This is a genomic window from Streptomyces sp. NPDC005303 (genome assembly GCF_040607335.1).
In the GTDB taxonomy this organism is placed as follows: Bacteria; Actinomycetota; Actinomycetes; order Streptomycetales; family Streptomycetaceae; genus Streptomyces.
Map to the genome: position 1 here is coordinate 112,925 of NZ_JBEXGM010000004.1, position 113,263 is coordinate 226,187.

Sequence of the window (113,263 nt, forward strand, 5' to 3'; positions counted from 1 at the left end):
ACCTCGGCGAACTGCGTGTTCGTGGCCAGCAGTTGCTGCCGGGCGGCCCGCGGGTCGGTCTCCTTGTTCGCGGTCATGTGGGCGGCGACCAGCCCTGCCACGACCGGGGTCGCGAAGGAGGTGCCGCTCCAGTGCGCGTACCCCTCGAACATCACCTGGTCCGGCTTGGCGACACTGCCGTCCTCGCTCAACGCACCGACGTGGGAAGGGGACTGGCAGGTGCACACGTAGGTGAAGCCGTACCGGCAGGCCTCGTACGTGGAGTGCTGGTAGAGGTAGGGCACCGGTGCGTCGAAGCCGGTGAGCGCGCTGGTGAGGCGCTCGCCGGGGGCGTAGACGTCGACCCAGGAGCCGTGGTTGCTGAAGCACGCGCCGAACTCGCCGTCGCCGCGCAGCGCGCCGACCGACAGGACGACGCCCTGGTAGTCGGGCAGGTCGGCGTATGCGGCGGGCCAGAAGGGGCTGGCGCTGGCGTTGTTGCCGGCCGCGGCGACCAACAGGGTGCCGTGGGCGCGCAGTTCCTGCATGAAGGCGTCCAGGCCGAGCAGACCGTCGGAGCGGCCGTTGGAGGTGCCCGCGGAGAGGCTGATGAGGTCGGGCCAGCCGTCGGCGACCGCCTCGAAGAGCTTGTCGCCGAGCTCGGACTCCAGGATGGCGCCCGCGTCGTTGAGGGTGTTGCGGACGGTGATGTCGGTGTTGGGCGCGACGGCCGCGAGGACACCGGCGATGAACGTGCCGTGGCCGACGTACTGGAGGAGGTTGCCGGCCGCGTCGGTCTCGGTGCCGTGCAGGTCGCCCTCGACATGGGCGAGCAGCGGAACGAGCGTGTGGTCGTGGGTGAGGCCGTTGTCGACGACCAGGACGCCCACGGCGGTGTCGGGATCGTAACCGGCTTCCGCCGGGGCCGGGTTGGTGCCCTGGCTGAGCGCGGCGGGCACGGGCTCGTCGCCGGGGCAGGAGTTGACCGCGATCGACACCACGTGGTTGCGGCTGACCAGGCGGTGTCCGGCGCGTCCCTCGCGTTCGCTCATGGCGCGCAGGGCATGGGTGACGGCTCGGTCGCCGCGCCGGTCGCCGTGGCCCGGGTCGCCGACCCTGATCCGGGTGATGCCCGAGCGGTTGGTCTCGGGGCTGTCCCGCTGTACGTAGTCGCCGGTCAGACCGGTCGCCTCGGTGAAGTGCGAGCGGACCGTCTCCTCGACCAGCGCCGCGTCACGGCCGTCCCGGGCCAGGACCACGCCCTTCTCGTAGATGAACTCCGAGGCGTCGTCGGGCCCCAGAGCCAGCGGGACGTCGGGCATGGAACGCTGGATCTGGTCGAACTGCTCGTGGAATCGCTGAGGTGCCATGGCGTGTCCTCCCACTGAGGCGGCGGTCGTCAGTCAGAGCCGCGGGTCCGGTGATTGATACAGCGCCAAACCGGTGTGGCCTGCCACCTGGGCCACTACCATCCATGAAGTGACAGCGGGAAGCGACCAGGTTCTCGAACTGCTGCCGATGGTGTTCGCCGCGCCCAACCAGGCGCTGGCGAGGGCAGAGGAAGTACTCGGCTCGGATCCCTCACCGCTGCACGCCTCGGTGGCCCACCAGGTCATCGGCATCTGGCAGCGGGACTGGGGCGACCTGCGCCTCGCCCTGGACCATCTGCGCCGGGCCCGCGCTCTCGCGGCCCGCGCGGAGTCCGCCGACCGGGAGGCGGACGTACTCGCCGCACTCGGGGTGGCGCTGGTGCACGCGGGGCGCACCCGGCAGGGCCTGGCCGCACTGGAGCGAGGTGTCGAGGTCGCCAGCGGGCACACACGCGCGCGTGTCCTGTTCCGCCGGGCCTACGCGTCGTGGGTGCTCGGCCGTCACCGGGCGGCGCTGGAGGACGTACGGCGGGCGGTTCCGGTGCTGCGGCAGGCCGACGACGTGATCTGGACGGCGCGGGCGCTGACCCTGCGGGCCACCGTGCATCTGGCGCTCGGGGCGGTGGAGCGGGCGGATGCCGACTTCACGGCGGCGGAGGCGCTGTGGGACACCACGGGCCAGGAGCACGACAAGGCCGACGCGGTGGAGAGCCGGGGCCTGGCCGCGTACCGGTCGGGGGACATTCCCGCCGCGCTGCGGCTGCTCGACGAGGCACAGGAGCGGTACGCCAAGCTCGGCACCCCGACGTTCATGCTCACCGTCCGGCGCTGTGAGGTCCTGATGGCCGCGGGGCTCGCCCCGGAGGCGCTCGCGGAGGCGGACGCGGCGATCAAGGTGCTCGACGGGATCGGCGGGCAGTCCACCCTCAAGGCGGAACTGCTGCTCGCCGCCGCGCGGGCGGCCCGGCACACGGGTGACGCCCACACCGCGATCGCGCGCGCCGACATGGCCGTACGGCTGTTCGCCGGACAGCGGCGCACCTGGTGGGAGACGCATGCCCGCCTGGTGCTGATCGAGGCGCGGGTCGCCGCCGGGCGCGGCTCGGGCCGGATGGTCGCGGACGCTGCCGCGGTCGCCGAGCGGCTGGCCTCCTTCGGCGCCCCCGCCGCCCCGGAGGCGGCGTTGCTGGCGGGCCGCATCGCGCTCGGCCTGGGGTGGCGTGAGGATGCCCAACGGCATCTGGAAGTGGCCGCCCGCAGCCGGCACAGCGGTCCGCCGCTGGCGCGGATGACGGGATGGGCGGCGCGGGCGCTGTGGGCGCGGGCCGTGGGGTCCGACCGGCGGGTGCTGGAAGCCTGTCGCCGCGGTCTGGACGTGCTCGACGATCACCGTACGACCCTGGGCGCCTCGGAACTGCGGGCCCGGGCCACCGCGCAGGGCGCCGAGCTCGCCGGGCTCGCCGGGCAGGCCTCGCTCGCGTCGGGCGGCCCGCGACGGCTGCTGGTGTGGAGCGAGCGCTGGCGGGCCACCGTACTGTCCGCACCACCGACCCGCCCGCCGGCCGACCCGGCGCTGCTCAGCGACCTCACCGCCTTCCGGGAGATAGCGGCACGCGCGGAGGGGGCCCGGATGGAGGGCCGGCCGGTGCCGACGCTGGAACGTGAACAGCGGCGTCTGGAACGGGAGATCCGCTCCCGGACCCTCCACATACGCGGCGACGCTCCCGGTGACGGCTACCGGTTCGACCCCGGCACGCTGCTGGAACGGCTCGGTGACGACGTACGACTGGTCGAACTCGCCGTGCTCGACGGGCGTGTGCAGGTGCTGCTGTGCGCACAGGGGCGGGTACGGCGGTTCGAGGCCGGGCTGCTGGCCGACGCCGAACGCGAGGCCGAGCACGTCCAGGCGGGGCTGCGGCGACTCGCGCACCCCGGTGCGGAGGCGAGGCTTCCGGTGGTGGAGGCGGCAGGGCGGCGGCTGGAGGAGCTGCTGCTCGGACCGGCCGCGGCGCAGCTCGGGTCCGGACCGGTCGTGGTGGTGCCGCCGGGGCGGCTGCACCGGGTGCCGTGGGCCCTGCTGCCCTCGCTGCGGGAGCGGGTGTTCAGCGTGTCGCCGTCGGCGAGCAGCTGGCTGCGGGCGAGGGAGACCGCGCCGCCACCGAGCGGACGCCAGGTCCTCGTCCGCGGGCCGGGGCTCGCGACCGGAGGCGCCGAGGTGCCCGAACTGGCCCGGCGCAACGGCTCCGCGACGGTCCTGGAGTACGACGACGCGCGCGTGCCGCGGGTGTTGGAGGAACTGGACGGGGCGGCGCTGGCGCACATCGCCGCGCACGGCACGTTCCGTGCGGACAGCCCGTTGTTCTCGGCGTTGCGGATGGCCGACGGGCCGCTCATCGTCCACGACTTCGAGCATCTGGACCGCAGCCCGTACCGGATCATCCTGTCCTGCTGCGACACCGCCCGGTTCGCCTCGGTCGGCGCGGACGAACTGCTCGGCCTGGTCACCGCGCTGCTGCCGCTGGGCACGGCGGGGGTGGTGGCGTGCAGCGCGCCGGTCAACGACGAGGCGGTGGTGCCGCTGATGCTGACGCTGCACAAGGGGCTCAGTGCGGGGGCGTCCATGGCGGAGGCGTTGCGCGACGCCCGGGCCTCGCTGCCGGGGGACTCGGTGCATCGGGCGACGGGGTGGGCGTTCTCGGCGTTCGGGGCGGCGTGAGCTCCGAGGAGTGCGGGATGTGTGGGGCGGCCTGACCCCTCCCCCGAATACTGGGGGTCAGACCGCCCCGGTCCGGGGTACGGCTCAGGCCGGCTGTGCCTCCGGCAGCTCCACCAGGCACGGCAGGGCGTCGCGGTCGCTCGCGCCGAGGCGGGCGTACGCGCTGTAGAGGTGGTTGCCGACCGTTCGAATGGACAGGGTGAGTTTCTCGGCGATCTGGCGGTTGCTCAGTCCGGCGGCCGCGAGGGTGACGATCTGCCGCTGGCGGGCGGTGAGTTCGCCGAGGACCAGCCCGGACAGGGCCGGGGTGCGGGCGCCCTGGCAGCGCCGGGCCAGGGCGACGGCGCGGGTGCGTGAGGTGCGGGCGGCGCTCGGATCGCGGTGCGCCCCTGTGGCCTGGGCGTACGCCTCCGCCGCGAAGAGCAGGAAACCGCGCTCCTCCAGGGCCTGTGCGGCACGGTCGAGGGCGGGTCCGTCCCCCTGGGCGAGCGCCTCGGCATGGGCGGCGAAGACCCCGCTCAGGCGACCGACGGCCCGGTCGGGCACACCGAGGCGGACGGCGTCGTACGGCTCCTCCCCGACGGTGCCGAGAGCCGCGTCGAGATCACCGCGCGCGGCGGCCCACCAGGTGGCCGCCGAACCTGCCGCCACCTCAGATGAGTTGGCTGAGCCGCTTGGCCGGGGCGGGGTCTCGGTGAGTTGGGTGGTGCTGGAGCGGGGTGCGGCCGCGGGGGGTTGGGGGGTACTGGAGTCGGTCGCGGCCGCGGATGGTTGGGGGGTGCCGGAGCCGATGAGGGGCACGGGAGGGTGAGGGGCGGCGGAGTCGGCGGCGGGCACGGAAGGGCGCAAGGGTCCGGAGTCCGCTGCCGGCACGGAAGGACGCAAGGGACCGGAGTCGGCGGCGGGTACAGGAGGATGCAGGGGATCGGAGTCCGCTGCGGGTACGGGAGGGTGCAGGGGGCCGGGCTCGACGAGGGTCGCGGAACGGTCGCCGCAGGAACCGGTCGACGACTCGGTGGAGTGGTCGGTGTCCGCTGGAGCCGCATGTTCCGGATGCCCCGACTGTGCCGTGGCCAGGGTGAGTTCGAGGCGGCAGGCCGGGTCGTCGGCGGTGGCACACAGTCCCTCCCTCGCCCACGCCGCGGCCTCCCGCAGTTCCCCCCGCAGTCGGGAGAACCGTGCCCGTACGGCGGCGTGCCGGGCGGGTACGCCGGGGCCCTCGGCCAGGAGCCACTCCCCCACCGGGGCCGGGACGGCTCGTACGTCCGTCTCGGCGATCGCCCGGGCCAGCATGGCCGTCTCCCTCTCCAGGGCGGCCGCGCAGCCGGCCGGGGTGCGGGTCAGGCGGCGGGCCCGCAGACGTCCGGCGGCGGCTCTGAGCACCGGGCCGTGGAGGGGGTGGGCGAGGCGGACGGCGCCCTGCTCGTCGACGTCGACCAGACCGTCGGCCTCCAGGGTTTCGAGGACGTCGAGGTCGAGCGCGGCGGTGTCCATCGGGAGCGGCTCGCCGAAAGCCAGACGGTCCAGGGTCTCCCGCTCGCCGGGACCCGTGCGGTCGAGGAGGTGCGCGGTGCGCTCGCGCACGCTCGCGGTGACCGGCACCGGGCCGCGCCACTGCCACTCGGCCGAGCCCGGGACCCGGTGCAGCAGCCCCCGCTCGCGCACCGCGTCCACCAGCTCGCGCTGCAGCCGCAGATCGCCCCGGCACAGGCGGTACAGCCGGTTGACGGTGAGGGTCTCGAGACCGCCGGCCGCGAGCAGCCGCGCGGTCTCCTCCCGGGGCAACGGTTCCAGGGCGAGGCGCGGCAGGAGCTCTCCGGTCCACAGGCGGGAGATCGCGCTCGGTGACCGCGCGCCGTCGATGGCGACGACCAGCAGTCGGGTGCGGCCGTGCACCGCGAGCTGGTGCACCAGGGCCGCCGAGGCATCGTCCAGCAGGTGGGCGTCGTCGACGAGCAGCAGCCGTACGGACGAGAGGAGTTGGACTGCTCGGTGCAGGGACACGGTCTCCGGCAGCAGGTGCGCGAAGGCGGCGAAGGGCAGGCCGCGGGTCTCGGGCGTGCCCACCGCCCGGGCGTGGTCGGTGCCGCGTACGGCCTCCGTGACGAGCCGGGTCTTGCCCCGGCCCGCGGGACCGGTCACCACGATGCCCTGCCGTCCCCCGGCAACGGACCTGCGGACCAGCTCGAGTTCGTCCTCGCGCCCGGTGAACGGCCAGGGCAGCTCCGGTGTCTTCGCGTCCCGTTCGAAAGTCGTCACGGAAGCATGAGCACCGCTACTCAGTCCTGATACAGGGGGACTTGAGTAGCCCCCGACTCAGGCGCCCCGAGACGCCCGACGGCACGCTGAACCCCATGACCGCACGCTACTGCTCCCTCGCGCAGCAGTCGGCTCGGGCGTTCACGCCGGGGCTGGCCGCCGAGCGGCTGAGTGCGCTCATCGGCGGCAGCCGGATGTGGGTCAACAGCACGGTCCTGCACTACTGCTTCTTCGACGGCGACGCCGACGGGTCGGTCATTCCTGTTCCGGGGACCGGGCTTCAGGGGACCGGGCAGTTCCGCCGGGTGTCGTGGGTCGGCGCCAAGGAGCAGCGGGACGTGGTGCGTGAGTGCTTCCAGGAGTGGCAGGACCTCGGGATCGGGGTGCGCTTCACCGAGGTCGGCGACCGGTCGGAGGCCGAGCTGCGCATCGGGTTCCAGTTCGGCGACGGCTCCTGGTCGGCCGTGGGCAAGGACGCGCTCGCGGTCGGTCTGAACGAGCGCACCATGAACTTCGGCTGGGACCTGACCGCGCCCGGGGAGCGCGGGACGGTCCTGCACGAGATCGGGCACGCGCTCGGCATGCTGCACGAGCACCAGAGTCCGTTCGCCGGGATCCACTGGGACGACGAGGCCGTCTACGCCGATCTGGCGGGTCCGCCGAACTTCTGGAGCCGGGACCGGACGTTCTTCAACGTCCTGCGCAAGCTGGACCCGGACGAGGTCAACGGCCCCGTCTGGGACCCGCAGTCGATCATGGAGTATCCCTTCGAGGCGGGGCTGGTCCTGGAACCGGAGCAGTACCGTGCGGGCCTCAACCCGCCCGGCACCCTGTCGGCCTCCGACAAGGAGTACGTCCTGCGCTGGTATCCGCCGACCGGGCAGGTCCGGACGCCGGAGCTGGTGCCCTTCCGGTCCGCGCCACTCGGGCTCGGACCGGGTGAGCAGGCCGACTTCACCGTGGAACCGCCGGAGACCCGCGAGTACACGGTGGACACGTTCGGCGACAGCGACACCGTCGTCGTGGTCTTCGAGGAGCGGGACGGGGAACCCCGCTATCTCTGCGGCCGGGACGACGCGGGCACTGCGCACAGCGCCACGATCAGGGCCCGTCTGGTGAAGGGCCGCCGTTACTTCGTCCGTGTGCGCCTGTACTCCGCGTGGGGTTCGGGGGAAACCGCGGTCATGTGCTGGTGACAGCACAGACGGGCCGCACGGGCGAGGCTGGACCACTGTCCGGCGCCGGGGGAATGGCCGGAAGTACGTAGCCTTCGGGGGAGGGAAACGTACTTCCGGCCACACGGCGTTCAGCGGGAGTCACGCGCGTCGTCGACATCCTGGGACCGAAGCTCACGGGTGAAGACGACACGGGCGCGGCCGGGACCGTCGTAGTCCTCGACCACTCGGTCGTCGAAGCCGAGGCCGCGGTGGAAGGCGATGGAGCCCTCGTTGGTGACGGAGGTGATCGCCTTGAGACGGACCGCTCCCTGGAGGCGGGCGGTCTCGGTGAAGGCCTCGTAGAGGGTACGGCCGAGGCCTGTGCCGCGGGCGTCGTCGCGGGTGGCGATCAGGTGGACGTATCCGGTGCGGTCGGGCGTGACGAATCCGAAGAGGTAGCCGCGGATGCCGTCCTCTGCTCTGGCGACCAGACATGTGGACCCGAACTCCCGCACCAACGCGGTGAGATGGAGCGCCCGAAGGTCCCGGTCGCCCCAGTAGCGGGCGTGGTCCTCCAGGACCTGGTGCAGGTCGCCGACATCGGCGAGGTCGATACGAACGGCCATGGCGCCGATCATGGCATGACGCCGGGCGCGTCGCGGTAGACGGCCGCCGTGCGGCGCGCGGTCGCTGCCAACTCCTCGCGGACGTCCGCCGGTTCGAGGACCTCGGCGTCGGGGCCGAAGCCGAGCAGACGGCGGCAGGCTGCTTGCCGGTCGTCGAAGTGGAGCATCAGGCGGTGCCGGCCGGGCTCATCCGGATCGACGGTGGCCCGAGCTGCCGACTCTGTGTCGCCGAGCACCTGGGGCAGTGCGGCGAGGCCTGCCGGTGTCAGGCGTACGGTGACCGCGAGTCGGTCCAGGCTCGCCTCGAACTCGGCGGTCCAACGGCCCCAGTAGGCCGACAGGTCGAAGTCGGTGGGGCGGACGAAGGGCTCGGGCAGGAGTTCCGCCGCCGTGATTCGGGAGGCGCGGTGTGCGAGGACACCCCGGGCGGACCGGACGACCAGGTACCAGATGCCCGCTTTCGCGACGAGGCCCAAGGGGTCCACCGTCCTCGTGGCACTGGAGCGGCTCGCGTGAGTCAGACGCAGCCGCATGTCCTGTCGTACGGCATCGACGAGTACGGGGAGGTGCGGGACCAACTCGGGTGGCCTGAACCAGGCCTGGGTGTCGATGTGGAAGCGGTTCACCGTGGTGTTCGCCTGCTCGCGGCCCGCCGCCGGCAGTGCGGCCAGGAGTTTCAGGCGCGCCTGGGCCAGCGCGTCACCGAGCGCGATCCGTTCCAGGGGCCCGCTTCCGGAGGCAGCCGCCAGCAGCGCCGTCGCCTCCTCCGCGCTGATGCCGAGCAGCGGACTGCGCCAGCCCTCCAGGAGACGGCAGCCGCCACCGGGCCCCCCGCTCGCCACCACCGGGACGCCCGCCGCGCTCAGCGCCTCCAGGTCCCGGTAGACGGTACGGACCGACACCTCCAGCTCCGCGGCCAGTTGGCGGGCCGTCAGCTGCCCGCGGGACTGCAGGCTGAGCAGGAGGGACAGCAGCCGGTCGGCTCGCATCGGGCGATCACCTCGTCGACGTATGACTGACAAAGGATGTCAGCCATACGGCCGTAGCGTCATCCGTGAAGCCCCAGAGCAGCAGGGAGACAGCACATGATCACCGGATACGTCATCGGCGAGAGCCTCCGGTCCGGCGCGGTGTTCGAGGCGCGCGGACTGCGACTGCGCAAGGTCAGCAGGGTCGAGGTCGGCGGGGCGAGCGACACGCAGCCGCCCGTGTGGACCTTCGTCGAGTGGGAGACCGACAGCGAGGACGCCGGCGCGCTCGCGGACGCGCTCGCCTCGGCGCTGGAGCCCGAGAACGGCTGGTACGCCGACTTCACGGCCGGCGACGAGCACGTGGTCGTCTTCGCGGGCAAAGTGTTCCGCTGCCGGCGCGGCGACGAAGCGGGCCGCGCCGAAGCGGTGGCGTACGGGCGCTCGGTGGGTACGCCCGAGCATCAGCTCGACTGGGAGGAGTGAGCGATCTCGCCTCCGCCGGAGCAGCTCGCCGCTGATCGCACGGGACTTACCGGTGTCGATGCCGGCCCGTCAGGGGGAATGGTCAGGGGGTGCGGGTGGTGTGCGAGGACCAGTCCAGGATCTGTACGGCGGCGCCGGCGGCCTCCAGGCCTCGGCAGTGGGCGTGGTGCCGGCGGGCGATGCCGTCGAGGTCGAGGTGGGTGCCGAAGGCCGGGTGGGCGGTCAGACGGCGCGCGTAGGCCCACAGGGTGGGGTGGTCGGCGATGCGCTGCACCGCGGCGGCGTCGAGGTGGTCGCGGTGCACGGTGTCGAGTTGCACCAGGGTGACCCACAACTCGACGTCGGCGGCCGTGAGGTGATCGCGGATCAGGTACTCCCGCCCCACCAGCCAGCGCTCCAACGAGCCCAGGGTGTCCAGCAGTCGTTCCAGCGCGGCGGCCCGGTTCACGTCGTCACCGCCCGCCGACCCGGCATGCTGGGCGGACTGCGCGATGGCCCTGCCCATCCGCTCGACGGCCTCGGTCTCCGACTCCGCTCCGCACGGGTACAGCGCCGGGCGGCCGCCACCGAAGTGCCGGGCCAGGTCGCGGGTGATGTCGGCGGCGTGGGTGCTGACGATCCGCCCCGACCAGTCGTCGCTGAGCACCGGCGCGACGGCCGCGCCGGAGTACCGGTGGGCACTGGCCTCGTACAGCGGGCGCAGCGCGGAGTGGCCTCCGTCGGGACAGTCGGGGACCGGGTCCAGGAAGGTCACCGGACAGACCTCGTCGAGGCCCAGGAGGCTGTGTACGACGGCGATGCGCAGACCGTCCGCGCAGGCGGCGGCCAGGTGGAGCCGGTAGCGGCGCGGCACGGCGTAGTGCCCGCTGCGCGCGTCCTGTCCGATCCTGCCCCGGAAGGCGGGGGCCGGGTGGGCGGCGGGGACGTGGGCGAACGAAGTGACGGACATGGGTCTCCCCGGGGTGTCGGTGCGCAGACGTACGCGCGGCGGAAGCGTCGTCGGGCCGAAGGTGCGGGCCAGGACAGGGAGGGGGCGGCGGCGGCCGGGTTCAGCCCAGGGGCCTGATCGCGCTGCAGACGCGCAGCAGGTCGATGTGCAGGCGGGAGGTCAGAAGGGGCGAAGGCCGAGGTGTACGGCTCTCTCGGTCGGCGGCCGGTGCAACGCGCCCCATGTTTCCCTACCTGTTCACTAGGATTCCCATCTGGAGTGTCGATCGGGCCGGGGCGCACGTCAAGAGGGCGTCCACGAGGTGGGCGGGGACGGGGCGGGCCCCGCCTCCCCCGTCCGGGTCAGTGTGACTCGCGGCTGACCTCCGAGCCGCTGGAGCCGACGAGGAAGTCCAGGTCCGCGCCCTGGTCCGCCTGTTGGACATGGTCGACGTACAGCCGCTCCCAGCCTCGCCTCGGGTTGGCGAAGCCGTCCACGGTGGCCGCGTTCGGGGTGCGGGCGGCGAGTTCCTCCGCGGGCACCTCCAGGTCGATGCGGCGGGCCTCGACGTCGAGGCTGATGACGTCACCGGTCCGTACGAGGGCGAGCGGGCCGCCCGCCGCCGCCTCCGGGGCCACGTGAAGCACGACGGTGCCGTACGCCGTTCCGCTCATCCGGCCGTCGCAGACCCGCACCATGTCCCGCACCCCCTGCTCCAACAGCTTGGTGGGCAGCGGCATGTTGGCCACCTCGGGCATGCCCGGGTAGCCCTTGGGCCCGCAGCCGCGCAGGACCAGGACGGAGTCGGCGTCGACGTCCAGGTCCGGGTCGTCGACGCGGGCGTGGAAGTCCTCGATGCTGTCGAAGACGACCGCCCGGCCCCGGTGGCGCAACAGGTGTGCTGAGGCCGCCGCGGGTTTGATCAGCGCCCCGTCGGGGGCGAGGCTGCCGCGCAGGACGGCGATCCCGCCCTCCTCCACGAGGGGACGGGCCCGGGTCCTGATCACCTCGGCGTCCCAGATCGGGGCGTCGGTGAGGTGGTCCACCAGTGGCCTTCCGGTCACGGTCAGCGCGTCGGGATCCAGGAGGTCGGCGACCTCGCGCAGCACGGCGAGCAGTCCGCCGGCGCGGTGGAAGTCCTCCATGAGGAACCGTCCGGCCGGCTGGAGGTCCACCAGGACCGGCACCCGGGAGCCGATGCGGTCGAAGTCGTCCAGGGTCAGCTCGACGCCCAGTCGCCCCGCGATGGCGAGGAGATGGACGACCGCGTTGGTGGAACCGCCGATCGCGGCCAGCGCCACGATCGCGTTGTGGAAGGACCCCTTGGTCAGGAAGGTGCTCGGGCGGCGGTCGCCGGACACCAGCTCCACCGCGAGCCGTCCGGTGCCGTGCGCGGCCTCCAGCAGCCTGCTGTCCGGAGCGGGGGTGCCGGCCACCCCGGGGACCACCGTGCCCAGCGCCTCGGCGACCAGCGCCATGGTGGAGGCGGTCCCCATGGTGTTGCAGTGCCCGCGGCTGCGGATCATCGACGACTCGGAGCGGGTGAACTCCTCCTGGGACAGGGTCCCGGCGCGGACCTCCTCCGACAGCCGCCACACGTCCGTGCCGCAGCCGAGGGGGGTGCCGCGGAAGGTGCCGGTCAGCATGGGCCCGCCGGGCACGACCACCGCGGGCAGGTCCACCGAGGCGGCGGCCATCAGCAGGGAGGGGATCGTCTTGTCGCAGCCGCCCAGCAGGACGACGCCGTCCAGGGGGTTGGCCCGCAGCATCTCCTCCGTGGCCATCGCCGCCATGTTGCGCCAGAGCATGGCCGTGGGCCGCACGTTGGTCTCGCCCAGCGACACCACGGGCAGGTCGAGGGGGATGCCGCCCGCCTCGTACACGCCGTCGCGCACGGACCTGGCCACCTCGTCCAGGTGGGCGTTGCAGGGCGTGAGGTCGGAGGCGGTGTTGGCGATGGCGATCTGGGGCCGGCCGGTGAAGGCGTCGGCCGGGACGCCCCGGCGCATCCAGGCCCGGTGGATGTAGGCGTTGCGGTCCTGTCCCGCGTACCACTGCGCGCTGCGAAGGTTCATCGCTGGGACTCTTTCCGGTAATCGGTACGGCGGTCTACTATCCGGAACGCCATGCAGCATACGCAGCGGTTCCCCGCTTCGGCAGCCCCCGTCACGCACCGCGCGGAGGGCGACCGTCTGGTGGGATCGGACCGGGTGCTCGCCGTGCTCAAGGAGCTGGCCCGGCATCCGGACGGGGTGGCGCTGGACGAGCTCACCCGGGCGATCGGCAGTCCCAAGCCGACCGTGCACCGGGCTCTGGCCGCACTGCGCCGGGCCGGTCTTGCCGCACAGGACCCGGGCGGCCGCTATCTGCTCGGTGACGAGTTCCTGAGGATGGCCTTCGCGCATCACGAGGCCCGCCCCGAACACGTGCGGGTGCGGCCACTGCTGGAGACACTGGCCGACCGTTTCGGCGAGACGGCGCACTACGCCGTCCTCGAGGGCCGCGAGGTCGTGTACCGCGCCAAGGTCGACCCGCCCACCGGTGCCGTCCGGCTGACCTCCACGGTCGGCGGCCGCAACCCCGCCCACGCCACGGGGGTCGGAAAGGTGCTGCTCGCCCACGAGTTGGGCACCCTGGACGCGGTACGGCGATGGATCGGCGAAGTGCCCCTGGGACGCCGGACACCCGGCACTCTGTGCACGGCCGAGGAGTTGCACCGCGAGCTGCGGGACACGCGCGAGCGGGGGTACGCCCTGGACGACCAGGAGAACGAGACCGGCGTCAACTGCCTTGCCCTGCCCGTGTACGGCACCTCGCCGCGGGTCCCCTCCGGGGCCGTGAGCGTGAGCGCGTTGGCGTACCGGACCTCACTGCGGGCGCTGGTGGACGCCGTGGAGGAGATCCGCGAGGTACTCGGCCCCTTGAAGGAGCCCTTCTGATGCGTGCCTTCGTCCTCACGGCTCCCGGCGAGTTCGCCGTGCGGGAGGTACCGGAGCCCGTCGCCGCTCCCGGCGAGGTCGTCGTCGATGTCGAGCGGGTCGGCGTGTGCGGCACCGACCTGGAGTTCTTCACGGGTGCCATGACCTATCTGCACCAGGGACACGCCGGCTATCCGATGCGGCTGGGCCACGAGTGGGCCGGCCGGGTGCGTGCGGTGGGCGCCGGGGTCGATCCCGGCTGGGTCGGACGGCGGGTCATGGGCGACACCATGCTCGGCTGCGGGACCTGCCGCCGCTGCCGGCGCGGTCGGCAGCATGTGTGCGAGCAGCGGGAGGAGGTGGGCATCCGGGGCGGTCGAGCGGGCGCCCTGGCCGAGCAACTCGCCGTTCCCGCAGGCTCGTTGCACGCCCTGCCGGATTCCGTGGACCCGGTGCTCGGAGCGCTCGTCGAGCCCGGCGGCAACGCCCTGCGGGCCGCGCAGGCCACCGGCGCGGGGCCGGGTGACCGGGTCCTGGTGCTGGGCCCCGGCACCATCGGTCTGCTGGTCGCGCTGTTCGCCCGCGCCGCCGGTGCGGAGGTGCATCTGATGGGCGCCACCGAGGACTCGCTCGCCTTCGCACGTTCGCTGGGCTTTCCGCACGCCTGGCGCGAGGACACGCTGCCGGACCTGCCGTTCGACGCGGTCGTCGACGCCACCAACGCGGTCCATCTGCCCGCCCTGGCACAGGAGTTGGTCGAACCGGGCGGGCGTCTCGTCTACATCGGGCTGGCCGGTGAGCCGAGCAGGATCGACACCCGCGCGCTGGTCCTGAAGGACGTGACGGCGGTCGGCGTCCTGTCGGCCTCCCCCGGGCTCGACGCCACCATCAGGGCGTACGCCGACAAGGTCGTCGACCCGAGGCCGCTGGTGGCCGCCACCGTGGCGCTGGACGCGATCGGCCCCGTACTCGCGGGCGAGCGTCCGCCCGGCGCCGGGCCGGGCCCGAAGATCCACGTCGATCCCGGCTCGGTCTGAGGGATTCGAGCCGGTGGCAATCAAGGTGCAGCCGACCGCGCAGGTCGACGAGAGCGCGGCGATCGGCGAGGGGACGACGGTCTGGGACCTGGCCCAGATCCGCGAGCACGCCCGGCTGGGGAGCGGGTGCGTCGTGGGCCGGGGTGCCTATGTCGGCCCCGGGGTGCGGATCGGCGACAACGTGAAGCTCCAGAACTACGCACTGGTCTACGAGCCCGCGGTGCTCGGCGACGGGGTGTTCGTGGGCCCCGCGGCGGTTCTCACCAACGACTGCTTCCCGCGGTCGGTGGACCCGGAGGGCAACCCCAAGCGCGGCGGCGACTGGGAGGCCGTGGCGGTCGAGGTGGCCGAAGGGGCGTCCCTCGGGGCCCGTTCGGTGTGTGTGGCACCGGTACGGATCGGCCGCTGGGCCCTGGTCGCGGCGGGCGCCGTGGTGACCCGGGACGTGCCCGACCACGCCCTCGTGGCCGGCGTTCCGGCGCGCCGCATCGGCTGGGTGGGGCGGGCCGGCGTACGGCTGGTCGAGCGGGAGGGTGAGCCGGGGGTCTGGGAGTGTCCCGAGACGGGTGCGCTGCACGACGAGCGGGACGGCCACCTCGTCGAGCGCCTATGACGCACGTTTCCCGTCGAAACACCGCCTGTGTGTCCTGTTCGTCCTCGTTCCGGACACGGCTGCCCATTGCCGTCCTATAACGTGTCGACCGTGATCACGGACGAGATCAGGGGCAAGGGGGACCGCGTCCGGGATGCGTTTCGGCCCGCGGACGCGGTGGGCGTGTGACCGGCCGGCCGACGCCCGCGGTGCTGCCCCCGTCGCTGCGCGCGCCGCTCGGGCTGGTCGCGGCCCTCGCCGCGCTGGTGGTCCTGGTGATCGGGGCCCTGTACGCCGGCCACAGCCTGCCCGGCAGGGTGGACAGGTGGATCGTCGCGCCGACGGCGGACAGTGTGCGGCCGCCATGGCGGCGCGTCGCTCTGGCTCTGGACTTCTTGGGAGAGCCTGCCGGATCGGTGCTGCTGGTCATGGTCCTCGTGGCGGGCTGCCTGCTGCTTCGCCGTCCACGCGCGGCGGTGCTCGCCGTCGCCGGCGCCGCCGTGGTCGTGGGGACGGCGACGCTGCTCAAGCATCTGGTGGGGCGCACCATCCACGGCGCCGACAACCTGTCCTATCCGAGCGGGCACACCTCCTTCTTCACCGCACTCGCCCTCGTCGTGGCGCTGCTCGCGACGGACCGGCTCGGCCTCGGCAGGACGGCCGGCACGTCACTCGTGCTCTGCGCGGCGCTCCTGGCCGGCGCCGCGATGGGATGGGCCGAGGTCGCCCTGGGCGCGCACTATCCCACCGACGCGCTGGGCGGCTGGTGCACCGCGCTGGCGGTGGTTCCGGCGACCGCGTGGCTGGTCGACCGGGCGGCCGACCGGTTGGCCGACCGGACGGCCGGCGCCGGGCAACGGGACGCTCGCTGACGTCACATCACGTCACGCCAGGCGACGGAACACGGGCTTCACCGGTCGTCCGCCCACCCAGGGCGTGGGGTCGGCGGCGTCCAGTGCCTTCCGGTACACCGCACAGGCCTGGGCCACCACGTCGACGGTGTGGTCGATGTCGGCGTCGCTGAGCGCGCTGCTCACCACGAACGACGGGGCCAGCACCCCGCCCGCGAGGAGCCGGCGCAGGAACAGGGTGCGGTACTCCTGTGACGGCTGCCCGTTCTCGTCGAGGGTGGCGAAGACCAGGTTGCTGGCCCGGCCCCGGACGACGACGTGCTCCTCGACGCCCATGCCGGCCGCGGCCTCGCGGACACCGGCGGCCAGCCGCTCGCCGAGGGCGTGCAGCCGCGCGGTGACGCCCTCCTCGGTGTAGACGGTCTGCACGGCCATCGCGGCGGCCAGGGAGTGCGTCTCGGCGCCGTGCGTGGTGGACAGCAGGAAGACGCGCTCGCCGGAGTGACGCAGCCCGCCGCGCTCCATCAGCTCGCGCCGCCCGGCCAGCGCGGAGACGGCGAATCCGTTGCCCAGCGCCTTGCCGAACGTGGAGAGGTCGGGGACCACGCCGTACAGGCCCTGGGCGCCCACCTCGGACCAGCGGAAGCCGGTGATCATCTCGTCGAAGATCAGTACGCAGCCGTGCCGGTCGGCCAGTTCGCGCAGGCCGGCGAGGTAGCCGGGCGGCGGCTCGGCGTGAGTGGCGGGTTCGAGGATCAGACAGGCGACCTCGTCCTGGTACCGGGTGAGCAGTTCCTCCGTGGCGGCCAGGTCCCCGTAGGGGAACGCCACGGTGAGCTCGTTGGTCGCCGACGGAATGCCGGCGGACATCGGTGTGGTGCCGATGAACCAGTCGTCGGTGGAGAAGAACGGATGGTCGGCGCAGAGGGCCACCCGCGGGCGCCCGGTGGCGGCGCGGGCGAGGCGTACCGCGGCGGTGGTGGCGTCGGAGCCGTTCTTCGCGAACTTCACCATCTCGGCGGTCGGCACCGTGGCCAGGAAGCGTTCCGCGGCTTCGACCTCCACGATGGACGGCCGGACGAAGTTGCTGCCGCGCTCGATCTCCCGCCGGACCGCCTCGGTCACGCGAGGGTGGGCGTGTCCGAGGCTGACCGACCGCAGGCCGGACCCGTACTCGATGTAGCGGTTGCCGTCGACGTCCCACACGTGGGCACCGCGGCCATGACTGATGACAGGGGCCAGGTCCTCGGGGTACTGGTCGTCACCCTTGGCGTAGGTGTGCGCGCCCCCGGGGATCAGGGCGTGCAGCCGCTCGTTCGCCGTCCGCGACCGGGGCAGGAGGAACTCCGCGGCCTCTTCGGTGTGTTCGTGGGTCAACCGACGTCAACCTTCCTTGTGCTCAGGACCTCGGCGAGGCTCGGCGCCTCCCGGTCCCGCTGGGACATCGACGTGACCGGCAGTGGCCAGGGAATCGAGAGTTCCGGGTCGTCGAAGGCGATCGTCACGTCCTCGGAGGGATCGTGCTCTCGGTCGATACGGTAAGAGGTGTCCGCGATTTCGGTAAGAGCCTGGAAGCCGTGAGCGCATCCCGCCGGGATGTAGACGGTCTTCTGCGTCTCACCGGACAGCTCGAAAAAGGCCCGGCCGAGGTACGTCGGCGAGTCCGGCCGCAGGTCCACGACGACGTCGAAGATCTGCCCGTACGAGCACCGCACCAGCTTGGCCTCGCCGGCGCCGGAGCGCAGGTGCAGGCCGCGCAGCACGCCCCGGACCGAGCGGGAGACGCTGTCCTGGACGAAGGCGTGCGGGTCGAGGCCCACCGAGCGGACCACGTCGACGTCGAAGGTGCGGCAGAAGAAGCCGCGTTCGTCGGCGAACGGTGTGGGCTCGAACAGGTACGCGCCGGCGATCTCGGGGACTTCGGTCGCTTTCATGGAGCCTTCCGTGGTGCGTGGGCGTTCGCCGGGAACAGGGTCGTGGTCAAGTCGGTGAACTGCTGGGTGAGTTGCTCGGCGACGACCCGGTTCCGTTCGGTGAGGGTCTGCCGTACCTCCGCCATGTGCTTCTCCAGGTCCCGGAACTGTTCGAGCAGCCGGTCGGCGTCGACCTCGCGGGCCGGGTGGCAGTACGCGCCGAGGCCCATGCGGTCCATGAGCGCGTTGCTCTTCGCCGCGTAGCACAGGGCGAGCACGGGCGTACCGGTCTTCAGCGCGCAGATCAGGTTGTGGTAGCGGACGGCCACCACGGTGTCGGCAGCCGCCGTCTCGTTCATCAGGTCGGCCAGAGAGGCCGGTTCGGCCGCGGTGACCAGCGGTGAGTCGACGGCGTCGAGGACCGCGGCGACCACCGACAGATCGCACTGGTCGCCGGTGAGGAGCCGGACCGGTCTGCCCTCCTCGACGAGCGCGCGCACGAACGTGATCGTCCCGTCGAGGTAGCGCCGGTAGATCTCCTCGGCCCGGTCGCGGTCGTCGTTGCCGCCGTGGAAGTCCATGACGCCGAGGCAGACGGGACCCGGTGTGCCGGTGGGCGCGCTCGACGGCGGTGCCGGCAGGGAGAACGCGAGGTCGGGGTAGATCTCGTCGCGCGAGGTGTCCACGCCCATCGCGCGCAGCGCGTCGCGGGACTGCTCGTCCCGGTAGGACCGGTACGCGGCGAGCCGTGCCGACCAGCGCACCAGGGCCCGGGTCGGCCGGCTCCTGATCCCGGCGGCGCCGACGCTGACCAGCGCGACCCGGGTGCCCAGCAGCCGTCCGCTCGCGCAGAGCAGGAACAGCGAGTACGGGAAGCCCCACGGCCGCAGCGGCAGGGTGGCCTCCAGGACGCCCATGCCCGGCACGATGACCACGTCGTGCCGGCGCACCCAGGCGGCGGTGCGGTAGGCGTCGAAGAGTTTACCGAGCCCCTTCCACACGATCGCGCTCGCCCGGGACGCGGTCCGGTACTCCGCGCGGTTCCAGTGCAGCCGCGTCGCGGGGATCCGGAACTTGGCGGTCACCGCCTCGGGACCGCCGCACAGCGCGTCCACCTCCGCGTCCGGATGCTCGGCGCGGAGGTAGCCGAGGACGGCTTCCAGCGACCCGTCGTTGCCGAGGTTGCCGGAGCCGAGCAGGCCGAACACCCCGACGCGCACCGGGGTCTCGTCCGCCGACGTCATGCCCGCCTCCCCTCACGGCCGGCGACGAGGTCGTCCACGGAGACGGTCAGCTTGGCCGGGTCGACCGGGGCGCGGTCCTCGACCCGCTCGCCGGCGCCGGGCCGGGCCCGGCTGGTCATCCAGGCGGCCAGATGGCGGTAGCACTCGCGCCGGTCGGCCGCGGACAGCGGGGCCCGGTGGATCGCCGAGACGAAGCCCCAGACGTACTCGGCGAGCAGCCGGGGCGTCGGGTGCAGCAGGCCGGCCCGGCGCGGGTCCAGGTTGACGCACCGGGAGCGCTTGGAGGGGTTGGCCCGCTCGGCGCGGGTGGGGTGGTCGCGGCGGAAGTACAGGAGTTCCGGCACCTGGTGGAAGCGCCCGTGGAGGGCGATCTCGGCGACGTACGTGCGGTCCGCGTGGTGGTAGCTGTCCATCGGCTTCACCCGGCGCAGTGCGTCGGCCCGGAACACTCCGTAGAAGTCGTCGCCGCCGGGCTCGAAGAGCATGCTGCGGAAGCGCTCCGGCGCGTGCGGTGAGCCGGTGGCGAGGGTGTACTCATAGGGGACCTTCACCTGGCCGTCGCCGTCGATGACCGCCTGGTCGGCGTGGGCGAGGATCACGTCCGGCCGCTCGTCCAGCGCCTCGACGCAGCGCCGGAGCAGATCGCGGGCGTAGAGGTCGTCGTGCGAGGCCCACTTGAACAGCTCGGTGCGGCACTCGGCGAGGACGCGGTTGTGGTTCGGCGTGGCGCCGATGTTCCGGGGCAGCCGGAGGTACCGGATGCGTGCGTCCTGTGCCGCGTACTTGCGGCAGATGTCCTCGGTCCCGTCGGTCGAGGCGTTGTCGGAGATGACCAGCTCGAAGTCCTCGTAGGTCTGGCCGAGCAGCGCGTCGAGCGACTCGGCCAGGTACTCCTCGCCGTTGTAGACGGGCAGGCCGATCGTCAGCCTGGGCTGGGAGGTCATGAAGTCCTCACTTCGGGAACGGAGTTGGTGTGGCGCTCGCGCAGGGCGGACCGCAGTTGCAGCCACCACACGGCCGAGCTGCTGACGGTCGCGGCGGCGACGCCCCAGGCCGAGCCGACCGTGCCGGCGAGGGCCGCTCCGCCGAGTCCGCCGCCGACGTAGCAGACGGATGCGAACAGCTGGGAGCGCAGGCTGCGTTTGGCGGCACCGAGGGCGCGCAGCCCGGCCGCCGCGCCGGTGCCGAGGCCGGCGCCCGCGACGCTGAAGGTGATCGGCACGATGAGATGCGAGGAGGAGTGCCAGACGCTGCCGAGCAACAGGTCGCCGAGCCGGTTCGGCAGCAGGAGCAGCGACCCGCCCCAGAGCAGCGCGGCCGCGGCCTGTCCGCCGCCCAGCAGAAGGCAGAACGTGCCGAGGCGGTGCGGGGACTGCCGCAGCACCCGTGCCGCCTCCGGGACGGTGACCAGGGACAGCCCCATCAGTACGGCGAGAAAGGGGCCCATCAGGAGCTCGGCGCCCCGCACCGCGCCCACCGCGCCGAGCCCGACGATCGCGCCGAGCCCGTAGGCCCGCAGTTGGCTCGCGCCACTGAGGCTGACGTTCTCGACCAGATACCGGTAGCCGAGATCGCGCTGCTCGCGCAGCCATCCGCGCGCCCCGGTCAACCGGGGCCGGATGCCGGACTGGAGACAGCCGTACGCGGCGGCCACCGCGGCGGAGGCGCCCCAGGCGAGGACGAAGGCGGCCACGGTGCCCGCGTGGGCCGCCAGCACCATGGCCGGGACGAGCGCCACACACCACACGACGTCGTTGACGAAGGCCTTGCGCCCGTTGCCCGCGGCGAAGAACGAGAACCGCCAGGCGTCCTGGAGCAGCAGCCCCGGCAGCATGACGCCCAGGCAGACGAACGCGGGCCCCAGCCGGCCGCCGAGCCCCAGCCCGGCCACCAGGGACACCACACCGATGGCGGTGCCCACACCGAACGCGGTACCCGTCGACCGGGCCACCGCCCCGCGCCAGGACGCCTCCGGGACGCCGCTGAAGCGCACCACGAGCGGGTCGGTGGCAAGGCCCCGGGAGACGTTGAGCACCACGCCGTAGGTCACCCAGGCCAGGCTGAACACGCCGAACGCGGTGACCCCGAGGGAGCGGGCCACGTAGATGCCCACCGCGAAGTTGCTGATGCTGGAGGCCGCCTGGTCGGCCAGCCCCCAGGACAGCCGGCCGACGAGGGCCCGCTTGGCGGACCGGGCCGGTGGCGCCGCTGTCGGCGCGTTCTCCCCCTCGACGGGCATGGAGGTCATGTCTTGATCAGCCCTGCCTCGTGCAGGGCGTCGGCCGCGTCGGCCACGGTGTCGAAAGGCAGCCCGGACCGCTCGGCGACGTCCAGCAGGCTGTGCTCGCCGTCGGAGAGGTTGAGCACCCAGAGCATGGCCATCTGGGCCTGCTTCGTGTCGCTGCGCCCGCCGAGCGCGTCGTACAACCCGCGTCGGCCCAGCTGCGGTTCGCCGTAGGGGCTGAGGTTGACGTACTGCCGGTTGCGGTCCAGGACGGCGAACGCCTCACGGCAGACCGCGAGGGTGTCCGCCATCGCCTCCGGGGAGACGAAGTCCAGGTTGTCCGCAGAGGTGTGGTACTCGGGGTAGCCCGCGTACGGGGTCCTGGTGAGCGAGCCGACGCCGAGGTCGAACCCGGGCGAGCAGTACTGCCGCTCGTCGTAACCGTACGGAGTGAACTCGTTGACCTGGTGCGGGCGTTCGGAGGCGGCCAGCACATGCCGCAGCACCCGGTCGATCTCGGCGTCGCCGCGCCTGCTCTGCTTGTACGTCAGGTGACCCCGGTCGCCGGCGCAGGCCAGTACGACGCCGTGCTTGACCCTTTCCACCCGCTCCCTGTTGCGGGCCAGCCATGTGATCGCCCCGATGGTGCCGGGCGCGAAGATGAACCGGTAGGTGTAGTACGGCGTCCGCTCCGCCAACTCCCGCGCCAGGAACGTCGCCACCGCCACGCCGGCCATGTTGTCGTTGGCCAGCGAAGGGTGGCAGACATGGCAGGAGACGATCACCTCGTCGGGGACCTGCCCGGGGACCACGTGCTCGGCGTAGGTGAGATGACCGTCGGCGAGCGTGGAGTCGATGCGCACCTCGTACTCGCCGTCCGGCATCGCGTCCAGGGTGTCCTGGGCCAGGCAGAAGCCCCACTCCGGCTTGTAGTAGCTGGTGCGGTACGGCACCCAGGACGGCTGGTCCGGCAGGGTGTGCAGGTGTCCGCGCAGCTCGGACAGGGGCATGGTCGCCGACACCGGCACGCTGTAGCCGAGCACGTGCAGGCTGGACTCGGCGAAGTCGACGACCCGGTTGCCGGCGGCGTCGGCGATGTACGCGTCCCGGATGTTCCACTCCTGCGGCACCGTCCAGTCGAGCACCTGCGTCCCGGTCGGCACTTCGTGCACCTGCAGCGGGATGTACTCGCCGACGATGTCGAGGGTGGCGCGCACACCGTCGCCGGTGATGCTGCGGCACAGCGGGTACAGCCGCTCCACCAGCGCGTACATCTCGTCGCCGGCCGAGGTCGTCGGCTGTTCGCCGCCCGTGGTCATCCGCGCCACCGCAAGGTGTCGTCGACGGTGCCGGCCTCGGAGGCGGCGCGCAGCACGGCCAGGCGGGTGAAGCGCTGCTCGAAGGCCTCCCGGGTCAGGCCGTGCTGGCGGTAGGCGTCGGCGAGGTCGAGCGCGCCCTGCTTCACCGTCCACTCGCAGTCGAAGCCGGGGATCGCGGCGCGGAACCGGGAGAAGTCCACGCGGTAGGACCGCGGGTCGGCGCCGTTCTCCCCGGTGATGTTCACCTTGGAGCCGGGCACCGCCTCGGCGACCTGCTCGGCGATCTCGGCGACCGTGACGTTGTTGATCTCGCTGCCGATGTTGAACGCCCGGTCGTGCACCGCTTCCCGCGGTGCGGTCAGCGCGGCGGTGAAGGCCCGCGCGATGTCGACGGCGTGCACCAGCGGGCGCCAGGGCGTGCCGTCGGACATCACCAGTACCTCGCCGGACAGCAGCGCGTGGCCGACCAGGTTGTTCAGCACGATGTCGGCGCGCAGCCGGGGCGAGAACCCGAAGGCCGTGGCGTTGCGCATGAACACCGGCGTGAAGTCGCCGTCGGCGAGCTCGTGCAGGTCGTCCTCGACCCGCACCTTGGACTCCGCGTACGGCGTCACCGGGCGCAGCGGGGCGTCCTCGCCCACCAGGTCCTCGCCGCCGGCGGCGCCGTACACCGAGCAGGTCGACGCGTACAGGAAGCGCCCCACTCCGGCCTCGCGGGCCAGCCGCGCGAGGTGTACCGACGCGTGGTGGTTGATGTCGTAGGTGAGTTCCGGCGCCAGCGATCCCAGCGGGTCGTTGGAGAGCGCGGCCAGGTGGATCACGGCGTCGACGCCGGCCACGTGTTCGGCCGTGACGTCGCGCAGGTCCACCCGGTGTCCCGGCGGGTCGGCGGGCGTCGGGCCGAGGACACTGTCGGCGAACAGGCCGGCGTCGAGGCCGACGACCTCGTGTCCGGCGGCGGCGAGGACCGGGGCCATGACGGTTCCCAGGTATCCCTGGTGTCCGGTCAGCAGTACGCGCATGGGTCAACCCCCCAGGTTGAGCGTGAGTTTGGTGACGGCGAACGCTTCGGCGTATCGCTCGTGGCATTCGATGCCGCGGATTCGCGCGAGGCCGAGGAAGGCCTCCCGGTCGTACCAGGGCCGGTGGCGCTGCGAGGCGTAGTGCTCCTGCAGCAGCCGCACCTTCTGTTCGGCGATCTCCGTCGACAGGGGCTGGTAGGCCGCCATGCGGCCGAGGTCGCCGTCCCACTTGACGATCTCGTAGCCGAGCACGAGGTGGTCGCGGAAGGCGGTGGGTATCAGCTGTGCCAGGCCGCGGTGGTCCTGGTGGGCGTCGTCGGTGCGCGGGGCGAGGATCAGGTCCGGGTCGGTCTGCGCGCGCAGTTCCTCGACCGCGGCCTTGGCCTCGTCCCAGTGCACGGGCATGCGGCCGTCCGGCAGTTTGAGCACGGTCAGCCGCAGGTCGGCGCCCGGGCAGAAGGCGGCGAGCGCGGCCCGCTCCTCCTGCTCGCGTTCGGTGCCGCCGCCGGAGAGCACCAGCGCGTCCACCCGGAGACCGGGCCGCGCCCGGCACAGGGCGAGCAGCGTGCCGCCGGCGCCGATGGCGATGTCGTCGCAGTGCGCGCCCACGGCGACGATCCGGTCCGGGGACCCGGCCCCGAGTCGGATCACGCGCGCACCCCCTGCTCCCACACGGCCCACGGGCGGTCGCCCTGGGCGTAGGCGGCGTCGAGCGCGGCCCGCTCCTTCACGGTGTCGGTCGGCTTCCAGAAGCCGCGGTGCTGGTGCGCCACCAGCCGTCCCTGCTTGGCCAGTTCGGCGCATCCGTCGGCGACCAGGTCCCCGCCCTCGGGTATGTGGTCGAAGACCTCCTGGCGGAGCACGAAATAGCCGCCGTTCTCCCACAGCGGCAGTTCGCTCACCGCGGTGATGCCGCCCACCAGGCTGTCCTCGCCCAGCTCCACGCAGTGGAAGGAGGACTGCGGCGGCACGACCATCATCGAGGCGCCGGCGTCACGCTGGGAGAACTTCTCGATCATCTCGGGCAGCGGGGCGTCGGTGAGGACGTCCGCGTAGTTGGCGAGGAACATCTCGTCGCCGTCCAGGTGGTGACGCACGCGACGCAGCCGCTCCCCGATCGGCGACTCGATGCCGGTCTGCGCGAAGGTGATCGTCCAGTCGGCTATGTCGGTGGACAGCAGCTCGGTCCGTCCCTTGCGCAGCACGAAGTCGTTGGACGTCGTCTCCTCGTAGTTGAGGAAGAAGTTCTTGATGTGGTGGGCCCCGTAGCCGAGGCACAGGATGAACTCCGTGTGCCCGAAGTGCGCGTAGTAGCGCATGACATGCCAGATCAGCGGTCTGGGGCCGACCATCGCCATGGGCTTGGGCACGTCGTCGGAGGTTCCGTTGCGCATCCGCATCCCGTAACCGCCGCAGAACAGAACGACCTTCATGCTGTGACCTTTCGCGACGCGACCTCGACAACGCTCAGTTCCGGGATGGGAAAGACGAGCCGGCCGCCCCACTCGTGCACGAAGGACAGCTGCTCGGTGAGTTCGGCCCGCAGGTTCCACGGGAGGACGAGCACGTAGTCCGGCTTGTCGGCGGCTATCTGCTCGGGCGGCAGGATCGGGATACGGGTGCCCGGCGTGAACCTGCCGTGCTTGTAGGGGTTGCGGTCGACCGTGTACGCGAGCAGGTCGGGCCGGATGCCGCAGTGGTTGAGCAGGGTGTTGCCCTTGCCGGGGGCGCCGTAGCCGACGACCGTCTCGCCGCGCTCGGCCGCCTCGATGAGGAACTTCAGGAGGTCCCTGCGTACCTTGGCCACCCGGGCGGAGAACTCGGTGTAGCCCGACAGCTCCTGAAGCCCGGCGGCCTTCTCGCGGGCCAGCACGTCGGCCACCCGCTGCGTCGGCTCCCCGGCCACCTCGGCCGGGCGCGACCACAGCCGGATGGAGCCGCCGTGCGTGGGCAGCAACTCGACGTCCACGAGCGTCAGTCCGCCGCTCGCGAGGGCCTGGATCGCGGAGGCGACCGTGTAGTACTGGAAGTGCTCGTGGTAGATCGTGTCGTACTGGTTCTCCTCGATCAGGGTCAGCAGGTGCTGCACCTCGATGGAGACCCAGCCGTCGTCGGCGACCAGGGCGCGCAGCCCCTGGGTGAAGCCGACCACGTCGGGGATGTGCGCGTACACGTTGTTGGCCACGACCAGGTTCGCCGGGCCGTGCTCCTTGCGCACGGCCGAACCGGTCTCCGGGCTCAGGAACTCCGTGAGCGTGGGCACGCCCTTGTCCCGTGCCGCCGCGCCGACGTTCACCGAGGGCTCGATGCCGAGGCAGCGGATCCCCCGGTCCACCACGTGCTTCAGCAGGTACCCGTCGTTGCTCGCGACCTCGACCACGAAAGCGTCGGAGCCGTCGGCGTCGAGACCCACGCGCTCCACGGCGTCGGCGACGAACGTGCGCGCGTGCTCCACCCAGGAGGTCGAGAACGAGGAGAAGTACGCGTACTCCTTGAACGTCTCCTCCGGCGTGATCAGCGGCGGGATCTGCGCGAGCCAGCAGTCGGTGCAGACCTGCAGGTGCAGCGGGTACGCGGGCTCCGGCTGGTCGAGTTGGTCCGCGGCGAGAAAGCTCTCGCACGGTGGCGTCGCCCCGAGGTCGACGACGCTCGCCATCGCCTCCGAGCCGCACAGTCGGCATCGTGTCATCTGTTGTCCCCATCCCCCCTGCTCGCGCGGATGTCCCCGCCGCGAGTCTGTGCTGACCGCACCGCGATCGCGGTGCGGTACTCGTCAACCAGACGGTCAAGGCCGACCGTCGGGCTGAAACCCTGTTCGTAGCGGCGCCGGGCCGCCTCGCCCATCTCCCGGTTGTGGTCCGGCTCCGCCGCGATCCGGCGTATGCAGGACGCGAGGGAGGCGGACTCCCCCGGCTTGTGCAGCAGCCCGGTCACCCCGTCCTCGACGAGTTCGACGAAGGCGCCGTGGCCGGCGGCGACGACCGGGACCCCGGCCGCCATCGCCTCCACGACCACCAGGCCGAACGCCTCCAGCCACGTCGAGGGAGCCACCACGGCGACCGACCGCGCGATGGCCTTCTGGCACTCCGCCGTGTCGTACAGGCCGACGTACCGCACGTCGTCCCGGCCCGCCGCCCAAGCGGTGACCTCCGCCTCCAGTGGTCCCGTGCCGGCGATCACGAGCGGTACCCCCACACCGCCGCTCGCCGCGATCTCGTCCCACGCGGCCATGAGCAGCCGTACGCCCTTGGCCTCCGCGAGCCGGCCGAGGTAGAGCACATGCTCGCCGGCGTCCGTGCGGCGCGCGTCCGGGTCGGGCACGAAGTTGTGCTTCACCGCCATCCGCTCGGCCGGCATCCCGGCCCGCACCAGGACGTCACGCTGCGCCGCGGAGATGCACAGGAAGCGCTCCACGCCGGACCACCACCGCCGCCGGTTGGCCGACAGGCTGACCGCGAGCGGCACGGTCGCGAGGCGGGAGCCCCGGTAGCAGCCGTGCCGGACGGCGGGCAGGGGCGTCGACCCGACGCATTCGGTGCACGGCCGGCCGTCCCGCTGCAAGGTGCCGGGCGGGCAGACCTGGGTGTAGTTGTGCAGCGTCGCCACGGCGGGCACGCCGGCGTCGGCGCAGGCGGCGAGCACCGCGGGCGACAGGAGCGGGAAGACGTTGTGGACGTGGACGATGTCCGGCCGCTCGGTGCGCAGCCGGGTGGCTAGTTCCGTACGGACCGCCGGGTTCCACGGCACCCGCAGGGGCACCGCGACCTTGGCGAGGAGGGACATGGCGCCGATGTCGTCGCTGCGCCGCTCGAACGTCTCGACCCGGTGGCCGCCTTCGCGCAGCAGCTCCACCTCCTGGTCGACGACCTTGTTCTCGCCGCTCGGCTGCGCCGAGCCGTAACGGTTGTGCACCACGAGGACGTGCATGCTCACCTCACCTCCGTTCTCTGGGCCCAGCGCGGGATGCGTTGTCGGGGGACGGCGGGCGTCGCGAGGGAGGTGGCCTCGGCAGGTGCCACCAACAGCGCGGCGGCCAGGGCCAGATGCAGCAGATACGGCGAGGCGTCGCCGAGGCCGGCCTCGGTGTACGACGCGATCGCGCAGTAGCTGATCAGGAAGATCGCGCAGGCCCGCTGCAGCGACGGTGGCCGCAGCAGCGCGACGCCGCCCAGCACGATGATGATCGCCGCGACGAGGGTGACACCGATCAGGCCCTGCTCGTTGTAGACGGCCAGCCAGCTGTTGTCGATCGGCAGGCCGCCGAACGACTTGTCGCCCAGACCCACGCCGAACCACTTCTCCCCGGTCGTCCGGGGCGCGGCCAGCAGGGCGTCCCAGACCTTGGCGCGACCGGTGAGGCTGGAGAAGTTGTCCTTGCTCTGTCCGCGCAGGAACCACGCTTGCAGTGCGGAGGCGAACCCCACCGCGGCCACCGTGGCGATCGCCACCGCCCAGGTGAAGAAGCGGCGGGCCGCGGCGCTTGTGAGCAGGAGCGAGCCGATCGCCAGCACCAGCCCGAGGAGCAGGCCGAGCGTGGCCGTGCGGGTATGGGTCAGGGCGAGCAGGACCAGTGAGGGCACGATGACCACCGCCGCGCTGGTCCTGTCGGTCCGGCGGCCCACGAGGAGCAGCACGGTGAGCCCGATGATCACCGCGGCGTACTGGCCGATCTGCGGCGGGGTGAGCGGCCACAGCGCGCCGACCAGCCGCCCGCCGTAGAGCTCGGGCAGGGCCGCGCCCGGGGAGACGACCAGGCCGAGGGCCACCGATCCCAGCACCGCGAAGTACATCCGGATGTGGTGCCGTACGAACGTCAGGCTGCCGTCCCACCAGCGGCTGAGCAGCCACAGCGTGCCGACGAAGAGCATCAGCCTGAAGCAGCGGAACAGCGCGCCGAACCCGGACTCCAGGTGAGCGCTGGAGACCACGCTCGTCACCAGCAGCAGGGTCAGCAGGAACACGTATGCGCTGCCTCGAATGCGCAACCGGGCATTGACCGCGAGCGCCAGCGCGAACGCGAGGACCAGTGCGCCCATGGTGACCATCTGGATGAGGGAGCGGGGCAACGGGACGATGGTCTTCGCCCCGGCCGAGCCGAGCGTGTTGAGGACCAGCAGCCCCCAGACCACCCCGACGATCTTCGGCGTGCGCTCTGTCTCCATCTCAACCACCGGCCTTCGGGTCGGAGTCGAGGGTGCTGCCCGTGTCCTGCTGGTTCGGCATGCCCTGCCAGCTCGGGAATTCGAGCAGCTTGCTCGGGTCGTGGACGACGAACTTCCACGGTCCGACATAGACGTTGTCGTGCCAGCGGTTGTGCTGCTTCTGCGTGATCGCGTCGGCCACCTTCTCGCCCTTGTACGGCGACCAGTCCGGATAGGTGCCGTAGTTGGACAGCACCGCCATCCGGTCGCACTTCGTCGTGCACTTGACGACCGACTTGTCCAGCACGAAGCGGTTGTCGTGGATGTCCACCCGCTGCGTCTTCCACCGGCAGTCGGCGTAGAGCGGCGCCTTGGCGATCGCCGGCTTCGCGCAGCTGCCGGTCTTCTTCACCAGCAACGTGCAGTCACCGGACGAGGTGTTCGCCGGGCTGTTGCAGAACCGGTCGGCGTTCTCCCACAGGGTGATCCCGGACCAGTTGTTCTCCAGCATGTTCTGATAGATCTCGATCTTGTCGGTGCGGGCCTTGACCCGTGGTTCCCCGCCCGACTCGGAGAGGTAGATCGTCGCGAACGGGAAGCTGTCGCCGGCGTCGGCCGCCTTGCGGCCCTCGACCCAGTTGTTCCGCCGGATCGTGTTCTTCCGGATGATCGCGTTGTAGCTGATCTCGTAGATCAGCGCGGCACCGTCGTTGGCCTCGATCACGTTGTTCTCGATGAGGAAGTCGTTGTTGTTGGTGTCCGCCCACAACCCGGTTCCCCGGTTGTCGTGCACCCAGTTCCCGCGTATGTCGGCGCCGTCGACGGCCCAGAACTTGATGCCTCCGGTGCAGCCGCAGCCCGGCTTGCGCCGCTCCCAGTCGCCGGTGTTGTTGCCCACGATCTCGTTGCCCTCGACCACCAGACCGGTGATACGGCCATTGCCCTTGTACGCGTTCATGCCGTACTGGCCGTTGTTCTTGAGGCAGTTGGCGCGGACCTGCTGGCGGGCACCGGCCATCAGCCCGGCACCGTCGTTGTCCTGGATCGTCGAGTCCTCGATCACCCATCCGTCGGCCGAGTCGTGGTTGACCACGCCCTCGTCGGAAGGTGCCGCGAAACGCTGCACGGTCAGGTAGCGGATGCTGACGTCGCTGGCGCTGCCGCTGAAGGCGTACTGGTTCTTCTTCCCGCCGTCGAGCACCGCGCCCGGTGCACCGAGGTAGCGGTCCCCCTTCTTGGGGACGACCTGGGCGAAGCGGTCCGGGTCGAGCCTGTGCTTGCCCGGCCGGAGCCAGAACGTGGTGTTCGGGGGGTTGCCCTTGGTCTTGGCCGCCAGGTCACCGACCTTCGCGGGGTCGACCGTGACCGCGCCCGCGGGTGCCTTGGCCGGCCCGGCCGCGGGGTTGGCGCACACCCGGGCCAGGGACTCGGACCGGGCCCCGGACGTGGTCGGCACGGCGGTCGGGTTCGCACTGGCTTTTGGCGTGCCGCTGTCACAGCCGGTCGCCGCCAGCAGGGCCAGCGTCAGCGGTGCCACCGCCAACGCCCAGGGCCGCCTCTTGTTCCCCACGTGCCCCCCTAGCCGCGGAACCTGAGCACGGTGGTGAAACCCGCCGTGCCGTCGGTCGAGCCGGTGCCGATCAGGGTGGTGGCGGGTTCCTTGCGCCCGAAGCCGGAGGAGTACCAGCCCAGCGGCGGCTCGCTCTCGCCGCGGTGCGCCTGCCAGGACAGCCCCTCGGGCAGGTCGAGTACGGCGGAGCGGTCCTCGCCGTCGCGGGTCCAGGTGAGCCGGGCCCGGTTTCCGACCAGGTCGGCGGTGATCGCCGGGCCGAGGTGGAACGCCAGCCGCACGGTCCGGCGCGGGCCGCTCACCTCGTCGACCAGCCGCAACTCCTGGGTCTCGGCGGTCAGTTCGACCTTGCGGCGGTGCACGGAACCCTCGTAGCCGTCGTGCTCGGCGGACCAGCGGGCCGGCTCGCCGGACGGGTCCGCGGTCAGGACACGGGTCTGGGCATGCCGGGTCCACAGGAACGGGCCGCCGGAGACGGACTGGTCGGCGCCGTCCAGTTGCAGGGTGTTGTGGCCGAGGGTCGACCGGAAGTACTGCCGCCACTCGGGCTGCCCGTGGTAGCAGTACGTCCCCGGGTCGGCGAGCACGTCGACTCCGTCGTGCCGGACCTCCACGGACAGCGCGTCCGCGTGGGCGTGCGCGGCGATGGACAGGAAGCCGTGCGGACCGCCGTCGCAGCGGCACCAGATCTCCTCCGGGCCGCGCAGGATCGTCATGCCCGCGTCGGCGAAGTGGGCCGGCCGGCTCTCCGGGCGGGTCACCGACGGTTCGGTGCGCTTGACGAGCGCGGCCACAAGCGGGGTGCGCACATCGGTGGCGGTCACCTGCGGCCACCAGTCGAGCCGGCCGAACACGGCGTCTCCGGTGGCCAGCAGCGAGGCCCAGCGGTCGGTGCCCGCGCCGTCCACGATCAGACCGTGCCCGTCGTCCGCGTCCCCCTGACGCGGCGGCCGGAGCCGGTTGTCCACGACGGCCGCGAGCGCGTCGGTCATGCGCAGCAGCACCAGACGGACGGTCGCGGGGACCTGCACTCCGGCCGCGTCCGCCTCGGCCACCGCGGCCAGGCCGAGCTCCAGGACCAGTCCGTGGTACTCGGTGGCCAGCTCGCGGTTGAGTCCGGAGAGGTAGGTGTTGCCACGCAGCTGCCGCTCCAGCGAACGCAGGGCGTCGGCCCGCCAGCGCGCCGAGGCGGGGAACCAGTCGAACGCGCAGGCCGCGGCCAACTGTCCGGCGTCCTCGGCGATGACGTGGTTGTTCGCCGAGGAGCCCCGGCTGGGGAAGGCGGCCAGCCAGCGCTGGTGGTGCCAGATCTGGTTGCGCGCCACCGGGTTGCCCTCGAACAGGTCGGCCGCGCCCGGCCAGCCGTCGAGCAGTCGGCGGATCCACACCCAGGACAGCAGCCGGATGCCCAGCTCGATGCCGCTGATCCAGTGGACGCCGCGCAGCGGCGGGTTGGCCGACCACCACGACCGCAGGTGCTCGGCCACCCGCTCGGCGTACCGCTCGTTCCCGGTGATCGCGTAGGCGGCCGCGAGCTGGGTGAGGTACTGGTGCCGGGACGGCTCCCAGATCTGCTTGATGTCCCCGACCGCGTCCTCGCTGCGGTACGGCACGTCGAAGGCGTACCCCGAGGGGGCCCGGCGCCCGGTCTTCGGATCGCGCCACCAGTCCGGGTCGGCCAGGTCGTCGCGGACCACCCCGAAGAACTCGGCGTGCCCGTCCATCAGCCGGTCCGCCTCGGCGACGAGGCGTTTCGCGGCGTCGGCGGGTACGGCGGCGATCGTCCCGGCGGGCAGCACGGCGGTGAACCGGGCGCCGATCACGCTCGGGCAGTCGGGCGGCGCCGACCGCCAGCGCCGTCTGCGCACCGTGTCGCCCACCCGGCCCGCGACCTCCTGCGGCCCCATCCGGGACAGCCGCCGGAGGTACCAGCCCACGCTCATGGTCACTTGGACCTCGCCAACGTCACCGGCACGCCACCGGCCAGGCCGGCCTGCACGGCGAGGGTGGCCGCCGTGGTGGCGACCAGCGACTCCAGCGGCACCGGCATCGGTCCGCCGGTCCGAACCGCCTTGATGAACGCGGCCAGTTCGGCGTTCTGGCCCTTGTCCCGTGCCTTGGGCAGCCTCGAACTGACCCACTTCTTGCGGCCGTACACCGAGGCACGCACGAAGTCGTCGAGTCGCAGCGCGCGGCCGTCCGCGACGAGGTCCAGCGTCTCCTTGGGGAAGCCGGACGGGCCGGTGGTGACGTAGCTGATCGTGGCGGTGGAACCGTCCGGGTAGCGCAGCACGACCTGGAGGTCCTCGTTGCCGGACGTGGCGGTCGCGTACACCGAGACCGGGTCCGCGTCGAGCAGCCAGCTCGCCGTGTCGATGAAGTGGCCGCCCTCTCCGGCGAACCGCGAGCCCTCGGTGCCCTGCTGGAGGTACCAGCTGCCGTGCGTGAGGCGGCCCGCGTTGACCAGGTAGCGCAGGTGTGCCGGGCCGGTCCGGGTGCCGAACTGCGTCCTGGCCTCCTGGAGCAGCGGCGCGAACCGGCGGTTGAAGCCCACCTGGAGCCGGTCGTTGCCGGACTCCTCCACCGCCGCGAGCACGCCGGCCAGTTCGTCCTCGGTGAGCGCCAGCGGCTTCTCCACGAACACGGTCTTGCCGGCCAGCAGTGCCTGCCGCGTCAGCTCGGCGTGCGAGCTGTGCCTGGTGACCACGAACACCGCGTCGATGGACTTGTCGCCGAGCACGGCGTCGAGGTCGGTGGTCGCCTCTTTGAATCCGAACTTGCGCTGCGCGTTGGCCCCGGACAGCGACGTCGTGGTGACGACGGTCGACAGCTCGACGCCCTCGCGCTGGGCGAGGTGCGGCAGCAGCATCGACGTCGCGTAGTTGCCGGCGCCGACGAAGGCGAGACGTACCGGGGTCTTGGCGGTCCGGGCGGCGGGGCTCGGCTTCACGTTCACCGCGGGCAGCGCCACCGACGGGGCCTCGGCCTCCTGGGCATCCTGTTCGGGGTACCGGAACAGCGCGGTGATGGCCTTCAGCTCGCCTTCCTTGAGGCGCTGGTAGGTCTCGACGGCGTCGTCGAAGTCGGCGACGTGGGAGATCAGGGGCTCCACGTCGACGCGGCCGCGGGCCATGAGGTCGAGGAAGCACGCCAGGTTGCGGCGCTCGGTCCAGCGCACGTAGCCGATCGGGTAGTCGCGCCCCTCCAGCTCGTACGACGGGTCGTAGCGCCCGGGGCCGTAACTGCGGGAGAAGCGGACGTCGAGTTCCTTCTCGTAGTACGCGTTCCACGGCAGGTCGAGGCGGCACTTGCCGATGTCGACGACCCGGCCGCGGTCCCGGCAGAGGCGGGCGGCCAGCTCGACGGGCTGGTTGCTGCCGCCGCCGGCGGCCAGGTACACCTGGTCGACGCCGTGGCCGTCGGTGAGTTCGGCCACCGCGGCCTCCACGGCCGCGGACGAGGGGTCGCCGGCAGCCGCGGCGCCCAGGCTCTCGGCGAGTTCGCAGCGCGAGGGGTCGGGGTCGGCGCCGACGACGCGGACTCCCGCGGCGGTGAGGAGCTGCACCACCAGCTGCCCGATCAGCCCGAGGCCGATGACCAGCGCGACCTCGCCGAGCTGCGGCTCGCCCTGGCGGACGCCCTGCATCGCGATCGACCCGACGGTGCCGAAGGCCGCGTGCCGGGGCGCGAGGCCGTCCGGCACCGGTGCGTAGAGGTTCTTCGGCACCCAGTTCAGCTCGGCGTGCAGTGCGTGCTCGTTGCCGGCGCAGGCCACGAGGTCGCCGACCTTCACGTCGTCGATCCCGGCGCCGACCTCCTCGACCACCCCGCACAACGAGTAGCCCAGCGGTGTGTAGGAGTCCAGCTTGCCCATCACCTTGCGGTAGGTGGCGGGCACCCCGTTGGTGGCGACACTCTGCATGACCTTGGCCACCTGGTCAGGGCGGGAGCGGGCCTTGCCCAGCATCGACATGCCGGCCTCGGACACCTTCATCATCTCGGTGCCGGTGGAGATCAGCGAGAAGGCACTGCGGACCAGCACACCGCCCGGCTTGCACCCCGGTACCGGCACGTCGAGCACCGCAAGCTCGCCGCTCTTGTAGTTCTGTACTACCTGTTTCACCGAAGTCCCCTGATTCCTAAGCCGTTTGCCGAGTGCTCTGGCCGGACCCGGAGGTCGCGTCGCGATACCAGTACTCGAGGGTCAGCACATGCCACAGATGCTTGGAGAAGTCCTGCTGCCCGGCGGCGTCCTCGGCGACCATCCGCTTCAGCGCGTCCCTGCGCAGGAACCCGGAGCGCACGAGCTCGCCGTCGTTGACCACCTCGCGCACCAGCGGTGCCAGATCCCGGCTCATCCAGGCCCGCAGCGGGGCGCTGAACAGGCCCTTGGGCCGGTAGACGATCTCCCGGGGCAGGATCGAGGTGGCCGCCTCCTTGAGGACGGCCTTGCCCTGCCGTCCGACGATCTTGCGGTCGCCCGGCACAGTGAACGCCGCCTTGACCACCTCGACGTCCACGTACGGCACCCGCACCTCGGTCGACGCGGCCATGCTCGACCGGTCCGTGTAGGCCAGGTTCAGGCCCGGCAGGAACATCCGGGAGTCCGCCAGGCACATGCGGTTGACGAAGTCGTCGAGCTCGTTGTCCTGGTAGATGTCGGCATGCTCGGTCACCACGTCGTCGACCGTCCCCGCCAGGTCCGGATCGATCAGGGCGAGCAGATCGTTCTGGTCGTACATGGTGTAGCTGCGCCGGAACGCGGTCTCCTCCGGCAGATCGGCGAAGGAGAGGAACCGCTTCGCGAAGCGAACCGACCTGAGGCCCCTGCGGGACGTGGCGACCGGCAGCCGGTCCACGGCCGCGGACAGCCCGCGCCGCAGGGGTCGCGGGACGCGCTGGTAGCGCAGTGCGAGCAGGTTGGCCAGGTGCTTGCGGTACCCGGCGAACAGCTCGTCGGCGCCCATCCCCGAGAGCATCACCTTGACCCCGGCCTCCCGGGCGGCCTGGCAGATCAGGAAGGTGTTGATCGCGGCGGGGTCGCCGATCGGCTCGTCCAGGTGGTACGTCATCTGCGGCAGCAGGTCGAGCACGTTCGGGGCGATCTCGATCTCGTGGAGGTCGACGCCGAATTGCTCGGCCACCTGCCGGGCATAGCGCAGGTCGTCGGGCATGGCCTCGAACCTGGCGTCCTCGGCGCGGAACCCGATCGTATAGGCGGAGATCCCCGGCTGGTGACGGGCCGCGAGGGCGGTCAGCCAGCTCGAGTCGAGGCCCCCGGACAGGAAGGTCGCCACGGGTACGTCGGAGAGCAGGTGCCGGCGGGTCGACTCCTCGACGACGGCGGCCAGATCCGGGCGTTCACCGGCCCGGGCCCGTTCCTGGCCCTCGGCGGCGACGTCCTTCAGGTTCCAGAACCGGCCGCGCTCCACCCGGCCGTCGGGCCGGCACCGCAGCCAGCTGCCCGGCGGCAGCTTCTCCGCCTCGCGGAAGGCGCAGCGTGAGTCCGGCACCCAGTAGTAGAGCAGTGAGGCCACCAGCGCCGCGTGGTCCACCTCCAGCTTGCCGCCGGCCGCACCGGCGAGCGCCTTGAGCTCGGAGGCGAACATCAGGCCCTCGCCGCGCCGGAGCACGAACAGCGGCTTGATGCCCAACTGGTCGCGGACCAGCACCAGTTCGCCGGTGCGCTCGTCGAAGATGCCGAACGCGAACATGCCGCGCAGCCGGGGCAGACAGTCCGTGCCCCAGCGCCGCCACGCCTCGAGCAGCACCTCGGTGTCGGAGGTACCGCGGAAGCGCACCCCGGCGGCCGCCAGTTCGGCCCGCAGCTCGGGCGCGTTGTACAGCTCGCCGTTGTACGTCAGGACGAGCCCGTCCTTGGCCATCGGCTGGGCGCCGGTGTCGGACAGGTCGATGATGGACAGCCGGCGGTGCCCGAGCTGCACCTCGCCGTCACCGACGGGGTGGCCGTAGCGGCCCGCCCCGTCCGGGCCGCGGTGGGCGAGGGTGTCGGTGAGCCGGTCGGTGACGATCTTGCCGTCCGGCCATCGGTACGTCCCTGCGATGCCACACATGTCCTACCGCACCTCCTGGTCGCTGTCCGGGACTCGTGCGGCCCACATCGGCTGTCGTTCCGTCTTCACCTGGCCGTCCCCCACTGCCTGAACGGCGTGGGAGGTACCCCCACCGTTCTGCCGGGCCGTCCGCTCGCTGTGCCCCCGCAGCGCGACGTGCAGCCCGTCCCAGAGCGTGCCGTCGGTCCGGTCCCGCGGATCGGGGTCGATCAGCACCACGCCGACCACCGTGATGCGCTGGTCCGCGAGTTGCCGCGCCACGGTGTGCAGCCATGCGGCGCTGCCGTGCCCGGCACGCACGACGAGCACGGTCTGGGTACCGAGGTACTGGAGGTCGGTCCACGCGGTGCCGGGTGCCACCGAGCCGACGCCGAGCAGGCGCCCGTGGTCCGGCACGGCCGCGGCCTGTTGACCGCTGACCACGGTGGGATCCCCCGGCTTCGGACGGCGGCCGGAGAGCTCCGAGCCCGGCAGACCGTCGACGACGACCACGGGCCCGTCGCTCGCCAGTGCCCGGGCGACGTTCAGGGCGATCGCGCTGGTGCTGCGCGCACAGCCCAGTTCCAGCAGCGACAGGTGTTCCGCGGAGCCGCGCGCGGTGCGGGCCAGGGACGCGGTGAGCCGTTCGCGTGCCAGCCGGGTCCGCCGGCGCTGCCACGGCCTGCCCGACCGGCGGGGCAGCTCCGAGATGACCGAGGCACCCAGGTTCGCCGCGATGTCCCGGCGCAGTACGGGGCGGTCCCCGACCACCACGCCGACCGCGGCCAGCGCGAGCCCGAGGAAGAGCCCGAGGACGAGACCGATCGCGGCGTCGGTGGCAGCGGCCTTGGGCAGGGAGTGCCGTACCGGGCTCGGGTCGTCGACGATCTGCGTGCCGGCGACGACCGCGGGCGTGCCGGTGCGGGCCTCGGCGGCGCGCTGGTCGAAGTCGGAGATCCGCGAGTTCAGTTCGGCCCGGCGGGCGTAGAGCGACTCGATGCTCGCCGCCCCCGTCGTCTCGCCCGCCGTGGCGCGTTCGTTGATCTCCTTGTTGACCGTGGCGAGCTCGTCGCGTGTGCGGTCACGCTGGTCGAGCAGGGCCTTGGACTCGGCCTGCGCGGTCGCCTTCATCCGCTGCACGTGGTCCGCGACGAACGCGTCGGCCAGCGCCTTGGCCCGGGCCACCGCCTGCGCGTCGTCGTCGCCGGTCACCTCGATCTGCAGCAGGTTGTTGGTCAGGCCGGTGCCCCGGTAGTCCTTCATGAAGTCCTCAGGCTTGTCCGGGGACTTGAGGGACTTCAGGGCCGCGTCGGCGATCCGCGTGGTCTGCAGCAGCGCGACGTCGGTGCGCATCAGCGTTCCGGTGTCGTTGGGCTGGTCCTCCGCGTGGGCGACCAGCACCTTGGTCGTCGCGCTCGGCGGCGGCGGCATCAGGACCGCCACTGCCGCGCCGGCCAGCAAGCCCAGGACCGCCATGGCGCACCACAGGCGGCGGCGCCTGCGCACCGACACCACCAGCGCCTGAAGGTCCAGGAGCGGGGTGGCGGCCGACTCGGGTGAAGTCGTGTTCGTCGTCACGCCCGACCTCCCGTCGCGCGGCCGGGAACCGCGAACGTGAGGGTGGCGTCGTCCGGCAGGTCGGCGGCAGAGCGCGTGGGGCGGGCCTGGACCGGGCCCGCGACGACGACGCCGACGACCTCGTGCCGGCCGTCCGCGCACGCCTCGGCGATGCCGGCGAGCTCCTCCGCGGTCCAGCTGTTGGCGCTGAGGACCACCACGACACCGTTCTCCGTCCCTCGGTCCGGCACGATCGGCCGGTCCACCGACACCTCCACCACCCGCAGCAGCGGATCGTTCTTGGCCTCGCCGAGCAGCTGCCCGGCGGCCCGGCGGGCGATCTCGTCGCCGTCCGGTACGACGACCAGCAGCCGCCGGGGAGCCGGCAGCTGCTCCCGGAGGCGGGCGCACACCCGCCGGTAACGGAGCCGTCGGCCGGCCTCGTCGCCGGACTTCTCGAGGGCCGGTACGTTCCACGGGGTGTCGGCGCCGAGGAGGCGGCGGATCCGGGCTCCCCGGCCCACGCCGTCCGTCCCGAGCGCGGGCCATTCACCGGGCACGTCCACGGCGCCCAGCGGCGTCGAGCCCAGTGCCGCGGCGATCTCGGGTTCGGTGCGCAGTCGGCGGTTCATCCGGGCGGCGACGAGATGGCCGACGAGCGCGAGCAGGAAGAAGACCAGCGCCCCGCCCACGATGAGCTGAATCCTCGTCGGAGGCGCCTCACCGGTGGGACGGGCGGCCTGCCCCATGACGACCATGCCTGACTTGTTGCTCGACGGGTCGGCCTCTTGCAGCTTCTTCATGGCCGCCTCCAGCGAGGTGCGCAGGTTCTCGAGCGCCGTGCGGGACTGAACGCTCTCCACGGTCTGGCCCGGATCGGCCGCCTTGGCCAGTTCGGAGATGCGCCGGTTGGTCTCCGCGACCTGCTTGCGCAGCGCCTCGGTCCGCGCGACCGCTGAGGCGTCGGCGCCGCTGCCCGCGACCTCCGCGGCGAACTGCACGAACTGCTGGGCGACCCCGTCGGCGAGCCGCTGTGCTCGCTCCGGGGTGTCGGCCGTACCCGCGATCGTGATGATGTTCCCGTCGCCGGCCGTGGCGCTCACGCGGTCCCGCAGCTCGGAGCGGCTGACGTCGGACCAGTGCAGAGCGTCGGCCGTACGGTCGACCACGGTCAGACTGGTGGCGATGTCGACCTGGGTGAGCAGCTCTCGCTCCTCCCACACCCCTGGCAGCAGCACTGGTGCCGAGGCGGTGTAGCGGGGCGGGAACACCAGCACCGAGGTGCCGTAACCGAACAGTGCGCCCACCACGGCGAGGACGGCCAGAAGCCGCCACCGCCGACGGAGTATCCGCCCGATCGTGATGAGGCGGATGGTGTCTTCGTTCAACTGCGCTGCCTCTTCTTCCTTGTGCGCACCGGACCGCGTGCAGACACCGCATTGCGGTCCCGGCACGCGGCGGCATAGGCGGCGAGCAGCGACGCCTGCGAGTTGGGCCAGGAAAGCTGCCCGCCGATCCGCTCCTGGCCGATCTTGCCCATCCGGGCCCGCTTGTCCGGATCGTCCAGCAACACCGTGATGAGCTCGGCGAATTGGGCCTCGTCGTTGGCCGGCGCGTAGACGGCGGCGTCACCTGCGGAAACGCGCGCCTCCTTCAGGTCGAACGAGACGATCGGCCGGCCCATCGCCATGTACTCCAGGACCTTGTTCATGGTCGACACGTCGTTGAGCGGATTGCGCGGGTCGGGAGACAGGCACACGTCCGCGGAGGACAGGTAGCGCACCAGATCGGCGTCCGGGATGCGCCCGGTGAACTCCACCTGCTCGGTGAGCCCGAGCTGCCGGGACAGCTCCACCATCGCGTCGAAGGCGTCGCCGGAGCCGACGAACACCGCGTGCCAGTCGGTCCGCCCGAACTCGTCGCGCAGCTTGGCGAGGGCGCGCAGGGCGTAGTCGACGCCGTCCTGCGGACCCATGACGCCCAGATAGCACAGCAGATGGGACTTGCCGCGCTTCAACTCCGGCTCGGCGGGCACCGGTTGGAACCGCTCGATCTGGGGCGCGCTGCGCACCACGAAGACGTCCTCCGGCCGCTTGCCGCCACGGCTCACGGCGACGTCCTTGTAGCTCTCGTTCGTGGCGAGCACCACGTCCGCGGCACGGTAGGTCCGCCGTTCCACCGCACACACGGCGCGGTAGAGCAGGTCCTTGCCGCGGTCGAAGCGGGAGAGGTACAGCTCGGGCACCAGGTCGTGCTGGTCGAAGACGAACCGTGCGCCGCGCCGCCGCAGCCAACGGGCCGACAGGAACAGCAGGTCGGGCGGGTTGCAGGCGTGCACCACGTGGACCGGGCCGACCTTGCGGGCCAGCCGGGCGGTGTGCCAGAGCGCCGATCCGTACTCCTTGAGGTAGCCGGCCGGTCCTCCGGTGGCGGCGCGCAACGGGTAGCGGTGGATCCGCACCCCGTCGATCACCGCCTCCGGCTCCGTGTCCCGCTTCTCCCCCTGCGGACAGATGACGTGCACGTCCCAGCCCGCGTCGCGCAGCGTCGTGCACTCCTGCCACACCCGTCGGTCGAACGGCACCGACAGGTTCTCCACCAGGATCAGCGCGCGCCGGCCCGAGCCGTCGCCGCTGACTTCGTTACCAAGCAAGGCCCATGTATCCCGGTTCGGTCCGGCGCGTCTCGGCGTCGGGAAGGCGGATGAGGTCGACGATCACCGGGCCGCTGCCATGAGGCAGGGCCGCGAGGACGGCCGGGTCTTTGGTCCCGACCAGGCACACCTCGGCATGGTCGAGCACCTCCTCGACGGAGTCCGCGAGCAGCTGCGCGAGGTGCGGCAGCCGGGTCTCGATGTACTCGCGGTTCGCACCCATCAGCCGGGAGAGGCTCACGTTGGCGTCGTGGATCCGCAGGTCGTACCCCTTGCCGTGGAGCCGCTCCGCCAGTTCGACGAGCGGACTCTCGCGGAGGTCGTCGGTGCCGGGCTTGAAGGACAGCCCGAACAGGCCCACCTTCCGCTTGCCGGTGCGCTCCACCAGGTCCACGGCACGCTGGAGGTGGTCGGAGTTGGAGGGCAGCACGTGGGAGAGGATGGGCACCGAGACGTCGGCCCGCTGTGCCGCGTACACCAGGCTGCGCAGGTCCTTGGGCAGGCAGGAGCCGCCGAAGGCGAAGCCGGGCCGCAGGTAGGCGGGGCTGATGTTCAGCTTGCGGTCGGCCAGGAACACGTCGATCACCTGGTGCGAGTCCACCCCGAGCGCCTGGCACACCGCGCCCAGCTCGTTCGCGAAGCCGATCTTGAGGCCGTGGAACGCGTTGTCCGCGTACTTGATCGCCTCGGCCGTCGGGACCGGCACCCGGAACACCTCGCCGGGCAGGCCCTCGTACAGCGCGGCCACCACGTCGCCGCTGGCCGGGTCGAGTTCGCCGATGACGGTCTTGGGCGGGTCGAAGAAGTCCCGCACGCTGGTGCCCTCGCGCAGGAACTCCGGGTTGACCGCGACCCCGACGTCCACACCGGCAGTACCGCCGATGTTCTTCTCCAGGATCGGCACCAGGAGGTTCAGGCAGGTGCCCGGGAGCATGGTGCTGCGGAACACCACGGTGTGCCGCCCGCCCCGCTCGGCCAGCGCGGCGCCGATCTCCTCGGTGACCCGCTCCAAGTAGGTGGTGCACAGGCTGCCGTTGGGCTCCGACGGGGTGCCCACGCAGATCAGCGACACCTCGCTGTCCATGATCGCCTCACGGACGTCGGTGGTGGCGCGGAGCGCACCGGTCCGCACGACGTCGGCGGTGAGTTCGCCGATCCGCTCCTCGACCACCGGCGCCTTGCCGTCGTTGACCAGGTCGACCTTCACCTGGTTGACGTCCACGCCGATGACCTCGTGCCCCATGCCGGCCAGGCACGCGGCCGACACGCAGCCCACGTAGCCGAGCCCGAACACGCTGATTCTCATGACCCGTTCCTCCCCCCAGGCAGGCCCTTGTGGCCTGCGGTACGCCCGCCGTCGAAACGGCGCCCCCCGCACATCAGTAGGCCCCCTGGCCGTAGAGCACCGCGCGCAGCGTCTTCCACAAGATCACCGCGTCCAGGGCGAGCGACCAGTCCTCCACGTACCGCAGGTCGAGGCGGACGGCCTCTTCCCACGGCAGGTCGCTGCGTCCGCTGATCTGCCACAGGCCGGTGAGGCCGGGCTTGACCAGCAGTCGCCGCCGGATGTCCGGGCCGTACGCGGCGGACTCCTCCGGCAGCGGAGGGCGCGGACCGACGAGCGACATCGATCCGGTGAGTACGTTGAACAGCTGCGGGAGTTCGTCGAGCGAGTACCGGCGCAGCGCTGTTCCCACCCGGGTCACCCGCGGATCCCGGCGCATCTTGAACAGCAGCCCCGCGCCCTCGTTGCGGTCGGCCAACTCGGCACGTGCCAGGTCGGCCCCGACGACCATGGTGCGGAACTTGAGGATGGTGAACTCGCGGCCGTCCTTGCCGACCCTGCGCTGGCGGTAGAACGCCCCGCCCCGGCTGTCCGTCACCACGAGCAGTCCGACGAAGAGCATCAGCGGCGCGAACAGGATCAGCAGGATCGCCGAGCCCAGCCGGTCGGCGACCGCCTTGATCGCCCGGCGGCCCCCGGTGAACGTCGGCATGCTGACCCGCAGCAGCGGAATCCCGAGCACGGCGTCGACGTGCAGCCGCGGGCCGGCCACCTCCATCAGCACCGGGGCCACGACCATCTCGGCATCGCTGCCCTCGAGGTTCCAGGCCAGCCGCTGCAGCCGCTCCGGTGTCCAGTACGGATCCGGGGTGATCGCGACGACACGATAGCCGTCGTGTTCCACGTACTTGGCGACGTCCGTCAGCTGGCCGAGGACCGGCACTCCGTCCAGTTCGTCACCGTCGAGCCCGCGCCCGTCCGTCGTGCACACCCCGTCCACTCGCCATCCGAGGTGCGGGAACTTGCGGGTGCGGCTGATCAGGTCGCGCACGGTGGCCGGGCTCCCGGCAGCGAGCACCGGTCTCAGACACTGCCCTTCCTTGCGCTGTTTGTGCAGCCCGAGGCGGAGCAGATACCGCGCGGTCATGGTGACGAGCGCGATCGCGGGGATCGCGACGAAGATCCAGAGCTTGATGTTGCGCGAGGTGAGGGCGATCCCGCCGAGCGCCAGCACGACGGTCGCCGCGAACAGCGAGCGCCCCAGCCGACGGAATTCCTCGGCACCCTGGCCGAGAACGGCCGGAGCCCACGCCCGGCTCACCCCGAACGCTCCCAGCACCAGCAGCTCGGTGCCGAAGGCGAGGATTCCCCATTTCTCGTGCCAGTTGGCCGCGTCCCGGGCGCCGAAGAACTCGCCGATCGCCGCCACCACGAAGGCGGTGGTCACGGTGTCGCTGGTGATCACGGTACGGCGGTACCGCTGCTCCCAGTCGTTCGCCGACTGGCCTGTCGCCCCGTCCGTCAGCGCGTGCGCCGCCGGAAAGGGCTCGACTATTCCCCCATCCGGCACGGAAGCCCCCCGGTCCCCAGTGGTACGACGTGATTGCCAGACATCGTTCCTCCCCCCTCCGGGAGGCCCCCGCCTCCCGCACCGTTCCTCGCAGGCCCCGCCCTGCGCTGTTGCTCTCCGAGCAGGCCCCAGGTGACATGCCTAGGTCAACGTTGAGTAAAGAACTCGCCCAGGAAGCAGCAGACTTGTACGTTCCGCCAGACTCTCGAGCTGTTCGGGAACCCACTGAAACCTCGGATGCTCCCCGCACCCGAAGCCCCCCTCGGGTTCCAAGAGCCAACCACCCCCGAGACTGACGCCGAGACGTTTCTGCTCACTGGCCGCAGCGTCAGACCCATAGATCACTATTTGTCGCCCCGTGTCCCACCATGGGCAGCAAGGTCAATCTAGACCATCAAGACCCGTCTGCAAGGGGGCATGTGTGGAATATGTGCTTACGATTTGAAGATGAGGCACTGGAGTCGTCACCGCCGCACACGCTTCAGCCACCAAGGCGGTCCTCGTGACCTGCGAAGACAGCAGTCTCGGGTTGCAGGACGGTATCCCGCGGAGGGACCGCCGGGCGGCGCAGCCGATCAAGACGCCGCCGACGGAAGGCCAAAAAACGCCTCCTGCGAAACCGGCGCGCTGCCCTCGGCGTACGGAGTGGGGTGAGAACGGTGCAGAAGTGGACACGAACCGGCTCAGCCCGGCCAGAGGGCGGAAACCAGCCCCGACGTTCCCGCCAGTCCGGCCGAAGGCCGCCGGTCCGGCCGGCATCCCACCTCAACGACCGTGTGGTCATGCCGCTTTGGAGGCTGGGGCGATCGGCCCGTAGCGCCTCACGGTCGGCGTCACCGCTCACCGGCCCGCGCGGCGCCCCGCACAGGACGCCCCCGGTCACCTGACCTCCTTGTCTACACTCGCCCGTTCAGTGCAACTCGGCCTCCACCGGGTCGTCTTCGAGGAACCCGCCCGACTGGTGGTGCCACAGCTTCGCGTACGGGCCGTCCAGGGCGAGCAGTTCCTGGTGGCTGCCCTGCTCGACGATCCGCCCGCGGTCGAGGACGACGAGCTGGTCCATGCCCGCGACCGTACTCAGCCGGTGGGCCACCACGAGCGCGGTCCGCCCCTCCATGAGCCGCCACAGCGCCTCCTGGACCAGGATCTCGCTCTCCGAGTCCAGCGCGCTGGTCGCCTCGTCCAGGAGAAGGATCGGCGCGTCGCGCAGGATCGCCCGGGCGAGGGCGACGCGCTGGCGCTGCCCGCCGGACAGTTTGACGCCGCGCTCTCCCACGAGGGTGTCGAACCCCTCCGACAGCGCGTCGGCGAACTCCGTGACGTGGGCCGCCTCGGCGGCACGGCGGATCTCGGCGTCGGTGGCGTCCGGCCGGGCGAAGGCGATGTTGTCCCGCAGGGTCCGGTGGAACATGGCCGGGTCCTGCGGAACGTAGGCCATGAGACTGCGCAGGTCGCTCTGGCGGAGCCTGCTGATGTCCTGTCCGCCGACCAGGATCCGGCCGCCGTCGATGTCCTGCATCCGCAGCAGCAGCCGGGTCAGCGTGGTCTTGCCGCCGCCCGACCGGCCGACGAGCCCCACCTTCGTCCCACCGGGCACGACCAGGTCGAGCCCTTCAAAGAGCAACTCCGCACCCGCGTGGGCGAAGCTCACCTGCTCGAAGCGGACATCGGCCCTCCCGGGCAGCAGCGGCTCCGGGGACGGCGGGTCGAGCACGGTCGGCGGGGACAGGAGGAGCTCGGTGAACTGCGCGGCCTCCGTCATCGAGCTCTCCAGGCGACGGTAGATCTGGTTGAACTCGAACATGATCCGGGTCGCGTTGGAGTAGTAGGTGAAGGCGACGACGACCGCCTCGACGCCGTGCTCGCCCCCACCGAGGGCGACCGCGAGCAGCAGTCCGAGCGCGTTGGTCAGCACGGACATCGGCGCGACGAAGGTGTCGATGCGCAGATTGCCGTAGTCCCACGACCTGAGCGTGAGCCGGCGTGAGACCGCGACGCGGGAGCGGTGTTCGGCGGCCTCGCGCTCCTCGGCGCCGAAGGCCCGGACCGTGTCCATGTTCATCAGACTGTCAGCGACGTGCCCGGCCACCCGGGCGACGGCCGCCTCGCGCTCGGCGACCAGTTCCTGGCGGCGTCGGATGAGCGGCGCCGCACACAGCGCCGTCACCGCGATCATGACCAACAGCCCTACGACGAGCAGGGGTTCGTAGCGCCAGAGCACCACCGAGCCGAACAGCAGCGGCACGAGGCTGCCCACGATCTGGAACGCCAGGGTGTCGACGAACGGCTCGAAACGGGTGGCGAAGCTCAGGGCGCGTTTGGTCAGCGACCCGGCGAAGTTGTCGTGGAAGAACGAGGCGTCCTTGGCGAACAGTTCGTCCATCCCGATCACGTACAGGTGCTCGATGCCGAGGGCGTCGAGACGGTTGAGACAGTGCAGGGCGACCCGCCACAGCGCTTCCGCGAGCAGCAGGACACCGGCGAAACCCAGGACGTACGGCAGCGCCGAACCGACGGTGAACTCGTCGCCGTCGGCGATGTCGCCGGCGAGCTTCGCGACGATCAGGGGCGCGATGTAGTTGATGCCGGTGCTGCCCAGCGCGGACAGCAGCATGGCGGGCAGGGTCAGCCACCGCAGCCGGGCCAACTCCCGTCCGTAGTAGCGAAGTGCGAGGAGCACCGCGCCCTTGCGCGGTGTGGTCTTCGGTGCCTCAGGCGTCTGCATTATTACCCTGTGTGTCTGGGGGGTTGCGGTCCGAGTTCGGCAGTGTCCCGCGGCGACGGCCTCGCGGTCCACGCGTTTTTCGGCAGGTCGTCACCCTCGGGAACCGTCGCAACGACCGCCAAATCTGAAGCACCGCAAGGGGATTGACGTAGAAAGCGCTTGCAATCTACGGTCCCCCGAATGGGTATGCAGCGAAGATTCGGCTGGGCCTCGCTCGCCGCGGCGACCACCATGGCACTGGCGGCAGGAGTGACCGCGGCACCCGCCGCCCACTCCGCGGACGACCCCGTGCAGATCGTGGTCGACGGGAGTGACGTACGCGCCGACAACGTGAACGGCCTCACCTACAAGGGCCTCGGTCTGCTCAGCTGCAACAGCACGAGCAATCTGCTGATGGACTACAAGGCGGAGCACCCCGAGCGGTACTGGCAGCTCATCGGAGTGCTGTTCGGCGGGAGGAACCCGCTCATCAACCATGTCAAGATCGAGATGGGTTCGGACACCAACACGTCGACCGGTTCCGATCCGGCGACCATGCGCACGGCGGACGAACTCGCCGACGCGTCCCGCTCCCCCGGCTTCCAACTCGCCGCCGACGCCAAGACGGTGAACCCGGAGCTCAAGGTCTCGATCCTGCGCTGGGTCATGCCCCAGTGGGTCCAGAGCGAGTGGAACAAGGGCACCGGCACCGACGAGATGTACAAGTGGTACAAGGAGACGATCCTCGACGCGTACCAGAAGTACGGGTACATGGTCGACTACGTGAATCCGGACACCAACGAGACCACGAAACCCGACATCTCCTTCGTCAAGTGGTACAAGAACGCCCTGGTGAACGACACCGAATTCGCCGACCCACGCTATGGCCTGACGCCTCGTCAGCAGCAGGCCGCCGCGAAGGCGTACCACGCCATCAAGATCGTCGCCTCGGACGAGAACACCACGAAGAACATCGGCCCGGCGATGCTCACGGACACCGAACTCTTCGGCACGGTCGACGCGGTGGGCTACCACTACACCACCGAGGACCGACTCGACGGCACCCCCGACAGCGCCGGCTACCGGCCGTACACGAAGCTGGCGACCGGTGACAACGCCCGCGGCCAGGACAAGGAGGTCTGGTACAGCGAGGGCGTCGGATCCTTCGGCTGGACGGACTACCGGGTGGCCAACACCGAGGGCCCGGGCGGCGCGAGCACCGGGATCGGCGGTGTGCAGAGCGCCCTCGACATCGCCAACCGCTCCGTGAAGAGCTACGCCAACTCCAAGCGGACCCATTACATCTTCCAGCCGGCGATCGGGGCCTTCTACGAGGGCGCCCAGTACAGCCACAAGGAGCTGGTCAGCGCCCGCGACCCATGGTCCGGGAGCATCCACTACGACGCCGCCGTCTACGTGATGCAGCACTTCACCCAGTTCGCGAAGACCGGCTGGGAGAACGACACCGACACGGCCGGCATCTGGCGCACCGTGCCGGAGGCGAGCTACAGCGGGGTGAGCGGCACCGAGAACGTCGACGGCTCCAACGGCGCGCCCAGCTACATGACGCTCGCCGACCCGGAGAAAAAGGACTTCTCGACGATCGCCGTCAACGACAGTGACGCGACGAAGAGTTATCGCATCAAGGCCGAGAACATGGACCTGGGCGGCGATCCCACCATGGAGGTCTGGGAGACCCGCGCGGCGGACCCCGGCCAGGCCTACGACGCGAACTTCAAGCACCTCGCCGCCGAGATCCGCCCCGACGGCGACGGCTACTACACCTACCCGGTGAAGCCCCGCTCGATCGTCACGTTCACCACGCTGGACCGCAGCCGCGACAAGGCGACGAACCAGCGGCTGCCCTCCTCGTCGGCCCGCACGGTGCTCGACACCGACGCGACGGGCAAGAGGCACGACACCCACGACTCCGTCCTGTACGCCGACGACTTCGGGTACGACGAGGAGGGCCGGGTCGAGGTCGGCACCGGCAACGGCGCGCGCAAGGTGTCCCAGGCGTACCTCAAGTCCCGTGGCAACCAGCCCCGTTACCTGGTCGACCAGACCGGCGCGTGGGAGGTCGGCAAGGACGCCGACGGCGACAACGTGCTGTACCAGTACCTGGACCAGTCCATGAAGGACACCGGCGCCTGGAACCGGAACACCCCCAACACCACGGTGGGTGACTTCCGTTGGGAGAACTACCGGGCCTCGGTCGACGTGTCCTTCCCCGACCCGCAGGGCGGCCTCGCCACCCTCGGTGTACGCCAGCAGAAGGGCATGGCGGCGACGGACGCCGCGTACAGCGTCGGGATCGGCCCGTCCGGCGGCTGGACCCTGTACAGGTACGGCACGGCCGTCCGGACCGGTTCGGTCGCCGCGTCCGACCGCTACCGCCTCGCCGTCGAGGCCACGGGCGCGACCGTCACCGCGTACGTCGACGGACAGGCCGTCGCCACCTACCAGGACCCGGCGCCGGTGACCGAGGGGCGCGTCAAGCTCGGCACCGACTTCCACCGGACCGCGTTCGACAACCTGAAGGTCGAGAAGGTCGCCGGATACACCCCGTACGCCGACACGCTGACCGACAACATGGACGGCTCGGTCGGCTACGACGGCACCTGGAGCCGCAACGCCGCCCTCGGTGACGCGATGAACTGGTACCGGTCGACATCGACCAGCACCACCGCCGGCGCAACCGTGACCGTGCCCTTCCGCGGCACGGGCGTCGACGTCGTCGGCGGCAACGACGGCACTGCCGTCCTCGACGTCTCGGTGGACGGCCGGCCCGTCGCCCGGGATGCCAGGACCACCGCCACCGACAAGCGCCAGGCGACGTACTCGCTGCGAGGTCTGCCCGACGGCAGGCACACGGTGACGTTCACCCTGAAGTCGGGGAAGATCGTCCTCGACGCCTTCACCGCGCTCTCGGGCGACGTGGACGGGCGGGTCGACACCATGCCGGTCCGGGCAGCTCTCGACGCGGTGGGCTCCCCGGAACGGACCGACTACACGGCCGACTCCTGGGCCCTCTTCGCCGGCGCGCGCACGGCCGCCAGGGCCGCGGTGTCCGGGCAACGGGGCCTCGACACCCTCGGTGTCGAGCAGCTCGCGAGCAGGCTGGGCGACGCCTATGACGGGCTGGTGCGCAAGGAGGGCTGACCGAGCAGGCGGTCCTCGCACGGCGGCGTTCCGCGCGTCGCACGGTTCGACTTCGACGGTGACGTGATCGCGCCCTGATCGGGCCGTCCGGCCGGGTGCCCCGCCCCCGCCCGGAGCCCTCAGCCGAGACCGTCGCCACGAGCTCTCAGGGCCCCGCCCGGTCGGCCGCCCCGCTCCCGGTCGGCGTCCGGCTCGGCCGTCGGGGCCCTTCGCCGGGACCTGGGCAGCCCGGCCCGAGCGAGCCGTGCCACGCGACGCCAGTCGGCCGGCGCCCCGGTCACCGGCCTTCCGGCGCGATGGCGTGGCACATGGACCCGCAGCACTCCGGGAGCGGTCCGGCACACCACGGGAGTCGGCAGCACGACGTACTCTCCGTCGATGCCGACGGCGATGTCAGCGGTGTCCGCGTCCACGACGACCTCGTCGGCCCGCAGTCGCATGACAGCCCCGGAGCGGGCACCGCGCACCAGGCGAGCCGCCTGGGCCGTGTTGGCCACCCGCACGCCCAGCACACCGAGCAGCCCCGAGTCGAGCCGTTCACGGCGCCCGGGACGGGCCGCGTCGACCGCCCGCAGATAGGGGTTGTTGCTGACGAGCAGCGCTTGGAGCGCACCGACGTGCGTGGGGCCTGCCCGGATCCGCAGACCCGGGGCGTCCTCGCCGGTGAGGAGACCGGGGAGGGTCCGCAGTGTCGTGTGCAGTTTGGCGTCACGGTACGCGGGGTCGGCCACGACGGACGCGTACGTCCCGAAGGACGCGTTGTTGACGAAGACGCGGTCGGCGGCGAATCCGAGGTCCACGCGGAGTTCCACGCCGTCGGTGAGGGCCTGCAGGGCCGCCGCGGGATCGTCGCGGTCGAGGCCGAGATCGAGGGCGAAGTGGTTGCGGGTGCCCGCGGGGATCACGGCGAAGGGCACATCGTGGCGCGCCGCCACCTCGGCCACCAGGGCCTGGGTGCCGTCGCCACCGGCCACCCCGAGCAGATCGGCGCCCTCGGCCACGGCCTGCCGGGCGAGGCCCACCACGTCCTGGTGGCCGTCGAGCAGCACGACCCGGGCGCCCGCCGCCCGGGCCTTGTCCACCAGGCCGAAGCGTTCCACCTTGCCGCCGCCGGAACGCGGGTTCATCACGAGCCAGGGATCGTGCGGAGCTTCGACACGCTCGGCCACGGCACGCGGTGGCGCCAGGGCCGTGCGTGCCGAGACGACGGCCAGCATCCACAGGGCCAGGGACAGACAGGCCGGCCCCAGCATCCCCGACGCGCTGTACAGGGAGAGCACGGTGAGCGGCGCGGTCACCGACAGCACCAGCCCGAGGACACGCAAGGCGCCGGTGTGGGCCAGCGTCCACCACACCCCGACGGCGGCGAGCGCCAGCCCCGCGATGCCGACGAGGGCCCACAGCACACTGCGCAACCCGGCCAGGAGGAGCGGCACCAGGATGCTGCACAGGAGGGCCAGGAGAGCGAGACGGGCCCGCAGGACGCTGCCGGTCTGCGCACCGGAGCTCTGGTGCCGTCCCATCTCCTCGCCCTCCTCCCGGTGTAGTGCCGTTCCGCGGGCCGGGAGTGACAGACAGATCGTCAGATGTCGCGCCCGGGACTCTCGAACGGCTCGAAGGAGTCGTCACGCCGGACCGTGCACAGGGCCCAGATGACGAATGCCGAGAACGCGATCAGGACGACCGACCAGACCGGGTAGTACGGCAGGGACAGGAAGTTCGCGATGATGATGAGTCCGGCGATGGCCACCCCGGCCACCCGCGCCCAGGTCGCCGCGCGGAAGAGCCCGAGGCTCACGACCACGCCGAGCACTCCCAGGGCGAGGTGGATCCAGCCCCAGCTGGTCAGGTCGAACTCGAAGACGTAGTTGCGCGTCGTGACGAAGACGTCGTCCTCGGCGATGGCCATGATGCCCCGGAAGATGTCGAGCAGTCCGGCGAGCATCAGCATGACGCCCGCGAAGACCATCGTGCCGGCGGCCCAGTTCTGCTTGGCCGTGGACCGGTGGGTGGTGTGTGTGGCGGTCATCCTGACCCCTCGTTTCTTTCGGCTCTTTCGGCCGGTGTGCTCAGTGCCGGGACGTGGCGGCGGCGTCGGCGGATGTCCCGGAACCGTGTCCGCTCAGGACCAGTTCCTTCGCCCGGGCGAACTCCGCGTCCGTGATGTCGCCCTTGGCCCGGATCTCCGAGAGTTTGGCGAGTTCGTCGACGCTGGTGGTGCCACCGCCGTCCTTGGCGGTCTGCCGGATGTACGAGTCGAAGGCCTGCTGCTGTTCCCGTGCCTGCGCGACCTCGCGATGCCCCATGTTCCTGCCGCGGGCGATGACGTAGACGAAGACGCCCAGGAAGGGCAGGACGATCGTGAACACCAGCCAGCCGGCCTTGCCCCAGCCGCTCAGGGCGTCGTCGCGGAAGATGTCGACGACGACCCGGAAGAGCAGGACGAACCACATGATCCACAGGAAGAACCACAGCATGGACCAGAAGACGCTCAGCAGCGGATAGTCGTATGCGAGGTACGTGGACGCACTCATGTCACTCTCCTCCGTCCGGGGCCTTCGCCCGGCCGCCTGTCTGTGCCGCCCTCAGCGTGCCCACGGCAAGAGGCGGGCGACTTCACCCCGCGCGGGTGAGCGGGCGCCTCGGCCGGGTCTGTGAGCGGAGCGAGCAGTACCAGCGGGAACGGGCTCTACGTCTCAGCCGTCGGCCGCGGGCTCCTCGCGGTCCGTGATGGCCGACCTGCGCAGCGCGGCCCGCCAGGCGAGGGCAAGCACCAGCTCGAACAGGCCGAGCAGTACGAGCCACAGGCCGAGCAGCCGGGTCAGCGCACGGGCCGACTCGGCGGGCAGGGCCAGCACCACGATCCCGGCGACGATGCCGATCACCGCCGCGCCCACCACGAAGGCGCGGTGCGGCAGGTCCTCGACGGTGATCGCGGTGTAGAGGGTGAGGATCCCGGACACGAGCCAGACCACTCCGACGATCAGGGAGAGCGCTGCGATGGTCTGGAGCGGATTGCGCAGACACAGCACCCCGGCGAGGACGCAGAGCACGGCTGTGAGCAGACCGGGGAGCCGTTCGCCGGGCGTGCCCCGGGAGAAGACTGCGACGAACCGGAAAGCTCCGGTCACGAGCAGGTACAGGCCGATGAGGACGGCGAGGACGTGCAGGGTCTCGTCCGGCCAGACCAGCACGAGGACGCCCGGCACGAGCGTGGCGATCGCGGAACCCAGGATCCAGGTCCAGGAACGGCCGAGCCGCGCCAGTACGTCCGCGCCTACGGCCGTGCGGTCGGGGGCGCCGCCGTAGGGGCTGCGCTCGGCTGCTGTGGGCGGTGCCGATCCACGCGGCACGGTCATGGCTCCTCCTCGCACCGTCGGACGGGTCGTCTCCGTGGCGCCGGGGCGGTACGGAGCCCATCATGCGGCCCAGCGTCCCGCGCACCGTCCCCGGCCGCGTCACCCGTCACGGGTGACCCGCCGGGCCGGTCCGGTCCGGTCCAGGCCGTGCCGGTCCGGTCCGGTCCGGTGAGCTGGGAGCCGAGGTGGGCGGCGGTAGGCTCCGACGCCCTTGCCCGTGCGCCTCGTTCGAGTCGCGGCCACTTCAAGTCGCGGCCACTTCGAGTCGCGGCCACTTCAAGGCGGGCCAGGGGCGCGATTCGACCCGGTCGGGGCGGTAGGACGTCAGTCGGCCACGCGAGTACCGGAGTTGGCGCCCATCCGCTACGGCGGGATCCCCAAGTCGCCCCTCCGTCCGTGGCCTCGGGCGGACAACGCCCGCACACTCAGTCGGGCAACCGCCGCATCTCCACCACGTGCAGGCCCAGCGACTGGCAGCGGGCGAGCAGGCCGAACAACTGCGCCTCGTCGATGACGGAGCCGAACAGGACGGTCTGCCCGGACATGACCACGCGTTCCAGTTCGGGAAAGGCTTCGGCCAGTATGTCCGACATGTGTCCGTCGACTCGGATCTCATAGCGCATGGGCTGTACTCCCGAGGGCTGCCGGGAAGGCGGTCTGTGCCCTGTCCTGCGATGGTCCGCTCGGAGAGTGCCCGGTGGCCTCACCCGGCGAAGGTGATCCGCCGTCCGGCGGCTCCGGCGATCTGGGTCAGTGCTTCAGGAACACCTTGAAGGAGATGATCAGCAGACCGAGCAGAAGGTTGACCGAGGCGGTGGCGGCGACCAGCCGCCAGGTGGCGTGGGCACTACGGGCCGCGGCCACGGACCACACCACCTGCCCGGCCACCGCGACGGACAACGCCAGCCACAGGGCACCCTGCACGTCCAGGCCCAGCAGCGGGCTGACGGCCACCGCCACAGCCGGCGGTACGGCGGCCTTGACGATCGGCCACTCCTCCCGACAGGCGTGGAAGACGACCCGGCGGTCGAGCGGTTCCTGTGCCAGGCGCGCGCCGAACAGCTGGGCGTGCACATGGGCGATCCAGAACGCCACACCGGTGAGCAGCAACAGCGCCACCAGCTCCAGGCGTGGGAACGAGCCCAGGGTGCCGGCGCCGATCACCACGGAGGCCGCGAGCATGGATCCGTAGACGCCGCCGGTGTAGTCGGCGCGGGACCGGCACTCGCTGCCGGTCCCACCAACCGTCGTGTGGTCGGTCGTGGACATCGGTGCTCCCTGTGGGTCAGCGGGTCGGTCCGGCCGACGGGGCCGACGCCGCCGTCTCCCCCAGGCCCCGGTACGGCTCTTGCGGCCGCCTCGTGGGGACCACCTCGCCAGGTCGGTTCGCGCAGCGGCGCTGGCGGCGGCCGCTGCTCCCATGGGAGCGCTGCAGGGGCGTCCGGTGCCTCACCCGCCGTGGGGGACCTGGCGTGTGCTCACAGGAGCCGCAGGTCCCGTGCGCGGTGCACCGCCTCGCTGCGGCGGTTCACCGCCAGCTTCCGGTACAGGCTCTTGAGGTGGGTCTTCACGGTGTTCACCGAGAGGTACAGGTCGACGGCGATCTCCTGCGTCGACATCATCTGCGCCAGCCGTTGCAGGACGTCGCGTTCGCGCTCGCTCAGTTCCTCCACGACGATCGGTGCGGGGCGCGGGGCGGTCGCCTCCGGTCCGTCGCCGGGTGCGGGGCCGGGCATCAGCCATCCGGAGGCCAGCGATCGCAGGGGTGCAGCGGCCAGAAGCGGCCTGATCCAGCGCCCGGCGTCGAGGAAGGGGCGGCGCAGTCGTTCGCGCCGGGCGAGGAGGAGGGCCTGCGCGACGAACCTGCGGGCTGTCTCGGGGTCACCCGCCAGCTGAGCGGCCTGAGCTCTCACCAGCGCCGCCCGCACGGTCACCGCGGGTCCGGGCCGATTGTCGGCGGGCATGCTGTCGAGGAGGTCGATCGCGTCACCCGGTCTGCCCGCCGCGAGCTGGATGCGCGCGGCTTCCACCGCCCACGCCGGCTGGTCGCCCGGCAGGTGCCGGACCACTTCGGCGGCTGTCTCGGACCGTCCTTCGGCCAGATGGACGGTGGAGGTGACCAGGCATTCCAGGCTGTCCGCCCACGGTGAGGCCACGGCGGTGGACAGGGCCGGGGTCGCCGACTCCATGGCCGCTCGCGCGTTGCCCCGTGCCAGGTGGAGCCGGGCCGTGGCGATCGCCCGCCCGGCGGCCTTCACCGGGTCCTGGGTGTCGAGGTCGAGCTCCTCGGCCTCGTCGAGGAGGGCCTGGGCCCGGCCCAGTTCGTGGCGGTCGACCGCCACGGCGGCCAGCACCAGCCGTTCGATGCCGGAACCGGAGGGCTGCGGAAGGTTGAACCGCTCGGTCTCCGTCATCGCCGCGAGGGCCTGGTCCTCGGCTCTGCCGGGCCAGCCGTTCAGGTAGTCGATCAGTGCCAGGTGGCCCATCGACTCCTCTCGGGGCAGGACCGTCAGGATGCCGCCGGGACAGTCGGCCGCCTCGGACAGAGCGGCGCGCGCGTCCTCGTAGCGTCCGGCCCACAGGCGCGTGGAGCCCAGATGGGTCAGCAGGAGGGCGGAAAGTTCGGGGTGTTTGTCCAGGAGGTGCGAGGGGACCTCCTGCCGTACCTCGTCGGCGGTCTCTGCGGCCTGTTCGGCCCGTGCGGGAGAGCCGGTCAGCCTGGCGGCCAACGCCTCCAGGAAGGCCCAGCTCAGGTGGGCGGCCGCCGGATCCTCCTCGTCGACCGACAGCCATGCCTCGGCGTGGTGCAGGTGGGCCACACCGTGGTCGAGGTCGTTGTGGGCGAGGTCGCGAGCCGCCCGGACGAGCTCGGTCGCCGGGCCCTTGGCCTCGGGCCCCATCCGGGAGAACAGCTCGTTCAGGTCGTCGGAGCGCAGACCGGTGAAGAACTCTCCGATCGCGAGGTCGTCGACGACAGCGGCGGCGGTGAAGTCCCAGTCGGCGGCGGCGGCTCCGTGGGCGAGTGCCTCCGGGAGGGCGCCCCGGCGCCGCATCCACTGGGCCGCCGCTCGGTGCAGATCGGGTTCGAGGCCGGGGTGGCGTACCCGCAGATGGGTCTGGAGTATCTCCCCGAACAGCGGGTGCAGGCGGTACCACCCCTGTCCCAGCTGTTCGACGAAGGCGTTGTCCCGGTGCAGGTCGGCCAGGATGAGGCCGGCGTCGGTCCGGTGGGTCAGCCCGTTCACCAGGTCGGGACAGAAGCGGTCCAGGACGCTGACGCGCAACAGCAGGTCCTGCGTCTCAGGGGGCTGGCGTCGGAGGACCTCCGCCAGCAGGAAGTCGGCGACCGTGCTGTGGTCGGCCTCGAACTCCTTGAGGTACGTCTCCGGGTCCGGGCTCTCCTGCGCGGCCAGGGCGCACAGCCGCAGACCGGCGGCCCAGCCGCGGGTGCGCTCCACGAGGGCGCGGACCGCGTCGGCGGGCAGGCTGAGACCGTGCAGTTCCAGCAGCGCCGCGGCCTCCTCGGGGTCAAGGGCGAGCTCGGCGTCACGGATCTCCGTCAGAGTCCCGGCCGCTCGGTACCGGTGCAGGGAGAACATCGGTTCGTTGCGGGTGACGAGGACCAGACGCAGCCCGGAACCGGCGTGCTGCAGCACGAACTCCAGCTGCTCCGCCACCTCGGACGCGCTCACCCGGTCGAACTCGTCGAGCACGACGACCGGGGCGGGGTCGCGACCGACCAGGTCCTCGGCGATCTCGGAGAGCACCTTGTGGCTCACCCGGCTCGGGTCGACCGGGCAGTGGACCCGGTCCAACAGCGGGGTGCCGGAGATGCTGAGAGCCTGGAGGAAGTACGCCCAGAACGTGCCCGGGCGCTGTTCCTCCGCCTCGACGGTGAGCCAGGCGACGGGCCGGTCGAGGCTCGCGGTCCAGTCGGCGACCAACAGGGTCTTTCCCGCGCCGGCCGAGCCGTTGACCATGGTCAGCGGTGTCCGGAGTCCCTCGTCCAGGTGCTGGGTCAGGCGTCGGCGGGGCAGGAAGGTGGCGGGCCGCGACGGCACCGCGAATCGCGTACGCAAGAACGGATCCCCGAGCGGATCGACACGGCCTCCGGCCGTGACCGCGGTGTGCCTGTCGCCTGTGACCACGGCACTCACCACCATGTCTCGTCAGGTCATGGGCAGCGCTCCCCCCTTAACTCAGCTTTACATGCTTCCCGAACATTCACCTGACGCAGAGGGCAAACCTGTCCCTCCAGAGAGACCGGATCGCCCTGCGGGGGGCCGATGGGCCCCCTTTCCGCGCACTCGCGTACGTCAGCATCTCGTCGAAGGCGTACCGGGCCCGCCCGAGCCGCCCCGCGTCTCCCGGATCCCCTCGTCGGGCTGGTCCAGGCACAGGCGGCCGAGGAAGGCGGGGAGATTCCGCCGTACGACGGCGAAAAAGGGCCTCGCGAGCTGTTGCCCGCGAGGCCCTTCGTACTGTCGGGACGACAGGATTTGAACCTGCGACCCCTTGACCCCCAGTCAAGTGCGCTACCAAGCTGCGCCACGTCCCGGCCGCGATTTCCACGGGTGTTCCGTGTGATCGCGCAGGTAAACCCTACCTCACGCCCACGGCCGGACCGACTGGCTGGACGTCGGCCCCGGGTGGCGACGGTCTCGCGGACATCCGTGGTCCCCGCGACGATCCGCCGCGCGGGCGGCCGTTCAAGTGTCAACAATCTCGTCGGCATCTTGGGATCAGCTGGGAAAGCGCAGCTCAGGCCACCGGCGGCGTCCCGTGTGTATGGAACGACTCGATGGTCTTCAGACCCCAGGCCTGCCCCTTCTTCCGCTCCTCCTCGGTCCAGGTCACGAGCGGCCAGTCGGGCGCGAGCACCAGTCGGGTGAGCGGGTTGCACAGCTCGATACGGTTGCCGCCGGGTTCGTAGACGTAGAGGAAGAACGTCTGCTGGATGGCGTGCTTGTGCGGGCCGGTCTCGATGAACACGCCCGTGTCGATGGCGAGATCGGCCGCGCGCAGGACGTCCTCGCGGGTGTCGGTCGCGAAGGCGATGTGGTGCAGCCGTCCCGCACTGCCGGTCCAGTCCGAGGTGTAGACGACGTCGTACGACTTGTTCGTGTACGTCAGCCAGCGCGCCGCGATCTTCCCGCTGTCCAGCCGGATCTGCTCGGTGGGCCGGGCGCCGAGCACGTTCTGCTGGAACTCGGCGTTCGCGAGCACGTCGGCGGCGAGGAAGTTGATGTGGTCCAACCGCCGTACGCCGACTCCCCTGTTGGGCTTGGCCTGCGGCTGGTTCTTCAGCGCGGGCCGCAACTCGTCGGGGGCCCGGTAGTGCTCGCTCTCCCAGTAGAGGGCGTGCTCGTGGCCGTCCGGGTCGGTGGTGACGTAGAGCTTGCCGAGACCGGGTTCGTCCTCGACCCAGGTGCCGGTGCCGCCGGCCTCCTCAACTGCCTTGATCCGGCGGTGAAGTGCCTCCTCGCTGGAGGTGCGCAGGGCGAGCCGGCCGAGGCCGGGCTGTTCGCGTGCGGTGAGGACCAGGCTGTGGTGCTCGTAGTCGTCGTAGGTCCGCAACCAGACCGTGTCGCCGTCCTGGCCGTTGACCGTCAGGCCGAGGAAGTCGGTGAAGAAGGCGACACTGGCGTCCAGGTCCGGCGTGAAGAGCTGGGTGTGGCCGATGTGGGCGATGTCGCCGAGCGGCGGAGTCATCAGCGACCTCCTGTGGGTCGGTCGGTGGCCCGGGGGAAGACGGTGCCGTCGAAGATCTTGCGGGCCGTGCGGACCACGGCGGTGCGGCGGACGGAGGGCGAACCGTCGGGGGTGGCGACCACGCTGCTCTCGATGTCCAGGAATCCCGTGGGGTGTTCTATCCGGACGCGGTCGCTTCCGGGGTCGATCACGGCGAGCCCGGCGCCCACACCCCCGTTGATCCGCAGGCCCGCGGCCACACTCGCGGCGCCGAGGACGCCGATGGAGGTGTGGCAGCGCACCGGGATGAAGGTGCGAGTGGTGACCGCGCCGCCGTCGCACGGTGGGGCGAGCAGCGTGAGCTTGGGCACGGGGGCGTCGGACACGTCACCGAGGCCCATCAGCCGGCCCGCCGCCAACCGGATGGTGCGCAGGCGGTCGGCCAGGGCCACGTCCTCCTCCAGGTCCCGGGGCAGCTCGTAGCCGGTCACCTTGAGGGAGGTCGCCGGGATGAGGACAGTCGGCATGCCGTTGTTCACGCAGGTCACCTCGACGCCGTCGATGACGTCGACGGCGTTGCCGGTGGGGAGCAACTCCCCGGCGCCCGGCGGGAACTCGATCACCACGGGCGCGGCCGTGCCCGGCACGCCCGAGATCTCCGCGTCCCCGGTGTAGTCGACGCGGCCGCCCGGGGTCGGGAAGGTCGCCGTGGCACGGTCGCCGGAGTTGACCATGCGGATCCTGACGGAGGTCCGTCGCTCCCCCGCCGGGACGAGTCCGCGCTCCACGGCGAACGGGCCGACACCGGCGAGGATGTTTCCGCAGTTCTGACGGTCACTCACCTCCGGGCGGCCGAGCGCGACTTGGAGGAAGAGGTAGTCGACATCGGCCTCTGGGTCGGCGGACGGTGAGATCACGGCGACCTTGCTGGTGAGGGGGTGCGCGCCACCCAGTCCGTCGATCTGCCGCTCGTCCGGGCTGCCCATGATGCGCAGCAACAGGCCGTCGCGCAGGGCGGGTTCGGCGGGTAGGTCGTCGGCGAGGAAGTAGGCGCCCTTGGAGGTGCCGCCCCGCATCAGCATGCAGGGCACCTCCTCGGGCAGCGGGGTCACGACCCCTCCCCTGTGTACTCCTCGTAGGACCTGTACTGGACACCGAGGTTCCGCAGTGTCTCGCGCAACCCGTAGCGGTCCAGGCCGAGTTGGCCGTCGATGAAGGCGGCGCGGGTGGCGGCCTCCTTGGCCTCGCGGGCCTCCGCCTTCTCCACTGTCTCAGCCGCCCGCTCGCGCGGGACGACCACGACGCCGTCGTCGTCTGCGAGGATCACGTCGCCCGGGCGGATCACCTGGCCGTCGATGGCGATCGGCACGTTGACCGAGCCGCCGGTGGCCTTGACGGTGCCCTGCGAGGAGACCGCGCGGGACCAGGCGGCGAAGCCCATGTCGCGCAGCTCCTGGGTGTCACGGATGCCGGTGCCGGTGACGACCCCGCGCACCCCGCGCCGCTGCAGAGCGGTCGCGAACAGCTCGCCGAACAGGCCGTCCGTGCACGGGGAGGTGGTGGTGACGACCAGGATGTCGCCCTCGCCGCACTGCTCGACGGCCGCGTGGATCATGAGGTTGTCGCCGGGCCAGCCGATCACGGTGACGGCCGTGCCCGCGACCCGTACGCCCTGCTGGACGGGGCGAATCGCCGGGCCCAGCAGGCCCGTTCGACCCATTGCCTCGCTGACGGTGGCCACGCCGTAGCGCGCGAGCGCGTCGACGTCCTTGAGGTCCGCCTTCGGCGGGTCGGTGACGATCACGCCGCTCATGCCAGCTCCTTCGCGATCTGCGGGTAGGGGCGCATGTACGCCTCGGCCATGGTCTTGTGGGCCAGCCCCAGGTTCGGGCCCGCGTTGCGCTTGAGCTGGACGCCCCGGCGCACGGCGAGGTCGGTGTAGTAGTCCCACAGGTGCTGCTGGGCGCCGAGGCACTCCATGGCCTTGCGCTTGGTCTCCCAGACCTCGGTGATGTCGAGGAGCACCTCGGGCCTGAAGCCGCTCATCTCGGGCTGGTGGGGCTCGAAGTAGAAGACCGGCGGGGCGCCGATGATCTCGCCCTCGCCCGGATAGCCGATGGCCTGTGCGAGGATCCGGGCCTCCAGCGCCATACGGTTGGCGGCCGGGTGGTCGCCGTTGTACGGGTCCTCGACCGGGTGGGTGAGCACGACATCGGGCTGCGTGGCCCGATAGACCTCTACGAGCTGGTCGGTCAACTCCGCGGTGGCGACCAGCGGGTAGTCGCCGGCGTCGAAGAAACGGACCTCGGCGCCGAGGGTGGCGGCGGCCCGCTCGGCCTCACCCCGGCGTATCGCCTTGATCTCGTCGAGCTTCCTGCCCTCGCGCCAGGCCTTCGCGGACTCCCCGCGCTCACCGAACGTCAGACAGGCGATGGTGACCTTCTCGCCCCGGGAGGCGGCCAGGGCGATGGCTCCGCCCGCCCGCCACACGAAGTCCCCGGCATGCGCGGTGATCACCAGTGTCGAACGTGGAGCGGCGGGCGCGCCTGACTGCGTCATCACGGACATCTCCTCGGAGTGGACAGGTGCGCGCCCGCCTCGTGCGGCTCAGTCGCGCAGCGCCTCGATCACGCTGGCGAGGTGGGCACGGACGGTCCGCTCGGCCGCCTGGGGGTCCCTGGCCCCGATCGCCTCGATCATCGCCAGATGCTCGTGCAGGGAGCGCTGCGGGCGTCCGGGCCGGAGCGCCAACTGGAAGCGGTGTCGCACGAGTTGGGCGTTGAGTCGCTCCAGCAGATCCACGGCGGTCTGCTGGCCGGAGAACTCCCGCACCTTGGCGTGCAGCTCCTGGTTGAGCTCGGAGTAGGTCATCGGCTCACCGTCGGCCACGGCCTTGGTCATCGCCGTGCCCAGCTCGGTCAGCTCGGCGAGCTGCTCGTCACTGGCCAGGGTCGCCGCCTTGGCCGCGCACAGCCCTTCGAGGACCATGCGGCACTCGGTGATGGCTACCGCCTCCTCGACGGTCACCACCCGCACCCGGGAACCCCGGTTGCGGATCCGCTCGACGAGGCCCAGGGCCTCCAGATCGATGAGTGCGGCCCGGATGCTGGCCCGTGTCACACCGAACTGCTCGGCGAGCTCGTTCTCCACCAGCCGCTGGGCCGGTGCCATCTCGCCGTGCAGGATCGCCTGCCGCAGCTGCGCGAGCGCATGCTGCTTGGCCTGCTCCCCGGTGCTCGGACGGGCTTCTGTCGGCATCGTTGCCCTCCCTGAGTGAGTGCCTGTCGAACCTAAATCTAGCCAGACAACATTGTCAACAATTTTGTCGGCCGTATTGCAGGCCGGCAATCCGCTCGGCGCCCCGCACCGGCCGACGGACGACGCCGGGCCGCGGACACCGGTCGGCAGGCGACTCCACCGTCATGCCGACACACCGGCCCGTGGAGATCGCGGTGAGCCCGCCGCCCACATCCCGGCTCTCCTGTACGGCGGGACACCCCCCTCGCGCCACAGCAGCGGGGGCGTGACCCCTTTCCGCCGGTCCACGAGCAATGTGCGCCAGGCGAGGCCCGCCGACCGGACCGGGCGGCGACGGGTCGACGGATCTCCCACGACCCTCACGCGCAGTCGCCGCTCGAGCCCGACGCTCGCCGACTCGAACCGCCGGTCGCCCAGCGACCGCCGTACGACGGCCAGTTCGCAGCCGCCCTCCCCGAGTCCCGCCGAAGCGGAGTCGGCGCGCACCGGGTGGGCGCGACCCGAGACCGCCTCCCGGATCAGTTACTTGCTTGACTTAAGTAACTTGCATGTGCTTGCCTAAGTCAAGCAAGCCTTCACGGACAGGGCCCGCGCCGAGCGGACGTGGGTCCTCGCGCCCAACCCCCGTGGGGACGGGGAACGGCGCGGTCGCCGGGCCCGGTGGCGGACCACTCCCCCCGGTCGCCACCGGGCCCTGCCACGCACCCCTCGGATCCCCTCCAGAAAGTGAGACACCCCATGGCCACGATGAAGTCCGTCCTCGCCGCGAAGAACAAGGTCGACGTGGTGGACGTCGAGCGGCCCGCTCCCGGCCCCAAGGACGCCCTCGTACGGGTCCGGGCCTGCGGCATCTGCGGCACGGACACCTTCTTCCTCCACCTGGGCGGCATGCCCGCCGGTGCGGACGGGTCGATGCGGGCCATCCCGCTCGGCCACGAGCCGGCCGGTGAGGTCGTCGAGGTGGGCGCCGAGGTGGCGGGTCTCATGGTCGGCAACCGGGTCGTCGTCAACCCGCAGGCCGCACCCACCGGCATCATCGGCTGCGGCGGCGAACTCGGCGGCATGGACGAGTACCTGCTCATCGAGAACGTCGAAGTCGGCACCAGCGTCGCCGTCTTCCCCGACGACATGCCCTTCGACGTCGCCTCCCTCAACGAACCCATGGCGGTCGCCCGGCACGCCGTCAACCGCTCCGGGGCCAGAACCACGGACAAGGTGGTCGTGTTCGGCGCCGGGCCCATCGGCCTGGGTGCCGCGATCTGGCTGAAGCTGCGCGGGGTGGAGCACGTGACGGTGGTCGACATCATCCCCGAGCGCCTCGACACCGCCCTCGCGGTCGGCGCCGACGCGGTCGTCAACTCGGCCACGGAGGACCTCACGGGCCGACTGAAGGAGCTGCACGGCGAGGCCGTGAACGCGCTCGGGCAGCCGCGGGCCGGCACCGACATCTACCTCGACGCCGCGGGGGCACCGGCGGTGTTCGACTCCGTGATCGCCAACGCCAAGTGGCACGCCAAGCTCGTCATGGTCGCCGTACAGAAGAAGGGCGAGGTGGATCTCGGCGGGATGCTGCGCAGCGAGCTCACGCTCATCGCGTCGCAGGGGTATCCGACGGAGATCTTCGAGGTCACGGCGGAGCTGGTGGAGCACCGGGACCGGTTCGCGAAACTCATCAGCCACCGGGTGCCGTTCGCCGAGGTCGACCACGCCTTTGAGCTCGCGCTGACTCCCGGGGCCGCGGAGAAGGTCGTGGTGACCTTCCCATAACTTGCGTAAGTCAATCAATTGCTATTCACTTGAGTAAGTCAAGCAATCCTGCCCTTCCCGACGGAGGCCCCGCCATGTCAGACGCCCTTGCCCGACCTGCCGAAGCGGGGACGTCCGCCCCGCCGAGGCCGAACGCCGTGGTGGCGGTGCTGGCCCTGGCCGGAATCGTCGTCTCGCTGATGCAGACCCTGGTCATCCCGATCGTGCCCGAGCTGCCCAAGCTCCTGCACGCGGAGGCCTCCGACACCGCCTGGGCGGTCACCGCCACCCTCCTCGCCGCGTCGGTGGCCACGCCGGTCGTCGGACGGCTCGGGGACATGTTCGGCAAGCGGCGGATGCTGCTGCTCAGCATCGTGCTGCTGGTCTCCGGTTCGCTGGTCTGCGGCCTCGCCGACTCCCTCGTACCGATGATCATCGGCCGTGCCCTGCAGGGTCTGGCCGCCGCCGTCGTACCGCTCGGCATCAGCATCATGCGGGACGCGCTGCCCGCCGACCGGCTCGCCGGGTCCACCGCGCTGATGAGCGCCTCGCTCGGTGTCGGTGGGGCCCTGGGGCTGCCCGCCGCCGCGTTCATCGCCGACAACTGGAACTGGCACATCCTGTTCTGGGTCTCCGCCACCCTCGGTGCCGTCGCCTTCGTCCTCGTCCTGCTGATCGTGCCGGAGTCCAAGGTCCGCGCCGGGGGCCGGTTCGACCTGGTCGGTTCGCTGGGGCTGTCGGCCGGTCTGGTCTCGCTGCTGCTGGCCGTCTCCAAGGGCGGCGACTGGGGCTGGACCAGCGGCACCACGCTCGGTCTCGGTGCCGCCGCGGTGCTGATCCTGCTGGCCTGGGGCTGGTGGGAGCTGCGTGCCGAGCAGCCGCTGGTGGACCTGCGCACCACCGCCAAGCCGCAGGTGCTGTTCACCAACCTCGCCTCGGTCGCCCTCGGCTTCTCGATGTTCGCGATGTCCCTGGTGCTGCCGCAGCTGCTCCAGCTGCCCTCGCAGACCGGCTACGGTCTCGGCAAGTCCATGCTGACCGTCGGTCTGGTGCTGGCCCCGCAAGGCCTGGTGATGATGGTGATGTCGGCCGTCTCCGCGGCCCTCACCAAGGCCAAGGGCCCCAAGATCACACTGATGGTCGGCGCGCTGATCGTGGCCGCCGGTTACGGGCTCAACATCGTCCTGATGTCCGAGGTCTGGCACCTCATCCTGGTCTCCTGCGTCATCGGCGCCGGCATCGGCTTCACCTACGGCGCCCTGCCCGCCCTGATCATGGGCGCCGTGGACCCCTCCCAGACGGGTGCCGCCAACAGTCTCAACACCCTGATGCGGTCCCTCGGCACCTCCTTCGCCAGTGCCCTCGCCGGCGTGATCCTGGCCCAGATGACCACCGACTTCGGCGGCGTCGCGTTGCCCTCGGAGAACGGCTTCAAGGTCGTCATGGCGATCGGCGCGGGAGCGGCGCTGCTCGCCTTCGCCGTCGCGACCTTCATCCCCCGCCGGCGCCCGACGTCGCTCCAGGCCACGACCGACGGAACGGCGGAGCCGACGGAGGTCGGCGCCAAGGCCTAGGGCCGGGTCCGCAGCGGGTCGATCGGCCGCCGCTTCCTCATGGGGGCGTCGGCCGATCAGCCCTGCGCGGGAGGGAGCGTGGGCCACTCGGCGTCGCGAGGGCGGCACCATGCTGCCCGCTGCCCCAGCCCGGACGCACTCCGATTGGACGGGAGTCGCAAGGGCCCGACACCCCCTACTTGATGACCGCGTTGGCCACCACGACCACCACCCCCAGCATCGCGTCCACCACCCCGATGCCGACCGCGGTCGGCCATGGGCGATGAGACCAGCGGGCCGTGAACAGGCCCAGCGTGAACAGAAGGGTGATGTTGAGGGCGAAGGCCGCGTACTCGACGCCGTTCGCGGGCCACCAGCCCCAACCCGCCCCGGCCAGGAGGAGGACCGTCGGCACGACCGCGGCGATCAGGGGCCACTCCTCGGCCAGGGTGCGCAAGGCGTCCCCGCGGCGGCGCGGGGCTCGCTCGGCGATGTAGTGGGCGTAACCGTGCGCGAGGGCGGAGGCGAGGGCGGTGACCAGGAGCCACGCGGCGTCGTAGCGGCGGCTTTCGCGTGAGGTGTGCCCGTACTGGGTGAGCGCGGCGACCATGGAGCAGGCCAGGACGGAGCCGTAGACGCCGCCGAAGAGGACGGCCTCACGGGTGTCGTGCTGCTGCGGCCGGGACGCGGCAGCCTCGGTGTCCGCCATGTCCTCCACGATCACCCGGGCCGCGATGTGCTGCCAGTCCGCGACACCATGTCCGCCCACCTGCGCAGACACTCCACACACTGTCGGCGGACGGCCCTGGAACGATCTCGCTAGGGTCAGCCCATGGACCACAGCTTCGTACTGCACATTCCCGACGCCGAGCTCGAGTCCGAGCCCCTCGCACGGGAGCAGATCGTCTCCGGTACGCCCGAGGTGACCGGGAAGGTGGTCTGGGAGTCGCGGGACGGGCGGCAGATCCGGGGCATCTGGCAGATCACTCCCGGGGTCGTCACCGACACGGAGGCGGACGAGCTGTTCGTCGTCGTCAGCGGTTCGGCGACCATCGAGGTCGAGGGCGGCCCGACACTGCACGTGGGGCCCGGCGACATGGCCGTACTGCGCGAGGGCGACCGTACGACGTGGACGGTGCACGAGACGCTGCGGAAGGCGTACGCGATCAACCTCTGACGGGGGCGTCTCGAGCGCCGTCGGGCGGGCTCGCCGTCGTCCCCCGGATCTCCAGCGCCGGCGCGGCGAGATCCGTACGGCCCGCTCCCCCGCGTCCCTCGAAACGGTCGAGCAGACAGCGTGCGGCGCGGCGTCCGACGTCGTGGCTGGCGTTGTCGACGGTGGTGAGCCAGACGTGGCGCAGGCGGGCGATGCTCGTGTTGTCGTAGCCGACGACGGACAGGTCGCGGGGGACGGTCAGGCCCAGTTCCTCGGCGGCCGAGACCGCGCCGATCGCGGCGATGTCGTTGACGGCGAAGAGGGCCGTCGGCCGGACGGGACGGCTCAGCAGCCGGACCGTCGCGCGGTAGCCGCCCTCCTCGGTCATGTCGCTCGGCTCGACGACCGCCTCCGGTGCGAGACCGTGCGCCCGCATCGCCGCCTCGAAGCTCCCGCGGCGCAGCTCGCCGACCGCCCCGTACCCCGCGATGTGCGCGATGCGGCGGTGGCCGAGGCCGATCAGGTGCTCGGTGACGAGGCGGGCGCCGCGCTCGTCGTCGTTGGCGACCACGTCCACCCCCGGCAGCACGGGTTCGCGCGCCCCGGCCACGACCACCGGGAGGCGTTCGGCCACCGCTGAGAGCGCGGCGGGTTCGGGCAGCGTGCCGACCACGACCAGGCCGTCCACACCGAGGTCCAGGAAGGGGCCCGCCGGGTCCTGTCCGGTACGCCGGTTGAGGCGGGCGTCGGCCAGCAGCATCCGCAGGCCGTTGTCGTGGAGCAGGGAGTTGAGGCCGTCGAGCAGGTCGACGAACCAGGGGTTGCGCAGGTCGTTCAGGAGGACGCCGACCGTGCGGGTGCGCTGCTCGCTGAGGCTGCGGGCGGCGGCGTTCGGGCGGTAGCCGAGCTCGCGCACGGCCCGCAGGACGGCCTCCCGCTTCTCCGGGCGCACCTGGTCGGAGCCCCGCAGCACGAGCGAGACCAGCGACTTCGAGACACCGGCCCGGTCGGCCACATCACGGATCGTCGGCGGCCTCATGAGAATGGACCGTTCCATGAGGGGGTGCGGCTTGTCAAAGGCTTGACAGCGAGCAAATACGGCACCCAAGGTGACCTGGAAAGCAAATGGACCGGTCCAAAGAGGGGCTCCCCATGGTCGATACGCTCGGTGTCGCCGTCATCGGATTCGGCTGGATGGGGCGGGTGCACACCCAGGCGTACGCCCGTGTCCCGCACCACTACCCACTGCTCGCCCTGCGTCCGCGGCTGGTGACCGTCGCCGAGGACGTGCCGGGGCGGGCCGAGGAGGCCGCCGCGCAGTTCGGGTTCGCCGCGACGACCCGCGACTGGCGCGAGGTCGCCGCCGACCCCCGTGTGCAGGCCGTCAGCATCACCGCGCCCAACTTCCTGCACCGGGAGATCGGCGTGGCGATGGCCGAGGCCGGCAAGCACATCTGGATCGAGAAGCCGGTGGGTCTGACCGCCGAGGACGCCCGGGCGGTGGCCGATGCCGCGGCCAGGGCCGGTGTGCGAAGCGCGGTCGGCTTCAACTACCGCAACGCCCCCGCCGTGGAGACCGCCCGCGAGCTGATCGCCGCCGGCGAGATCGGCACGGTCACCCATGTCCGCGTCCGGCTCCTCAGCGACTACGCGGCCCACCCGCAGGGGGCGCTCACCTGGCGTTTCGAGCGCGAGCGCGGCGGCAGCGGAGTGCTCGGCGACCTCGCCTCGCACGGCGCCGACCTGGCCCGTTTCCTCCTCGGCGACATCGTGTCCCTCACGGCCGACACCGCGATCTTCGTGCCGGAGCGCGCCCGCCCCACCGGGGCCACCGCCGGGCACACCCTCGCGACAGGGGAGCTGGGCCCGGTCGAGAACGAGGACTACGTCAACTGCCTGCTGCGTTTCGCCTCCGGCGCCCGGGGTGTCCTGGAGGCCTGCCGGGTCTCGGTCGGCGAGCAGAACAACTACGGGTTCGAGGTGCACGGCACGAAGGGCGCGGTGTTCTGGGACTTCCGCCGCATGGGCGAGCTCGGCATCAGCCGCGGCACCGGCTACCAGGACCAGCCGGTCAGCACGGTGTACGTCGGCCCGGGCGACGGCGAGTTCGGCGCCTTCCAGCCGGGCGCGGCCAACGCCATGGGCTACGACGACCTGAAGGTCGTGGAGGCCCACCGCTTCCTGCGGTCGGTCGCCGAGGGCCGGTCGTACGGGGCCACCTTGGACGACGCCGTGCACAGCGCCGCCGTACTGGACGCGATGTCCCGGTCCGCGGCGAGCGGTTCGTGGGTGGACGTGTCGGCATGACGGTCCGGGTGGGGATGATCGGGGCCGGTGTGATGGGCGCCGATCATGTGCGGCTGCTGCACGGGTTCGTGTCGTCGGCGCGGGTCGTGGCGGTGGCCGACCTCGACGGGGCGGGGCGGGGGCGGTCGCGTCCGGCGTTCCGGGGGCGCTCGTCAGCCCCGACGCGCTGTCGCTGATCGCCGATTCCCGCGTGGACGCCGTGGTCGTCGCCTCGCACGACTCCACCCACGCCGAGCTGACCGTGGCCGCCGTACGCGCCGGGAAGCCGGTGCTGTGCGAGAAGCCGCTGGCGCCGACGGTCGCCGAGTGCGCCGAGGTGGTGCGGGAGGTGGGCTCGTGTCGGTGGGGTTCATGCGGCGGTTCGACCCGGCGTACGTCGCGCTGAAGGCCGCGCTGGGAGAGGGCCGGTGCGGTCGGCCCCGCGTGGTGCACTGTGTGCACCGGGGGGTGGCCTCGGCGCCGGGCGCGGTCAGCGAGTTCAGCGTCACCGGGTCGTCGGTCCACGAGTTCGACGTGGTGCCGTGGCTGCTGGACTCGCCCGTCACGGCGGTGTCCTGGCACGCGCCGGAAGGCGGCTCTGCCCCTGGTCTGCGGGACCCCCAGGTGATGCTGCTGCACACCGCCGACGGCACGCTCACCACGGTCGAGACCTTCCTCAACGCCCGTTACGGTTACGAGGTCCGCTGCGAGGTCGTCGGGGAACGCGGCACCCTCCAACTCGCCGAGCCCGCACTGGTCGTGAGCCATCTGGAGCGGACCCGGTCCACCGCCCACCCGGCCGACTGGCGGCCCCGGTTCGCCGACGCCTACCGGCTGGAGCTGCAGGCGTGGATCGACTCGGTGGTGGCCGCGCGGCCCTCTCCGCTGCCCTCCGCGCGGGAGGGGCTGACCGCCTCCGCGGTCGCCGAGGCGGTGATCGCGTCGATGCGGGACGGGGGCCGGACCGTGCCCGTGGCCGTCCCGGCCGTGTGAGGCGTGCCGCGACGACACTCGCCGCGCCCCGCGCCCCCGGACAGCGCATCGGCACCCCGAAAGGGCGGCCTACGACGGCATGTTGTACGGCGTCACCACCTGTATCGCCGAAGGCACCGTCGGCCCCGCCGGCGGCAGCGCCCCGTGCGCCCGCATCACGATGTGACACGCCTCCCGCATGTCCTGCCGCAGATCGTGGTGGAGCACGGCCGACAGGCGATGTTCCCGCAGCAGCCGGTCGTTGTCGTGGTCGAGGTCATGGGCCACGAACACCGCGCACTCCCTGCCCAGGTCCTCGAAGGCCCTGAGTGTGGCGATGTTGCCGCCTCCGATGGAGTAGACCGCGCGGATCTCCGGATCCCGCTCCAGCGCGGCCCGGACGAGGTCGTACTGCGTGGCGTCCAGGCCCTGTCCCTCGGCGATCTCCACCAGCGCCCGCTCGGGGTGCCGGGCGCGCATGGCGCTGCGGAACCCCATCTCGCGCTCCTCCTCGTTGCGGAAGAAACCGCTGCTGAGGCTGGTGAGAACGTTGCCGGGACGGTCGCCGAGCCACTGGCCCATGAGGTAGGCGGCGGTCGCTCCCGCCGCCCGGTTGTCGATGCCGACGTAGGCGAGGCGGGCCGTGGCGGGCAGATCGGTGACCAGGGTGACCACAGGGATGCCCGCGTCCGCGAGCCGGCCGACGGCCGCCGTGACCTCGGGAACGTCGGGTGCCTTCAGGATCACGCCCTGGGAGCCGCGCCGGGCTATCCGGTCGAGGGTCTTCGTCAGTTCCGCCACCGGCCCGGTCTCCCGGAAGTGGAAGCGGGAGCGCAGGACGGCGGGGTGCAGCGCGGGCAGCTCGGCCTCCAGGGCGGCGCGCACGGCCGTGGAGAAGCGTTCCGGCGTCTGCATCACTATGTCGATCATGAAGGTGCGGCCGACGAGCCGGACCTGGGTGCGCTGCCGGTCCAGGTCGGTGATCGCCTGGTGGACCTCGCGGGCGGTGTTCTCCCTGACCCCTCCCCTGCCGTTCAGGACCCGGTCGACGGTGGCCTCGCTCAGCCCCGCCTGACGTGCGATTTCCCGGATCGGGAAGGGGTGGCCCACGCGACTGCTCCTTGAGGGGTTTTTGATGGCTGCCTGCTGGTTGTTCGACGGCTTTGTCATGACAAGAATGACAGCGCTGAGTCGCCCCTGTCACCGAGAGGACGCCGATGTCCTTCACCGCCGTACACCGCCGCGCCTGGCTGTCCGAGCAGGACTGCGACCTCGACTCGTTCCGCGCGCTCGTCGAGCGGACCGCCGACCTCGCCGACCACCCGAACGCCTCGGCCGTGGAGCAGAACGTCCTTCTGTACGACGCCGAGCGCGTCCTCGGCGCCAAGGACCGCCGGGAGGTGCAGGAGGAACTGGTGCGCGCCCTGACCGACGGCCCCGGGGTCGTGGTCTTCCAGGGGGCGTTTCCCGATCACGCGGTCGTGGACCGGTTCACCGCGGTCTTCGACTCGCTGATCCGGGAGCAGTACGCGGCGGGCACGACCGCGGGCGACCACTTCGCGAAGCCCGGCGCCAACGAGCGGGTGTGGAACGCGCTGGAGAAGGCCGCCCTCTACGACCCGGCGGCGTTCGCCGACTACTACGCCAACCCCATCGTCGCCCTGGTGTCCGAGGCCTGGCTCGGCCCCGGTTACCAGGTCACCTCGCAGGTCAACGTGGTCAACCCGGGCGGTCTCGCGCAGACCGTGCACCGCGACTACCACCTCGGGTTCCTCTCCGACGAGGCCGCCGCGGCCTATCCGGCGCACGTCCACCGCCTCTCCCCCGTGCTCACGCTCCAGGGGGCCATCGCGCACTGCGACATGCCCGTGGAGTCGGGACCGACGCTGTACCTGCCGTTCTCGCAGCGGTTCGAGCCCGGGTATCTGGCGTGGCGGCGGCCGGAGTTCCAGGCGTACTTCAAGGAGCACCACGTCCAGCTGCCGCTCTCGAAGGGCGACGCGGTCTTCTTCAACCCGGCGCTGTTCCACGCGGCCGGCACCAACCGCACCACCGACGTACGGCGCATGGCCAACCTGCTCCAGGTGTCCTCGGCCTTCGGGCGCGCCATGGAGAGCGTGGACCGGGAGGCGGTGTCGAACGCCGTCTACCCGGCGCTGCTGCGCCGCAAGTCGGAGGGCGCCGACGCGGAGTGGCTGGACAACGTGATCGCCGCGAGCGCCGAGGGCTACCCCTTCCCCACCAACCTCGACAGCGACCCACCGGTCGACGGACTCGCCCCGCCCTCCCAGGCGGACCTCGTCCGGCGGGCACTGGCCGAGGACTGGACCCCGCGCACGCTCAGGGACGAGCTGCGGGCGGGTGCCGACCGGCGCACCAGCTGAACCGGCTTCGCACTACTCGAAAGGGACCGGCACATTCATGGGACTACTCGACGACAAGGTCGTCCTCGTCAACGGCGGCAGTCAGGGCGTCGGTGCCGCCATCGCCCGCGCCGCCGTCCGTGAAGGGGCGGTCGTGGCCGTCACCGGGCGCCGGGCGGAGCCCGGTGAGGCGCTGGTGGCGGAGCTGGAGGCGGCCGGCGGCAAGGCGCTGTTCGTGCGCGCCGACCTCGCCGACGCCGAACAGGCCAAGGCCTCCGTCACCCGGGTCGTGGAGGCGTACGGCAGGGTCGACTGCCTGGTGAACTCCGCCGGGCTCACCTCCCGCGGCACCCTCCTCGACACCACGCCCGAGCTGTTCGACCAGCACATCGCGATCAACCTGAAGGCGCCGTTCTTCGCCATGCAGGCGGCGGTGGCGGACATGGTCGGCCGGGGGGCACCCGGCACGGTCGTCAACATCATCACGTCCTCGGCGCACGGCGGGCAGCCGTTCCTCGCGCCCTACGTGGCCGCCAAGGCCGGTCTCATCGGCCTCACCCGCAACGCCGCGCACGCGCACCGCTGGGACCGGGTGCGGATCAACGGCCTGAACATCGGCTGGACGGCGACCGAGGGTGAGGACGCCACCCAGAAGACCTTCCACGGCGCCGGCGACGACTGGCGTGAGGAAGCCGCGGCCAAACTCCCGATGGGCAAGCTCGGCCAGCCCGACGAGATCGCCGACTTCGTGGTCCTGCTGCTGTCCGACCGGTCGGGCGTGGTGACCGGATCGGTGATCGACTGGGACCAGAACGTCCTCGGCGGCCTCGACTGACCTCCCCTCCCCACTTGAGAACCCCGCAGAGACACCGCTCACCAGAAACGCCCTCAAGGAGCTGCACCCCCATGCGCATCGGAATCCTCGGCCTCGGCCGCATCGGCGCCTTCCACGCCGAGACCCTCTCCGGACTCGACGCGGTCGAGTCACTCGTGCTCACCGACCCCTTCGCGGAGGCCGCCAAGTCCGCCGCGGACCGGTTCGGCGGCGAGGTCGTGGACTCGCCCGAGGCCCTGCTGGCCGCCGGCGTGGACGGCATCGTGGTCGCCGCGGCGACCGACGCCCATCCCGGGCTCATCCTCGCCGGCGTCGAGGCGGGGATCCCCGTCTTCTGCGAGAAGCCCGTCGCCAAGCACATGAGCGACGGCGTCGACGTCCTCAGGGCGGTGGAGGGCAGCGACGTACCGATCCAGATCGGCTACAACCGCCGCTTCGACGCCGGTTTCGTCGCCGCCCGCGCGGCCGTCCAGGCCGGTGAGCTGGGCAAGCTGCACACCGTGCGCTCGACCACCCTGGACCCGGCCCCGCCGCCGGCCGCGTACATCGCCGCGTCCGGGGGCATCTTCCGGGACTGCTCGGTGCACGACTTCGACATCATCCGCTGGGTGACCGGCCACGAGGTCGTCGAGGTGTACGCCGTCGGCGGCAACCGGGGCGCCGACTACATCAAGGAGGCGGGCGACGCCGACACCACCGGCGCGATCCTCACCCTGGACGACGGCACGATCGCGGTGGTCTCCAACTCCCGCCACAACGCCCGGGGTTACGACGTCCGCATGGAGATCCACGGCTTCACCGACTCCATCGCCGTCGGCCTGGAGGACAAGCTCCCGCTGCGCTCGGTCGAACCCGGGGTGACCTTCCCGGCGGGCACCCCGCACGACTTCTTCATGGACCGCTTCACCGCGGCCTACCGCGCCGAACTCACCGCGTTCACCGAGGTCGTGGCCGGCAGCCGGCCCTCGCCGTGCACCATCGCGGACGCCCTGGAGGCGGGCTGGATCGCCGAGGCGTGCACGCTTTCCCTGCACGAGCACCGCCCGGTGACGATCGCCGAGGTCCGCTCCGCCTGAACCCGCCGCGGTGTCCCGGGCGCCCGCGTCCGGGACACCGGCGGCTGAACGCTCCGCCCGCGACACCCGTTTACGGTCACGTGATCTCTCCGTACGACCATGAGAGCCTCCCACGTCCGACCGACCCAGGAGACACGAGCATGCAGGAGTTACGCGAGACCGCAGGCCCCCGGACCGTGGCCGTCGTAGGCGCAGGACCGAGCGGCCTGGCGGTCGCCCGGGAACTGGAACATGCCGGGCACCGGGTGACCGTTCTGGAGGAGCGGGACACGGTGGCAGGGAAGTGCCAGAGCGTGCACGTCGACGGGCACGCCTACGACCTCGGTGGCCACATCTGCACCAACAGATACGAGCGCCTCGCGCAGTTGCTGACCGAGCTGGACGTGGAGACGGAGCGCACCAGCCGTTACCGCGTCCTGGATTCCGCGGGACGTGCCGTCCGCCAGCCGATGGCGTTCCTGCGCGACGGCGGGATCCAGCGCTACCGGGCCCTGCGGGAGCGGGAGTTCCCCCGCATCGGCGAACCCGGGCTCGCCCACTCAGCGCGGGCGCTCGCCGCTCCCGTCGCCGACTGGCTCGCCGTGCACGGACTGCGGTCCATGGCCGAGTCCTTCGGCACCGGGTACACGGCGGCCGGGTACGGCCATCTCGACGACGACATACCGGCGCTGTACTTCGTCAAGTACGCGGAGATGACCGGGCTGTTGGACCCCGGGCCCGAACTCCTCGGCCATCCGGGCGACTTCACGGTCGTGGGCGGGTTCGCCACGTTGTGGCGCCGGGTCGCGGAGGAGCTGAAGGACGTGCGGTGCGGGGTGCGCGTGACGTCGGTGGAGCGTCGCGAGGACGGGGTACGACTGCACACCGACTCGGGCCCGGTCGAGGCGGACGACGTGGTGCTCGCCGTCGCACCGGACCGGATTCTGCCGGTCCTGGACGCCACCGACGAGGAGCGCGACCTGGCCGCGCGGATCCGCAGCAACGCCTACCACACCACCCTCGCCGCCGCGTCCGGCCTCCCGGAGGACGCCTTCTACTTCCTCGCCGCCCACACCGCGAGCCGCGAGACGGCCGGCCACTGTGTCTCCTACCACCACCGCTACCCGGGCAGCGAGGTGCGGACCTTCTACTCCTACGGCCGCCCCGGCGACGTCACCGCATTGCTCCAGGAGGACGTCACGGCCCTCGGCGGGCGCCTCGCCGAGGTGCATCTCCGGCGTGAGTGGGCGTTCATGCCGCACTTCGGCAGCGCCGACCTCCGGGACGGCGCACTGGAGCGACTCGACGCGCTGCAAGGCCATGACCGCACCTACTACGTCGGCGGGCTGCCCGCGTTCGAGCTCGTCGAGTGCGCCGTGGCCCATGCCCAGGACCTCGCGCGCCGCCACTTCCCACCCGTGCGGATCGGTGAGCCGGCGACCGGGTCGTAGTGCGGACGGTCTCGCGGCCGGTGCAATGCTGCCCCTACGTCCCGCGCAGTGCTGCGAGCTCGCGTCGGGTGTTCGACTCCTTCTCGGTCTGACCCAGTTGGGCGAACACATCGGCGAGGCAGTCCAGCGCCGCCGGCAACGCGCTCGCGCCGTGCGGTTTCCGTGCCTCGGCCACCGCTTCCACGGCACAGGCGTGAGCCTCGGCCGGGTCGCCGACGGCACTGTGACAGCGGGCGAGGTCGACCAGGAGCCGAACCCGCAGCGGCAGCATGATCGCGGGCACGGACCAGGAGATCGCGCCCCGCGCGGCCTCCCTGGCCTCGGGGCCCACGCCGAGCGCGTCCTCGTAGCGCCCCGACGCCCGCAGTCCGCCGACGAGTTCGGCAAGGACCCGGGGCCGCACCAGCCCCACTCGCACCGACTGCCGGAACGACAGGGTGGCGAGGAGCGCGGCGCACTCCTCGTACACGGCCACGGACTCCTGCCGGCGACCGGCCGCGGCGAGCACCAGCCCGTACAGCCGCAACGCGCCGGGCAGGGTGCCGAACAGCCGCTCCCGGCGCCCGGGGGCGGGGTGGGCGCGGTACAGCTCCACGGACTCCCGGGCCGCCTCCACGGCCTCCTCGACCCGGCCGGCCTCCACGAGGGCCCCCGCCCGCTGATGGATGACGAACGCGGTCAGCGGCGGCGACAGTCGGGCGTCCGGCAGGGCCAGGGCCGCGTCCGCGGCAGCGAACGCCTCCTCCGCGCGGTGGTCGAGCAGGAGGGCGTAGGCCCGCAGCGCCTGGGCCCGGCTGAGCCCGTCGGTCCGGCCGGGCAGCGAGCCGTACACGGCGACCGCCTCTTCGGCCCAGGCGAGCCGTCGGGCGGCCGACGGTATCCACAGCAGGACCCAGCTGGGCATGACGCAGTGCAGCAGGGCCGCCCCGAGCAGGGGTCCGCCCTTCTCCGGCGACAGCCTGGCCGCCGCACGCGGCACCGGCAGCAGTATCCGTACGAGTCCCATGCGCACCCCCTCGCCGCCCCGCCGAGGACAGCCGCGCCATGGTCGCACAGGGCGGCACGCCGACGCCGCGATTCACCGAGCAGGTAGCGAGCTCGGGGGAACTTCGCCGAACTCCCCCCGCACAGCACGGAGTCAGCCGTACAGGGCAGGTCGCTCCACGAGTTCCACCGGTACCCGGCCCCCCTCCTTCAGCGACCGTACGCCCGCCTCGCACACCGCGGCGGCCGCGTAGCCGTCCCACACACTGGGGCCGGTGACCTCGCCGCGGCGGGTGGCGTCGACCCATGCCTGGACCTCGCGGTCGTAGGCGTCGGCGAAGCGTTCGACGAAGTCCTGGGCGATGGTGCCGCCCCAACGTCCGGCCATGTTGGTGACCATGGCGTGGCCGTCTCCGATGCGGGCGGTGCCGCGTTCGCAGACCGCCTCGGCCTGGACCTGGTAGCCGAAGCCGCAGTTGACGAAGATCTCCACGTCGCAGAGGGCACCGCCGTCGGTCTCGAAGACGACGAACTGGGGGTCCTGGAGGTCGTCGGGAGCGTTCGCGGACGGGGCCGGGCGCAGCACCGTGACCCCTGTGATCTCGTGTCCGAGAAGCCAGCGGGTCACGTCGGCCTCATGGGCCACGGAGTCGCTGATCAGCATGGAGCTGGTGAAGAAGGGCGGGCTCGCGGCGTTGCGGTGCCGGTTGTGCAGCATGAGCGGCCGCCCCAACTGGCCTGTGCCCAGCAGGGACTTCAGCTTCATGTACTCGGCGTCGTAGCGTCGCATGAAGCCCACCTGGACACGCCGGTGGCCCAGTCTCCGCTCGGCTTCCACGACCCGCAGGGCGGAGGCCGCGTCGGGGGTGAGCGGTTTCTCGCACAGCACCGGCAGGTCGTGCTCGAAGGCCTGGAGCAGTGCCGCCTCGTGGGCGGGGCCCGGTGAGGCGATCAGCACGGCGTCGACATCGGCCGCGGCCATCGCGGAGGCCGGGTCGGTGTAGGCGGTGCAGCCGTCGACACGGGCGGCGATCTGCTTGGCGCGTTCCGCGTCGAGGTCCACGACGGCGCTCACCCGGGCCCCGCTGACGACCTCGTGGATACGGCGGACGTGGTCGGCGCCCATCTTGCCGGTGCCGATGACGGCGACGCCCAGGGTGGCTCGCTGGGGCATGGTCATCCCTTCAGGCGCCGCAGGACCTCAGGAACTTGCGGGTGCGCACCGCGATCGGCAGCGGCTTGTCCGGCTCGCAGGGGTACATGTCCTGCTCGACGATGGCGAACAGCTCGACGCCGAGTTTCTGCGCGGCCACCAGCACCGGCTCCAACTCCGGTACTCCGGACGGTGGTTCGCACATCACCCCGCGCTGCACGGCCGGGCCGAACGGCACCTCGTTCGTCACGACGTCCGCGAGGATCTCCGGGTCGACCTGCTTGAGGTGCAGATAGCCGATGCGCTCGCCGTACGTCTCGATGAGCTTGACGCTGTCGCCGCCGCAGTAGGCGTAATGGCCCGTGTCCAGGCACAGGTTGACGAGTTCGGAGTCCGTCGAGTCCAGGAAGTGCTCGACGTGGTCCTCGGTGTCGAGGTGGGTGTCGGCGTGCGGGTGGACGACGAGGTCGAGCCCGTACACCTCCTTCACCTCGTGGCCTAGCCGTTCCATGCCCTTGGTGAGGTGGGCCCACTGCTCGTGGGTCAGCTCCGGCGGCTCCAGGATCTCGGCGGTCTTGTCGTCACGCCAGAAGGACGGGATGACGACCAGGTGCCGCGCGCCCATCGCCTGGGTGAGCGCGGCGACCTGGCTGACGTGCTCCCAGGTCGACTCCCAGACCGAGGGGCCGCGGTGCAGCCCGGTGAAGACCGTCCCCGCCGAGACCTTGAGGTCGCGCCGCGCGATCTCGTCGGTGAGGCGGGCCGGGTCGGTCGGGAGATAGCCGTACGGTCCCAGCTCGATCCAGGAGTAGCCCGCCTCGGCGACCTCGTCCAGGAAGCGTTCCCACGGCACCTGGGCCGGGTCGTCGGGGAACCAGACGCCCCAGGAGTCCGGGGCCGAACCGACGCGGATACGGTCGAGTGAGGCCGTCATCTCAGGACTTCCCCTCGCCGGTGGTGGCCGCGGTGAGGTCGTCCTCCTCGGGGAGGGCTTCGGTGTCGACGCCGCGGACCTGGGACAACTCGTGTTTGAGGGCGGCGAGTTCGGCGCCGCCGGCCATGTGGTTGGTGAGTTCTTCCAGGGTGATCTGATCGCGGGCCGCGGACAGTTCCATGGTGCCCAGGCGCAGCACGCTGAAGTGGTCGCCGACCATGTACGCGTGGTGCGGGTTGTGGGTGATGAAGATGACCCCGAGACCCCGGTCCCGGGCGGCGGCCACGTACTTGAGGACCACGCCGGACTGCTTGACGCCCAGAGCGGCGGTGGGCTCGTCCAGGATCAGGACGCGGGCGCCGAAGTAGACGGCGCGGGCGATGGCCACGCACTGACGCTGGCCGCCGGAGAGGGTGCCGATGGGCTGTTCGAGGTCGTCCAGGACGATGCCCATCTCGCGCAACTCGTGGTCGGCGGTCTTCTTCATCCTCTCGATGTCCAGGCGCCGGATCGGCCAGGGGCCCTTGGTCATCTCGGAGCCGAGGAAGAAGTTGCGCCACACCGGCATCAGCGGGACCACGGCCAGGTCCTGGTAGACGGTGGCGATGCCCTTGTCGAGCGCCTCACGCGGGGTGGTGAAGCGGACCGCGGTGCCGTCCACGAGGAACTCGCCCTCGGTGTGCTGGTGCAGGCCGGAGATGATTTTGATCAGGGTGGACTTGCCGGCGCCGTTGTCGCCGAGCACGCAGGTGACCTGGCTGGGGCGCACCTGGAGGCTCACCCCGTGCAGGGCGCGGATGTTGCCGTAGGACTTGCCGGCGCCGCGCAGTTCCACGATCACCCCGTCCGCGGCGGCGGGTTCGGGGGTGTCGGCGAGGATCGCGCCGTGCGTGCCTGATTGTTCAGTGCTCATGAGTGGGATTACCTCCGGGTCGCTGTGCGGCTGACCCACAGATTGATCATGACGGCGCCCAGCAGCATCACGCCGAGGAAGGCCTTGAACCAGTCCGGGTTCCAGTTGGCGTAGACGATGCCCTGCTGGACCATGCCGAACATGAACGCCCCGAACACCGGCCCGATCGCCGAGCCGGCACCGCCGGTCAGCAGACAGCCGCCGATCACCGCGGCGGAGATGTAGATGAGTTCCTGGCCGACGCCCTCGCCGGACTGCACGGTGTTGAAGGAGAACAGGTTGTGCATGCCGACGAACCAGGCGGCGAAGCCGACCAGCATGAACAGACTGATCTTGGTGAAGTTGACCGGGACACCCACCGCGCGGGCGGAGTCCTTGTTGCCGCCCACGGCGAAGATCCAGTTGCCGTACTTGGTGCGCAGCAGCACCCAGGTCGCCAGCGCGGCGAAGACGAGCCAGTAGACGATGGTGATCTTGATCTGGACGCCGGCCACTTCGAAGGAGCTCGCGAAGACCTTCTTGGCCTGGTCGAAGCCGTCCATGTTCGAGATGTCGTCAGTGGCGACGTTCCCGGTGACCAGCTTGGTCACCGCCAGGTTCACGCCCTGCAGGATCAGGAACGTGCCCAGTGTGATCAGGAAGCTGGGCAGACCGGTCTTGACGACCAGCCAGCCGTTGAGGAACCCGATCGCCAGGGACACCAGCAGGGCGACGAAGATGCCCGCCCACACGTTCAGCGTCAGCTGGAAGGCGAACATCGACGCGGTCAGCGCCGAGGTGATCACCGCGACACCCGCCGACAGGTCGAACTCCCCGCCGATCATCAGCAGGGCGACCGGCAGCGCCATGATCCCGATCGTGGACGACTGGTAGAGGATGTTCGCCATCGAACTGCCCTCGCGCACCGGCGGAGCAGCGATCAGGAAGAACACCCACACCGCCACGGCACCCAGGAACACACCCACATCGGGGCGCGCCAACAGCCGTAGGGCAAGCGGCCGTTCCGTGGTCCGGCCGTCCTTGACGTTGCTGGGGCCGGGGGCCGGCGGTGTGGTCACCGCCGGCTCGGCGTGCTGGGTCATACCCATCACCTGGTGCCCTTCGCGGCGAACGCGGCCACCGCGTCGACGTTGGACTTGTCGACGAAGGCCGGGCCGGTCAGCACCGGCTGCTCGCCACCGCCCATGTAGTTGCCGTTGTTCTTGTAGAGCCACAGCGAGTCGATGGCGAGGTAGCCCTGGAGGTAGGGCTGCTGGTCGACGGCGAACTCGATGGTGCCCTTGCTGATGGCGCCCGTCAGGTCCTTGTTGAGGTCGAACGTGGCGATCTTGGCCTTGCTGCCCGCGTCGGACGCCGACTGCACCGCGGTCAGCGCGAAGGGCGCACCGAGCGTGACGACGTAGTCGATGGACTTGTCCTGGGTGAGCTTGGCGGTGATCGTCGACTTCACGGACGGCATGTCGGTGCCGTTGACGTTCAGCGTCTGCAGCTTGCCGGTGAAGGTCTTCTTCACACCGTCGCAGCGCTGGGTCAGGCCGATGTTGCCCTGCTCCTGGATGACACAGACGGCGCTCTTGGCGCCGGCCTCGTTCAGGCGCTTGCCGAGTGCCTCGCCGGCCACGGACTCGTCCTGGCCGAAGAACTCCATCAGGCCGAGCTTCTGCCAGTCGCTGACACCGGAGTTGAGGCCGACGACGGGGATGCCGGCCTTCTTCGCCTTGGCCACGACGTCCTTGAGGGCGTCCGGCTTGGCGAGGGTGATCGCGATGCCGTCGACCTTCTGGTCGATGGCGTTCTGGACCAGGTTGGCCTGGGTGGCCGCGCTCGGGTCGGCGGAGTAGACCAGCTTGACGTTGTCCTTGGCGGCGGCGGCCTGGGCGCCCTTGCGGACGATGTCCCAGAAGGTGTCGCCGGGCGACTGGTGGGTGACCAGCGCGATGGTCATCCGGGGGGTGGTGGCCTTGCCCGCGGAAGCGCCGTCCGCGCTCTCCTCGGACTTCTTGCCGCCCGAACTGCTGGAGCAGCCGGCGAGCGTCAGGGCCGCGGCCGCAGCCAGGGCCACGGCGGGAGCGAATCTCCGCGAACGGGAGAGAGAAGAGCGGTCCATCTTTCCTTGCACCTCACTGTGCGACGGGGAGAACGTCGGGAAAGGGGGCGGGATCCAGGGCCCGGGACCTCGGGAGTTCCGGGTCGAGTGCCGCGATCTCACGGCAGTTGCGTTGGGACGGAATCCAATCCCCGAGCGCGCCCGCTGTCAATACTTTGTTAAGACATCATTTCACAAGCAGGTCCGAATGTAAGTACAAACTATTGACAGCGTCGCCCTTCGAGTCCTACACCTGGGGATGCAGCGGGCCCGTGGGCCCCACGTCCCCAGGTCGGATCGAGGAGCGTCGCGCATGGTCGAGCCAGTCCAGCAGTTCGACGTGATCAGTATGGGCCGTATCGGAGTTGATCTCTACCCGCAGCAGTCCGGGGTGCCGCTCGCACAGGTCCGGTCCTTCGGCAAGTCCCTCGGAGGGTCGGCCGCCAACGTCGCGGTCGCCGCGGCCCGGCTCGGCCGCTCCACCGCGGTCATCACCCGTACCGGAGCCGACCCCTTCGGGACGTATCTCCACCAGACCCTCACGGAGTTCGGCGTCGACAACCGCTGGGTGACTCCCGTGGAGGCCTACCCGACCCCGGTGACCTTCTGCGAGATCTTCCCGCCGGACGACTTCCCGCTGTACTTCTACCGCCACCCCAAGGCCCCTGACCTGGAAATACACACCGACGAGCTCGACTACTTCGCCATCCGTGCCGCCCGGATCTTCTGGATCACCGGCACCGGTCTGAGCGAGGAGCCGAGCCGCTCTGCCACACTCGCCGCCCTGAAGTGCCGTGACAAGGCGGGCACCACGGTCTTCGACCTCGACTGGCGTCCCGCCCTGTGGAACGGCCCGGCCTGCGCGGACCCCGAGGAAGCCCGCCCGTACTACGCCGAGGCCCTGCGGCACGCGACGGTGGCGGTCGGCAACCTCGACGAGTGCGAGATCGCCACCGGGTTCCGTGAGCCCCAGGCCTGTGCCGAGGCGCTGCTGGCGGCGGGCGTGGAGCTCGCCGTGGTGAAGCAGGGCCCGAAGGGCGTCCTCGCCGTGCACCGGGACGGCACCACGGCCGAGGTCCCGCCGGTCCCCGTCGAGGTGGTCAACGGCCTCGGCGCGGGCGACGCGTTCGGCGGCTCGCTGTGCCACGGGCTGCTCTCCGGCTGGGAACTGGAGAGGACCGTCCGGTACGCCAACGCGGCCGGCGCCCACGTCGCCGCCCGACTCGCCTGCTCCTCCGCGATGCCCACGCAGGCGCAGGTCGACGATCTCCTGAACGGCGTCGCACCGTGACCCACCCCGTCGCCGACAGTTTCACCAGCGACACCTTCCCTCCGCACGGCCGCGGCCCCCTTCCCGGTGGGCCGATCACCCCCCGCCTGCCCTTCCACCCCGCACCGGAGAAGTCCTGATGAGCACCACCACCCGCCTGACCGTCGCCCAAGCCCTGGTGCGGTTCCTGTCCGCGCAGTACACGGAGCGCGACGGCGTACGGCATCGGCTGATCGCCGGGACCTGGGGCATCTTCGGCCACGGCAACGTGGCGGGTGTCGGGCAGGCCCTCCTGGAGGCCGGCGAGGACGCGATGCCCTTCCACCAGGGCCGCAACGAGCAGGCCATGGTCCACGCGGCCGTGGGCCACGCGCGCCAGCTCAACCGCCTGTCGGCCCAGGCGGTCACCACGTCGATCGGTCCGGGCGCCACGAACCTGGTCACCGGCGCGGCCCTGGCGACGATCAACCGCCTCCCGGTCCTGCTCCTGCCCGGCGACTACTTCGCCACCCGCGCCGCCGACCCCCTCCTCCAGCAGCTGGAGCACCCGACGGAGGCGGACGTGTCGGTGAACGACACCCTGCGCCCGGTCTCCCGCTGGTTCGACCGCGTCCACCGCCCCGAGGCCCTGATCCCGTCGGCCCTCCAGGCCATGCGCGTCCTGTCCGACCCGGCCGATACCGGCGCGGTCACCCTCGCCCTCCCCCAGGACGTGCAGGCGGAGGCCTTCGACTGGCCGGAGGAGTTCTTCGCCGAGCGGGTGTGGCGGGTACGGCGGCCCGCACCCGACCCCGTCGAGCTGGCGGAGGCGGTTCAGGCGATCCGGGGGGCCGCGCGCCCGCTGATCGTGGCGGGCGGCGGAGTCCACCACAGCGAGGCCGAGAACGCCCTCAAGGCGCTCGTGGACGCCACCGGCATCCCCGTCGCGTCCACCCAGGCGGGCAAGGGCTCCCTGCGCCACGACCACCCCGCCGACGTCGGCGGCATCGGCCACACCGGCACGGCGGTCGCCGACGACCTCGCGCGGACCGCGGACCTGGTCATCGGCGTCGGCACCCGCTACTCCGACTTCACCACCGCCTCCGGCACCCTCTTCCAGAACCCGGACGTGCGCTTCCTCAACCTCAACATCACGGCCTTCGACGCCCACAAGCTGGCCGCGCGGACGGTCGTGTGCGATGCGCGGGCCGGTCTGGAGGCACTCGCGTCGGCGCTGGCGGGCCACCGCGTTCAGACGGCTTACGAGGCCGAGTACGGCGTCGGCAAGGACCGCTGGGAGCAGGTGGTGGACGGGGCCTACCGCGCCGCCGACGAGAACGCCGTCCCCACCCAGACCCAGCTGCTCGGCGCGCTGGACGCGGTCGTGGGCGACGAGGACGTGGTGATCAACGCGGCGGGCTCGCTCCCCGGAGACCTGCACAAGCTGTGGCGGGCCCGCAGTCCGCGCCAGTACCACCTGGAGTACGGCTACTCCTGCATGGGCTACGAGATCCCGGCGGCGATCGGCGTCCAGCAGGCGACCCCGGACACGCCGGTGTGGGCGCTGGTCGGCGACGGCACGTATCTGATGATGCCGACGGAGCTGGTCACCGCGGTCCAGGAGGGCCTGCCGATCAACCTGGTCCTGATCCAGAACCACGGCTACGCCTCCATCGGCGGCCTGTCCGAGTCGGTGGGCGGCGAGCGCTTCGGCACGGCGTACCGCTACCGTGACCCGGTCGACGGTTCCTACACGGGTGCCCCGCTCCCGGTCGACCTGGCCGCCAACGCGGCGAGCCTCGGCATGGACGTACTGCGCGCCAAGACCGTACGTGAGCTGCGGGAGGCCCTGGCCACGGCCCGCGCCTCGGACCGCCCGACCTGCGTCTACGTGGAGACGGACACCGCGACCCCGACCGCGCTCCCGGCGGAGGCCTGGTGGGACGTGCCGGTGGCGCAGACGGCGTCGCGCGAGGCCGCCGTGGCGGCGAGGACGGAGTACGACCGTCAGGTCGCCGCCCGCCGCACCCACCTGTGACGGCCCCAGTCTCCGAGGGAGGAAGCTCCATGGCGAAGCCCGGCGACACCTCACGTGCCGCGACCACTCCCGCGCTCAACTGCCTGGCCTTCGCCCTGGACCGGGGCAGTCCGGTGCCGCTGTACTACCAGCTCGCCCGACAACTGGAGGAGGCCATCGAGCACGGCGTGCTCGCCCCGGGAAACCTCCTGGGAAACGAGATCGACCTCTCGATCCGCCTCGGCCTGTCCCGCCCGACCGTCCGCCAGGCCATCCAGACCCTGGTGGAGAAGGGTCTGCTGGTCCGCCGGCGCGGGGTGGGCACGCAGGTGGTGCACAGCCAGGTCAAGCGCCCCCTGGAACTCAGCAGCCTCTACGACGACCTGGAGGCGGCCGGTCAGGGCCCGGCCACCCGGGTCGTGCGCAACGAGACCGTGCCGGCGCCCGCCGACGTGGCGGCCGCGCTGTCCCTACCGGAGGGCAGCCCGGTCACGCTGCTGGAGCGGCTGCGCCTGACCCATGGCCAACCGGTGGCCGTCCTCTGCAACCACCTGCCCACCGACCTCCTCGACCTCGACAGCGGCCGTCTGGAGTCCACCGGCCTCTACCGCATGCTGCGCACCGCCGGCATCACCCTGCACAGCGCCCGCCAGACCATCGGCGCCCGCTCCGCCACCGCCGAGGAGGCCGCCCGCCTCGACGAACAGGAAGGTGCGGCCGTCCTGACCATGCAGCGCACGGCCTACGACGACACCGGCCGCCCGGTCGAGTACGGCAGCCACATCTACCGGGCGTCACGGTACGCGTTCGACTTCCAGCTGCTGGTCAGGCCCTGAGCAGCGGCGCACGGGCTCAGTTCACCCCGTCCAGCCGTGCCCGCTGCTCCCCCGTCAGCTCCAGGTCGACCGCCGCCAGGTTCTCCTCCAGCTGGGCCACCGACGACACCCCGGCCAACGGGATGACGGGCAGGTCGCTGCCGAGCTGCCAGGCCAGGACCACCTGGTTGACCGTCGCGCCCGTTTCCCTCGCCACCTCGGTCAGGACGCGCAGCCGGGGAGGCGTGCCCGGGTGGTCGAAGTCCGCGGGGAGGCGGTCCGGGTGGGCGTAGGCGCCCTTCAGGAGGGGTGAGTACGCGACCAGGGTGAGGGCGGGCTCCGCGCGCAGATAGCTCAGCAGGTCGGCGCCCGCGTGGCCGAGGCTGCCGTCGGGGAACAGGGGCTCCGGGACGTCGAGGCGGGGGCGCAGGTGGCTGTGGGCGTACTGGAGGACCTCGTAGCCGGGCAGGCCGGCCGCCGCCGCCAGGGCACGGGCCCGTTCCACCCGCCACACGGCGTGGTTGCTCACGCCGAGCAGGCCCACCGTGCCCTCGGCGACCAGTTCGGCGAATCCCTCCACCGTTTCCTGGAGCGGGACCTTGTGGTCCTCTATGTGCGCGTAGAGAAGGTCCAGCCTGGACACGCCCAGGCGTTCCCGGCTGCGTTCCGCGGACTCGCGGATCACCTTGGCCGACAGGCCCTCGCCGTTGTCGAAGTAGCTCGTGCCGGGGGCCAGGGGGCGGGCGCCGAGCTTCGTGGCGATGACGATCTCCTCGCCGATGCCGCGGCTGCGCCGCCACCGGCCGAGCAGTTCCTCGCTCTGGCCGCCCTGGCCGCCGTCCTCCCAGAACGCGTAGTTGTCGGACGTGTCGATGAAGTTGCCGCCGGCCTCGACATAGCGGTCGAGGACGGCGAAGGAGGTCTCCTCGTCGGTCCGTGAGCCGAACAGCATCGCGCCGAGGGCGAGGACACTGACCTCGCGGCGGGTCGCCGGGTCGGTGCCGATGGTGCGGTATCGCATGGTGATTTCCTCCCGTATGTGCCCTTCTTCGGGGCACACACGGCAGTGTTCATCTTGAAGCGCACTTCAAGTCAAGGGCCCGCGTGCTCACTTGGCGAACGGGCCCTCGAGCGCCGCCCATTGGAGCAACATGATCGTCTTGGCGTCGGCGATCTCCCCGCTACGGATCATCTCCAGGGCCCTGTGGAAGGGCAGTTCGAGGATCTCGATGTCCTCGCCCTCCTCATGGAGGCCGCCGCCCTCGTGGGTACGGGTCGACGAGGCGTACTCGGCGGCGTAGAAGCTGACGCGCTCGGTGACCGACCCCGGGCTCATGTAGACGTCGAAGACGTGGCGGACCTCGCCGATGGTGTGCCCGGTCTCCTCGACGACCTCGCGCCGTACGGCGATCTCGGGGTGCTCGTCATCGTCGTCGAGGAGCCCGCCCGGGGTCTCGATCAACAGTCCGTCGGGGTGCCCGTTGACATACACCGGGAAGCGGAACTGGCGGGTGAGCAGGACGGTTTCGCGCTCCGTGTCGTACAGCAGCATGGTGGCGCCGTTGCCGCGGTCGTGGGTCTCGCGCTGCTGGGTGCTCCAGGTCCCGTCGGCGCGCTGGATGTCGAAGGTCGTGGCCCGTTCGACGTACCAGTGGCTGGACAGCAGTTTCACCTCCCGGACCCTGACGCGCGGGTTGCCGGTCAGGTCCAGGCCGGTGCGGTCGAGTCCGGTGCGGCCCCTGCGGTCGGGGGTGTCGACGCCCTCGGTCATCGGACACCCGCCGGACGGGAGGAGAAGCGGGAGAAGTGCCAGTTGGTCATGACCGCTTCTACCATTTCGGTGCGGCTCGCGTCGCGTACCGCACCCCCTTCAAGAGGTCTCGAACGCACCGAGGTCCGGCGCCTGGCCCTTGTACGGCAGTCCGACGTTCACGCCCTTGTCGATCAGGGTGCTGTTGGTCGTGGGGCGGAGGTGGGGCAGTACGGGCAGGCTCCCGTCGGCCTGGCGGGGCGCGTCCCAGCCGGAGGTCGACACGCTCTGGAACTGGCCGTCCGAAAGGGTGACGCCCAGGTTCCAGGAGTTGTTCGCGGCGCTCGTGCCGGTCATGTTCGACGTCAACGTGCCGGTGTAGGCGAGGTTGTTGCGCAGGTTTCCCCGACCGGCGTCGGCGCCGCCGGCGTCGACTCCCAGCATGTTGAAGTCGGGGTGATTGCCGTAACCGGTGTTGTTGAAGTAGTCGTTGGCGACCGGGTGATGGTTGGCGTAGAACCCGGACGCCTTGTTGAGGAACGCCACCGACGTGCGCACGGTGTGCTTGACGGCGTTCGCGTCGTAGTCGCCGCCGTACCCGCCCGCCTTGAAGCCGGTCCCGTTGCCGGCCGCGGTGGTCGTGCCCGGCTTGTACCCGTTGCGCCAGGCCCAGGAGTTCTCGATGGTCACCGACGAGTAGGCGCTGATGAGGTCGAAGCCGTCGTCGGCGTTCCACCACGCGCGGCAGCCCCGGAACACGTTCCCGGGGTTGTTCGCGGAGATGTGCGCGCCGAACCCGTCGGCGTTCTCGCCGGCGCCGTTGGAGGAGTTGGTGTCGTAGTTGTCGTGCGAGTCGGAGTCGAGGACGAGGTTGCCGCCGCCGTTCTGGATGAACAGGCCGGGTCCCATGTGGTGGTGGGTGTCGATCTGTTCGAAGGTGTTGTTGCTGCCGGAGATCCAGATGCCCCAGGACTCGTGGTTGAGGTTGTTGTTCTGGCGGACCCCGGTGACCTCCAGCCCCTTGAGGTGAAGCCGGCTCCCGGTGACGTCGAAGCCCTTGATCCGGCAGTCGTCCGTCATGCCCGAGAAGTCGAAGACCGGCTTCTCCCCCGGGTAGGCCCAGTAGCGGATCGGGCTTCCCGAACTGCCGCTCTTGTTCAGGGTGATGGCGTCGACGCGGGCCGTCTGGCTCGTGCAACTGCTGTTGGCGCGGGTGTAGCGGTAGGTGCCGCCGCGGAAGTACACGGTGTCGCCGGGCTGGGCGACGGCCTGCGCATGGGCGATCGTCGCCCAGGGGGCGGCCTGTGTGCCCGCGGAGGTGTCGTTGCCGCCCGGGGCGACGTAATAGGCGTTCGCCGCCGCCGTGGTGTTGACGGCGCCCGAACTGGCCGGGATCGCGAGGGGGCTCAGGGCGAGCGCCGAGATCAGCAGCACCCGCCCGGCGAGCTTGGCAGAACTCATCGTCGACTCCTGGTTCATCCGTTGAGGAATCCGTCCATGGCCGCCGTGGGCCGCCGCGTGCTCTCGTCCCAGGCCGAGCTGTTGTAACCGTTGAACGAGGGGTAGCCCTCGGGCTCCCAGAAGAAGGTGCCGAGGCCGCCGAAGCCCTGGAGCCCGGTGACGAACGCCTTCAGCGAGTCCCGCACCTGGGTGGGCTTGCCGACCGGGCCGCCGTACTCCACCTGCATGACCGGTTTGCCGTAACCGGACTGGATGGTCTGCATGTTGGCCAGCACGCCGGGCACGTTGCCGCCCTGCGCGTACGAGGACAGTCCGGTGATGTCCCACCTTCCGCCGTTGTCCCGGTAGGCGTCGAGGAAGGTCCGGATGCTCGCCAGGTTCTGAGGCTGCGCCAGGTGCACCAACACCGGCGTGCTCGGGAAGACCTGCTTGGACATGTCGTACGCCGCGTTCAGCAGGCCGGTCATCTGGGCGGGGCGGCTGACGCTGCCGACCGGCCTGCAGATACCGGAGTTGGTCTCGTTGCCGATCTTCACCCAGGCCGGGGTGACGCCGTGGTACTTGAGGACGTTGCACGAGTGGTACACGTAGTCGTACATGGCGTCGAGCATCTGGCCGTAGGTCATGCCCGCCCAGGCCGCCGGCGGGTTCTGCACGCCGACCGAGTTCCAGGTGTCGCCGAAGTGGAAGCCGATCAGGACCTGCATGCCGGCGTCCTTGGCCCGCTGCGCCAGCTGGGCCGTCTCCTCGATGGAGCAGTGCCCGTTGGCCGGGTCGCTGGACGGGTTGACCCAGGTCCGCAGACTGATCGCGGTGATGCCGTAGCCCTTGAGGACAGTGAACAGGTCCTGGCGCACTCCGGCGCTGTTGTTCCAGTAGTAGCCCTGCGCCTCCATCTGCGGCAGCCAGCTGACGTCGGCGCCCCTGACGAATGTCGCGGCCTGCGCGGGGGTGGCCAGGGGCCCTGCGCCCAGGGCGAGCGCGCCTGCGCCGGCGGCTGCGCCGAGCAGGACACTGCGGCGCCGTAAGCCGGAGGGCTCGGGTCGTTCGGTGTCGGTCATGTGGGGGTTCCTCGGTTCGTCGGATCCGGACCGCGTGGCGGCCGGGGTGGGGGGGAGACGCTGCGGAACTTCGCCTGTAGGTCGCCGCAGGCCTCGGCGAGGTTGCCGCCTTGGGGGAGACCGTCCAGAGGGGCCGAAACACACGAACCCGGAACACAGGGACCCGGAACACACGAACCCGGGACACACGAAAAGGGCCCCCGCAGGCTTTCGCCCGCGAAGACCCTTCGCACCGTCGGGACGACAGGATTTGAACCTGCGACCCCTTGACCCCCAGTCAAGTGCGCTACCAAGCTGCGCCACGTCCCGGTGCGCTGCCCCGCGGTCGACCGCGGGAACGCGCGTACCGAACTTTACCCCACGCCGAGGGCCGGACCGAAGCGGGCACCGGGCGCGGCACAATCGACGTATGGCCAGTACATCCTCAGGACGGCAGACGGGCGCGCGGGACCGGGACAGCGAGGGGCGGGCACGCAACGCCCGGCCCCGGGACGGGCTCGGGCGGCCACTTCCGTACGGTGCCGACGGCGTCGCCCGGCAGCCGGAGGGCGTGGTGCGCAGCCCGCAGGAGACCGTGGCCGAGGCTCAGGAACTGCTGACCGCGGGGCGCCCGTTCCACGCGCACGAGGTCTTCGAGGACGCCTGGAAGTCTGGTCCCGACGAGGAGCGCGCCCTGTGGCGGGGGCTGGCCCAGCTCGCGGTGGGGCTGACCCATGCGGCCCGGGGGAACGTCACCGGCGGGGCGAGGCTGCTGCGGCGCGGCGCCGGGGCAGTGGAGGAGTGGGCCGCGTCGGCTGCCGGACGGGGACGACCGTACGGGATGGATCTTGCGGGGCTGGCGGACTGGGCCCGGCGACTCGCGGACCTGGTGGAGGAGACCGGCGCGAGCGTAGACGCGGCGGCACGGGCACCGAGGCTTTGCGGATAGGCCTCGTCGGGGCCGGGTCTGGTCGTCGGGCGGGTGCGGGTGAGTGGGGTGAGCGGGGGGTTGGTCGCGCAGTTGCCCGCGTCTCTGGGGAGTCGCAGCCACCCGCGCCACGGCGGACCGTTCGCCGCCTCGACCACCGTCCCGGCTGCGCGGACAGCCCCGCTGGACGCGGTGTACGTACTGTCAGTGGCGTGCGGCAGACTCGGGGTGTGCGAAAGATTCATGTCATCGGTATCGGCGCGGGCGACCCCGAGCAGCTCACCCTCCAGGCGGTCAGGGCGCTGCGGAGCACGGACGTGTTCTTCGTCCTGGACAAGGGCGAGGTGAAGAGCGATCTCACCCAGCTGCGCCGGGACATGCTGGACGCGCACATACCGGAGGGGTCGTACCGGGTGGTGGAGGCCCGGGACCCGGAGCGGGACCGCACCGCGGGGGGCTCCGCCTACTCCCCCGCCGTCGGCGACTGGCGCAGCGCCCGCGCCGACATCTACGAGCGGCTGATCGCCGAGGAGCTCGGCGATCAGGAGAGCGGCGCGTTCCTGGTGTGGGGGGACCCGGCGCTGTACGACAGCACGCTCGGTGTCCTGGAGGAGATCCTGGATCGGGGCTCGGTGTCCTTCGAGTACGACGTCGTGCCCGGCATCAGCAGTGTGTCGGCGCTGGTGGCCAGGCATCGCACCGGGCTGAACCGGGTCGCGCGGCCCGTCCAGATCACCACCGGGCGGCGCCTCGCCGAAGGCTTCCCGGAGGGCGTGGACGACGTGGTCGTGATGCTCGACGCCCACCAGGCCTTCCGCGCGTACGCCGACGAGGACATCGACATCTACTGGGGCGCGTACATAGGCACGCCGGACGAGATCCTCGTCTCCGGGCCCATCGCCGAGGCCGCACCCCGGATCGAGCGGCTGCGGGCCGAGGCCCGGGAGCGCAAGGGCTGGATCATGGACACGTATCTGCTGCGCCGCGACCCGAAGCAGCGGTAGACCCGCCTCCGGGGCCGCACCCGAGCGGACCGCCCTGACATGCACGGATGGCCCAGCGGTGTGATCGTGCCGTTGTGACAGTCGCCGAGGACACCGCACCTCCCGTCGCCGCCCAGCCGCCCGTGCTGGACGCTCGCCGCCGCAACGTCGTCTTCGTGACGATCATGCTGGGGATGCTGCTCGCCGCCCTCGACCAGACCATCGTGGGCACCGCGCTGCCGACGATCGTGTCGGATCTGGGCGGTGCCGAGCACATGTCGTGGGTCGTGACCTCCTACCTCCTCGCGGAGACCGTGGCGACCGTGCTGGTCGGCAAGTTCGGTGACCTGTTCGGCCGCAAGGTGGTCTTCCAGGTCTCGGCGATCGTGTTCATCACGGGCTCGTTCCTGTGCGGCCTGGCCTCGAACATGTCGTTGCTGATCGCCTGGCGGGCGATGCAGGGCGTCGGGGCCGGCGGTCTGATGGTCACGGCGATGGCGTTGATCGCCGACGTGATCCCGCTGCGCGAGCGTGGCAAGTACCAGGGCGCCATCGGGGCCGTGTTCGGGGTGGCCACGGTCATCGGACCGCTGCTCGGCGGGCTGTTCACCGATCATCTGACCTGGCGCTGGGCGTTCTATGTCAACGTCCCCATCGCGATCGTCGTGGTCTTCGCGGCCGCCCGCACGATCCCCGTGGTCAAGTCGGTCGTGCGGCCGGTGATCGACTACCTCGGCATCGCGTGCGTAGCGGTCGGCGCCGGCGCGCTGATCCTGGCGACGAGCTGGGGCGGCAACGAGTACACGTGGGGTTCCGGTGTCATCATCGGCCTGTTCGTCGGCGGCGTGATCGCGCTCGGGCTGTTCTGCTGGGTGGAGACCCGGGCGGCCGAACCGATGCTGCCGATGCGGCTGTTCGCCAACCCGGTGTTCACGGTCTGCTCGATCCTCAGCTTCATCGTGGGCTTCGCGATGCTGGGCGCGCTGACGTATCTGCCGACCTATCTCCAGTACGTCGACGGCGACTCGGCCACGGTCTCGGGGGTGCGGACGCTGCCTATGGTGATCGGCCTGCTCATCGCGTCGGTCGCGAGCGGCAACGTGGTGAGCAAGACCGGGCACTACCGGCTCTTCCCGATCGCCGGCTCCCTGGTGATGGGGCTCGGGCTGTTCCTGATGTCCCTGATGGGGCCGTCCACGGGGGCCTGGCTGGAGTCGCTGTACATGTTCGTGCTCGGCACCGGCATCGGGCTGTGCATGCAGGTCCTGACGATCGCCGTGCAGAACACCGTCGAGTACGCCGACCTCGGGACCGCGACCTCGGGCGTCACCTTCTTCCGTACGCTCGGCAGCTCCTTCGGCACCGCCGTCTTCGGCACCATCTACGCCAACTCCCTCACGCCCCGCCTGAAGGACGGCATCGCCGACGCCGTGCGGGCGGGCGGCGGCCTTGACCCGGCCGGTGTGGCCAAGGCCGCGACCAGCCCGGAGGGACTGCACGCGCTGCCCGCGGCCGTCGCGGCACCGATCATCGAGGCGTACGCCGAGACGATCCAGACCGTCTTCCTGTGGACCGTTCCAGTGGCCGCGGTCGGCTTCGTCGTCGCCCTGTTCCTGAAGCAGGTCCAGCTGCGCGACAGCGCGCGGGCGGGTTCGACCGACATGGGCGAGGGGTTCGCGTCACCGTCCGGGGCGGACTCGCAGCGGGTGCTGGAGGCCACCGTCGGGAAGATCATCGGCAGTACGGACCTGGACACCGCGCGCCGGATCATGGCGGACTCCGACACCCGGCTCGATGTCGCCGGGGCCTGGGCCGTGATGCAGGTGGAACTGCACACCCGGATGGTCGGCCATGCCGGTCTCGGCATGATCGCCGCGCGCCGCCGGCTGCCGCCCGAGGTACTGCTGCCGGTCTTCGACCGGATGGTCGAGGAGGGTTATCTGACCCGCGACGGCCATTTTTTCTCGCACACCCGGGCGGGCGCGCGCGAGGCCCGGGTCATCAGCACGGCGTGGGGCAACTGGCTGGCGGACCGGGTGCAGCAGGACATCGGCCGCCCCTCGGGCACGGACCTGCGCGCCGCCGTGGACACGATCGCCAAACGCCTCCTGGTGGAGGACCTCAACACCGGACTGCCGCAGCACACAAGGGAGTTGGCGGGCAGCACCACCGCCTGAAAATCCGTGTGCCCGACGGGACGGGTGGGCGCCATACTCGGGGGATGCCCCCCGCGCCCGCCCGTTTTCATGACCCCGGTTCGACGGCCTTCGACTTCAGTGGCTCGGCCCTCGTCCGCTGTCCACGCTGCGACGGGATCGCCCACTTCGAGCGGAGGACGTCCCCGGAACCCCGCGTGATCTGCCGCTCGTGCGGCCTGTGCGGGCCCGTGGACCGATGTGCCTGGCCCGCCCTGTGGCTGTGCGCCGGGACCAGGCACGGTGAACTGTGGGCCTACAACCTCGCCCACCTTGACCTGATCAGGCGGTTCGTGGCCGCCTCCCTGCGCGAGCGGGACCCGTGGTACGAGCACGGCCGGAAGATGACCTGCGTCGCCCGTCTGCCCTCCTGGGTCAAACGTGCCAAGAACCGTGACGAGGTACTCCGGGTGATCGACCGCATGCGGAGCTCGGTCATGGCGAGTTGAGGTCCAGCCACCGCTGGACTCCTGCCACGTCGGGCACGGTGGTCACCCCGTCCGGGAGGGGCGGGCGGCGTACGACCACCACGGGCAGGGCCAGTTCGCGGGCCGCCGTGAGTTTGGCGGACGTGGCTGTTCCTCCGCTGTCCTTGGTGACCAGGACGTCGACGCAGTGGTCGTGGAGGAGCGCCGACTCGTCGGCCACCGTGAACGGGCCGCGGGCCAGGAGGACTTCGGTGTGCGGGGGCATGGGCGGCTCGGGCAGCTCCACCGACCGTACGACGAAGTGCAGTTCGGCGAGGTGGGCGAAGGCGGCGAGTTCCGTGCGACCGGTGGTCAGGAACACGCGTCGGCCGAGGCTGGGCAGCAACTCGGCGGCCTCGTCGAGGGAGTCGACCGGATGCCAGCGGTCCCCCGGTCCGGGCCGCCAGCCCGGGCGGCGCAGCACCACCGAGGGCACGCCGGTCGCCGCGGCCGCCCGGGCGGCGTGGGCGGTGATCGCGCGGGCGAAGGGGTGGGTGGCGTCGACCAGTACGTCGACCTGCTCCTCCCGCAGCCAGCCGGCCAGCCCCTCCACCCCGCCGAACCCCCCGATCCGCACCTCCCCCGCGACCGCGCCCGGCCGGGTCACCCGCCCCGCGAGGGAGGTGGTGACGCGCACTCCCGGCCGCGAGGCGAGCGCGGCGGCCAGTTCGCGGGCCTCGGTGGTGCCGCCGAGGATCAGGATGTGCGGGGACATGGCGGGAAGCGTACGAGGTCGGGGGCGTGCGGCGGCAGGGCGGGTGTGCGACTTCGGCCGAGGGCCGCCCTCCTCCGGCGGGACATCCGGGGCGCACGACAACGGGCGTTCCCACCCGTCCGTGGTTATGGTCCGGGCATGGCATCCGTGCGCGCGGTACTGATCGACATCGACGGAGTTCTCACCGTGTCGTGGGAGCCGTTGCCGGGGGCCGTGGCCGCCTTGCGGGAGGTCCGGGAGGCCGGTCTCGGGGTCGCGCTGGTGACGAACACGACCTCGCGGACCCGGGCGTCCATCGCCTCGGTGCTGGCGGGGGCGGGGTTCCCCGTGTCGCCGGAGGACATTCTCACCGCGCCCGCGGTCACCGCGGCGTATCTGGCCGACCGCTGTCCCGGTGCCCGCTGCACGCTGCTGAACAGCGGGGACATCGCCGAGGATCTCGCGGGCGTCACGCTGGTCGGCGGCGAGGCCGAGGAGGTCGACGTGGTCGTCATCGGGGGTGCCGGGCCCGAGTTCGGTTACACCGCGCTCAACCTGGCGTTCGGGCATCTCCAGCGCGGGGCCCGGCTGGTGGCGATGCACCGCAATCTGTACTGGCGTACCGCCGACGGGCTCCAGCTCGACGCCGGGGCCTTCCTGGCCGGTCTGGAGAAGGCGGCCCGGACCGAGGCCGAGGTCACCGGCAAGCCGTCGCCCGCGTTCTTCGAGGCGGCGCTCGCCCGGCTCGGAGTGGGAGCGGACCAGGCGCTGATGGTGGGGGACGACATCGAGTCGGACGTGCTGGCCGCGCAGCGCGCCGGGCTCACCGGGGTGCTGGTGAAGACCGGGAAGTACCTCCCGGAGACCCACCGCTCCGCCAGTGGCACACCCGACCACGTGATCGAGTCCTTCGCGGGTCTGCCGGCGCTGCTCGGCGCGTCAGCGGAGCAGTAGCTGTACGCCGCCCACGACCGTCGCCGCGATCACCAGCTGTTCGAAGAGCCGCTGGTTGATCCGGTGCACCGCCCATTTGCCGAGCAACGCCCCGGGCACGACGAACGCCACGAGAGCGAGGTCGAGCAGCAGCGAGTGGCCGTCGATCAAGCCGAGGCCGACGCTGAAGGGCACCTTGGAGACGTTGACGATCAGGAAGAAGAAAGCCGAGGTGCCGAGGAAGCCGAGTTTCCGGAAGCCCGCCGACAGCAGGTACATCGACATCACCGGGCCGCCGGCGTTGGCGACCATGGTGGTGAAGCCGCCGAGGACGCCGTAGGAGCGGGCCTTGATCCGGCCTGTCCGGGTGGCGACCGAGTCGGGTTCCTCCTCCGTGTCGGCCGTGCGGCGGCGCCAGACCGTCACCGCGGCCATGAAGAGGAGGATCGCGCCGATCGACGTGCGGACGATCCCGTCGTCCGCCCATTGCAGGAACAGCGTGCCGGCGACCACGCCGACCGCGACCGCCGGGAACAGGCGCCACAGGGTGGGCCAGTGGGCGTGCCGCCGGTAGGTGAGCACCGCGAGCACGTCCCCGGCGATCAGGATCGGCAGCAGCGCGCCGGTGGAGGCACGGGCGGGCAGCACCGCGGCGAAGATCGCGAGGCTGACCGTGTTGGCTCCGCTCACGGCCGTCTTGGAGAAGCCGACGAGCAGGGCCGCGGCGGCGAGGGCGGCGAACTCCCAGCCGGAAATGTGCCAGAGCGTCATCGTGTCCATGCGGAGACCGATGCTAGGTGCAGGTATGAGATCTTGTAAGTGCCGTCTCGCCGTGTGGTCCTGTTGGCGCGCCTCCGCGGCGCCCGCTCCACCAGCACCGCTCCCGCTGGTGCCGCTCCACCAGCACCGCCCCCCGCTGGTGCCGCTCCACCCGCACCGCCCCCCGCTAGTGCCGCTCCACCAGCACCGCGCTTCCCTGCCCCACCCCCACGCACATCGTCGCCAGTCCGCGCGCCGCTCCCGTCCGGCGCATCCGGTGCAGCAGGGTCGTGAGGATGCGGGCGCCCGAGCAGCCGAGCGGGTGGCCCAGCGCGATCGCGCCGCCGGTCGGGTTGACGCGGTCGGGGTCGATACCGAGTTCGTCGACGCAGGCGAGGGCCTGGGCGGCGAAGGCCTCGTTGAACTCGGCCTCCTCGATGTCGTCGATGCTCCAGTCCACGCGGGCGAGCGCCTTGCGGGTGGCGGGGACGGGGCCGATGCCCATCACGTCGGGGTGGACGCCGGCCGAGGCGCCGGCGACGTAGCGGCCGAGGGACTCCAGACCGAGGTCGTTCAGGGCCTCCTCGCTGACCAGGAGGAGTCCTGCCGCGCCGTCGTTCATGGGGGAGGCGTTGCCCGCCGTGACCGTGCCGCCCGGACGGAAGACGGGCTTCAGGCGGGCCAGCTTGTCGTAGGAGGTGTCTTCGCGGATGCACTCGTCGCTGTCGACGAGTACGCCGTCGGGGCGCTCCACGGGGAGGAGTTCGTCGTCGAAGTGGCCGTTCTTGCGGGCCTCGGCGGCGAGTCGGTGGCTGCGCAGGGCGAACTCGTCCTGGCGTTCGCGCGGGATGCCGTAGCGCTGGGCGACCTCCTCGGCGGTCTCGCCCATGGGCAGCAGGCCGTGGAGTTCCTTCATCGCCGGGTTGACCAGGCGCCAGCCGAGCCGGGTGTCGTGGGTCTCGATCCGGTGCGGGAGGGCCTCGTCGGGGCGGGGCAGCACGAAGGGGGCGCGGCTCATCGACTCGGAGCCGCCCGCGAGCACGATGTCGGCCTCGCCTGCGGCGATGGTGCGGGCCGCGGTCGTCACGGCCTCCAGGCCGGAGGCGCACAGCCGGTTGACGGTGGCGCCGGGCACGGTCTCGGGCAGTCCGGCGAGCAGCGCGGCCATGCGGGCCACGTTGCGGTTGTCCTCGCCGGCCTGGTTGGCGGCGCCCCAGTAGACGTCGTCGACACGCGCGGGGTCGAGCGCGGGCACGTCGGCGACGAGGGCGCGGATCACTGTCGCGGCGAGGTCGTCGGGGCGCAGGGCGGACAGGGCGCCGCGGAGTCGGCCGATGGGGGTGCGGCGGGCGGCCGCGAAGTGGACGGGACGCACGAGGGGGCTCCTGACCGTCGTCATCGGGGGACCGAACAGCTTTAATTAGCACTGCTAGTTTCGGACTATAGCGCAGCGGGAGCAGACATGGCCGAGCACGTCCTCACCGGAACCCACGGCCCCCTCACCGTGCGCGAGTGGCCGCACGACCACGCCCGGTACATGGCCCTCGTGGTGCACGGATACGGCGAACACATCGGCCGGTACGAGGAGCTCGCCGGGGTCCTCGTGGCGCACGGCGCGGCCGTCCTCGGGCCCGATCACGCCGGGCACGGGAAGTCCGCCGGGGAGCGGGTCCTGATCGAGGACTTCGAGGACGTGGTCACGGACGTCCACGCGGTGGCGGACCTGGCCCGGGACGCCCACCCCGGCGTGCCCGTGGTCATGATCGGGCACTCAATGGGCGGTCTGATCGCCGCCCGTTTCGCCCAGCGGTACGGCACCGAGCTCGCCGCGCTCGTGCTGTCGGGGCCGGTGATCGGCGCCTGGGAGCTGCCCGGGGCGCTGCTCGCCCTCGACGAGATCCCGGACACGCCCATCAGCCCGGCCTCGCTGTCCCGCGACCCGGAGGTGGGCGCCGCCTACCGGGCGGATCCCCTCGTCTGGCACGGGCCGATGAAGCGGCCGACGGTGGAGGCGTTCGCCCGCACCCTGGAGACCGTGTCGCGGGGCGGTGACGTCGGCCCGCTCCCGCTGCTGTGGCTGCACGGCGACGACGACCGCCTGGTCCCGCTCGCCGGGAGCCGCGTCGGGGTCGAGCGGATCAGGGGAAGGACGTACATCGAGCGGATCTACGCCGGTGCACGGCACGAGGTGTTCAACGAGACGAACAAGGCGGCGGTCCTCGCAGACGTGACGGGCTTCCTCGACGGTGTGCTCACACCCTGAGACAACGCTGTTTGCACGATTACGCCCGGGGCACCCGCGCCCCCATGGAGTGGTTGCGTCGCGCCGCCTGCGTGGGAGAGGACCCCGAGCTGTTCTTCCCCGTGGGCACGCAAGGGCCCGCCCTGCGGGAGATCGCGGCGGCGAAACGCGTCTGCGCCCGCTGCCCGGTCGCCCCCGAGTGCCTCGACATGGCGCTCAGCAGTGGGCAGACCTCGGGCGTGTGGGGCGGAACCTGCGAGCAGGAACGCGACGAACTGCTCCGCACCGGCATTGACCATGCCAGAAGGAGGAGCACGGTATGACTGTGGTCAGGAGCACCCTGTCCGACTCGGCCCGCGAGACGGTCGGGGAGGCCCTGCAGAGCACCTTGGTGGATCTGATCGGCCTGTCGTTGATCGGGAAGCAGGCGCACTGGAACATCGTGGGCCCGCGCTTCCGGTCCATCCACCTGCAGCTGGACGAGGTGGTCTCGACGGCCCGTTCGTTCTCCGACACGGTGGCGGAGCGCGCCGCGGCCCTGGGTGTGCCGCCGGACGGACGGCCGGAGTCGATCGCCGCCGCCTACACGCTGCCCGGCTCGAAGAGCGGCTGGATCCGGGACGACGAGGTCGTCCGGCTGGTCGTGGAGACGCTGGAGGCGGCCATCGGGCGGCTGCGCGAGCGCATCGAGGCCACCGAAAAGGCCGATCCGGTCACGCAGGACCTGCTGATCGGCATCACCGCCGAGCTGGAGAAGCAGCGCTGGATGTTCGAGGCCGAGAACTGGCCCCGGGACTGACCGCCCCGCGACACCCACGGAAAGGCTCATGCGATGACCGACGCCCTCGAACTCGACGCGCTGTGGGAGGACTTCCACCGCGCGGTGAACATGACCTCGCAGGAACTGGCCGCCTGGCTGCGGGTCAGCGAGGCCGACGAGTCCGCCGAGCCGCTGCCGGAGCACGCGGGTGAGCCGACCGGGCAGCATGTCCTCGCGATCCTCCAGAAGCGGCGCACGGACCTGACCGACGACGACATCGAAGTCATGTACGAGGTCGTGGACACCGTCACCGCGGAGGCCGACGTGGTGAGGGAACCGGAGGCCGAGGAGACCCTGCGCAGGCACCGCCTGATGTCCGTCGGACACGATCCGCTGAGGCGGTGACCAGGGCCGAGCGCGTCGTACGGGAACTCGTCGGCGCGCATGGACGGACGTACGCCGCGGAGGCGGGCATCACGCTGAAGGACACCCCGCAGCCCTTGTACCGGCTGCTGGTGCTGTCCCTTCTGCTCAGTGCCCGCATCCGCGGCTCGGTCGCGGTCGCCACCGCGCGCGAACTGCACAGGGCGGGCCTGCGCGATCCCCGCCGCATGGCCCGGGCCACCTGGCAGGAGCGGGTGGACGCGCTGGGCCGCGGCGGCTACCGGCGCTACGACGAACGCACGGCGACCCAACTCGGTCAGGGCGCCGAGCTGTTGACCGAGCGGTGGGGCGACGATCTGCGCCGGCTGCGCGCGGAGGCGGACGGCGACGTCGCCGAACTGCGGCGCCTGCTCCAGGAGTTCCCCGGGATCGGGCCCGCCGGCGCCGACATCTTCCTGCGTGAGGTGCAGGGCGTCTGGCCGGAGGTCGCGCCCTGCCTGGACGGCAGGACGCTGGCGGGTGCGGAGCGGCTCGGTCTGCCGAAGGATCCCGACCGGCTGCTGTCCCTGGCCGGTGACGTCCATCCGGAGGTTCTGGCCGCCGCGTTGGTGCGTGCGGCGATCGACAGCGAGGTGGCCGAAGACAGCCTCCGCCGCGCCGGGTGACATGGCACACTGCTCGCACATTCTGTCGAGCAGGGGAGCTTTGTGTGACCGGGACCGAGTCGGCCGGCCGGCGGATCGACACGAGCAGGCCGCATCCGGCCCGGGTGTACGACTGGTTCCTCGGCGGCAAGGACAATTACCCCGTCGACGAGGAGCTCGGACGGCAGATCACCGCGCAGGGTGACGCCCCCCGGCAGGCGCGTGCCAACCGCCGCTTCATGGAGCGGGCCACCCGGGTCGTCGTACGGGAGGCGGGAATCCGCCAGTTCCTCGACATCGGCTCCGGCATCCCCACCGAGCCCAACCTCCACCAGATCGCCCAGTCCGCCGTACCGGACGCCCGGATCGTGTACGTCGACAACGACCCGATCGTCCTGGCGCACGCGGCGGCCCTGCTGCACGGCACCCCGGAAGGGGCGACGCACTACCTCCAGGCGGACGCCCGCGAGCCGCAGAAGATCCTCCAAGGCGCCTCCGCCGTCCTCGACTTCGAGCAGCCCGTCGCGCTGTCACTGGTCGCGCTGCTGCATTTCATCTCGGACGAGGACGGCGCGCAGGAGCTGGTGGACACTCTGGTCGACGCGCTGGCGCCGGGCAGTTGTCTGGTGCTGTCGGCGATGACGGCGGACTTCGATCCGGAGAAGGTGAACGCGGGCATCGCCGCCTACACGGCGAGCGGGGTGACCCTGGTGGCCCGCTCGCACGACGAAGTGAGCCGTCTTTTCAAGGGACTTGATGTGCTGGAGCCCGGGGTCGTGTCCCTGTCGCGGTGGCGTCCCGACGCGCGGGAGGACGACGAGCTCGTGTCGCTGTACGGGGCGGTCGGCATCAAGCGCTGAGCCCGCACACCCGCGTTCAGCCGAGCAGCCACCCGCCGTCCACGCTCAACTCCACCGCGTTGACCGAGGCGTTGCGCAGCAGGAAGTCGACGGCGTCCACCACGTCCGCCATGGTCGCGAGCCGTCCCGTCGGGGTCCTGGCCCGCAGTCCCGCCAGGACCTCCTCCGGCTTGGCCCGCCAGTAGGGGCTGTCCCCCACGACCCCGGGATGGATCGCGTTGACCCGGACGGGAGCGAGTTCTACGGCCAGGGAGTGCATCAGCCCGGTCACCCCGGCGTTGACGGTCGCCACCGTCGTCGCTCCCGGGTAGGGCCGCTCCTTGGCCTGTCCGCCGAACAGCACGACGGCGCTGTCGTCGTACAGCCGGGGCCGCAGTGCGTGCACCACGGCGGTGTAGCCGACGAGCTTGAGGGTGACGAGGTGGACGGCGGCGTCGATGTCGTAGTCGGTCACCCGGTTCTCGTCACGGGAGATGCCCGCGATCACCAGGTGGTCGACGGTTCCCACGTCGCTCAGCGCGTCCACGATCCCCTTCGGCCGCGCGAGGTCCAGGGCAAGACCCCGGGCGCCGATCTCCTTGGCCGCGGTGTCGGTGCGGTGGACGTCCCGTCCGGTGATCACCACCTCGTCGCCGCGCTCGGCACGCACCCGGGCGAACTCCCTGCCGATGCCCGAGGTTCCGCCGATCACCACCACGCCACTCATCGGGAAGCCTCCCTCAGGTAGTCCCAGTCCCGGGTGAACCGGTAGGAGTGCCGCACCGGCGGCTGCGGCGCCTGTGTCTCCAGCCAACGCAGCGGCCCGTCACCGGCGTTGGAGAAGCCGTGCACACAACCGGCGCCCGCCCAGGCGCAGTCGCCCGGACCGAGCCGGTGGCGGGTGCCGTCGAAGACCGCGTCCACCTCACCTTCGAGGAACAGGTACGTCTCCTCGAAGGGGTGGTCGTGCGTGCCCGCGACGCCGTCGGGCGCGTACTGCACCATGAACATCGTCGAGGCCACCGCGCCCAGATCGCCGTCGACCATCATCTTCACGGTGATCCCGCTGTAGACCAGGAGCGCGGTGCGCATGCTCGCCGACACCGCGAGCAGGTCCTGGGACTGCTTGCCGGGATCCATCTGGGCGGGTTCGAAGTGCCCGAAGGACCGGGTGCGCGGGTCGCGGACGTCGATGCGGACGGGCGGGCGCACCGGCCACGGAGGGACCGTCTGGGTGTCGTACCCGTACCGGGCCCTCGGTACCGGCGCGAGCATGTCCGCCCAGCGGGCGCCCCCGTCCCCGGCACCGCGCCAGGCGTGCGCGACGCCGGTCGGGAGGAGGCCGTAGTCGCCCTCCTCCAGCAGATACGACCCCTCGGGCACATCGAGGATCACGGTCCCGTCGAGGATGTGGAAGCTCTCCTCGTACGAGTGCACATGGGCCGCGAGGCTCCCGTCGGGGCGCAGCTCGCACACCCCGAAACCGGTGTGCGAGCTGCCGTCGGCCTCGCCGACCAACTCCCGTCGCCGGTAGCCGTGTTCGTCGTAGGACGGCTCCGGGAGGTCGGTGGCCCTGCGCACCAGGTGTCGCGTCACGCCCGGGCCTCCTTCGCGGCCAGCAGCCGGTCGCGGGACTCCTCGACCAGGCGCCGGGCGCGCGCCACGTCGGCCGTGAGCCTGCCGTCGCGCTTGCGGACGACGCCGTCGACGAGGACCGTCTCCACGTTGGACACGTCGGCGCTCAGGGCCACCGCGGCGGCCGCGTCGTGAACGGGGGCCACGTTCAGGGCGGTTGCGTCGATCGCGACGACATCCGCGCGCTTGCCCGGGGTGAGTGATCCGGTGCGGTCCTCCAGGCCCGCGACGTGAGCGCCGTTGCGGGTGGCGATCTCCAGCATCTGACGTGCCGTCAACATGGTGTCGGGGACCGGGATGTCGGCCTGCCAGCTGTCCGCGTTGACACGGGCACGCTCGGCGCCGAAGGCCGCGCGGATCTGGGTGAACATGTCGCCGGGCACGGTGGTGACGACGTCGATGCTGAGGGAGGGGCGCAGGCCGTGCTCGATCGCCTTCATCACCGGCGGCCAGCCGTGCCCCATCTGCGTCTCCACCTGCGGCGCGACGGAGACCGTACCGCCGCTGTCGGCGACCAGCCGCCACTCCTCCTCGCTGAGGTAGCAGCAGTGGATGTAGGTGGTGTCGGGGCCGAGCAGTCCGAGGTCGTGGAGCTGCTTGACCATGCCGAAGCGGCCGGCGAGCCGTCCCATGGCCACGTGCACGGTGATCGGGATGCCGAGTTCGCGGGCGAGGCCCCATTCGGAGGTGACGACGTCGTTGACGCAGAAGCCCGGTCCGCGGGTGGCGAGGGCGAGGGTGAGCAGGCCGTCGTCGGAGTCGGCGGAGAAGTACTCGGTGCGGATCCGGCGTACGTCGTCACCGGGGATCGCGATCTTGCTCTCGAACCAGTAGTCGGCGAGGGAGGTGTTGGCGCTGCCGTACGCGTACTGGGCGCGGATGCCGGCCTCCGTGAGAGCCCGGATCGCCGCGTCCGGGTGTTCGGGCGTGTTGTTGATGTGGGACCAGTCGACCAGCGTGGTGATGCCTGCGTTGAGGCACTCCAGGGCGCCCGCGAGGTTGGCCGCGTAGACGTCCTCGGGGGTGTAGAGGGGGGCGAAGGTGTCGAGGATGTCGACGAAGTAGTCGTCGAGGGTGGCGTCGGGCGCCACGTTCCGGATCGACGCCTCCCAGGTGTGGCGGTGGCTGTCGACGAAACCGGGGATCACGATGCGGCCGGTCATGTCGAGGACCTCGGCGTCCGCGCTGATGTCGCGGTCCACGGCCGCGATCCTCCCGTCCTCGATGAGGACGTCCCCCCTCGGCAGGTCCCCGATGTCGGGGTCCATGGAGAGCACGTGTCCGGCACGAAGGAGTATCCGATGGGTCATCGCGCTTCCTCCTCAGGGGCGTTCAGGGGGTGTTCAGTACGCGGCCAGGCTCCTGACGGCCGCCACGACCTTGTCGACGGTGGGGATGACCTGTTCCTCCAGCGCGTCCGCGAACGGCAGCGGCACGCACTCCCCCGTCACCCGCCGCACCGGCGCGTCCAGCAGCCCGAACCCCTCGTCGGCGACGACGGAGACGAGCGTGGCACCCCAGCCGCCCTGGTACGGGTTCTCCTCGACGGTCACCAGCCGGGAGGTCCGGGCGAGGGAGTTGAGGACGGTGGCCATGTCGAGCGGCACGAGGGAGCGCAGGTCGACGACCTCGACGTCGACACCCTCCTCGGCGAGCCGCTCCGCGGCCGTGAGCGCGACCGGCACCATCGAGGCGAGCGCGACCAGCGTCACGTCGGCGCCCTCGCGGACGACGGCGGCGCGCCCCAGTTCGACCACGTGGTCCGGCGGCGGGGGTGGCCCCTTGGTGGCCAGCAGCCCCTTGTGCTCGAAGAACACGACCGGGTCGTCGCTGCGGATCGCCGCCGCCATCATCCCCACGACGTCGGCGGGGGTGGAGGGTGCCGCGATCTTCAGCCCGGGGACGGTCAGGGCCCAGTTCTCGGTGGCCTGCGAGTGCTGGGCGCCGAAACCGAGCCCGCCGCCGTTGGCGGTGCGCACGACGAGGGGCACGGTGACCTGGCCGCCCGTCATATAACGCACCTTGGGTATCTCGTTGGCGAGGTAGTCCCAGCAACAGGCCAGGAAGTCGGAGAACATGATCTCCGCGACGGGCCGCATCCCGGTCATCGCGGCGCCCATCGCCGCGCCCACGATGGCCTGTTCGGAGATCGGTGTGTCCCACACCCGCTCGGACCCGAACTCCTTGTGCAGCCCCGCGGTCGTCTTGAACACCCCGCCCGCTTGGCCGATGTCCTCCCCCAGGCAGACCACGGACGGATCACGCCGCATCTCCCGCGCGATGCCCTCGGCGACGGCCTCCCGGTACGTGATCACGTCCGCCATGCCGCACCTCCGTCGGCCCATACGTCGGTGAAGGCCTCGCGGGGATCGGGCGGCGGCGCGTTCTTCGCGGCCTCTACCGCCTCCTGTACGACGATCCGCGCGCGCTCGTCGGCCTCGGAGACCGTCTCCTCGGGCACCCCGGCCTCGACGAGCCGCCCGCGGGCGATGTCCAACGGGTCGTGCTTGAGCCAGCGTTCGACCTCCTCGGCCGGTCGGTACGTCGCCGGGTCGGTGCGGCTGTGCCCGAAGTGGCGGTAGGTCTCGGCCTCCAGCAGGGCGGGCCCGTCTCCGGCCCGGGCCCGCCGCGCCAGCCGTGCCACCGTCTCCCGGACGGAGACGACGTCATTGCCGTCGACGACCTCGCCGGGGATGCCGTACGCGGGCGCCCGGTCGGCGGCGGGCCGGGGCACCGCGGTGACGTCGGCGATCGGCGTGTACTCCATGTACAGGTTGTTCTCGCAGACGAACAGCACGGGCAGCTTCCACACGGCGGCCAGGTTCAACGCCTCGTGGAAGGCGCCGATGTTGGTGGCGCCGTCCCCGAAGAAGGCGACCGCGAGCTGTCCGGTGCCGCGCAGCTTCGCCGACCAGGCGGCACCGACCGCCATCGGGAGGTGGGCGCCGACGATGGCGTAGGAGCCGAGCATGTTCGTGGCTGCCTTGGTGAGGTGCATGGAGCCGCCCTTGGCCCCGCACAACCCCGTTGCCCTGCTCATGAGTTCGGCGAGGCACTCCTCGGGGGTGGCGCCCCGGGCCAGCGCGTGGTGGTGGCCGCGGTAGGTGGCGAAGACGTAGTCGTCGTCGCGCAGGGCGGCGCTCGCGCCTACGGCGATCGCCTCGTGGCCGGCGGCGAGGTGGGTGGTGCCCTTGACGAGGCCCTGGAGGAACAGGTCGTGGGCGGCCTTCTCGGTACGGCGGATGAGGGCCATCCGCTCGTACAGGGCGAGGAGTTCAGCGGTGTCCATCGCCGGTCCCCTGATGTCCGTCAGCGGTCCCTGTGTTCACGGTGTTCGGGTTGTTCACGGTGTTCAGGTGGGACTGCGCCTCCCGGGCGGTGTTGAGCTCGCCGCCCACCGTCCAGTACTTGCGGCCCGCTACCAGGAGTTCCTCGGCGGGGAACTTGGTGATGACCTCGCAGCCGTCGGCGGTGACGACCAGTTCCTCCTCGATCCGGGTGGCGGACCAGCCGTCGGCGGCGGGCCAGTAGGTCTCCAGGGCGAACACCATGCCCTCTTCGAGGACCTCGGGGTGGTCCAGGGAGACCAGGCGGCTGAAGATCGGCTTCTCCCAGATGGACAGGCCGACGCCGTGGCCGTACTGGAGGGCGAAGGCGGCGGTCTCGTCGGCGAAGCCGAACTCCTCGGCGCGCGGCCACACCTGGACGATGTCGGCGGTGGTGGCGCCCGGCCGGACGAGGGCGATGGCCTGGTCCATGTACTCCCGGCAGCGGACATAGGCGTCCCGTTGGGCGAGGGAGGCGCTGCCGACGGCGAAGGTGCGGTAGTAGCAGGTGCGGTAGCCGAGGTGGCTGTGCAGGATGTCGAAGAAGGCGGGGTCGCCGGGGCGGATCAGGCGATCGCTGTAGACGTGCGGGTGGGGTGAACAGCGTTCGCCCGAGATGGCGTTGACGCCTTCGACGTACTCGCTGCCGAGGTCGTAGAGGACCTTGCTGACCAGTCCGACGCACTCGTTCTCGCGGATGCCGGGGCGCAGGTGGGCATAGAGCTCCTCGTAGGCCGCGTCGACCATCGCGCAGGCCTGGGCGAGCAGGGAGATCTCGTCGCCGGTCTTGACGCGGCGGGCCTCCAGGAAGACCTGCTGGCCGTCGACGACGTCGATGCCCTCGGCGCGCAGGGCGGCGAGGACGGGCATCTCGGCGACGTCCACGCCGAGCGGTTCGCCGGCGAGGCCGTGGGCACGCAGTTCGGCGGCGATCTTCGCGGCGACGTCCTCGGCGATCCCGGCATCCGGGTGGAAGGCGCCGCGCAGGGTGGAGATACCGGCGCGGGCTCCGGTGGGCGGGCCGCCCTTGCCGTCGCTGTAGTCGAGCCATGGGTTGTAGAGCTGGTGGTGGCGGGCCGCGGAGCCGAAGTCCCAGACGATGGGTTCGCCGCCGCGGACCAGCAGGGTGAAGCGGATCAGCTTGTCCATCGCCCAGGTGCCGATGTGCGTGGCGGTCATGTAGCGGATGTTGGCGAAGTCGAAACTGAGCACGGCACCCAGTTCGGAGCGGTTCAGCGTGTCGTGGAGCCGGGCCAGGCGCTGTCGGCGCAACCGGTCCAGGTCTACGCGCTCTTCCCAGTCGACGGCATTGGGGCCGTAAGTGCGGATCGCCATCGCGACCACCCCCACCATCGAGTCAACGACCGTCCACAGGGAGTGTCAAGTGACACTGAACGGTTTGGCTGTCACGGGATGGTGTGGCTCGATACGAACCAGACACCCACGGCCGGTTCGTCGCCGTCGTTGCGATAGCGGTGGGGGGTCGTGGACTCGAAGCAGACGGCGTCGCCTGGGCGCAGGACCTGCTCGTCGAAACCGAGGGTGAGGACGAGTTCACCGGAGGTCAGGTAGCCGTACTCGGTCCCGGCATGCCGCATCAGACCACCCGAACCGGAGGAGGAGCCGCCGGGCCGGTACGTGACGAGCAGGAAGTCCACGTCCGTGCCGGGGACGTGCCCGAGCCGCTCCCACACCACGCCGGAGTCCAGTTCCAGCACCTCCCGCTCACCAGGGGTGACCAGGGGGCCGATACGCCGGCCGGGATCGGCCGAGAAGGCCGCCAAGGCGTGTACGACGGTCAGCTCGCCCACGGCCACGGAGGTCTCCTGCCCCTCGAAGAGGGATTCCACCGAGATGCCGAGAGCCGTGGTGATCGCGTACAGCGTGCTCACCGACGGCTGGCTCTTTCCGGTCTCGATCTGGGAGACCAGACTCGCGGAGACGCCGACCTCGCGGGCCAGGGCGCGCAGCCCCAGGCCTCGCTCCAGACGGGCCTGCCGGATGCGTGCGCCGACGGCCGGCACGGGGGCAGGGGACACGGGCGACCTCCTCTCCTGTGCAGCCCCATTGAACAACCCGGCCCGACGCCCGGGAAAGACCTCCCGCCTCCCGGGGGCAGGGACGCAGCCCCCGGGTGGTCCGGGAAGCGGCGAACTTCCGGTCGCCCCGGGAAAGACCTCCCCCCGGGGAGCAACGCAGCCCCTGGTCGTCCGGGAAGCGGGGAAGTTCCGGTCGTCCGGGAAGTGGCGCAACCCCGGGGTGTCCGGGAAGCGGGGAAGTTCCGGTCGACCGGGAAGAGGCGCAATTCCGGGGTGTCCGGCGAGCGACGTACTGCCGGGTCATCCGGAGAGCGACGGAATCCCGGGTCGTCCGAGGACGAGCGCGCATTTTCCTGGAGAGAACGTCCGCGCCACCGCAGAGAACCCCGGCGCGACCCGGGCAATGCCGAGCGGACGCCCCCTGGACCGCCGCCCGCACCCGGAATGCAGTTCCTCCCGGCCGTGGCCCTCGACGTTCGAGCACGACGTGCGGGGAGCCGTACCGGTCGGCGACGGGCCCGCGTCATACGACGATGAGCACGCGCATGCCCCGGCAGCGGCCGCCCGCGCCCGAGAAGGTGCGTCCCCGTCATCCGAGAGAACACGCACCCGGCCCAGGCACGGGGGCCGCCTCTCCCGCCCCCGAGCACGAAGCCTCGTCATCCGGCGAAGAGCACGAACACCCCCGGACAGGCCGCGCCCCCTCCGGCCGTGTCCGGCCAAGAGCACGCACACTCACCACTCACCCCGCGGCAGCCCACCCGCACCCCGACCACAACTCCCCCCGTCACCCGGGAAAGAGCGCCCGCACCTCCCACCCGTACTCCGCCCGCGGCCCCGCGTGCAGTTCACCGCCGAGTGCCGTCACCCGCTCCTTCAGGCCGACGAGCCCGAAGCCGCCCCCGTGAGCCGCCGGAGGCAACTGGCTGCCGCCGCGCCCGTCGTCGGAGACCGACACCTCCAGGCGCCCCTGCTCGTGGCGCAGGCCGACGGTGACCTCGGTGGCGTCGCCCGCGTGCCGTCGTACGTTGGTCAGGGCCTCCTGCACCACCCGGAAGGCGGCCGCCTGGACCTCGTGCGGGAGGTCGTCGGGCACCGCGGCTTCGCGGTGCAGGGTGGCCTTCTGGATGGGGCTCGCGAAACCCTCGACGAGACCGTCGATGCCCGCGAGGTCGCCCACCGGTCGGCGATCGGCCGCGTCCCCGGTGTCGCGCAGCACGCCGACCGTGCGGCGCATCGACGCCAGCGCCTCGGTCGCGGCCCGTTCTATACCGGCGAGGACAGGGTCGAGTTCGTCCGCGCCGGTGTCCGCCATCATGCGCGCCACCTGGGTCTGCACCAGGATCCCGGTGACATGGTGGGCGACGAAGTCGTGCAGGTCGGCGGCGATGGCCAGGCGCTCCGACCGCCGGGTCTCGCTGACAGCGACGGTCCGCCGGTAGTCCTGGGAGCGCAGATACGCGGCGAACGCCACGGTGAGGCCGACCAGGACGAACCCGATCAGCATGTACGCCAGCATGAGGTCGTTGTCGTCGAGGAAGGGCCGTACCGGCAGCGCGAGCACGGCACCGCCGTCGAGCGACGCGCATGCCATGACCGAGGTGCGCGGGCAGTGCCGTACTGCGACGAACAGCAGGCACAGCAGGATCACCACCTCACCCGGTCCGAACAGGGCACCGGTGCGCAGCACCGAGTCGACCGTGCACAGGAGGGAGGCCACGGCCGGCACGACTGCGCGCAGTTGGGGGGTGAGCCAGGGTGGGCGCCGGTGGGCCGGCCACAGTACGGCGGCGGTGCCGAGCAACAGCACGGCCGCCTGCGGCCAGCCGACACCCCTGTCAGTGCCCGAGGCGAGGAGGTCGACAACGGCCGCTGCGACGAGGGCACCTATGCCTGCGGCCCCTACACAACCCCGGGCGGAAACGGACTTCATGCCACTCACCGTATGTGCGGCCGCCGCGCGCTGGATCGGCCGAACGGTCGAGACAACGCCGCGCCGGGCCCAACGATCGTGGCCGTTCGGCCGAGGCGGGCGCCTGCTCCCGCGGGCGAGAGTGGAGCCACTTCCGAGGAGACGCCTCTCCGCCGGAGGCACTTCCTCCCTCTCCCCTCTGGAGTACGCGATGCAGAGCAAGTACCTCGTCGGTACCGTCGGCGCAGTGGCCGGCGCGGCCGTCGTCTTCGGACTGGGCGGCCACTTCCTGGCCGGCACCGAGTCGACCACCTCGCTGGACACACGGAGCACGGCGTCCGTCGGCGGCCACAAGGCGCTCGCCGCGTACGTCGTCGAGGGCCGGACCCAGAGCAAGTACCACCCGTTGCCGTGGGTCGGCGTGAAGGTCACCGACGTCTCCTGCCCGAGCGGGCTGAAGGCCGTCGCCGGCGCCACCCTCACCTGTACCGGCAAGAAGAGCGGCGGCGGGACCGTGGACATACCCGTCAAGGTGGTCAAGGCCTCGGCCAAGTCCGTCACCTGGAAGTTCGACCGCTAGCAGAGGACCGGCTCACGTGATGAACACCGTCCTGGCCGGTTACGGCCTCGTCAAGAAGTACGGCTCGACCACCGCGCTCGCCGGGGTGGACGTCGAGGTCCGCGAGCGCGACTCGCTGGCGATCATGGGTCCGTCCGGCTCCGGCAAGTCCACGCTGCTGCACACCCTCGCGGGGATCGTCCGCCCGGACGGCGGCGAGGTGCTGCTGCGGGGCGAGCGCATCGACCGGCTCGGTGAGAACAGACTGAGCGCCCTGCGCCGCAAGCGGTTCGGGTTCGTCTTCCAGGCGGGTCAGCTGCTCCCGGAGCTGCCCGCCGAGGAGAACGTGGCGCTGCCGCTGATGCTGGAGGGCATGCCCCGCAAGCAGGCTGTCGAGCGGGCCCGCCGCTGGTTCGCGCCGCTGGGCCTCGACGGCCTCGCGCACCGCAGGCCCGGCCAGCTCTCGGGCGGTCAGGCCCAGCGCGTGGCGATCGCCCGGGCGTTGGCCGTCGAACCGGACGTGGTCTTCGCGGACGAACCGACCGGCGCCCTGGACCAGGCCACCAGCACGGAGGTCGTCCGGCTGCTGACGTCGGTCACGCGGCAGCAGGGCGCAGCCCTGGTGATGGTCACCCATGACGCGGAGGTCGCCGCCCACTGCGACCGCGTCCTTCAGGTTCGCGACGGCCGGATCAACGGCCACAGCCAGTACACGGTCGCCTGAGCGGCAGGAGATGTCATGCGTTCCCCCGTCCCACCCCTGACCTGGCACATCGTCCGGTCCTCCGGCCGCCGCGGCTTGCAGAGCCGGCTGCTTGCGGCCGGTGCGGCCGCCGTCGGCACATTCGTCCTGCTGGTGATGGTCGCCGCCGCCCTCGGCTCCGGCGCCCGCGCCGACCGCACCGCCTGGCGCACCCCCGAGCCCACCAGGCACGGCACCGCGATCCAGGCCCTGGCGACGACGTACATCCGCCATGAGCCCGTCAGCGTCGTCTCCCTCGCCCAGCTCCCCGGGCGCCGCGGGACCCCCGCGCCGCCCGGCCTGGCCGCCTTCCCGGAGAAGGGCGAGGTGTACGTCTCCCCCGCCCTGGCCGCACTGCTGCACCGGCTGCCCGGGAACCAACTCGCCGACCGCTTCCCGAAGGTGTCCTCGTACGGCACGATCGGCGCCGCCGGTCTGGCCTCGCCGGACGAACTGGTGGCCGTCGTCGGGCGCGCCCCGACCGATCCTTCGGTTTCTAAGGCGGCCGAGGTGTCCACGGTGTATGACATCGACCAGGCCGCGCGTGCCGAGATCACCGGTTTCTCGGGCACCCACGCGAGCCTGTTCACCACCTACGACCAGCAGACGGCGCTGGTGGGTGTGGCACTGCTCGTGATGCCCGTGGTGGTCCTCTCGGCGGCCTCCGGGCGGCTCGGCGCGGCCCGGCGCGAGCAGCAACTGGCCGCTCTGCGACTGGCCGGGGCGACTCCGCGTCAGATCATCGGCATGACCGCGCTGGAGACCGCGGCGCTCGGCGCGGCCGGTGCCCTGACCGGTGCGGTCCTGTACGTCGGGTCGCTGCCCCTGCTGGCCGAGATCCCCTACGGCATCGGCGGCTGGTACGTGAGTCAGCTGTGGGTGGGGCTGCCGTGGCTGGCTGCGATCGTGGTGGCGGTCACCGGGCTCATCACGGTCAGCGCGGTGTCGATGCTGCGTCAGGTCGTGACCTCGCCGCTCGGGGTCGCCCAGCAGGCCGACCCTCGGCGGACCCGGATCATCCGACTCGTGCTGTTCGTGGCGGTCCTGTTGTACCTGTGGAGTTCCACCGACGGCGGGCAGTTGTCGACCCGGCAGGTGCTCGGCCTGCTGCTGCTGTTCTACGGGGCGTTCTGGCTGTTCGGGCCGTGGGTGGTGGACCGGCTCGGCCGCCTGGTCAGCCGGTTCGCGCGGGGCCCGGCGACCCTGCTGGCGGGCCGTCGTCTGAGCGATGATCCCCGGGGCGCCTGGCGCACGGTCAGCGGTCTGGTGCTGGCCGGGTTCGCGGCGGGGTTCTTCGCCGTGAGCATGGTCGGCATGGACGGCTCGGCCTACCGGGGCCAGGTCGCGGTGGTCGGCGCGCACTCCTCCGAGGTCCGCACACTCCTGCGTGACGCCGGTGTCACCGCCACCGTCGACACGGTGGGCGAGGACGACTGGGACGGGTTGTTGCCGGGCACGTCGGGCGTGATCGCCCACATATCCGGCGGCGGGCAGGCCCGTCTCGACACCGCGGTCACCGCCCTGACGTCCGCCGACCCGGCACGACCGCCCTTCACCCAGGACTACGCGACGGCGGGCGACCGCACCGCCATCGGTCGCTTCGCCGAGGTCAGCACGGCGACTCTGGCTCTGAGCTTCCTCAACGCCACGACCTCGGCCGGCCTCACCGCCGCCGCGGGTGTCCTGGACCGGCGCCGGATCTACGGCCTGCTCCGTCTCGCCGGCACGCCTCTGAAGGTGTTGGACCGGGCCCGTGTCCGCGAGACCGTCATCCCCCTGGTCGCTCTGGCG

The 113,263-nt window shown here is 71.4% G+C and carries 101 protein-coding genes and 2 tRNA genes (2 of these 103 cut by a window edge); 36 read left to right on the top strand and 67 right to left on the bottom strand.

The features are described from left to right. Window positions 1-1,349: the 5' portion of a S8/S53 family peptidase gene (locus ABZT93_RS08680; RefSeq protein WP_356100945.1), read on the bottom strand. The gene continues 79 nt to the left of window position 1, outside the view; the window shows 1,349 of its 1,428 coding nt (coding positions 1-1,349); the start codon lies at window positions 1,347-1,349; its stop codon lies beyond the left edge, outside the window. 148 nt (window positions 1,350-1,497) lie between these two features. On the opposite strand from ABZT93_RS08680, the gene ABZT93_RS08685 reads away from it, so the two are divergent. Further along, window positions 1,498-4,065 (top strand): CHAT domain-containing tetratricopeptide repeat protein, encoded by a 2,568-nt coding sequence (locus ABZT93_RS08685; RefSeq protein WP_356101459.1) that lies wholly within the window; start codon window positions 1,498-1,500, stop codon window positions 4,063-4,065. 84 nt (window positions 4,066-4,149) lie between these two features. Here ABZT93_RS08685 and ABZT93_RS08690 read toward each other — a convergent pair whose 3' ends face one another. Then, window positions 4,150-6,324, bottom strand: a complete 2,175-nt coding sequence (locus tag ABZT93_RS08690) for a LuxR C-terminal-related transcriptional regulator (RefSeq protein WP_356100948.1) — start codon at window positions 6,322-6,324, stop codon at window positions 4,150-4,152. A 95-nt stretch (window positions 6,325-6,419) separates the two neighbouring features. Here ABZT93_RS08690 and ABZT93_RS08695 point away from each other — a divergent pair, with 95 nt between their 5' ends. Continuing rightward, window positions 6,420-7,520, top strand: a complete 1,101-nt coding sequence (locus ABZT93_RS08695) for a M12 family metallopeptidase (protein ID WP_356100951.1) — start codon at window positions 6,420-6,422, stop codon at window positions 7,518-7,520. 110 nt (window positions 7,521-7,630) lie between these two features. Here the strand turns inward: ABZT93_RS08695 and ABZT93_RS08700 are convergent, their stop codons facing one another. Beyond that, a complete protein-coding gene (locus ABZT93_RS08700; protein WP_356100954.1) occupies window positions 7,631-8,107 on the bottom strand; it encodes a GNAT family N-acetyltransferase in 477 nt (158 codons plus the stop codon). Between the two features lie 8 nt (window positions 8,108-8,115). Beyond that, window positions 8,116-9,096 carry a WYL domain-containing protein gene (locus ABZT93_RS08705; protein WP_356100957.1) on the bottom strand — a complete coding sequence of 327 codons (981 nt, stop codon included), beginning with the start codon at window positions 9,094-9,096 and terminating at the stop codon, window positions 8,116-8,118. A 96-nt stretch (window positions 9,097-9,192) separates the two neighbouring features. Between ABZT93_RS08705 and ABZT93_RS08710 the strand changes: the two genes are divergently transcribed. Beyond that, window positions 9,193-9,561 (top strand): hypothetical protein, encoded by a 369-nt coding sequence (locus tag ABZT93_RS08710; RefSeq protein ID WP_356100959.1) that lies wholly within the window; start codon window positions 9,193-9,195, stop codon window positions 9,559-9,561. 82 nt (window positions 9,562-9,643) lie between these two features. On the opposite strand, the gene ABZT93_RS08715 is transcribed toward ABZT93_RS08710, so the two are convergent. The 3 genes from ABZT93_RS08715 to ABZT93_RS08725 form a co-directional block, all read right to left on the bottom strand. Further along, window positions 9,644-10,510, bottom strand: a complete 867-nt coding sequence (locus ABZT93_RS08715) for a glutathione S-transferase C-terminal domain-containing protein (protein ID WP_356100962.1) — start codon at window positions 10,508-10,510, stop codon at window positions 9,644-9,646. Between the two features lie 100 nt (window positions 10,511-10,610). Next, window positions 10,611-10,733 carry a putative leader peptide gene (locus ABZT93_RS08720; protein WP_356100964.1) on the bottom strand — a complete coding sequence of 41 codons (123 nt, stop codon included), beginning with the start codon at window positions 10,731-10,733 and terminating at the stop codon, window positions 10,611-10,613. A gap of 118 nt (window positions 10,734-10,851) precedes the next feature. Further along, the gene (locus ABZT93_RS08725) at window positions 10,852-12,564 is read right to left on the bottom strand and encodes an IlvD/Edd family dehydratase (protein WP_356100966.1); all 1,713 of its coding nucleotides are present in this window, start codon (window positions 12,562-12,564) and stop codon (window positions 10,852-10,854) included. A 39-nt stretch (window positions 12,565-12,603) separates the two neighbouring features. Here ABZT93_RS08725 and ABZT93_RS08730 point away from each other — a divergent pair, with 39 nt between their 5' ends. The 4 genes from ABZT93_RS08730 to ABZT93_RS08745 all read left to right on the top strand — a co-directional run bounded on the left by ABZT93_RS08730 (window position 12,604) and on the right by ABZT93_RS08745 (window position 15,908). Beyond that, a complete protein-coding gene (locus ABZT93_RS08730; protein WP_356101461.1) occupies window positions 12,604-13,428 on the top strand; it encodes an IclR family transcriptional regulator in 825 nt (274 codons plus the stop codon). Next, window positions 13,428-14,444, top strand: a complete 1,017-nt coding sequence (locus ABZT93_RS08735) for an alcohol dehydrogenase catalytic domain-containing protein (protein ID WP_356100968.1) — start codon at window positions 13,428-13,430, stop codon at window positions 14,442-14,444. Before ABZT93_RS08730 ends, ABZT93_RS08735 begins: the two co-directional genes overlap by 1 nt. Window positions 14,445-14,457: 13 nt before the next feature. Continuing rightward, window positions 14,458-15,057, top strand: coding sequence for an acyltransferase (locus tag ABZT93_RS08740; protein WP_356100971.1), 600 nt, complete (start codon window positions 14,458-14,460; stop codon window positions 15,055-15,057). Between the two features lie 164 nt (window positions 15,058-15,221). Further along, window positions 15,222-15,908: a phosphatase PAP2 family protein gene (locus ABZT93_RS08745; protein WP_356100974.1), complete on the top strand. Its 687-nt coding sequence runs from the start codon at window positions 15,222-15,224 to the stop codon at window positions 15,906-15,908. Between the two features lie 12 nt (window positions 15,909-15,920). Here the strand turns inward: ABZT93_RS08745 and ABZT93_RS08750 are convergent, their stop codons facing one another. From ABZT93_RS08750 to ABZT93_RS08855, 22 genes are all read right to left on the bottom strand, one after another. Further along, window positions 15,921-17,264 (bottom strand): glutamate-1-semialdehyde 2,1-aminomutase, encoded by a 1,344-nt coding sequence (locus ABZT93_RS08750; RefSeq protein WP_356100976.1) that lies wholly within the window; start codon window positions 17,262-17,264, stop codon window positions 15,921-15,923. Beyond that, window positions 17,261-17,821: a dTDP-4-dehydrorhamnose 3,5-epimerase gene (rfbC, locus tag ABZT93_RS08755; protein WP_356100978.1), complete on the bottom strand. Its 561-nt coding sequence runs from the start codon at window positions 17,819-17,821 to the stop codon at window positions 17,261-17,263. The genes ABZT93_RS08750 and rfbC overlap by 4 nt, the downstream gene beginning before the upstream one ends. Then, the gene (locus tag ABZT93_RS08760) at window positions 17,818-19,044 is read right to left on the bottom strand and encodes a polysaccharide pyruvyl transferase family protein (protein ID WP_356100981.1); all 1,227 of its coding nucleotides are present in this window, start codon (window positions 19,042-19,044) and stop codon (window positions 17,818-17,820) included. The genes rfbC and ABZT93_RS08760 overlap by 4 nt, the downstream gene beginning before the upstream one ends. Continuing rightward, on the bottom strand, window positions 19,041-19,988 hold the full coding sequence (locus tag ABZT93_RS08765) for a glycosyltransferase (protein WP_356100983.1): 948 nt from the start codon (window positions 19,986-19,988) through the stop codon (window positions 19,041-19,043). The genes ABZT93_RS08760 and ABZT93_RS08765 overlap by 4 nt, the downstream gene beginning before the upstream one ends. Next, window positions 19,985-21,292 carry a hypothetical protein gene (locus tag ABZT93_RS08770; RefSeq protein ID WP_356100986.1) on the bottom strand — a complete coding sequence of 436 codons (1,308 nt, stop codon included), beginning with the start codon at window positions 21,290-21,292 and terminating at the stop codon, window positions 19,985-19,987. Before ABZT93_RS08770 ends, ABZT93_RS08765 begins: the two co-directional genes overlap by 4 nt. Further along, window positions 21,289-22,587 carry a DUF4910 domain-containing protein gene (locus ABZT93_RS08775; RefSeq protein WP_356100988.1) on the bottom strand — a complete coding sequence of 433 codons (1,299 nt, stop codon included), beginning with the start codon at window positions 22,585-22,587 and terminating at the stop codon, window positions 21,289-21,291. Before ABZT93_RS08775 ends, ABZT93_RS08770 begins: the two co-directional genes overlap by 4 nt. Further along, entirely contained in the window at window positions 22,584-23,609 is a 1,026-nt protein-coding gene (locus ABZT93_RS08780) for an SDR family oxidoreductase (protein ID WP_356100989.1), read from the bottom strand. The genes ABZT93_RS08775 and ABZT93_RS08780 overlap by 4 nt, the downstream gene beginning before the upstream one ends. Before the next feature lie 3 nt (window positions 23,610-23,612). Beyond that, on the bottom strand, window positions 23,613-24,260 hold the full coding sequence (locus ABZT93_RS08785) for a PIG-L deacetylase family protein (RefSeq protein ID WP_037716320.1): 648 nt from the start codon (window positions 24,258-24,260) through the stop codon (window positions 23,613-23,615). Further along, window positions 24,257-25,042: a sugar phosphate nucleotidyltransferase gene (locus ABZT93_RS08790; RefSeq protein ID WP_037716317.1), complete on the bottom strand. Its 786-nt coding sequence runs from the start codon at window positions 25,040-25,042 to the stop codon at window positions 24,257-24,259. The genes ABZT93_RS08785 and ABZT93_RS08790 overlap by 4 nt, the downstream gene beginning before the upstream one ends. Beyond that, window positions 25,039-26,298 carry a class I SAM-dependent methyltransferase gene (locus ABZT93_RS08795; protein WP_356100992.1) on the bottom strand — a complete coding sequence of 420 codons (1,260 nt, stop codon included), beginning with the start codon at window positions 26,296-26,298 and terminating at the stop codon, window positions 25,039-25,041. Before ABZT93_RS08795 ends, ABZT93_RS08790 begins: the two co-directional genes overlap by 4 nt. Further along, the gene (locus ABZT93_RS08800) at window positions 26,295-27,536 is read right to left on the bottom strand and encodes a glycosyltransferase (RefSeq protein ID WP_356101464.1); all 1,242 of its coding nucleotides are present in this window, start codon (window positions 27,534-27,536) and stop codon (window positions 26,295-26,297) included. The genes ABZT93_RS08795 and ABZT93_RS08800 overlap by 4 nt, the downstream gene beginning before the upstream one ends. Before the next feature lie 2 nt (window positions 27,537-27,538). Continuing rightward, on the bottom strand, window positions 27,539-28,771 hold the full coding sequence (locus ABZT93_RS08805) for an O-antigen ligase domain-containing protein (protein WP_356100994.1): 1,233 nt from the start codon (window positions 28,769-28,771) through the stop codon (window positions 27,539-27,541). Window position 28,772: 1 nt separating this feature from the next. Further along, window positions 28,773-30,320: a right-handed parallel beta-helix repeat-containing protein gene (locus ABZT93_RS08810; RefSeq protein ID WP_356100997.1), complete on the bottom strand. Its 1,548-nt coding sequence runs from the start codon at window positions 30,318-30,320 to the stop codon at window positions 28,773-28,775. Between the two features lie 8 nt (window positions 30,321-30,328). Continuing rightward, on the bottom strand, window positions 30,329-32,269 hold the full coding sequence (locus tag ABZT93_RS08815; RefSeq protein WP_356100999.1) for an alginate lyase family protein: 1,941 nt from the start codon (window positions 32,267-32,269) through the stop codon (window positions 30,329-30,331). Further along, on the bottom strand, window positions 32,266-34,443 hold the full coding sequence (locus ABZT93_RS08820; protein ID WP_356101001.1) for a bi-domain-containing oxidoreductase: 2,178 nt from the start codon (window positions 34,441-34,443) through the stop codon (window positions 32,266-32,268). Before ABZT93_RS08820 ends, ABZT93_RS08815 begins: the two co-directional genes overlap by 4 nt. Window positions 34,444-34,459: 16 nt before the next feature. Then, window positions 34,460-36,394 carry an asparagine synthase (glutamine-hydrolyzing) gene (gene asnB, locus ABZT93_RS08825; protein ID WP_356101003.1) on the bottom strand — a complete coding sequence of 645 codons (1,935 nt, stop codon included), beginning with the start codon at window positions 36,392-36,394 and terminating at the stop codon, window positions 34,460-34,462. 3 nt (window positions 36,395-36,397) lie between these two features. Further along, entirely contained in the window at window positions 36,398-37,951 is a 1,554-nt protein-coding gene (locus ABZT93_RS08830) for a Wzz/FepE/Etk N-terminal domain-containing protein (RefSeq protein WP_356101005.1), read from the bottom strand. After that, window positions 37,948-39,318: a Wzz/FepE/Etk N-terminal domain-containing protein gene (locus ABZT93_RS08835; RefSeq protein ID WP_356101007.1), complete on the bottom strand. Its 1,371-nt coding sequence runs from the start codon at window positions 39,316-39,318 to the stop codon at window positions 37,948-37,950. The genes ABZT93_RS08830 and ABZT93_RS08835 overlap by 4 nt, the downstream gene beginning before the upstream one ends. Further along, window positions 39,315-40,583, bottom strand: a complete 1,269-nt coding sequence (locus ABZT93_RS08840; protein WP_356101009.1) for a glycosyltransferase family 4 protein — start codon at window positions 40,581-40,583, stop codon at window positions 39,315-39,317. Before ABZT93_RS08840 ends, ABZT93_RS08835 begins: the two co-directional genes overlap by 4 nt. Beyond that, a complete protein-coding gene (locus ABZT93_RS08845) occupies window positions 40,573-41,889 on the bottom strand; it encodes a nucleotide sugar dehydrogenase (RefSeq protein WP_356101011.1) in 1,317 nt (438 codons plus the stop codon). Before ABZT93_RS08845 ends, ABZT93_RS08840 begins: the two co-directional genes overlap by 11 nt. 73 nt (window positions 41,890-41,962) lie before the next feature. Next, entirely contained in the window at window positions 41,963-43,333 is a 1,371-nt protein-coding gene (locus ABZT93_RS08850) for a sugar transferase (RefSeq protein ID WP_356101467.1), read from the bottom strand. Between the two features lie 1,015 nt (window positions 43,334-44,348). After that, window positions 44,349-46,163 (bottom strand): ABC transporter ATP-binding protein, encoded by a 1,815-nt coding sequence (locus ABZT93_RS08855; RefSeq protein ID WP_356101013.1) that lies wholly within the window; start codon window positions 46,161-46,163, stop codon window positions 44,349-44,351. 180 nt (window positions 46,164-46,343) lie between these two features. Between ABZT93_RS08855 and ABZT93_RS08860 the strand changes: the two genes are divergently transcribed. Continuing rightward, window positions 46,344-49,304, top strand: a complete 2,961-nt coding sequence (locus tag ABZT93_RS08860; protein WP_356101015.1) for a GH59 galactosidase — start codon at window positions 46,344-46,346, stop codon at window positions 49,302-49,304. Between the two features lie 119 nt (window positions 49,305-49,423). On the opposite strand, the gene ABZT93_RS08865 is transcribed toward ABZT93_RS08860, so the two are convergent. The 13 genes from ABZT93_RS08865 to ABZT93_RS08925 form a co-directional block, all read right to left on the bottom strand. Further along, window positions 49,424-50,827: a diacylglycerol kinase family protein gene (locus tag ABZT93_RS08865; protein WP_356101017.1), complete on the bottom strand. Its 1,404-nt coding sequence runs from the start codon at window positions 50,825-50,827 to the stop codon at window positions 49,424-49,426. 59 nt (window positions 50,828-50,886) lie between these two features. Beyond that, window positions 50,887-51,333 (bottom strand): hypothetical protein, encoded by a 447-nt coding sequence (locus tag ABZT93_RS08870; protein WP_356101019.1) that lies wholly within the window; start codon window positions 51,331-51,333, stop codon window positions 50,887-50,889. 40 nt (window positions 51,334-51,373) lie between these two features. Next, window positions 51,374-51,838 (bottom strand): SHOCT domain-containing protein, encoded by a 465-nt coding sequence (locus tag ABZT93_RS08875; protein ID WP_356101021.1) that lies wholly within the window; start codon window positions 51,836-51,838, stop codon window positions 51,374-51,376. Window positions 51,839-52,000: 162 nt separating this feature from the next. Next, on the bottom strand, window positions 52,001-52,663 hold the full coding sequence (locus ABZT93_RS08880) for an HdeD family acid-resistance protein (RefSeq protein WP_356101023.1): 663 nt from the start codon (window positions 52,661-52,663) through the stop codon (window positions 52,001-52,003). 425 nt (window positions 52,664-53,088) lie between these two features. Beyond that, window positions 53,089-53,286 carry a hypothetical protein gene (locus tag ABZT93_RS08885; protein ID WP_356101025.1) on the bottom strand — a complete coding sequence of 66 codons (198 nt, stop codon included), beginning with the start codon at window positions 53,284-53,286 and terminating at the stop codon, window positions 53,089-53,091. A 127-nt stretch (window positions 53,287-53,413) separates the two neighbouring features. Next, window positions 53,414-53,932, bottom strand: a complete 519-nt coding sequence (locus ABZT93_RS08890; protein WP_356101027.1) for a hypothetical protein — start codon at window positions 53,930-53,932, stop codon at window positions 53,414-53,416. Between the two features lie 209 nt (window positions 53,933-54,141). Beyond that, entirely contained in the window at window positions 54,142-56,826 is a 2,685-nt protein-coding gene (locus tag ABZT93_RS08895; protein WP_356101029.1) for a LuxR C-terminal-related transcriptional regulator, read from the bottom strand. A gap of 321 nt (window positions 56,827-57,147) precedes the next feature. Next, window positions 57,148-57,221, bottom strand: a tRNA-Pro gene (locus ABZT93_RS08900). A 203-nt stretch (window positions 57,222-57,424) separates the two neighbouring features. Continuing rightward, the gene (locus tag ABZT93_RS08905) at window positions 57,425-58,375 is read right to left on the bottom strand and encodes a catechol 2,3-dioxygenase (protein ID WP_356101031.1); all 951 of its coding nucleotides are present in this window, start codon (window positions 58,373-58,375) and stop codon (window positions 57,425-57,427) included. Then, complete coding sequence (locus tag ABZT93_RS08910) at window positions 58,375-59,436, bottom strand: 4-oxalomesaconate tautomerase (protein ID WP_356101470.1); 1,062 nt, start codon at window positions 59,434-59,436, stop codon at window positions 58,375-58,377. The genes ABZT93_RS08905 and ABZT93_RS08910 overlap by 1 nt, the downstream gene beginning before the upstream one ends. A gap of 26 nt (window positions 59,437-59,462) precedes the next feature. Then, on the bottom strand, window positions 59,463-60,167 hold the full coding sequence (locus ABZT93_RS08915; RefSeq protein ID WP_356101033.1) for a 4-carboxy-4-hydroxy-2-oxoadipate aldolase/oxaloacetate decarboxylase: 705 nt from the start codon (window positions 60,165-60,167) through the stop codon (window positions 59,463-59,465). Then, window positions 60,164-60,913, bottom strand: a complete 750-nt coding sequence (locus ABZT93_RS08920) for a PIG-L deacetylase family protein (RefSeq protein ID WP_356101035.1) — start codon at window positions 60,911-60,913, stop codon at window positions 60,164-60,166. The genes ABZT93_RS08915 and ABZT93_RS08920 overlap by 4 nt, the downstream gene beginning before the upstream one ends. A 48-nt stretch (window positions 60,914-60,961) precedes the next feature. Continuing rightward, window positions 60,962-61,612 carry a GntR family transcriptional regulator gene (locus tag ABZT93_RS08925; protein ID WP_356101037.1) on the bottom strand — a complete coding sequence of 217 codons (651 nt, stop codon included), beginning with the start codon at window positions 61,610-61,612 and terminating at the stop codon, window positions 60,962-60,964. Window positions 61,613-62,350: 738 nt separating this feature from the next. Between ABZT93_RS08925 and ABZT93_RS08930 the strand changes: the two genes are divergently transcribed. Together ABZT93_RS08930 and ABZT93_RS08935 are read left to right on the top strand one after the other, a co-directional pair. Further along, window positions 62,351-63,379 (top strand): zinc-binding dehydrogenase, encoded by a 1,029-nt coding sequence (locus ABZT93_RS08930; protein ID WP_356101038.1) that lies wholly within the window; start codon window positions 62,351-62,353, stop codon window positions 63,377-63,379. A 74-nt stretch (window positions 63,380-63,453) separates the two neighbouring features. After that, window positions 63,454-64,932 (top strand): MFS transporter, encoded by a 1,479-nt coding sequence (locus ABZT93_RS08935; RefSeq protein ID WP_356101040.1) that lies wholly within the window; start codon window positions 63,454-63,456, stop codon window positions 64,930-64,932. A 175-nt stretch (window positions 64,933-65,107) separates the two neighbouring features. Here the strand turns inward: ABZT93_RS08935 and ABZT93_RS08940 are convergent, their stop codons facing one another. Continuing rightward, window positions 65,108-65,620 (bottom strand): hypothetical protein, encoded by a 513-nt coding sequence (locus tag ABZT93_RS08940; protein ID WP_356101473.1) that lies wholly within the window; start codon window positions 65,618-65,620, stop codon window positions 65,108-65,110. Window positions 65,621-65,743: 123 nt separating this feature from the next. On the opposite strand from ABZT93_RS08940, the gene ABZT93_RS08945 reads away from it, so the two are divergent. Beyond that, on the top strand, window positions 65,744-66,088 hold the full coding sequence (locus ABZT93_RS08945) for a cupin domain-containing protein (protein WP_356101042.1): 345 nt from the start codon (window positions 65,744-65,746) through the stop codon (window positions 66,086-66,088). Here the strand turns inward: ABZT93_RS08945 and ABZT93_RS08950 are convergent. After that, on the bottom strand, window positions 66,078-67,106 hold the full coding sequence (locus tag ABZT93_RS08950) for a LacI family DNA-binding transcriptional regulator (protein WP_356101044.1): 1,029 nt from the start codon (window positions 67,104-67,106) through the stop codon (window positions 66,078-66,080). The genes ABZT93_RS08945 and ABZT93_RS08950 overlap by 11 nt on opposite strands. A gap of 113 nt (window positions 67,107-67,219) precedes the next feature. On the opposite strand from ABZT93_RS08950, the gene ABZT93_RS08955 reads away from it, so the two are divergent. From ABZT93_RS08955 to ABZT93_RS08970, 4 genes are read left to right on the top strand one after another with little or no spacing between them, the layout of a single operon-like run. Continuing rightward, window positions 67,220-68,374, top strand: a complete 1,155-nt coding sequence (locus ABZT93_RS08955) for a Gfo/Idh/MocA family oxidoreductase (RefSeq protein ID WP_356101046.1) — start codon at window positions 67,220-67,222, stop codon at window positions 68,372-68,374. Further along, complete coding sequence (locus ABZT93_RS08960; protein ID WP_356101048.1) at window positions 68,371-68,550, top strand: hypothetical protein; 180 nt, start codon at window positions 68,371-68,373, stop codon at window positions 68,548-68,550. Before ABZT93_RS08955 ends, ABZT93_RS08960 begins: the two co-directional genes overlap by 4 nt. A 14-nt stretch (window positions 68,551-68,564) precedes the next feature. After that, entirely contained in the window at window positions 68,565-68,759 is a 195-nt protein-coding gene (locus tag ABZT93_RS08965; protein WP_356101050.1) for a Gfo/Idh/MocA family oxidoreductase, read from the top strand. Further along, entirely contained in the window at window positions 68,711-69,346 is a 636-nt protein-coding gene (locus tag ABZT93_RS08970) for a Gfo/Idh/MocA family oxidoreductase (RefSeq protein WP_356101052.1), read from the top strand. The genes ABZT93_RS08965 and ABZT93_RS08970 overlap by 49 nt, the downstream gene beginning before the upstream one ends. 69 nt (window positions 69,347-69,415) lie before the next feature. Here the strand turns inward: ABZT93_RS08970 and ABZT93_RS08975 are convergent, their stop codons facing one another. Next, on the bottom strand, window positions 69,416-70,435 hold the full coding sequence (locus tag ABZT93_RS08975; RefSeq protein WP_356101054.1) for a LacI family DNA-binding transcriptional regulator: 1,020 nt from the start codon (window positions 70,433-70,435) through the stop codon (window positions 69,416-69,418). Between the two features lie 107 nt (window positions 70,436-70,542). Between ABZT93_RS08975 and ABZT93_RS08980 the strand changes: the two genes are divergently transcribed. From ABZT93_RS08980 to ABZT93_RS08995, 4 genes are all read left to right on the top strand, one after another. Further along, on the top strand, window positions 70,543-71,709 hold the full coding sequence (locus tag ABZT93_RS08980; RefSeq protein WP_356101056.1) for a phytanoyl-CoA dioxygenase family protein: 1,167 nt from the start codon (window positions 70,543-70,545) through the stop codon (window positions 71,707-71,709). 37 nt (window positions 71,710-71,746) lie between these two features. After that, complete coding sequence (locus ABZT93_RS08985) at window positions 71,747-72,523, top strand: SDR family oxidoreductase (protein WP_356101058.1); 777 nt, start codon at window positions 71,747-71,749, stop codon at window positions 72,521-72,523. A gap of 71 nt (window positions 72,524-72,594) precedes the next feature. Next, window positions 72,595-73,599: a Gfo/Idh/MocA family oxidoreductase gene (locus ABZT93_RS08990; RefSeq protein ID WP_356101060.1), complete on the top strand. Its 1,005-nt coding sequence runs from the start codon at window positions 72,595-72,597 to the stop codon at window positions 73,597-73,599. 140 nt (window positions 73,600-73,739) lie between these two features. After that, window positions 73,740-75,029: an FAD-dependent oxidoreductase gene (locus tag ABZT93_RS08995; protein WP_356101062.1), complete on the top strand. Its 1,290-nt coding sequence runs from the start codon at window positions 73,740-73,742 to the stop codon at window positions 75,027-75,029. A 34-nt stretch (window positions 75,030-75,063) separates the two neighbouring features. On the opposite strand, the gene ABZT93_RS09000 is transcribed toward ABZT93_RS08995, so the two are convergent. The 6 genes from ABZT93_RS09000 to ABZT93_RS09025 form a co-directional block, all read right to left on the bottom strand. Further along, window positions 75,064-76,035 (bottom strand): hypothetical protein, encoded by a 972-nt coding sequence (locus ABZT93_RS09000; protein WP_356101064.1) that lies wholly within the window; start codon window positions 76,033-76,035, stop codon window positions 75,064-75,066. Window positions 76,036-76,167: 132 nt separating this feature from the next. Beyond that, entirely contained in the window at window positions 76,168-77,187 is a 1,020-nt protein-coding gene (locus tag ABZT93_RS09005; RefSeq protein WP_356101066.1) for a Gfo/Idh/MocA family oxidoreductase, read from the bottom strand. Between the two features lie 10 nt (window positions 77,188-77,197). Further along, window positions 77,198-78,100: a sugar phosphate isomerase/epimerase gene (locus ABZT93_RS09010; RefSeq protein ID WP_356101068.1), complete on the bottom strand. Its 903-nt coding sequence runs from the start codon at window positions 78,098-78,100 to the stop codon at window positions 77,198-77,200. 1 nt (window position 78,101) lies between these two features. Beyond that, window positions 78,102-79,013 carry an ATP-binding cassette domain-containing protein gene (locus tag ABZT93_RS09015; RefSeq protein ID WP_356101070.1) on the bottom strand — a complete coding sequence of 304 codons (912 nt, stop codon included), beginning with the start codon at window positions 79,011-79,013 and terminating at the stop codon, window positions 78,102-78,104. An 8-nt stretch (window positions 79,014-79,021) separates the two neighbouring features. Beyond that, window positions 79,022-80,101 (bottom strand): ABC transporter permease, encoded by a 1,080-nt coding sequence (locus ABZT93_RS09020; RefSeq protein ID WP_356101072.1) that lies wholly within the window; start codon window positions 80,099-80,101, stop codon window positions 79,022-79,024. Then, complete coding sequence (locus tag ABZT93_RS09025) at window positions 80,101-81,120, bottom strand: sugar ABC transporter substrate-binding protein (RefSeq protein WP_330324225.1); 1,020 nt, start codon at window positions 81,118-81,120, stop codon at window positions 80,101-80,103. Before ABZT93_RS09025 ends, ABZT93_RS09020 begins: the two co-directional genes overlap by 1 nt. A gap of 292 nt (window positions 81,121-81,412) precedes the next feature. Here ABZT93_RS09025 and iolC point away from each other — a divergent pair, with 292 nt between their 5' ends. The 3 genes from iolC to ABZT93_RS09040 all read left to right on the top strand — a co-directional run bounded on the left by iolC (window position 81,413) and on the right by ABZT93_RS09040 (window position 85,201). Further along, the gene (gene iolC, locus ABZT93_RS09030; protein WP_356101074.1) at window positions 81,413-82,390 is read left to right on the top strand and encodes a 5-dehydro-2-deoxygluconokinase; all 978 of its coding nucleotides are present in this window, start codon (window positions 81,413-81,415) and stop codon (window positions 82,388-82,390) included. 118 nt (window positions 82,391-82,508) lie between these two features. Then, window positions 82,509-84,386 carry a 3D-(3,5/4)-trihydroxycyclohexane-1,2-dione acylhydrolase (decyclizing) gene (gene iolD / locus ABZT93_RS09035; protein ID WP_356101075.1) on the top strand — a complete coding sequence of 626 codons (1,878 nt, stop codon included), beginning with the start codon at window positions 82,509-82,511 and terminating at the stop codon, window positions 84,384-84,386. A gap of 29 nt (window positions 84,387-84,415) precedes the next feature. Beyond that, complete coding sequence (locus tag ABZT93_RS09040) at window positions 84,416-85,201, top strand: GntR family transcriptional regulator (RefSeq protein ID WP_356101077.1); 786 nt, start codon at window positions 84,416-84,418, stop codon at window positions 85,199-85,201. Window positions 85,202-85,217: 16 nt separating this feature from the next. Here the strand turns inward: ABZT93_RS09040 and ABZT93_RS09045 are convergent, their stop codons facing one another. The 5 genes from ABZT93_RS09045 to ABZT93_RS09065 form a co-directional block, all read right to left on the bottom strand. Then, the gene (locus ABZT93_RS09045; protein WP_356101079.1) at window positions 85,218-86,201 is read right to left on the bottom strand and encodes an aldo/keto reductase; all 984 of its coding nucleotides are present in this window, start codon (window positions 86,199-86,201) and stop codon (window positions 85,218-85,220) included. Window positions 86,202-86,288: 87 nt separating this feature from the next. Next, window positions 86,289-86,951: an NUDIX domain-containing protein gene (locus tag ABZT93_RS09050; protein ID WP_356101081.1), complete on the bottom strand. Its 663-nt coding sequence runs from the start codon at window positions 86,949-86,951 to the stop codon at window positions 86,289-86,291. Window positions 86,952-87,050: 99 nt separating this feature from the next. After that, on the bottom strand, window positions 87,051-88,391 hold the full coding sequence (locus ABZT93_RS09055; protein WP_356101083.1) for a right-handed parallel beta-helix repeat-containing protein: 1,341 nt from the start codon (window positions 88,389-88,391) through the stop codon (window positions 87,051-87,053). A gap of 14 nt (window positions 88,392-88,405) precedes the next feature. Then, window positions 88,406-89,452, bottom strand: coding sequence for a glycosyl hydrolase 53 family protein (locus ABZT93_RS09060; RefSeq protein WP_356101085.1), 1,047 nt, complete (start codon window positions 89,450-89,452; stop codon window positions 88,406-88,408). Window positions 89,453-89,687: 235 nt separating this feature from the next. Next, window positions 89,688-89,761, bottom strand: a tRNA-Pro gene (locus tag ABZT93_RS09065). 100 nt (window positions 89,762-89,861) lie between these two features. On the opposite strand from ABZT93_RS09065, the gene ABZT93_RS09070 reads away from it, so the two are divergent. The 4 genes from ABZT93_RS09070 to ABZT93_RS09085 all read left to right on the top strand — a co-directional run bounded on the left by ABZT93_RS09070 (window position 89,862) and on the right by ABZT93_RS09085 (window position 93,986). Then, entirely contained in the window at window positions 89,862-90,380 is a 519-nt protein-coding gene (locus ABZT93_RS09070; RefSeq protein WP_356101087.1) for a DUF309 domain-containing protein, read from the top strand. Window positions 90,381-90,589: 209 nt separating this feature from the next. After that, complete coding sequence (cobF, locus tag ABZT93_RS09075) at window positions 90,590-91,363, top strand: precorrin-6A synthase (deacetylating) (RefSeq protein WP_356101089.1); 774 nt, start codon at window positions 90,590-90,592, stop codon at window positions 91,361-91,363. A 74-nt stretch (window positions 91,364-91,437) separates the two neighbouring features. Further along, on the top strand, window positions 91,438-93,519 hold the full coding sequence (locus ABZT93_RS09080) for an MDR family MFS transporter (RefSeq protein WP_356101090.1): 2,082 nt from the start codon (window positions 91,438-91,440) through the stop codon (window positions 93,517-93,519). 44 nt (window positions 93,520-93,563) lie between these two features. Then, window positions 93,564-93,986 (top strand): hypothetical protein, encoded by a 423-nt coding sequence (locus ABZT93_RS09085; RefSeq protein WP_356101092.1) that lies wholly within the window; start codon window positions 93,564-93,566, stop codon window positions 93,984-93,986. On the opposite strand, the gene ABZT93_RS09090 is transcribed toward ABZT93_RS09085, so the two are convergent. Next, window positions 93,973-94,719, bottom strand: a complete 747-nt coding sequence (locus ABZT93_RS09090; protein ID WP_356101094.1) for a cobalt-precorrin-6A reductase — start codon at window positions 94,717-94,719, stop codon at window positions 93,973-93,975. The genes ABZT93_RS09085 and ABZT93_RS09090 overlap by 14 nt on opposite strands. 138 nt (window positions 94,720-94,857) lie before the next feature. Between ABZT93_RS09090 and ABZT93_RS09095 the strand changes: the two genes are divergently transcribed. Then, entirely contained in the window at window positions 94,858-95,652 is a 795-nt protein-coding gene (locus tag ABZT93_RS09095; RefSeq protein ID WP_356101096.1) for an HAD-IIA family hydrolase, read from the top strand. Here the strand turns inward: ABZT93_RS09095 and ABZT93_RS09100 are convergent. Together ABZT93_RS09100 and ABZT93_RS09105 are read right to left on the bottom strand one after the other, a co-directional pair. Further along, window positions 95,638-96,411, bottom strand: a complete 774-nt coding sequence (locus ABZT93_RS09100) for a sulfite exporter TauE/SafE family protein (RefSeq protein WP_356101097.1) — start codon at window positions 96,409-96,411, stop codon at window positions 95,638-95,640. The two genes, ABZT93_RS09095 and ABZT93_RS09100, sit on opposite strands and share 15 nt — an antisense overlap. A 166-nt stretch (window positions 96,412-96,577) precedes the next feature. Beyond that, complete coding sequence (locus ABZT93_RS09105; protein WP_356101100.1) at window positions 96,578-97,765, bottom strand: thiolase family protein; 1,188 nt, start codon at window positions 97,763-97,765, stop codon at window positions 96,578-96,580. 87 nt (window positions 97,766-97,852) lie between these two features. On the opposite strand from ABZT93_RS09105, the gene ABZT93_RS09110 reads away from it, so the two are divergent. Genes ABZT93_RS09110 through ABZT93_RS09135 form a run of 6 tightly spaced genes read left to right on the top strand, consistent with a single transcriptional unit; the run spans window position 97,853 to window position 101,280 of the window. Then, window positions 97,853-98,653, top strand: a complete 801-nt coding sequence (locus ABZT93_RS09110) for a lysophospholipase (RefSeq protein WP_356101102.1) — start codon at window positions 97,853-97,855, stop codon at window positions 98,651-98,653. Between the two features lie 44 nt (window positions 98,654-98,697). Further along, a complete protein-coding gene (locus tag ABZT93_RS09115) occupies window positions 98,698-98,955 on the top strand; it encodes a WhiB family transcriptional regulator (RefSeq protein ID WP_356101105.1) in 258 nt (85 codons plus the stop codon). Next, window positions 98,952-99,431, top strand: coding sequence for a DNA starvation/stationary phase protection protein (locus ABZT93_RS09120; RefSeq protein WP_356101108.1), 480 nt, complete (start codon window positions 98,952-98,954; stop codon window positions 99,429-99,431). The genes ABZT93_RS09115 and ABZT93_RS09120 overlap by 4 nt, the downstream gene beginning before the upstream one ends. A 33-nt stretch (window positions 99,432-99,464) precedes the next feature. Beyond that, on the top strand, window positions 99,465-99,797 hold the full coding sequence (locus ABZT93_RS09125) for a DUF3140 domain-containing protein (protein ID WP_356101111.1): 333 nt from the start codon (window positions 99,465-99,467) through the stop codon (window positions 99,795-99,797). Beyond that, window positions 99,794-100,441, top strand: coding sequence for an endonuclease (locus tag ABZT93_RS09130; RefSeq protein WP_356101114.1), 648 nt, complete (start codon window positions 99,794-99,796; stop codon window positions 100,439-100,441). The genes ABZT93_RS09125 and ABZT93_RS09130 overlap by 4 nt, the downstream gene beginning before the upstream one ends. A gap of 44 nt (window positions 100,442-100,485) precedes the next feature. Beyond that, window positions 100,486-101,280 carry an SAM-dependent methyltransferase gene (locus ABZT93_RS09135; RefSeq protein ID WP_356101117.1) on the top strand — a complete coding sequence of 265 codons (795 nt, stop codon included), beginning with the start codon at window positions 100,486-100,488 and terminating at the stop codon, window positions 101,278-101,280. A gap of 16 nt (window positions 101,281-101,296) precedes the next feature. Here ABZT93_RS09135 and ABZT93_RS09140 read toward each other — a convergent pair whose 3' ends face one another. From ABZT93_RS09140 to ABZT93_RS09175, 8 genes are all read right to left on the bottom strand, one after another. Next, the gene (locus ABZT93_RS09140) at window positions 101,297-101,986 is read right to left on the bottom strand and encodes an SDR family oxidoreductase (RefSeq protein WP_356101120.1); all 690 of its coding nucleotides are present in this window, start codon (window positions 101,984-101,986) and stop codon (window positions 101,297-101,299) included. After that, window positions 101,983-102,855: a cupin domain-containing protein gene (locus ABZT93_RS09145; protein WP_356101123.1), complete on the bottom strand. Its 873-nt coding sequence runs from the start codon at window positions 102,853-102,855 to the stop codon at window positions 101,983-101,985. The genes ABZT93_RS09140 and ABZT93_RS09145 overlap by 4 nt, the downstream gene beginning before the upstream one ends. Beyond that, window positions 102,852-104,204, bottom strand: coding sequence for an amidohydrolase family protein (locus ABZT93_RS09150; protein WP_356101126.1), 1,353 nt, complete (start codon window positions 104,202-104,204; stop codon window positions 102,852-102,854). The genes ABZT93_RS09145 and ABZT93_RS09150 overlap by 4 nt, the downstream gene beginning before the upstream one ends. 33 nt (window positions 104,205-104,237) lie before the next feature. Then, window positions 104,238-105,218, bottom strand: a complete 981-nt coding sequence (locus ABZT93_RS09155) for an alpha-ketoacid dehydrogenase subunit beta (protein ID WP_356101129.1) — start codon at window positions 105,216-105,218, stop codon at window positions 104,238-104,240. After that, window positions 105,206-106,183, bottom strand: coding sequence for a thiamine pyrophosphate-dependent dehydrogenase E1 component subunit alpha (locus tag ABZT93_RS09160; protein ID WP_356101132.1), 978 nt, complete (start codon window positions 106,181-106,183; stop codon window positions 105,206-105,208). Before ABZT93_RS09160 ends, ABZT93_RS09155 begins: the two co-directional genes overlap by 13 nt. Continuing rightward, window positions 106,170-107,555 carry a M24 family metallopeptidase gene (locus tag ABZT93_RS09165; protein WP_356101134.1) on the bottom strand — a complete coding sequence of 462 codons (1,386 nt, stop codon included), beginning with the start codon at window positions 107,553-107,555 and terminating at the stop codon, window positions 106,170-106,172. Before ABZT93_RS09165 ends, ABZT93_RS09160 begins: the two co-directional genes overlap by 14 nt. A gap of 71 nt (window positions 107,556-107,626) precedes the next feature. Further along, on the bottom strand, window positions 107,627-108,259 hold the full coding sequence (locus ABZT93_RS09170; protein ID WP_356101137.1) for a cupin domain-containing protein: 633 nt from the start codon (window positions 108,257-108,259) through the stop codon (window positions 107,627-107,629). A 787-nt stretch (window positions 108,260-109,046) separates the two neighbouring features. After that, window positions 109,047-110,192 (bottom strand): sensor histidine kinase, encoded by a 1,146-nt coding sequence (locus ABZT93_RS09175; RefSeq protein WP_356101139.1) that lies wholly within the window; start codon window positions 110,190-110,192, stop codon window positions 109,047-109,049. A gap of 190 nt (window positions 110,193-110,382) precedes the next feature. Between ABZT93_RS09175 and ABZT93_RS09180 the strand changes: the two genes are divergently transcribed. The 3 genes in view from ABZT93_RS09180 to ABZT93_RS09190 are tightly spaced (at most 19 nt apart) and all read left to right on the top strand, a layout consistent with a single transcriptional unit that may run on beyond the window. After that, a complete protein-coding gene (locus ABZT93_RS09180) occupies window positions 110,383-110,751 on the top strand; it encodes a DUF4333 domain-containing protein (protein WP_356101142.1) in 369 nt (122 codons plus the stop codon). A gap of 19 nt (window positions 110,752-110,770) precedes the next feature. Then, a complete protein-coding gene (locus tag ABZT93_RS09185) occupies window positions 110,771-111,454 on the top strand; it encodes an ABC transporter ATP-binding protein (RefSeq protein WP_356101144.1) in 684 nt (227 codons plus the stop codon). Window positions 111,455-111,469: 15 nt separating this feature from the next. Beyond that, window positions 111,470-113,263, top strand: the 5' portion of a protein-coding gene (locus ABZT93_RS09190) for an FtsX-like permease family protein (protein WP_356101146.1). It continues 195 nt past the right edge of the window; 1,794 of the gene's 1,989 nt are visible here — the first part of the coding sequence; its start codon is at window positions 111,470-111,472; the stop codon falls past the right edge of the window.

Bases quoted from the DNA above. Each gene is read 5' to 3' on its own strand.
- ABZT93_RS08760 (WP_356100981.1), bottom strand. From the start codon at position 19,044: ATGACGTCGGCGGACGAGACCCCGGTGCGCGTCGGGGTGTTCGGCCTG.
- ABZT93_RS08885 (WP_356101025.1), bottom strand. From the start codon at position 53,286: ATGCGCTATGAGATCCGAGTCGACGGACACATGTCGGACATACTGGCC.
- ABZT93_RS09125 (WP_356101111.1), top strand. From the start codon at position 99,465: ATGACCGACGCCCTCGAACTCGACGCGCTGTGGGAGGACTTCCACCGC.
- ABZT93_RS09140 (WP_356101120.1), bottom strand. From the start codon at position 101,986: ATGAGTGGCGTGGTGGTGATCGGCGGAACCTCGGGCATCGGCAGGGAG.
- ABZT93_RS09045 (WP_356101079.1), bottom strand. From the start codon at position 86,201: ATGCGATACCGCACCATCGGCACCGACCCGGCGACCCGCCGCGAGGTC.
- ABZT93_RS08945 (WP_356101042.1), top strand. From the start codon at position 65,744: ATGGACCACAGCTTCGTACTGCACATTCCCGACGCCGAGCTCGAGTCC.
- ABZT93_RS08775 (WP_356100988.1), bottom strand. From the start codon at position 22,587: ATGACCACGGGCGGCGAACAGCCGACGACCTCGGCCGGCGACGAGATG.
- ABZT93_RS08805 (WP_356100994.1), bottom strand. From the start codon at position 28,771: ATGGAGACAGAGCGCACGCCGAAGATCGTCGGGGTGGTCTGGGGGCTG.
- ABZT93_RS08700 (WP_356100954.1), bottom strand. From the start codon at position 8,107: ATGGCCGTTCGTATCGACCTCGCCGATGTCGGCGACCTGCACCAGGTC.
- ABZT93_RS08920 (WP_356101035.1), bottom strand. From the start codon at position 60,913: ATGACGCAGTCAGGCGCGCCCGCCGCTCCACGTTCGACACTGGTGATC.
- ABZT93_RS09005 (WP_356101066.1), bottom strand. From the start codon at position 77,187: ATGCCCCAGCGAGCCACCCTGGGCGTCGCCGTCATCGGCACCGGCAAG.
- ABZT93_RS09055 (WP_356101083.1), bottom strand. From the start codon at position 88,391: ATGAGTTCTGCCAAGCTCGCCGGGCGGGTGCTGCTGATCTCGGCGCTC.
- ABZT93_RS08985 (WP_356101058.1), top strand. From the start codon at position 71,747: ATGGGACTACTCGACGACAAGGTCGTCCTCGTCAACGGCGGCAGTCAG.
- ABZT93_RS08735 (WP_356100968.1), top strand. From the start codon at position 13,428: ATGCGTGCCTTCGTCCTCACGGCTCCCGGCGAGTTCGCCGTGCGGGAG.
- ABZT93_RS09025 (WP_330324225.1), bottom strand. From the start codon at position 81,120: ATGGACCGCTCTTCTCTCTCCCGTTCGCGGAGATTCGCTCCCGCCGTG.
- ABZT93_RS09015 (WP_356101070.1), bottom strand. From the start codon at position 79,013: ATGAGCACTGAACAATCAGGCACGCACGGCGCGATCCTCGCCGACACC.
- ABZT93_RS09185 (WP_356101144.1), top strand. From the start codon at position 110,771: ATGAACACCGTCCTGGCCGGTTACGGCCTCGTCAAGAAGTACGGCTCG.
- ABZT93_RS09100 (WP_356101097.1), bottom strand. From the start codon at position 96,411: ATGGACACGATGACGCTCTGGCACATTTCCGGCTGGGAGTTCGCCGCC.
- ABZT93_RS09165 (WP_356101134.1), bottom strand. From the start codon at position 107,555: ATGGCGATCCGCACTTACGGCCCCAATGCCGTCGACTGGGAAGAGCGC.
- ABZT93_RS09115 (WP_356101105.1), top strand. From the start codon at position 98,698: ATGGAGTGGTTGCGTCGCGCCGCCTGCGTGGGAGAGGACCCCGAGCTG.
- iolD (WP_356101075.1), top strand. From the start codon at position 82,509: ATGAGCACCACCACCCGCCTGACCGTCGCCCAAGCCCTGGTGCGGTTC.
- ABZT93_RS08860 (WP_356101015.1), top strand. From the start codon at position 46,344: ATGGGTATGCAGCGAAGATTCGGCTGGGCCTCGCTCGCCGCGGCGACC.
- ABZT93_RS08895 (WP_356101029.1), bottom strand. From the start codon at position 56,826: ATGGTGGTGAGTGCCGTGGTCACAGGCGACAGGCACACCGCGGTCACG.
- ABZT93_RS08865 (WP_356101017.1), bottom strand. From the start codon at position 50,827: ATGGGACGGCACCAGAGCTCCGGTGCGCAGACCGGCAGCGTCCTGCGG.
- ABZT93_RS09095 (WP_356101096.1), top strand. From the start codon at position 94,858: ATGGCATCCGTGCGCGCGGTACTGATCGACATCGACGGAGTTCTCACC.
- ABZT93_RS08935 (WP_356101040.1), top strand. From the start codon at position 63,454: ATGTCAGACGCCCTTGCCCGACCTGCCGAAGCGGGGACGTCCGCCCCG.
- ABZT93_RS08890 (WP_356101027.1), bottom strand. From the start codon at position 53,932: ATGTCCACGACCGACCACACGACGGTTGGTGGGACCGGCAGCGAGTGC.
- ABZT93_RS09070 (WP_356101087.1), top strand. From the start codon at position 89,862: ATGGCCAGTACATCCTCAGGACGGCAGACGGGCGCGCGGGACCGGGAC.
- ABZT93_RS09110 (WP_356101102.1), top strand. From the start codon at position 97,853: ATGGCCGAGCACGTCCTCACCGGAACCCACGGCCCCCTCACCGTGCGC.
- ABZT93_RS09175 (WP_356101139.1), bottom strand. From the start codon at position 110,192: ATGAAGTCCGTTTCCGCCCGGGGTTGTGTAGGGGCCGCAGGCATAGGT.
- ABZT93_RS08910 (WP_356101470.1), bottom strand. From the start codon at position 59,436: ATGCTGATGCGGGGCGGCACCTCCAAGGGCGCCTACTTCCTCGCCGAC.
- ABZT93_RS08995 (WP_356101062.1), top strand. From the start codon at position 73,740: ATGCAGGAGTTACGCGAGACCGCAGGCCCCCGGACCGTGGCCGTCGTA.
- ABZT93_RS08725 (WP_356100966.1), bottom strand. From the start codon at position 12,564: ATGAACCTTCGCAGCGCGCAGTGGTACGCGGGACAGGACCGCAACGCC.
- ABZT93_RS08765 (WP_356100983.1), bottom strand. From the start codon at position 19,988: ATGACCTCCCAGCCCAGGCTGACGATCGGCCTGCCCGTCTACAACGGC.
- ABZT93_RS09085 (WP_356101092.1), top strand. From the start codon at position 93,564: ATGCCCCCCGCGCCCGCCCGTTTTCATGACCCCGGTTCGACGGCCTTC.
- ABZT93_RS08960 (WP_356101048.1), top strand. From the start codon at position 68,371: ATGACGGTCCGGGTGGGGATGATCGGGGCCGGTGTGATGGGCGCCGAT.
- ABZT93_RS08870 (WP_356101019.1), bottom strand. From the start codon at position 51,333: ATGACCGCCACACACACCACCCACCGGTCCACGGCCAAGCAGAACTGG.
- ABZT93_RS08980 (WP_356101056.1), top strand. From the start codon at position 70,543: ATGTCCTTCACCGCCGTACACCGCCGCGCCTGGCTGTCCGAGCAGGAC.
- asnB (WP_356101003.1), bottom strand. From the start codon at position 36,394: ATGTGTGGCATCGCAGGGACGTACCGATGGCCGGACGGCAAGATCGTC.
- ABZT93_RS09180 (WP_356101142.1), top strand. From the start codon at position 110,383: ATGCAGAGCAAGTACCTCGTCGGTACCGTCGGCGCAGTGGCCGGCGCG.
- iolC (WP_356101074.1), top strand. From the start codon at position 81,413: ATGGTCGAGCCAGTCCAGCAGTTCGACGTGATCAGTATGGGCCGTATC.
- ABZT93_RS08800 (WP_356101464.1), bottom strand. From the start codon at position 27,536: ATGCACGTCCTCGTGGTGCACAACCGTTACGGCTCGGCGCAGCCGAGC.
- ABZT93_RS08990 (WP_356101060.1), top strand. From the start codon at position 72,595: ATGCGCATCGGAATCCTCGGCCTCGGCCGCATCGGCGCCTTCCACGCC.
- ABZT93_RS08710 (WP_356100959.1), top strand. From the start codon at position 9,193: ATGATCACCGGATACGTCATCGGCGAGAGCCTCCGGTCCGGCGCGGTG.
- ABZT93_RS09090 (WP_356101094.1), bottom strand. From the start codon at position 94,719: ATGTCCCCGCACATCCTGATCCTCGGCGGCACCACCGAGGCCCGCGAA.
- ABZT93_RS08770 (WP_356100986.1), bottom strand. From the start codon at position 21,292: ATGACCTCCATGCCCGTCGAGGGGGAGAACGCGCCGACAGCGGCGCCA.
- ABZT93_RS08955 (WP_356101046.1), top strand. From the start codon at position 67,220: ATGGTCGATACGCTCGGTGTCGCCGTCATCGGATTCGGCTGGATGGGG.
- ABZT93_RS08855 (WP_356101013.1), bottom strand. From the start codon at position 46,163: ATGCAGACGCCTGAGGCACCGAAGACCACACCGCGCAAGGGCGCGGTG.
- ABZT93_RS08695 (WP_356100951.1), top strand. From the start codon at position 6,420: ATGACCGCACGCTACTGCTCCCTCGCGCAGCAGTCGGCTCGGGCGTTC.
- ABZT93_RS09020 (WP_356101072.1), bottom strand. From the start codon at position 80,101: ATGGGTATGACCCAGCACGCCGAGCCGGCGGTGACCACACCGCCGGCC.
- ABZT93_RS08915 (WP_356101033.1), bottom strand. From the start codon at position 60,167: ATGAGCGGCGTGATCGTCACCGACCCGCCGAAGGCGGACCTCAAGGAC.
- ABZT93_RS09050 (WP_356101081.1), bottom strand. From the start codon at position 86,951: ATGACCGAGGGCGTCGACACCCCCGACCGCAGGGGCCGCACCGGACTC.
- ABZT93_RS09000 (WP_356101064.1), bottom strand. From the start codon at position 76,035: ATGGGACTCGTACGGATACTGCTGCCGGTGCCGCGTGCGGCGGCCAGG.
- ABZT93_RS08720 (WP_356100964.1), bottom strand. From the start codon at position 10,733: ATGGGGCGCGTTGCACCGGCCGCCGACCGAGAGAGCCGTACACCTCGG.
- ABZT93_RS09010 (WP_356101068.1), bottom strand. From the start codon at position 78,100: ATGACGGCCTCACTCGACCGTATCCGCGTCGGTTCGGCCCCGGACTCC.
- ABZT93_RS08715 (WP_356100962.1), bottom strand. From the start codon at position 10,510: ATGTCCGTCACTTCGTTCGCCCACGTCCCCGCCGCCCACCCGGCCCCC.
- ABZT93_RS09060 (WP_356101085.1), bottom strand. From the start codon at position 89,452: ATGACCGACACCGAACGACCCGAGCCCTCCGGCTTACGGCGCCGCAGT.
- ABZT93_RS08795 (WP_356100992.1), bottom strand. From the start codon at position 26,298: ATGACACGATGCCGACTGTGCGGCTCGGAGGCGATGGCGAGCGTCGTC.
- ABZT93_RS08705 (WP_356100957.1), bottom strand. From the start codon at position 9,096: ATGCGAGCCGACCGGCTGCTGTCCCTCCTGCTCAGCCTGCAGTCCCGC.
- ABZT93_RS08930 (WP_356101038.1), top strand. From the start codon at position 62,351: ATGGCCACGATGAAGTCCGTCCTCGCCGCGAAGAACAAGGTCGACGTG.
- rfbC (WP_356100978.1), bottom strand. From the start codon at position 17,821: ATGAAAGCGACCGAAGTCCCCGAGATCGCCGGCGCGTACCTGTTCGAG.
- ABZT93_RS09155 (WP_356101129.1), bottom strand. From the start codon at position 105,218: ATGGCGGACGTGATCACGTACCGGGAGGCCGTCGCCGAGGGCATCGCG.
- ABZT93_RS08780 (WP_356100989.1), bottom strand. From the start codon at position 23,609: ATGCGCGTACTGCTGACCGGACACCAGGGATACCTGGGAACCGTCATG.
- ABZT93_RS08875 (WP_356101021.1), bottom strand. From the start codon at position 51,838: ATGAGTGCGTCCACGTACCTCGCATACGACTATCCGCTGCTGAGCGTC.
- ABZT93_RS08925 (WP_356101037.1), bottom strand. From the start codon at position 61,612: ATGCCGACAGAAGCCCGTCCGAGCACCGGGGAGCAGGCCAAGCAGCAT.
- ABZT93_RS08950 (WP_356101044.1), bottom strand. From the start codon at position 67,106: ATGAGGCCGCCGACGATCCGTGATGTGGCCGACCGGGCCGGTGTCTCG.
- ABZT93_RS09040 (WP_356101077.1), top strand. From the start codon at position 84,416: ATGGCGAAGCCCGGCGACACCTCACGTGCCGCGACCACTCCCGCGCTC.
- ABZT93_RS08845 (WP_356101011.1), bottom strand. From the start codon at position 41,889: ATGAGAATCAGCGTGTTCGGGCTCGGCTACGTGGGCTGCGTGTCGGCC.
- ABZT93_RS08905 (WP_356101031.1), bottom strand. From the start codon at position 58,375: ATGACTCCGCCGCTCGGCGACATCGCCCACATCGGCCACACCCAGCTC.
- ABZT93_RS08790 (WP_037716317.1), bottom strand. From the start codon at position 25,042: ATGAAGGTCGTTCTGTTCTGCGGCGGTTACGGGATGCGGATGCGCAAC.
- ABZT93_RS09120 (WP_356101108.1), top strand. From the start codon at position 98,952: ATGACTGTGGTCAGGAGCACCCTGTCCGACTCGGCCCGCGAGACGGTC.
- ABZT93_RS08940 (WP_356101473.1), bottom strand. From the start codon at position 65,620: ATGGCGGACACCGAGGCTGCCGCGTCCCGGCCGCAGCAGCACGACACC.
- ABZT93_RS09150 (WP_356101126.1), bottom strand. From the start codon at position 104,204: ATGACCCATCGGATACTCCTTCGTGCCGGACACGTGCTCTCCATGGAC.
- ABZT93_RS08880 (WP_356101023.1), bottom strand. From the start codon at position 52,663: ATGACCGTGCCGCGTGGATCGGCACCGCCCACAGCAGCCGAGCGCAGC.
- ABZT93_RS09160 (WP_356101132.1), bottom strand. From the start codon at position 106,183: ATGGACACCGCTGAACTCCTCGCCCTGTACGAGCGGATGGCCCTCATC.
- ABZT93_RS08685 (WP_356101459.1), top strand. From the start codon at position 1,498: ATGGTGTTCGCCGCGCCCAACCAGGCGCTGGCGAGGGCAGAGGAAGTA.